The 115343-nt window shown below is 43.8% G+C and carries 111 protein-coding genes (2 of these 111 only partly in view); 35 read left to right on the top strand and 76 right to left on the bottom strand.

Annotated features, from left to right (window positions below; all coding sequences use genetic code 11):
• Positions 1-379, bottom strand: the start of a protein-coding gene (locus tag D8S85_RS19660) for an Rne/Rng family ribonuclease (protein WP_127075581.1). 1169 nt of this gene lie to the left of the window's left edge; 379 of the gene's 1548 nt are visible here — the first part of the coding sequence; the start codon lies at positions 377-379; its stop codon lies beyond the left edge, outside the window.
• A 187-nt stretch (positions 380-566) separates the two neighbouring features.
• Positions 567-875 (bottom strand): HU family DNA-binding protein, encoded by a 309-nt coding sequence (locus tag D8S85_RS19655; protein WP_158582627.1) that lies wholly within the window; start codon positions 873-875, stop codon positions 567-569.
• Between the two features lie 320 nt (positions 876-1195).
• On the opposite strand from D8S85_RS19655, the gene D8S85_RS19650 reads away from it, so the two are divergent.
• On the top strand, positions 1196-1609 hold the full coding sequence (locus tag D8S85_RS19650) for a single-stranded DNA-binding protein (RefSeq protein WP_106624003.1): 414 nt from the start codon (positions 1196-1198) through the stop codon (positions 1607-1609).
• Between the two features lie 171 nt (positions 1610-1780).
• The gene (gene gldE / locus D8S85_RS19645) at positions 1781-3103 is read left to right on the top strand and encodes a gliding motility-associated protein GldE (protein ID WP_106624002.1); all 1323 of its coding nucleotides are present in this window, start codon (positions 1781-1783) and stop codon (positions 3101-3103) included.
• Here the strand turns inward: gldE and D8S85_RS19640 are convergent.
• A complete protein-coding gene (locus tag D8S85_RS19640; protein WP_228423279.1) occupies positions 3100-4668 on the bottom strand; it encodes an alkaline phosphatase family protein in 1569 nt (522 codons plus the stop codon). The two genes, gldE and D8S85_RS19640, sit on opposite strands and share 4 nt — an antisense overlap.
• A 159-nt stretch (positions 4669-4827) precedes the next feature.
• Between D8S85_RS19640 and D8S85_RS19635 the strand changes: the two genes are divergently transcribed.
• The gene (locus tag D8S85_RS19635; RefSeq protein WP_106482246.1) at positions 4828-5451 is read left to right on the top strand and encodes a hypothetical protein; all 624 of its coding nucleotides are present in this window, start codon (positions 4828-4830) and stop codon (positions 5449-5451) included.
• A gap of 11 nt (positions 5452-5462) precedes the next feature.
• Entirely contained in the window at positions 5463-5939 is a 477-nt protein-coding gene (locus D8S85_RS19630; protein WP_106482244.1) for an Lrp/AsnC family transcriptional regulator, read from the top strand.
• Between the two features lie 12 nt (positions 5940-5951).
• Here D8S85_RS19630 and D8S85_RS19625 read toward each other — a convergent pair whose 3' ends face one another.
• Together D8S85_RS19625 and D8S85_RS19620 are read right to left on the bottom strand one after the other, a co-directional pair.
• Positions 5952-6860: a diacylglycerol/lipid kinase family protein gene (locus tag D8S85_RS19625; RefSeq protein ID WP_106482242.1), complete on the bottom strand. Its 909-nt coding sequence runs from the start codon at positions 6858-6860 to the stop codon at positions 5952-5954.
• Positions 6861-6959: 99 nt separating this feature from the next.
• On the bottom strand, positions 6960-8282 hold the full coding sequence (locus D8S85_RS19620) for a UDP-glucose dehydrogenase family protein (protein ID WP_106482240.1): 1323 nt from the start codon (positions 8280-8282) through the stop codon (positions 6960-6962).
• Between the two features lie 133 nt (positions 8283-8415).
• Here D8S85_RS19620 and D8S85_RS19615 point away from each other — a divergent pair, with 133 nt between their 5' ends.
• Entirely contained in the window at positions 8416-13881 is a 5466-nt protein-coding gene (locus D8S85_RS19615) for an alpha-2-macroglobulin family protein (protein ID WP_228423278.1), read from the top strand.
• Between the two features lie 211 nt (positions 13882-14092).
• Positions 14093-14455, top strand: coding sequence for a hypothetical protein (locus D8S85_RS19610; RefSeq protein ID WP_106482239.1), 363 nt, complete (start codon positions 14093-14095; stop codon positions 14453-14455).
• 548 nt (positions 14456-15003) lie between these two features.
• On the opposite strand, the gene D8S85_RS19605 is transcribed toward D8S85_RS19610, so the two are convergent.
• The 17 genes from D8S85_RS19605 to D8S85_RS19525 all read right to left on the bottom strand — a co-directional run bounded on the left by D8S85_RS19605 (position 15004) and on the right by D8S85_RS19525 (position 34227).
• Positions 15004-15846: a DNA adenine methylase gene (locus tag D8S85_RS19605; protein ID WP_127075579.1), complete on the bottom strand. Its 843-nt coding sequence runs from the start codon at positions 15844-15846 to the stop codon at positions 15004-15006.
• 187 nt (positions 15847-16033) lie between these two features.
• The gene (locus D8S85_RS19600) at positions 16034-16444 is read right to left on the bottom strand and encodes a hypothetical protein (protein ID WP_106482235.1); all 411 of its coding nucleotides are present in this window, start codon (positions 16442-16444) and stop codon (positions 16034-16036) included.
• Positions 16445-16457: 13 nt separating this feature from the next.
• Positions 16458-17930, bottom strand: a complete 1473-nt coding sequence (locus D8S85_RS19595) for a reverse transcriptase domain-containing protein (protein WP_240648755.1) — start codon at positions 17928-17930, stop codon at positions 16458-16460.
• Positions 17931-18578: 648 nt separating this feature from the next.
• Complete coding sequence (locus D8S85_RS19590) at positions 18579-19718, bottom strand: hypothetical protein (protein WP_240648754.1); 1140 nt, start codon at positions 19716-19718, stop codon at positions 18579-18581.
• 13 nt (positions 19719-19731) lie between these two features.
• Positions 19732-20631 (bottom strand): hypothetical protein, encoded by a 900-nt coding sequence (locus tag D8S85_RS19585; RefSeq protein WP_127075577.1) that lies wholly within the window; start codon positions 20629-20631, stop codon positions 19732-19734.
• Between the two features lie 3 nt (positions 20632-20634).
• Positions 20635-20955, bottom strand: coding sequence for a hypothetical protein (locus tag D8S85_RS19580; RefSeq protein WP_005940325.1), 321 nt, complete (start codon positions 20953-20955; stop codon positions 20635-20637).
• A gap of 19 nt (positions 20956-20974) precedes the next feature.
• A complete protein-coding gene (locus D8S85_RS19575) occupies positions 20975-25207 on the bottom strand; it encodes a hypothetical protein (RefSeq protein WP_106482231.1) in 4233 nt (1410 codons plus the stop codon).
• Positions 25208-25237: 30 nt separating this feature from the next.
• Complete coding sequence (locus D8S85_RS19570) at positions 25238-25699, bottom strand: hypothetical protein (protein WP_005779424.1); 462 nt, start codon at positions 25697-25699, stop codon at positions 25238-25240.
• Entirely contained in the window at positions 25696-29421 is a 3726-nt protein-coding gene (locus D8S85_RS19565; protein ID WP_005779426.1) for a coiled-coil domain-containing protein, read from the bottom strand. Before D8S85_RS19565 ends, D8S85_RS19570 begins: the two co-directional genes overlap by 4 nt.
• Positions 29418-29618, bottom strand: a complete 201-nt coding sequence (locus D8S85_RS19560) for a hypothetical protein (RefSeq protein ID WP_005779428.1) — start codon at positions 29616-29618, stop codon at positions 29418-29420. The genes D8S85_RS19565 and D8S85_RS19560 overlap by 4 nt, the downstream gene beginning before the upstream one ends.
• Positions 29619-29656: 38 nt before the next feature.
• Positions 29657-30136, bottom strand: coding sequence for a hypothetical protein (locus D8S85_RS19555; protein WP_005779431.1), 480 nt, complete (start codon positions 30134-30136; stop codon positions 29657-29659).
• A gap of 3 nt (positions 30137-30139) precedes the next feature.
• A complete protein-coding gene (locus D8S85_RS19550) occupies positions 30140-30877 on the bottom strand; it encodes a BACON domain-containing protein (RefSeq protein WP_127075575.1) in 738 nt (245 codons plus the stop codon).
• A 6-nt stretch (positions 30878-30883) separates the two neighbouring features.
• Positions 30884-31279, bottom strand: a complete 396-nt coding sequence (locus D8S85_RS19545) for a hypothetical protein (protein ID WP_106482227.1) — start codon at positions 31277-31279, stop codon at positions 30884-30886.
• Positions 31251-31820, bottom strand: coding sequence for a hypothetical protein (locus D8S85_RS19540; RefSeq protein ID WP_127075573.1), 570 nt, complete (start codon positions 31818-31820; stop codon positions 31251-31253). The genes D8S85_RS19545 and D8S85_RS19540 overlap by 29 nt, the downstream gene beginning before the upstream one ends.
• Positions 31821-31832: 12 nt before the next feature.
• Positions 31833-32297 carry an N-acetylmuramoyl-L-alanine amidase gene (locus tag D8S85_RS19535; protein ID WP_106482223.1) on the bottom strand — a complete coding sequence of 155 codons (465 nt, stop codon included), beginning with the start codon at positions 32295-32297 and terminating at the stop codon, positions 31833-31835.
• A gap of 4 nt (positions 32298-32301) precedes the next feature.
• Complete coding sequence (locus D8S85_RS19530) at positions 32302-33213, bottom strand: hypothetical protein (RefSeq protein ID WP_106482221.1); 912 nt, start codon at positions 33211-33213, stop codon at positions 32302-32304.
• 27 nt (positions 33214-33240) lie between these two features.
• Positions 33241-34227 carry an HK97 family phage prohead protease gene (locus tag D8S85_RS19525; protein ID WP_127075571.1) on the bottom strand — a complete coding sequence of 329 codons (987 nt, stop codon included), beginning with the start codon at positions 34225-34227 and terminating at the stop codon, positions 33241-33243.
• Between the two features lie 172 nt (positions 34228-34399).
• Here D8S85_RS19525 and D8S85_RS19520 point away from each other — a divergent pair, with 172 nt between their 5' ends.
• The 6 genes from D8S85_RS19520 (at position 34400) to D8S85_RS19495 (ending at position 40399) form a co-directional block, all read left to right on the top strand.
• Positions 34400-34852, top strand: coding sequence for a helix-turn-helix domain-containing protein (locus D8S85_RS19520; protein WP_005779446.1), 453 nt, complete (start codon positions 34400-34402; stop codon positions 34850-34852).
• Complete coding sequence (locus D8S85_RS19515; protein ID WP_032557940.1) at positions 34840-36360, top strand: hypothetical protein; 1521 nt, start codon at positions 34840-34842, stop codon at positions 36358-36360. Before D8S85_RS19520 ends, D8S85_RS19515 begins: the two co-directional genes overlap by 13 nt.
• A 2-nt stretch (positions 36361-36362) precedes the next feature.
• Positions 36363-36788 carry a phage protein Gp36 family protein gene (locus tag D8S85_RS19510; protein WP_032602137.1) on the top strand — a complete coding sequence of 142 codons (426 nt, stop codon included), beginning with the start codon at positions 36363-36365 and terminating at the stop codon, positions 36786-36788.
• A gap of 9 nt (positions 36789-36797) precedes the next feature.
• Positions 36798-39326: a phage portal protein family protein gene (locus D8S85_RS19505; protein ID WP_228423276.1), complete on the top strand. Its 2529-nt coding sequence runs from the start codon at positions 36798-36800 to the stop codon at positions 39324-39326.
• A gap of 162 nt (positions 39327-39488) precedes the next feature.
• The gene (locus D8S85_RS19500; protein ID WP_106625182.1) at positions 39489-39965 is read left to right on the top strand and encodes a phage virion morphogenesis protein; all 477 of its coding nucleotides are present in this window, start codon (positions 39489-39491) and stop codon (positions 39963-39965) included.
• A gap of 2 nt (positions 39966-39967) precedes the next feature.
• Positions 39968-40399 carry a hypothetical protein gene (locus D8S85_RS19495; RefSeq protein WP_005779457.1) on the top strand — a complete coding sequence of 144 codons (432 nt, stop codon included), beginning with the start codon at positions 39968-39970 and terminating at the stop codon, positions 40397-40399.
• On the opposite strand, the gene D8S85_RS19490 is transcribed toward D8S85_RS19495, so the two are convergent.
• From D8S85_RS19490 to D8S85_RS19410, 16 genes are all read right to left on the bottom strand, one after another.
• Positions 40396-40743, bottom strand: coding sequence for a hypothetical protein (locus D8S85_RS19490; RefSeq protein WP_005779459.1), 348 nt, complete (start codon positions 40741-40743; stop codon positions 40396-40398). The two genes, D8S85_RS19495 and D8S85_RS19490, sit on opposite strands and share 4 nt — an antisense overlap.
• A 107-nt stretch (positions 40744-40850) precedes the next feature.
• Entirely contained in the window at positions 40851-41093 is a 243-nt protein-coding gene (locus D8S85_RS19485; RefSeq protein WP_005779462.1) for a hypothetical protein, read from the bottom strand.
• A complete protein-coding gene (locus D8S85_RS19480; RefSeq protein WP_106482215.1) occupies positions 41077-41361 on the bottom strand; it encodes a hypothetical protein in 285 nt (94 codons plus the stop codon). Before D8S85_RS19480 ends, D8S85_RS19485 begins: the two co-directional genes overlap by 17 nt.
• Positions 41362-41373: 12 nt before the next feature.
• On the bottom strand, positions 41374-42042 hold the full coding sequence (locus D8S85_RS19475) for a DUF3164 family protein (protein WP_005779466.1): 669 nt from the start codon (positions 42040-42042) through the stop codon (positions 41374-41376).
• 31 nt (positions 42043-42073) lie between these two features.
• Positions 42074-42496 carry a hypothetical protein gene (locus tag D8S85_RS19470; RefSeq protein WP_005779468.1) on the bottom strand — a complete coding sequence of 141 codons (423 nt, stop codon included), beginning with the start codon at positions 42494-42496 and terminating at the stop codon, positions 42074-42076.
• 2 nt (positions 42497-42498) lie between these two features.
• The gene (locus D8S85_RS19465; protein WP_005779469.1) at positions 42499-42768 is read right to left on the bottom strand and encodes a hypothetical protein; all 270 of its coding nucleotides are present in this window, start codon (positions 42766-42768) and stop codon (positions 42499-42501) included.
• Positions 42765-42995, bottom strand: coding sequence for a hypothetical protein (locus tag D8S85_RS19460; RefSeq protein WP_005940371.1), 231 nt, complete (start codon positions 42993-42995; stop codon positions 42765-42767). The genes D8S85_RS19465 and D8S85_RS19460 overlap by 4 nt, the downstream gene beginning before the upstream one ends.
• Complete coding sequence (locus D8S85_RS19455; protein WP_106482213.1) at positions 42985-43695, bottom strand: DUF7168 domain-containing protein; 711 nt, start codon at positions 43693-43695, stop codon at positions 42985-42987. Before D8S85_RS19455 ends, D8S85_RS19460 begins: the two co-directional genes overlap by 11 nt.
• Positions 43696-43703: 8 nt before the next feature.
• The gene (locus tag D8S85_RS19450) at positions 43704-43931 is read right to left on the bottom strand and encodes a hypothetical protein (protein WP_005940377.1); all 228 of its coding nucleotides are present in this window, start codon (positions 43929-43931) and stop codon (positions 43704-43706) included.
• 11 nt (positions 43932-43942) lie between these two features.
• A complete protein-coding gene (locus D8S85_RS19445; protein ID WP_005779477.1) occupies positions 43943-44563 on the bottom strand; it encodes a GTPase domain-containing protein in 621 nt (206 codons plus the stop codon).
• A gap of 3 nt (positions 44564-44566) precedes the next feature.
• Positions 44567-45010, bottom strand: a complete 444-nt coding sequence (locus tag D8S85_RS19440; RefSeq protein WP_005779479.1) for a hypothetical protein — start codon at positions 45008-45010, stop codon at positions 44567-44569.
• A 20-nt stretch (positions 45011-45030) separates the two neighbouring features.
• Entirely contained in the window at positions 45031-45234 is a 204-nt protein-coding gene (locus tag D8S85_RS19435) for a hypothetical protein (protein WP_106482212.1), read from the bottom strand.
• 57 nt (positions 45235-45291) lie between these two features.
• Positions 45292-46161, bottom strand: a complete 870-nt coding sequence (locus D8S85_RS19430) for an ATP-binding protein (protein ID WP_005940383.1) — start codon at positions 46159-46161, stop codon at positions 45292-45294.
• A 23-nt stretch (positions 46162-46184) separates the two neighbouring features.
• Complete coding sequence (locus D8S85_RS19425; protein WP_013611125.1) at positions 46185-48263, bottom strand: hypothetical protein; 2079 nt, start codon at positions 48261-48263, stop codon at positions 46185-46187.
• A 290-nt stretch (positions 48264-48553) separates the two neighbouring features.
• Positions 48554-48739, bottom strand: a complete 186-nt coding sequence (locus tag D8S85_RS19415) for a hypothetical protein (RefSeq protein WP_013611127.1) — start codon at positions 48737-48739, stop codon at positions 48554-48556.
• Between the two features lie 7 nt (positions 48740-48746).
• Complete coding sequence (locus tag D8S85_RS19410; protein WP_013611128.1) at positions 48747-48956, bottom strand: hypothetical protein; 210 nt, start codon at positions 48954-48956, stop codon at positions 48747-48749.
• Between the two features lie 160 nt (positions 48957-49116).
• Between D8S85_RS19410 and D8S85_RS19405 the strand changes: the two genes are divergently transcribed.
• Positions 49117-49500 (top strand): hypothetical protein, encoded by a 384-nt coding sequence (locus D8S85_RS19405; protein WP_013611129.1) that lies wholly within the window; start codon positions 49117-49119, stop codon positions 49498-49500.
• Positions 49501-50221: 721 nt separating this feature from the next.
• A complete protein-coding gene (locus tag D8S85_RS19400) occupies positions 50222-52429 on the top strand; it encodes a TonB-dependent receptor (RefSeq protein WP_228423365.1) in 2208 nt (735 codons plus the stop codon).
• 108 nt (positions 52430-52537) lie between these two features.
• Here the strand turns inward: D8S85_RS19400 and D8S85_RS19395 are convergent, their stop codons facing one another.
• Positions 52538-53404, bottom strand: coding sequence for a NigD1/NigD2 family lipoprotein (locus tag D8S85_RS19395; protein WP_106482210.1), 867 nt, complete (start codon positions 53402-53404; stop codon positions 52538-52540).
• A 214-nt stretch (positions 53405-53618) separates the two neighbouring features.
• Between D8S85_RS19395 and D8S85_RS19390 the strand changes: the two genes are divergently transcribed.
• Positions 53619-54599, top strand: a complete 981-nt coding sequence (locus D8S85_RS19390) for an N-acetylmuramoyl-L-alanine amidase family protein (RefSeq protein WP_106625181.1) — start codon at positions 53619-53621, stop codon at positions 54597-54599.
• Positions 54600-54880: 281 nt separating this feature from the next.
• Here the strand turns inward: D8S85_RS19390 and D8S85_RS19385 are convergent, their stop codons facing one another.
• The 14 genes from D8S85_RS19385 to D8S85_RS19335 form a co-directional block, all read right to left on the bottom strand.
• Entirely contained in the window at positions 54881-55165 is a 285-nt protein-coding gene (locus D8S85_RS19385; RefSeq protein WP_106482208.1) for a hypothetical protein, read from the bottom strand.
• A complete protein-coding gene (locus tag D8S85_RS19380) occupies positions 55162-55515 on the bottom strand; it encodes a hypothetical protein (RefSeq protein ID WP_127075569.1) in 354 nt (117 codons plus the stop codon). Before D8S85_RS19380 ends, D8S85_RS19385 begins: the two co-directional genes overlap by 4 nt.
• A 228-nt stretch (positions 55516-55743) precedes the next feature.
• The gene (locus D8S85_RS21610) at positions 55744-55917 is read right to left on the bottom strand and encodes a hypothetical protein (protein ID WP_172726546.1); all 174 of its coding nucleotides are present in this window, start codon (positions 55915-55917) and stop codon (positions 55744-55746) included.
• Between the two features lies 1 nt (position 55918).
• Positions 55919-56218 carry a hypothetical protein gene (locus D8S85_RS19375; RefSeq protein WP_127075567.1) on the bottom strand — a complete coding sequence of 100 codons (300 nt, stop codon included), beginning with the start codon at positions 56216-56218 and terminating at the stop codon, positions 55919-55921.
• Positions 56219-56224: 6 nt separating this feature from the next.
• The gene (locus D8S85_RS19370) at positions 56225-56683 is read right to left on the bottom strand and encodes a WapI family immunity protein (RefSeq protein WP_106482202.1); all 459 of its coding nucleotides are present in this window, start codon (positions 56681-56683) and stop codon (positions 56225-56227) included.
• A gap of 138 nt (positions 56684-56821) precedes the next feature.
• Positions 56822-57271: a DUF4304 domain-containing protein gene (locus D8S85_RS19365; RefSeq protein ID WP_127075565.1), complete on the bottom strand. Its 450-nt coding sequence runs from the start codon at positions 57269-57271 to the stop codon at positions 56822-56824.
• A gap of 235 nt (positions 57272-57506) precedes the next feature.
• Entirely contained in the window at positions 57507-57632 is a 126-nt protein-coding gene (locus D8S85_RS22120; protein WP_262708589.1) for a hypothetical protein, read from the bottom strand.
• 35 nt (positions 57633-57667) lie between these two features.
• A complete protein-coding gene (locus D8S85_RS19360; RefSeq protein WP_106482198.1) occupies positions 57668-58156 on the bottom strand; it encodes a hypothetical protein in 489 nt (162 codons plus the stop codon).
• Between the two features lie 164 nt (positions 58157-58320).
• On the bottom strand, positions 58321-58587 hold the full coding sequence (locus D8S85_RS19355) for a hypothetical protein (RefSeq protein ID WP_106482196.1): 267 nt from the start codon (positions 58585-58587) through the stop codon (positions 58321-58323).
• 138 nt (positions 58588-58725) lie between these two features.
• Complete coding sequence (locus tag D8S85_RS19350; RefSeq protein WP_106482194.1) at positions 58726-59154, bottom strand: hypothetical protein; 429 nt, start codon at positions 59152-59154, stop codon at positions 58726-58728.
• A gap of 54 nt (positions 59155-59208) precedes the next feature.
• Entirely contained in the window at positions 59209-59601 is a 393-nt protein-coding gene (locus D8S85_RS19345) for a hypothetical protein (protein ID WP_127075563.1), read from the bottom strand.
• 50 nt (positions 59602-59651) lie between these two features.
• The gene (locus D8S85_RS19340; protein WP_106482190.1) at positions 59652-60035 is read right to left on the bottom strand and encodes a hypothetical protein; all 384 of its coding nucleotides are present in this window, start codon (positions 60033-60035) and stop codon (positions 59652-59654) included.
• A 62-nt stretch (positions 60036-60097) separates the two neighbouring features.
• Positions 60098-60343 carry a hypothetical protein gene (locus tag D8S85_RS21705; protein WP_106482188.1) on the bottom strand — a complete coding sequence of 82 codons (246 nt, stop codon included), beginning with the start codon at positions 60341-60343 and terminating at the stop codon, positions 60098-60100.
• A gap of 357 nt (positions 60344-60700) precedes the next feature.
• Complete coding sequence (locus D8S85_RS19335; protein WP_106482184.1) at positions 60701-61033, bottom strand: hypothetical protein; 333 nt, start codon at positions 61031-61033, stop codon at positions 60701-60703.
• Positions 61034-61603: 570 nt separating this feature from the next.
• On the opposite strand from D8S85_RS19335, the gene D8S85_RS19330 reads away from it, so the two are divergent.
• From D8S85_RS19330 to D8S85_RS19320, 3 genes are read left to right on the top strand one after another with little or no spacing between them, the layout of a single operon-like run.
• The gene (locus D8S85_RS19330) at positions 61604-62497 is read left to right on the top strand and encodes an IS1595 family transposase (protein ID WP_106482182.1); all 894 of its coding nucleotides are present in this window, start codon (positions 61604-61606) and stop codon (positions 62495-62497) included.
• 14 nt (positions 62498-62511) lie between these two features.
• Positions 62512-62862, top strand: a complete 351-nt coding sequence (locus D8S85_RS19325) for a hypothetical protein (RefSeq protein ID WP_106482180.1) — start codon at positions 62512-62514, stop codon at positions 62860-62862.
• Positions 62828-63157, top strand: coding sequence for a hypothetical protein (locus D8S85_RS19320; protein ID WP_127074757.1), 330 nt, complete (start codon positions 62828-62830; stop codon positions 63155-63157). The genes D8S85_RS19325 and D8S85_RS19320 overlap by 35 nt, the downstream gene beginning before the upstream one ends.
• Here D8S85_RS19320 and D8S85_RS19315 read toward each other — a convergent pair.
• The 6 genes from D8S85_RS19315 to D8S85_RS19290 all read right to left on the bottom strand — a co-directional run bounded on the left by D8S85_RS19315 (position 63154) and on the right by D8S85_RS19290 (position 66784).
• Positions 63154-63660 carry a hypothetical protein gene (locus D8S85_RS19315; protein ID WP_106482176.1) on the bottom strand — a complete coding sequence of 169 codons (507 nt, stop codon included), beginning with the start codon at positions 63658-63660 and terminating at the stop codon, positions 63154-63156. The two genes, D8S85_RS19320 and D8S85_RS19315, sit on opposite strands and share 4 nt — an antisense overlap.
• Before the next feature lie 797 nt (positions 63661-64457).
• Complete coding sequence (locus D8S85_RS19310; protein WP_106482173.1) at positions 64458-64793, bottom strand: hypothetical protein; 336 nt, start codon at positions 64791-64793, stop codon at positions 64458-64460.
• Between the two features lie 70 nt (positions 64794-64863).
• On the bottom strand, positions 64864-65469 hold the full coding sequence (locus tag D8S85_RS19305) for a hypothetical protein (RefSeq protein WP_127075561.1): 606 nt from the start codon (positions 65467-65469) through the stop codon (positions 64864-64866).
• 49 nt (positions 65470-65518) lie between these two features.
• Positions 65519-65905: a hypothetical protein gene (locus D8S85_RS19300; RefSeq protein WP_127075559.1), complete on the bottom strand. Its 387-nt coding sequence runs from the start codon at positions 65903-65905 to the stop codon at positions 65519-65521.
• Positions 65906-65996: 91 nt separating this feature from the next.
• A complete protein-coding gene (locus tag D8S85_RS19295) occupies positions 65997-66398 on the bottom strand; it encodes a hypothetical protein (RefSeq protein WP_106482167.1) in 402 nt (133 codons plus the stop codon).
• Between the two features lie 50 nt (positions 66399-66448).
• Entirely contained in the window at positions 66449-66784 is a 336-nt protein-coding gene (locus D8S85_RS19290) for a hypothetical protein (protein WP_106482165.1), read from the bottom strand.
• A gap of 846 nt (positions 66785-67630) precedes the next feature.
• On the opposite strand from D8S85_RS19290, the gene D8S85_RS19285 reads away from it, so the two are divergent.
• The 4 genes from D8S85_RS19285 to D8S85_RS19270 all read left to right on the top strand — a co-directional run bounded on the left by D8S85_RS19285 (position 67631) and on the right by D8S85_RS19270 (position 74717).
• Complete coding sequence (locus D8S85_RS19285; protein WP_228423275.1) at positions 67631-68215, top strand: DUF6088 family protein; 585 nt, start codon at positions 67631-67633, stop codon at positions 68213-68215.
• A complete protein-coding gene (locus D8S85_RS19280; protein WP_106482160.1) occupies positions 68212-69219 on the top strand; it encodes a nucleotidyl transferase AbiEii/AbiGii toxin family protein in 1008 nt (335 codons plus the stop codon). Before D8S85_RS19285 ends, D8S85_RS19280 begins: the two co-directional genes overlap by 4 nt.
• 151 nt (positions 69220-69370) lie before the next feature.
• The gene (locus D8S85_RS19275) at positions 69371-72139 is read left to right on the top strand and encodes a hypothetical protein (protein ID WP_106482158.1); all 2769 of its coding nucleotides are present in this window, start codon (positions 69371-69373) and stop codon (positions 72137-72139) included.
• Entirely contained in the window at positions 72105-74717 is a 2613-nt protein-coding gene (locus tag D8S85_RS19270) for a tetratricopeptide repeat protein (protein WP_106482156.1), read from the top strand. The genes D8S85_RS19275 and D8S85_RS19270 overlap by 35 nt, the downstream gene beginning before the upstream one ends.
• A gap of 240 nt (positions 74718-74957) precedes the next feature.
• Here D8S85_RS19270 and pbpC read toward each other — a convergent pair whose 3' ends face one another.
• From pbpC to D8S85_RS19250, 4 genes are all read right to left on the bottom strand, one after another.
• A complete protein-coding gene (pbpC, locus tag D8S85_RS19265; protein WP_317128926.1) occupies positions 74958-77108 on the bottom strand; it encodes a penicillin-binding protein 1C in 2151 nt (716 codons plus the stop codon).
• Between the two features lie 89 nt (positions 77109-77197).
• Complete coding sequence (locus D8S85_RS19260) at positions 77198-82651, bottom strand: alpha-2-macroglobulin family protein (RefSeq protein ID WP_106482150.1); 5454 nt, start codon at positions 82649-82651, stop codon at positions 77198-77200.
• Positions 82652-82859: 208 nt separating this feature from the next.
• Positions 82860-83762: a phosphodiester glycosidase family protein gene (locus D8S85_RS19255; protein WP_106482148.1), complete on the bottom strand. Its 903-nt coding sequence runs from the start codon at positions 83760-83762 to the stop codon at positions 82860-82862.
• 2 nt (positions 83763-83764) lie between these two features.
• Entirely contained in the window at positions 83765-84127 is a 363-nt protein-coding gene (locus D8S85_RS19250; protein ID WP_106482146.1) for a LytTR family DNA-binding domain-containing protein, read from the bottom strand.
• A 233-nt stretch (positions 84128-84360) separates the two neighbouring features.
• Here D8S85_RS19250 and D8S85_RS19245 point away from each other — a divergent pair, with 233 nt between their 5' ends.
• Positions 84361-85836, top strand: coding sequence for a glycoside hydrolase family 10 protein (locus tag D8S85_RS19245; protein ID WP_106482143.1), 1476 nt, complete (start codon positions 84361-84363; stop codon positions 85834-85836).
• A 149-nt stretch (positions 85837-85985) separates the two neighbouring features.
• On the opposite strand, the gene D8S85_RS19240 is transcribed toward D8S85_RS19245, so the two are convergent.
• The 8 genes from D8S85_RS19240 to D8S85_RS19205 form a co-directional block, all read right to left on the bottom strand.
• Positions 85986-87143, bottom strand: a complete 1158-nt coding sequence (locus D8S85_RS19240; RefSeq protein ID WP_106482141.1) for a TlpA disulfide reductase family protein — start codon at positions 87141-87143, stop codon at positions 85986-85988.
• A 21-nt stretch (positions 87144-87164) separates the two neighbouring features.
• On the bottom strand, positions 87165-88352 hold the full coding sequence (locus D8S85_RS19235) for a TlpA disulfide reductase family protein (RefSeq protein WP_106482139.1): 1188 nt from the start codon (positions 88350-88352) through the stop codon (positions 87165-87167).
• Positions 88353-88372: 20 nt separating this feature from the next.
• Positions 88373-89971, bottom strand: coding sequence for a RagB/SusD family nutrient uptake outer membrane protein (locus tag D8S85_RS19230; RefSeq protein WP_158641649.1), 1599 nt, complete (start codon positions 89969-89971; stop codon positions 88373-88375).
• Between the two features lie 30 nt (positions 89972-90001).
• Positions 90002-93709 (bottom strand): SusC/RagA family TonB-linked outer membrane protein, encoded by a 3708-nt coding sequence (locus D8S85_RS19225; protein WP_106482135.1) that lies wholly within the window; start codon positions 93707-93709, stop codon positions 90002-90004.
• Between the two features lie 100 nt (positions 93710-93809).
• Positions 93810-94979: a FecR family protein gene (locus tag D8S85_RS19220; RefSeq protein ID WP_106482133.1), complete on the bottom strand. Its 1170-nt coding sequence runs from the start codon at positions 94977-94979 to the stop codon at positions 93810-93812.
• A 114-nt stretch (positions 94980-95093) separates the two neighbouring features.
• Entirely contained in the window at positions 95094-95651 is a 558-nt protein-coding gene (locus D8S85_RS19215) for an RNA polymerase sigma-70 factor (protein WP_106482131.1), read from the bottom strand.
• 316 nt (positions 95652-95967) lie between these two features.
• Entirely contained in the window at positions 95968-97206 is a 1239-nt protein-coding gene (locus D8S85_RS19210) for an ATP-binding protein (protein ID WP_106482130.1), read from the bottom strand.
• A 389-nt stretch (positions 97207-97595) separates the two neighbouring features.
• Positions 97596-98933: an ATP-binding protein gene (locus D8S85_RS19205; protein WP_106482128.1), complete on the bottom strand. Its 1338-nt coding sequence runs from the start codon at positions 98931-98933 to the stop codon at positions 97596-97598.
• Positions 98934-99199: 266 nt separating this feature from the next.
• Here D8S85_RS19205 and D8S85_RS19200 point away from each other — a divergent pair, with 266 nt between their 5' ends.
• Complete coding sequence (locus tag D8S85_RS19200) at positions 99200-99697, top strand: hypothetical protein (RefSeq protein WP_127075557.1); 498 nt, start codon at positions 99200-99202, stop codon at positions 99695-99697.
• Between the two features lie 79 nt (positions 99698-99776).
• On the opposite strand, the gene D8S85_RS19195 is transcribed toward D8S85_RS19200, so the two are convergent.
• From D8S85_RS19195 to D8S85_RS19185, 3 genes are read right to left on the bottom strand one after another with little or no spacing between them, the layout of a single operon-like run.
• Positions 99777-100817 (bottom strand): TlpA disulfide reductase family protein, encoded by a 1041-nt coding sequence (locus D8S85_RS19195; RefSeq protein ID WP_106482124.1) that lies wholly within the window; start codon positions 100815-100817, stop codon positions 99777-99779.
• Between the two features lie 58 nt (positions 100818-100875).
• Complete coding sequence (locus tag D8S85_RS19190; RefSeq protein WP_127075555.1) at positions 100876-101877, bottom strand: hypothetical protein; 1002 nt, start codon at positions 101875-101877, stop codon at positions 100876-100878.
• A 12-nt stretch (positions 101878-101889) separates the two neighbouring features.
• The gene (locus tag D8S85_RS19185) at positions 101890-103008 is read right to left on the bottom strand and encodes a hypothetical protein (protein WP_127075553.1); all 1119 of its coding nucleotides are present in this window, start codon (positions 103006-103008) and stop codon (positions 101890-101892) included.
• A 48-nt stretch (positions 103009-103056) separates the two neighbouring features.
• Between D8S85_RS19185 and D8S85_RS19180 the strand changes: the two genes are divergently transcribed.
• Positions 103057-103485, top strand: a complete 429-nt coding sequence (locus tag D8S85_RS19180) for a hypothetical protein (protein WP_106482118.1) — start codon at positions 103057-103059, stop codon at positions 103483-103485.
• A complete protein-coding gene (locus D8S85_RS19175) occupies positions 103482-104318 on the top strand; it encodes an IS3 family transposase (RefSeq protein ID WP_127075551.1) in 837 nt (278 codons plus the stop codon). The genes D8S85_RS19180 and D8S85_RS19175 overlap by 4 nt, the downstream gene beginning before the upstream one ends.
• 225 nt (positions 104319-104543) lie before the next feature.
• Here D8S85_RS19175 and D8S85_RS19170 read toward each other — a convergent pair whose 3' ends face one another.
• Positions 104544-105692: a serine hydrolase domain-containing protein gene (locus D8S85_RS19170; protein ID WP_106625180.1), complete on the bottom strand. Its 1149-nt coding sequence runs from the start codon at positions 105690-105692 to the stop codon at positions 104544-104546.
• 16 nt (positions 105693-105708) lie between these two features.
• Positions 105709-106164 carry a YhcH/YjgK/YiaL family protein gene (locus tag D8S85_RS19165; RefSeq protein ID WP_106482114.1) on the bottom strand — a complete coding sequence of 152 codons (456 nt, stop codon included), beginning with the start codon at positions 106162-106164 and terminating at the stop codon, positions 105709-105711.
• Between the two features lie 81 nt (positions 106165-106245).
• On the opposite strand from D8S85_RS19165, the gene D8S85_RS19160 reads away from it, so the two are divergent.
• The 9 genes from D8S85_RS19160 to D8S85_RS19120 all read left to right on the top strand — a co-directional run.
• The gene (locus D8S85_RS19160) at positions 106246-108012 is read left to right on the top strand and encodes a hypothetical protein (protein ID WP_127075549.1); all 1767 of its coding nucleotides are present in this window, start codon (positions 106246-106248) and stop codon (positions 108010-108012) included.
• Between the two features lie 75 nt (positions 108013-108087).
• Entirely contained in the window at positions 108088-108972 is an 885-nt protein-coding gene (gene era / locus D8S85_RS19155) for a GTPase Era (protein WP_106482110.1), read from the top strand.
• Positions 108973-109008: 36 nt separating this feature from the next.
• Complete coding sequence (gene der, locus D8S85_RS19150; protein WP_127075547.1) at positions 109009-110316, top strand: ribosome biogenesis GTPase Der; 1308 nt, start codon at positions 109009-109011, stop codon at positions 110314-110316.
• Positions 110317-110485: 169 nt separating this feature from the next.
• Positions 110486-110902 carry a SoxR reducing system RseC family protein gene (locus tag D8S85_RS19145; protein ID WP_106482106.1) on the top strand — a complete coding sequence of 139 codons (417 nt, stop codon included), beginning with the start codon at positions 110486-110488 and terminating at the stop codon, positions 110900-110902.
• 65 nt (positions 110903-110967) lie between these two features.
• The gene (locus tag D8S85_RS19140; protein WP_106482104.1) at positions 110968-111834 is read left to right on the top strand and encodes a Fe-S cluster domain-containing protein; all 867 of its coding nucleotides are present in this window, start codon (positions 110968-110970) and stop codon (positions 111832-111834) included.
• A gap of 91 nt (positions 111835-111925) precedes the next feature.
• On the top strand, positions 111926-113257 hold the full coding sequence (rsxC, locus tag D8S85_RS19135; protein WP_106482102.1) for an electron transport complex subunit RsxC: 1332 nt from the start codon (positions 111926-111928) through the stop codon (positions 113255-113257).
• A gap of 93 nt (positions 113258-113350) precedes the next feature.
• Positions 113351-114328 carry an RnfABCDGE type electron transport complex subunit D gene (locus D8S85_RS19130; RefSeq protein WP_106482100.1) on the top strand — a complete coding sequence of 326 codons (978 nt, stop codon included), beginning with the start codon at positions 113351-113353 and terminating at the stop codon, positions 114326-114328.
• Positions 114329-114405: 77 nt separating this feature from the next.
• A complete protein-coding gene (locus tag D8S85_RS19125) occupies positions 114406-114987 on the top strand; it encodes an RnfABCDGE type electron transport complex subunit G (protein WP_172726545.1) in 582 nt (193 codons plus the stop codon).
• A 28-nt stretch (positions 114988-115015) separates the two neighbouring features.
• Positions 115016-115343, top strand: partial view of an RnfABCDGE type electron transport complex subunit E gene (locus D8S85_RS19120; protein ID WP_087421176.1) — the 5' portion only. 260 nt of this gene lie beyond the right edge of the window; the window shows 328 of its 588 coding nt (coding positions 1-328); its start codon is at positions 115016-115018; its stop codon lies off the right edge, out of view.

The raw sequence follows: 115343 nt of genomic DNA, 5'->3' as shown, positions 1-115343 counted from the left end.
CTTTGGCTACCTGTACGACAACATATTGGCCAACAGAAAGCACATCTCCTATCTTCCCGTTTTTACTGATTTCCGGCTCCAGCTTTAATTTGGCAACAGGCATCCCCTTTCGGGCTATACATTGCTTTATATAGCTATCCAAAGAATAAAACTGGGGACTGAGATCAAGGTAATGCAGGAAAGCATCCTTTTCATAGCCGACATTAACAAAAGCGGCATTCAAACCGGGCATGATTTTCTTCACTTTCCCGTAATAGATGTCACCTACCGCAAATTTAACGCTAGTCTTCTCCGTTGTCAACTCTACCAACCGCTTGTCTTTTAACAAAGCGATGACTACTTCTTCCGCTTTTACATCTATGACTAACTCAGTATTCACTACCTGATCTATTAATGTATTAATCAAAATAAACCTAAAGGCATAGCCCTTAGGTTTATACTCTCTAACTCACAAACGATGACTACTTCTTCTTGTGTCTGTTCTTTCTCAGTCTCTTTTTCCGTTTGTGAGTGGCCATCTTATGTCTCTTTCTTTTCTTTCCGCTTGGCATAATTTCACTCCTTTCTTATTTTACTTGATCTTTAACCTGGTTAACGAAACTCTTCGAAGGCTTGAACGAAGGAATAAAGTGTTCAGGAATCTTGATCGTTACATTTTTAGAAATATTACGAGCGGTTTTCTCAGCTCTCTTTTTTACAACAAAACTTCCAAAACCTCTTAAATATACATTTTTTCCATCAATAACAGAACCTTTGATTGCTTCCATAAAAGCCTCAACTGTAGTTTGTACCGCAGCTTTCTCGATACCAGTGGTTCTTGAAATTTCATTCACGATGTCCGCCTTTGTCATTTTCTTTAAGTATTTAATATTCAATATTATATTTCGTTTCTTCTAGATTTCAGACTGCAAATATATATCTTTTCCACAAACAATGAAACAAACTACCGCATTTTTGTCAATATTTTTTGCGTTCTATATATTTAATTGTCAACATAGGACACATACCCCACGCCACTTTTTTCAACAAATCTTTACCTTGACTGCTCCCTCATTTAAACTGACAACAATAAAGTTATCACTTGCTTCCGCAAGCAAAAATAAATCACGAATCGTAACAAGATGATATGAGGATTATTTTTTTTCTCCAAAATTATTCCGTACTTTGTGACAAATTTTAATCCATACATATATACATGGTAAACAAAGTTATTCTTATCGGTAATGTCGGGGCCGACCCGGACGTAAAATATCTCGAAGGAGGTATTGCCATTGCAAGGTTCAGCCTTGCCACGTCGGAAGTGTACAACAATAAAAATGGAGAACGTGTCACTCAAACGGAATGGCACAATATCGTTCTCTGGCGCAATCTGGCTCAGATAGCCGAAAAATACGTTCGTAAAGGAATGATGCTTTACATCGAGGGACGCATCAGAACTCGTTCTTGGGACGATCAGAACGGAGTGAAAAGATACACGACCGAGATTTACGGGGATAACCTCCAAATGCTATCCCGCAAACAAGATAACGGGGAGAAACCTCAAGACACTCACATGCCACAAGCTCCCGATTTAAGCGGTAGTGACGACAGTGACGATCTCCCGTTCTAAACGAAGAGATAAAAGTTATAAGATAAAAAATAAAAGACAGAAACTAATTGTTGAAAGCCGGATCCATTCGTTTGAAATCTTTTATCTTTTAGTTTTTACCTTTTATCTTTTATCTTTTAGTTTTTATATGTATCTTTCGGCGATATTTAAGTTTAACCAATTATACAAATTTTGGACACAGATTATATTCCCCTTACCGGGCAGATTTTTACAGGTACATTCACCTTCATCGATTTAATTTTCGTCATTATTCTATTACTTTTATTATTATGCTCGGCATTAATTTCCGCTTCAGAGGTTGCCTACTTCTCACTTTCTCCCTCGCAATTGAAATACTTGGAAGACAACGGGTATGAGAAAGCTCGCAACTTGCAACAAAAACCCAATCGGCTACTCGCCACGATTCTAATATCCAACAATTTCGTAAACGTAGCCATTGTCGTGTTGTCCACTTATCTGGTAAATTCATTATTTGATTTCTCGGCCTATCCCACGCTAGGTTTTATTATCCAAGTAATCGTGGTCACTTTCGTGATCTTGCTGGCTGGAGAAATCATTCCTAAATTATACGCTAATCGCTCCCAACTGAACATGGTGATCTTCATGGCAGGTCCATTAACCTTCCTGTCTCGCCTGTTTCGTCCATTATCCGCATTACTGATCGGTTCCACCTCTATCATCAGCAAACGCATGGATAAAAAGGACAATTTATCCATCGACCAACTATCCAAAGCCTTGGAATTAACCAAGGACACGGCTATTAACGAAGAAAAAGACATTCTGGAAGGCATCGTCCGTTTCGGTAATATTGATGCGGTCGACATCATCCGTCCCCGTATCAACGTGATCGCCATTGACGGGAGTTCAAGCTACCAGCAAGTGAAAGAGATCATCACGGAACACGGCTACTCGCGTATGCCCGTGTACGAGGAAAACCTAGATAACATCACGGGAATTCTCTACGTGAAAGATTTATTACAACATCTGGATGAAAAAGAAGACTTTCACTGGCAGACCTTAATTCGTCCGGCTTATTTTGTTCCGGAAACCAAAAAAATCAATGACTTGCTGGAAGAATTCCAAACGAAAAAAGTTCATTTGGCAATCGTTGTTGATGAGTACGGGGGAACAACCGGTATTGTCACGATGGAAGATATTATCGAGGAGATCGTGGGCGACATCAATGATGAATACGACGAACAAGAAATCGTGTACACACGGGACAAAAATGGAGCATACATTTTCGAGGCCTCCACACTGTTGAACGACTTTTACAAAATCACGGACATCGAAGAAGATTCTTTCCAAGAAGTGGAAGGGGATGCCGACACTTTAGCCGGATTGATCTTAGAAATCAAGGGAGAACTTCCCCACAAGGATGAAGTGATTACTTACAAGGAACACCAATTCAAGGTGCTCGAAGTCGACAACCGGCGAATCAAAAAGATTCAGTACAAAAAAATTGAAAACTTGGAAGCAAAAACACAAAACTAAAACATCGCCTTCCCATGTGCCGTATAAGGAACATTTATTCCTAAAATCTTACACAAGGTAGGCAATAAATCTGACATCATGCAATTCTCTTTCAAATCCGCCTTCACCCCCGCACCATATAGATATAAGGGGACAACAGGACGTTTGGTATGCCGGAAATAAGTATCTTCCAACTCTTTCAATTCCGACACCCAAGTCGGGTGAATACAAAAAAAGACATCCCCGCCACGCTTATGCGAGAAGGAATTCTGAACCAACCGATTTATCCCCTCCGGGAAAGAAGTATGCGTCAGTGAATAGGCAGTCATGACTTTAGCCATCCCCTCGAACTCGATCATAAAATCGGCCACTTTATCCTGCATCTCTTTCAAATTAATCTTCTTCTGCTCTATCAATTCCCGGTTCAAATAAATTTGTCCCTGATCATAATCGACAATCCAGTCTCCCGGCCCGTAAACCAATCCCAAGTAAGACTTCAACAAAGCTACAGCCTTAAATATACTGAAATAATCCGAATTCACTTTAATCTTCCGCAAATCTTCCGGCATCAATTCCCGCATCTCGGAAAAAGTCACGAACAGCGTGTAGTTCCCTTTCCCGACCCGGGCATCCAATTTACTCACCAAAGCCGCGATATCCATATCCAAACGGATCAACATATCCTTCTCCTCGCTCGAATCTATCGTGAAATCCCGGGACATATAGTCCAAACAGGAAAAATTCAACGCCAGCAAATCCGGATCATTATCCACACCCAACCTTTCCTCGTCAATCAATTTTTCAGCCAATACCCGCACCAGCGTATTCGCGTAAGGCGTGGCTTTCAAAACCCGGTAAGTATTATATTCCTTTTTCGCCCGGGCGATATCGTAATAAAAATGATTTGTCAGGCGAATACGGGCAGCCGACTTATCCTCGTCTGACAACATCATCCATCCCTTATTCACGAAATGATCACTCTCCACCCACGTATTATACATTCTCAACCATTCGGGCAATTCCGACCGGTAATAAGAAGAGGAAACCCATTTTCCCGTTTTCTCGCTAAACCAGATGGCCATATCGGCACTACTCCCGCCACTCAGAACGGCTTCATCGCCATTCATGGCAATACTGAACACCCGGGACATGGAATTATTCCATTTCATAACACTTCCCAAACTCATGGTTTGTAAATAATCGGGGGACAAACTCTTTATACTATCTGCCTGTTGATCACCGATCTCCGTATAACGATCAGACTGGGTAGCATACTGACGTTTCCGTCGCAAACGATCGTACCACGCTCTCGACACGATTCCGTGTTCCGTGGGTAACATACCCGTGTATATTGATGCATGATCCACCCCGGTTTGCGTGTAAAAATAATTATAATTCGCATTCACCTGGACCCCCTGCTTCATAATTCGTTTCAAACCATTCTCTGACAATTCATTACCATACATATCCATCCATTCCGGATAAAAATGACTGATCACCACTCCCACCACCAACTTTGGTTTTTCTTCCGCGAAAATACCTGATGCCCACGTCAATACACTTGCCAATAACAATAACTTTTTCACGATCGTTTCCATTATAAATTAGTATCTCCAATCCCAAGTTTCAAATCCTCAGTATGGACACAAAAATAATCAGAATATGATAATTTACAACTTATAATTCTTCCAATTCTTAATTGTTTCGTATCTTTACGGCAAGAAATTATAATAACCATATCCATTATGACTGAGAAAAAGTGCCAGTTGACAGAAAAACTGAGGAACTATGTTTATCGTTACGGGACCGAATTATCGGACGATAAATTGAAAAAAATGGGAACTTCTCTGGAGGAGATTAACGAGAATTTCTCAGACATGGAAGATATCGCGAAGAGTATCTTCGAGCAAGAACGTACCGCTTTTGAAGAGATATTCAAAGAATATGATTTCGATGGATGGAATGCGATTGACATTTTACTATTGGTTGGGAATGAAATTCACGAGCGCTTTTTTAACGTGTCTCCTTCCGTCAGTTACAAATTAGCCAAAGCATTTCCGGCTCTCTTCGAACAGCACAAGCAGGAACGTTCCGATTTTATCTACGAGAAGATTAAAATTAATATCGAGAAAGGGATGCAACAAGGCATGTACAAAAACGACGTATCAAGCGAAATGGTTGCCCGCATGTATATTGCCAAACTAAATGATATTCACAATCAAGAGATTTATCCTCCCGAAGTTTTTGATTTCGCTACCATTTTCAACAATCTGATCGATGGGGTAATCAAAACGATCACGAACGAAGACGGATGGCAATACTACAAACAACGCAAACAACTGTATAGCGTGCTAAGTTTTAACAGGTAAAAAAGAGAACAATGAGTATAAAATATCAAATCGATGACATCGATCGTAAGATCTTGTCTCACCTTGTAAAAAATGCGAGAGTCCCATTCTTGGAAATAGCCCGGGAATGTGGCATATCCGGAGCTGCCATACATCAACGCGTGAAAAAAATGGAAGACTCCGGTATTATTGAAGGTTCACGTTTTATCGTGAAACCCGATGCACTTGGTTTCGGTGTATGTGCTTTCATCGGTGTCATCCTTGACCATGCCCACACCTACAAGACTGTCGTGAAAGAAATTGAAAGCATCCCAGAAGTTACAGAATGTCACTTTATCACGGGCGGTTTTACCTTCTTGATTAAATTAAGATGCAACGACCACCAACACCTAATGGATATTCTAATCAACACGTTACAGAACATCCCCGGTATCGCTAAAACCGAAACATTCATCTCCCTCGATCAACTTATCGAGAAACAGATAGCCCTATCCTCACAGGATAAATAATTGTAGATAAGATCAAACCGTCCTACTCTTTTTCTTCCTGGACAATTTGGGAGCAATCACTTTCAACACTCCAGGGAGTACTTTTACCTTTACCGGCGACTCCAAAGTATATGGATCACCATCAATATGAGCCTTATTCAAGTCTCCTTCCAAAATGGCCTCCTCGCATTGGATCTCGCTAAAATAAGGAAGCCGGGCGATCTTAGAGTTCATAAAACAATAAAGGAAACGGGGTATTTGATAATATTTAGGCCGCTTCAGAATACAAACATCAACCAATCCGTCCCGCAACGAAGCTTTGGGTGCAATCGAAGCATTATTCCCATACTGGGAACTGTTGGCAACACTCAATACAAAACAATCCTCCTCCCATGTTTTCCCGTTTATATGGAACACGTAACGCTTGCCGGGATAACGAAACCACATATGTACAATTGAATAGATATAAGAAAATATACCCCGGATCTTCATGGTACTAAAAAAGTGTGCCACCTCAGCATCAAACCCGAAACCACTCACATTCAACGAGTAATGTCCATTAATTTCAACGACATCAATATTCGTAGTCTCGCTTTTCAAAACCTGTTTCAACGCTTTATTCATCATCTGGGAAAAGCCCAAATGACGGGCAAAGCCATTACCGCTCCCCAAAGAAATCACGCCGAAAGCAATTCCCGTATTTATCAAGGCAGTACCGATTTCATTTACCGTACCATCCCCACCTGCCGCGATAATATGCGTGTAATTCTGCTGCTTGGCCTGCTCCACAATCTCTTTCGCGTGCCCGGCATATTCCGTGAAACGTATATTGTACTCGATGTGTTTGTATGCCGCAATACGCCTTATCCGGTAAGGAATCTCCCAGCCCAAACCGAATCCCGATATTGGATTCACGATAAACAATATTCGATAATGAACCATTTCAATTTTAGATTTATTGATTTTAGATTTTAGATTTCCACGCACAAACCAGACACTTTTTTGTCGCAAACCATAAATCTATTTTTCAATTGTCAATTGCTAATTCTTTCTCCGTCCAATGCCATAATACACGTAACCGAACTCTTTCATTTGCTCCGGATTATATATATTTCTTCCGTCAAAAATAATCTTATGCTTTAACGCTTTTTCGATAAAAGTAAACTTGGGAATCTTGAATTCCGCCCATTCCGTCACCACGATCAAGGCATCGGCACCAGTTAACGCATCATACATATTATCCGCGTATTCGATACGATCACCTATCCGTCTCTTACACTCCTCCATAGCTACCGGATCAAATCCTCGCACCACGGCCCCAGCTTCTAGCAATTTATCAACCAACACCAAGGATGGCGCCTCCCGCAAATCATCCGTACCCGGTTTAAACGACAAACCCCACATGGCAAAACGTTTTCCCGTCAAATCCGTCCCGAAGTGCGAAGTGATCTTCCGGAACAAAACGCTTTTTTGATTCTCGTTCACCCGTTCCACCGCTTTCAGTAACTCCAGACTATGTCCATGCTCATCCCCCGTACGAATCAATGCTTTCACATCCTTCGGGAAACAGGATCCACCGTAACCGCACCCAGCATTCAGGAACTTCTTCCCGATACGCGAATCGCTACCGATACCTTTCTTCACAGCTTCCACGTCAGCCCCGACAATCTCGCACAAATTAGCGATATCATTCATAAATGAAATACGGGTAGCCAACATCGAGTTCGCCGCGTATTTAGTCATTTCCGCCGACAATATATCCATGAAATAAATCGGCGTGTTATTTAATAGAAAAGCATGATATAAACGCTCCATAACCCGACGGGCACGATCGCTTTCCACCCCGATCACCACGCGGTCCGGAGAAATGAAATCGTTCACCGCATCTCCCTCTTTCAAAAATTCCGGGTTAGAAGCCACGTCAAACGCCACCTCTACACCTCGTTTTTCCAATGCAGCCCGAATCACACCTTTTACCTTGTAATTGGTTCCCACGGGTACTGTCGATTTTGTCACCACGACAATATAATCATGTATGGTCTCCCCGATTTCGCGAGCCACATCCAGCACATAGTGTAGGTCGGCACTTCCGTCCTCATCAGGCGGAGTTCCCACAGCTATAAAAACAGCATCCGCATCTCTCAACGCCTCCTGCAATGAAGTCGTGAAAAAAAGCCGTCCGTCTTCCCGGTTCCGTCTGACCAATTCTGCCAACCCCGGTTCATAAATAGGCATACCCCCATTATTCAGCAACTCAATCTTGGCACTATTAACATCTACACAGGTTACCGTTACTCCCGTTTCCGCTAAACACGTTCCGGACACAAGTCCTACATAACCGGTTCCAACAACAGCTATTCTCATATTATTTATTTTATCTCTCTAATTAGGATCTAATTTTTCACTTACGCAAAAATATAAATTTAAAATGAACTATAAGATCCCGTACCGTTTTTTTATTTAATTTTGTCTTAATGACAAATAAAACATTACCAGCATGAAAAAAAGTATTTTTCTTTTTCCTTTATTATTATTGATCATCACGATCCTTTCGTGTAAAGATAAAACCAAGGAACAAAGCAAACTAGAGTATAGCAAATACATTTCCGGCTTTACCCAGGGAATGATAAAATCTTCCGATCCCATTTACGTGCGATTGGAGAATAATGTTCTACAAACAGGGGACAACCTTCCCGTACCCATCGAAAAATTACTGAAAATATCCCCGAAAGCAGAAGGGACGATATCTCTACGGAACGGTAACACGATCGAGTTTACCCCCACCAAACCGTTAAAAAACGGAGAGACTTACGACATCAGCCTCTACTTAGACAAACTCTGCAAAGTACCTTCCGACCTGTCAACCTTCCGTTTCAGCGTGAAAATCCTCCCTCTCGTATACGCGTTCCAAGAAGGAAGTTTAAACATTGATCCCACGGATAACAACAGATTTTCCTACCGAGCCTCTATCACGAACTCGGATGCCGTGTCACCCACCGAGATCGAACTACTCGTGAAAGCGACAATCAACGGCCTGTCTCACAAACTAGAATGGGAACATACACCCTACATTCACTATTTCACGATCCCGGGCATCAACCGGACAGATGAAACACAATCGCTGGAATTAAATTTCGATAAAAAGGTAAAGAACGGGAACGACTTCATCGTGGAAATCCCCGGTTCGAAAGAATTTTCCGTACTGGAAGTCAAAGCGAGCGATGAAAATTCCCAGACCATAGACATCACCCTTTCCGATAACGTGGATATCGCCCAAGACTTACAAGGGTTAATCACCGTAAACGGGGTGAATCGCTTGAACTTTAACGTGCAGGGTAACATCATTCGGGTATATTCCAACGAACAGGACAACATGCAAGGTGTTGTTCAAGTAAACATCTATAAAGGCATTAAAAACTCGCACGGTGAAAAGTTAACATCGGATGCCACTTACAACGTCAGCTTTGCCTCTGCCAAACCTGCAGTTGCCTTTATCGGCGAGGGAACATTTACCCCGGCCGAAGGAAACGTGTTGATTCCCTTCTCCGCAGTAGCCCTGAAAGCCGTACAATTACGCGTCGTAAAAGTATTCAATCAGAACATGAACTTCTACCTGCAAGAAGGTGATTACAATTACAGTAGCAATTACCAGTTACGTCGGGTAGGACGTATCATCCTGGATAAGAAAATCCAACTGGAAAAAGAAGGCCGCCCCATGGATGCCGACAAATGGCAAGACTACACGATAAACTTGGCAGACCATATCCAACTGGAAAAAGGGGTGATCTACCGGATTCAACTGAAATTCCAGAAATCCTACACCACTCTCGCCTGCGCCAATGAAGGACAAGACGGGATCATGGAAAACGATTGGAATTCTTCCTTTGATGATGACAACTATGATGATGACGATTACTACTATAACTACCCGTCCGACTACTCTTGGGAAGAACGTGACAATCCTTGTTCCAACTCCTATTACTACGTGTCCGATCGTTTCCCCAGCAGAAACCTGATCGTCACGTCACTCGGTCTTACCGCCAAAGCCGGCAGCGACGGTAAATACGTGGTCGCCGTGAATGACCTGCTCACGGCCGCTCCCGTGGAAAGTTGCAAGATACTCTTCTTCAACTACCAAAACCAGAAGATTGATTCTGCCGTAACCAATAACTCGGGCATCGCAACCGCCCGAGTACAGGGTAAACCATTCATTATACTTGCCGTCAAAGGAAACGACAAAGCCTACTTAAAAGTAAGCGACGCGAATTCATTATCATACAGCAACTTTGACATCAGTGGCGAAGTCGTGCAACAAGGAATAAAAGGCTTCATTTACGGAGAACGGGGCGTGTGGCGTCCGGGGAATGAAATACACCTTTCTTTCATGCTGGAAGACAAAGAAAACACGATTCCCGCGGGACATCCCATCATTGCCGAACTCTACGACCCGAATGGCAACGTGGTACAAACGAAGCGGACAGGACGCAACGAACACGGCCTCTATTGTTTCACCTTCAAAACAGACGAGCAAGCCGTCACGGGCTACTGGCGGGCAGTGGTATGCGTAGGGGGTGTTTCCTTCTGGAAAACCGTCCGCATCGAAAGCATTAAACCCAATCGCCTCAGCATCGTAACCAACCTACCGAATGACATCCTGGGGAATGGTATTCCGGATAACTCCATTCCCGTGCAAACCCGCTGGTTGCATGGAGCCAAAACCAGCTCACTGAAAGTCAACACCGAATTAAAATTATCCCAAAGCAACACGACATTCCCGGGATACAAAGAATATAGTTTTGATGATCGATCCCGTTACTTCAACCCGACCACAACCACCTTCTTTGAAGGAACTACCGACACGGAGGGTAATTTCACGCTATCGGCCAACGAAATCAGTACGGAAAACGCACCGGGAATGCTAAACGCGTTACTTACATTGCGGGTATTTGAACCCGGTGGGGACTTCAGCATCACGACAGCCGGATTCAAATATTCACCTTATAAAGAATATGTCGGCATAAAACTTCCCGTCTCCGACGACAACTGGTACACTGCCGGGAAACCGATCCCCATCGCGGGTGCCGTACTTACAGCCGACGGGAAACCTGTATCCAACCGGGAAATAGAAGTTGAAGTATATACCTTGGAATGGCGGTGGTGGTGGGATTCCGAAAGTGATAACATCGGCTACTACGTGAACCGCTCTTACCGGAAACCGGTCTTCAACAAAACCGTGAAGAGCCAAAACGGTAAATTCAACATCGACCTTACCTGCGACCAATGGGGACGCTACTACGTGATCGCGAGAGACAAATCCTCCGGTCACTCCTGTGGAACAACCTTCTACGTAAGTTCTTGGCGGAATGACATGAACATCCCGGGGATGGCCACCCTGCTCACCTTGACCAGCGACAAGAAAGCATACCGTGCCGGGGAAAAAATAAAAATCACCTTCCCGTCTTCCGAGGGTAGCGTGGCACTCGTGAGCGTTGAAAACGGGAAAACCGTGAAAGACATATTCTGCGTACCCACATCAGCCAGCGCCACCTCATTCGAGATTGAAACAAACAGTGAAATGTGTCCCAATATCTACGTCAACGTTTCCCTCATTCAACCCCACAAAAACCGGAACAACGACAAACCCATCCGTCTGTACGGCGTACTGAATATCAATATCGATGACCCGAATTTACGCCTGACCCCGAAAATCAATATGGCACAGGAACTTCGCCCGTCACAGGATTTCACGGTTACCGTGAGTGAAAAAGACGGTAAACCGATGACTTATTCCATCGCCATCGTTGATGAAGGATTGTTATCCCTGACCTCATTCAAGACACCGAACCCCTTCCCCGCGTTCTATGCCAGAGAAGCTCTCGGGGTAAAGACTTGGGACTTCTATGACGATGTAATCGGAGCCTTCGGGGGACGCCTGGAAAAAGCATTTGCCGTGGGCGGTGACGAATCTCTGGAACCGGAAGAAAACCGGAAGAGCGATCGTTTTACACCCGTGGTAATCTTTAAAGGTCCATTTACCATCAAACGCGGGGAAAAGAAAACACACACCTTCCAAATGCCGGAATACATCGGGGAAGTACGTACGATGGTCGTAGCCGAAGACAACGGACGCTACGGTTCGGCTTCACAAAGCACCAAAGTCAACAAACCGTTGATGCTCAACGTCACGATGCCCCGCCTGTTTACTCCGGGAGACGTGATCGAAATTCCGGTAACCCTGTTCGCCATGAAAGAGAATATCAAGCAGGTTACCGTGAACATCCAAACCGACAATAAAATCGAAATCATAGAACCCGCGAGCAAGGAAACTCACTTCTCCGGTACGGGAGAACAAATCGTCTTCTTCAAAGTAAAAATCAAGGAAGACATCGGTAAATCCACGTTGACCTTCATGGCACAAAGCGGCTCGGAGAAAGCCCGTTTCAGTTGTGATGTCGACATCCGCGTACCGAACCCCCAAGTAACCCGGGTAGACGCACGGGAAGTGGCAAGCGGAGAATCTGTCACGTTCAATAATACGATGGAAGGCCTGGAACCCGCCTCATTCCTTGAAATCACCTCCATCCCTGCGCTAAACCTGGAACAACGCCTCAACGATCTGATTTGTTACCCTCACGGATGCGCCGAGCAAATCACCTCTACCGCATTTCCGCAGCTCATGCTCAACCGAATCATGGATCTCAGCGAGGCACAAAAAGTAACCGCAGAGCTACACGTGAAAGACGTTATTTCCCGCTTGCGCAATTACCAAACAAGTAACGGAGGATTCAGCTACTGGTCAAACTCCAACTACGTTTCCGACTGGGTTTCCACCTACATCACAGACTTCTTAATCCAAGCCGAGAAAGTCGGTTATCAAATCCCGACTTCCATGAAAAACTCCGCTCTTGACTACCTGTCAAAACAAGCAAACGCTTGGCGGCGGGGAGACTACTACACGGAAATCGAACAATCCTACCGTCTCCACGTGCTTGCCCTTGCCGGCAAACCCAACATGGCAGCCATGAACCGGATGAAAGAAGACACCTACAAGAACCCCATCGCCCGCTGGCAATTGGCTGGAGCCTATGCCTTGGGAAAACACGAAAAGATAGCCAAAGCACTGATCGCCAATCTTCCGGCAGAAGCAGAACTGTATCGCCAACTTGGTAGATGTTACGGTTCGGACCTTCGCGACAACGCTATCATCATGCAAAGCATGATCAACATGGACATGAAAGACGAGGCATACAAACTCATGCAGAAAATGGCCCGCAAATTCGCATCCAACGAATGGTTAAGCACCCAGGAAAGTGCTTTCGGACTGTGCGCCATCGGTAACTACGTGGAGCGATACTTCAAGGAGGGAAACGGCATTGATGTCCAGATCGGAAAAGACAACTACAAAACGACAAAAACCGTATTGCAAAAAGAGTTGGCCGTGCAGAATAATAAATCGGAAGTGACCGTGAAAAACAACACGTCGGGCACGCTCCACGTGCGCACCATCAATCGTTCCACGCCTTTGGGAGTGATCGCGCAGGGTGAAATGTCCGGATTGAAAATGACCGTCAACTACTACCGAAACGGGATTCGGGACAACGCCCCCAACTACAAGCAAGGGGAAGACATCGTGGCTGAAATTACAATCCAAAACACCGGAAACATCGGCCTATACGAGGAATTAGCGTTAACCTTCATGTTCCCCTCCGGCTTCGAGTTCCTCAATGAACGCCTCACGACAGGCGTGAACCCGTTCCAAGGCACCGACAACGTGGACATCCGGGATGATCGGGCATACCTCTATTTCTCGTTGAAACAAGGTCAATCGAAAACCTTCAAACTTCGTTTTAATGCAGCATACTCCGGAACCTACCTACTTCCGGCCATCACCTGCTCGGCGATGTACGATAACTCGATTACCGCTACCCTACCGGGTAACACGATCACGATCAGTAGAGAGTAATTAACTTTAAATTGAAGAATTTGGGAATAGGCCTTGCAAAAGCTATTTCCAAATTCTTCAATCTAAAATCTAAACTCTTTAACCTTCTAACCTGCAACTTGTAACCTACCAACCTGTAACTTGCCTCCGGCAACATTTAATACAATTTTAAGAAAAAATCCATGCTTATTATTTAGAAATAGTCTACATTTGTCAAGAAAACAATTTAGATATGCGTCGAGAAAATGTAAATAAACTGATACACTTGTTCCTGCTAGCTCTATTTTTGAGCTATTACGGAAGTATCACCTTTTTCTCGCATTATCACGTGGTTAACGGGGTCACGATAGTCCATTCCCATTTCTTTTGCGGTCACACCGATGCAAACGGGGAAGCCGATCACACACACTCCCCCAAAGAGCTGACGTTAATTGCCTACTTGACCACATTCATCACCTTGACCAGTGCCGCATTGGTCATACTGATCTCGTTCTCAATAACCCAGAGACATTACCATATCCGAAATCAAGCAGATGAACCGGACAAACATATTTTCACCTTAAGCCACCTCCGGGCTCCACCCATTCTCGCGTAATTATTTCATCCAGACTAAAAAACATTTCTCAAAGAAATGCAAGAGACTATAATTGTCTCCAGGCGGGTACGTCTCACACCAAGCCATACTTTTTTCCAAAAGGAGAAATCATGGTCAAATGTTAGGACATCCCTCTTGTTATCAGTTCTATAAGCACAAAATCATGTGCTTCCATAAAAAAACACGCCTCTTTCCCCGACAGGAATGAAGCATAAAATAATTACGTACAAATGAAAAACTTACTTACACTCGTTATATTACTTTTCCCGGCCCTTTACGGCTGGGCTGATGAAGAAAACACCGTGAAGAAAACCACGGATGCCCATATATAATCGGCAAAACGAAATGCGAGCGGTATAAAAAACGAAATGCGATAATCAGGGTATAAAACGAAATGTGAAAAAATTATCGCACACGCACGATATAAAAAGGCTTTCAAACGTCATTTGAATGGTGTTTGAAAGCCTTTAAAATTATTGCATTTTCACATAAAAAATACGTTCCAATATTTGTGCAATTCATTAGAAATGACTATCTTTATACAGTATTTAGGAGGCATCTGTTGCATCAACATCGCTGCTGTCTTTGTAATCAAACAAAGTTCGCTGCGGGTGTTCTTCATAATTGCATACCATCCATTCCTCCTGCTTTCTTCGGCTCGTCTTTGATGCGCTGATGGTTCTTTCTACCCGGTGGATTATCCATCCGTTTTTGTTTGCGTATTCCTCTATCATTGGCAGGGGAAACATTGTCAGCATGAACTTACCTTTCACCTGCTCCAAAAGCTGCAGGAGCTTCTCCATGCAATACTCATCAAATGTACCCTCGTAATGGCCGCAATCACTGTTTATATACGGCGGATCCACAAAATGAAACGTATCGGGCGAGTCATAAGTGGAGATGACATCCAGCGCATCCCGGTTCTCTATGGTCACGTTATCAAGCCGGGCGCATAGCCATTCCGTGAACTCATCCTTTGCATTACGCAGTTTTTTCGGCATTCCACCACCAAAGTCATAACCGAATGAACCGTCCATCATGCTGGCAAAGGACATTTTACACAACGCCCAAACAGCCCACGCCCGCTGCACCGGTTGGAAGAATTGAGGATACTGCAGGATATGTCCGGCATGGGCGTGCATATCCCGGCTGTGCAAAGTCTTCTCAATCTCCTGTTTCAGGTCACGATAATAGACTTTAGCCATCCAATAAAAGTTCGTTATATCCATACTGATATCGTTTATAACTTCGCCATCAGCCGGACGCTTGGCAAACAATACTGCAGCACCGCCGCAGAAAGCCTCTGTATAAAGTTTATGATTTGGGATCAGAGGCAGAATATGTTTCAGGAGGGTTTGCTTGCCTCCGTAGTAAGAAATAGGTGTTTTCATTGCTGTTATTCCTTTAAATGTTACTATCTTTGCGACATCTCACTCACATAACATACAAATGCGCCATATCGCAGCAGAGGGAATTTTGCCCCCGGCTGTGCGATATGGCGCATCTTTGTGTAAGTATGTGGGTGAGATAACTACTTACAGGCCGGGGGCATTTTTATAGCCTGCCCCCGATAGGCATTTATCCGTTTATAAGCGCATCCGCTTGTTCCTTGCATTGTTCCCGGTAGGACTGAAAATCATCCCACTCGGAAATAAACTCGGCAGCACGCTCATGCTCCGGATTGACAAGAGCTATCATTCGATTTGATTGAATTGCCTCCACTCTGCTTGCCGAGTACCTCGTGCGGATCAGACCGGAAACGAATTCGTCATAAGTAGCCTCTTTTGCTTCAATCAGAGTACCTCCATCCACCATATCACCTGTATAGGCGTATCCCAATACAGGAGCGGACACCGGTTCGGTCACCTCACCCGAACAGGCATCCGACTCAGGAGAATACTCCTCACGCTGCTCGTTCAGATAGCACAAATAATGTTCGTTATCGAACTTTGAAAAAGTCTTTTTTTCTGCATAAATCCCTTTGTACATAATCACCGATATTTTAATCGGGATCGGTTATCTTATAAAAGCATTTACCCCGGTCACCGATTGGTTGTTTAATAATCTTTGCCGAACAGGGTTCATCCAATACTACATCCTTTAACTGTTTTATAAGAGCCTCCGAACCGGTAAAGGAGATATGTTCCACCCAATCCATTTTCGGAGTGCCGTCCTCGTTAGTGAGCAAAACTCCGGTTTTATCCTTTACCTGCTCGTAGATATCATACTGAATGATCAGGCATTCACCCTTATACTTGGATTCTTTTACCTCGAAACCTTTCAGGTGGATTTCCCTGTTCAAAATGTCATCAATGTGGTATTTATCTCCCGTGAGATTACTACCGCTGTTTGTTACTTCACTGAATGTTTTCATATTGAGAGTTTTTAATAAATAAATGCTATTGCAATGCTGCATGAACCCCAACCGGCTGGATGCCTGTATTCGGATCTCCTCATCACTCAGCCCACGTTTGCGTAATTTTGCCACCTCACGGCAGAGGTTTTTCTTGTTCTGCTTACGGGCGAGGCAATAATCATGAAACGTCACGTATCCCACGTAATTAATACCCCTGCTCTCTACCGGGAAAACCTGATAATTCGGCTTTATACTCAAAGCACGTTCATTATTCAGGTAGTGGTTGATAAACACGAGGGTTCCGTGGAGCTTCTCCTTGTTTCCATCCAGCAGGACAATATCATCGGCAAAGCGGTAATAGTACCGGATGCCCATTTCTTCTTTCATGATATGATCCAGTTCGGATAAATAAAGGTTGGCAAAGAATTGGGATAAATAATTCCCGATAGGCACTCCGTTCTCTGCCGAGTCCACGATACCGTCAAGCAAAGCAAGCAGCCGGGCATCTTTCAGCTTTCGGCGGATTACCTGTTTCATGATCTCGTGGTCTATACTCGGATAGAATTTGCGCACATCGATTTTCAGGCAGTACCGGGTTCCCTCCGGATCCGCTTTCAAATCACGGCGGAGCTTGTATAAAAGAGGGTGAATACCACGCCCACGTATGCAAGAGAATGTATCATGGGTGAAATTAGAGAGCCATATCGGTTCAATAACCTGCATTATCGCCCAATGAACGACACGATCCCGGAACGGCAGTTTAAAGATCTTCCGCTCTTTGGGTTCGTAAATGATGAAAGTCTTATATTCGGAGGTGCGGTAAGTACCGGTGATAAGTTCACGCTGGAGCTGTAATAGGTTCGCCTCCAAATGGGAGCCGTACTCTATTACTTCGCTTCGGCGAGTTTTGTGACGGGCGGCGTTGTGAAACGCCTGTTCGAGATTGCCATATTCGACAACTCGTTCAAACAAATTTCCATACCTTTTCATGGTCTGTTTCTGCGGTTCTGAGTGTCTGAGTGTCTGCTTTGCCTTACTCGGAAGCGTTCGAACCGTTACCGGCCTACCAGCGTCCTTTTGAGCGTTCGTCATCTTTTGCCAAGTGGCAAGGTCTTTCACCCCATCTAACCGTTTCCTAACTGCAAAGTATAGGGGAGCGGACACATTCGCATTCGAATTCGAGGCTGCATTGTTCGTATTCGTAGCAAACGCCCCTGCATTCGTGCCATTGTTAGCGTTAGCACCGGAGAGGCGGACACGAAGCCTGCGTCACACTAAGGGTAAAAACAACCTGTTAAACTTGGTTTAACGATGCAAAGATAAGCCTTTTAACTACATTTTCCCAAAACCGGCAAAAAAATCACAAAAATCGACTCGCCTAACGGCGAGTTCCGAAACCCGCCGAACAGCTTTCCAAAAACTCTCAATACAAAATTTCAAAGAACGTTCTTTTCCTCTTTCCGTTTTCGTTTTAGGCCGACATCACCGGATCCGCATCGAAAAAGCAGAGGGGAGCGGACACAGTCGCATGCGAAGTCGAGGCCGCATCGTTCGTAGCCGCAGCAAACGCCCCTGCAATCGTGCCATTGTAAGCGTTAGCACCGGAGAGGCGGACACGAAGCCCTTTGGATGATGCTGAATTCTCCCAAAAATAGTCACAGAAATAAGTCGAGGCGGTCGCTCCGATTTCGGTCGGCATGGCGCAAAGCAAGTAGTAACTTTTCTGTTTGATATAACCGCCGGTTCTCGGAACCTCGCAAACCTTGATTAGACCGAAATCGAATTGTCATCATAACCGGCATAAAGGGACGGGGCAACATAAACCTCGGATTTCTCATCACCCACGTTATCGATAAGCCCCCGGACAATTTTCCATATATGGCCGAAAGGATGTTTCAGGCCAAAGAACACCGGAACCTTTGCCGCATAATGCAGCGAGCCGTCCTCCTTTAGCACGTTGAACGTGGTTTCACCGCAACCGTCACCCAACTCAATACCCGCAGAGGTCGGAACAACCGGGTAATAACCCCACTGATCCCAATTCGGCATATTAGTGGTTCCGGCTCCGAGGCCACCCTGATACAGACCGTTGCTATCCTTTTCAGCAATCACGGCCTCCTGCATATTGCGGGTTCCGAATATGATCATGAAAAGAATTTCAACCACCGCCTGAGCCACGTACCAGTTGGCATCCCAACCCTCGCCACGCTTGCGGGCATAAGTTGAAAAATTACGGTACTGCATATTGGTTGCAACCATCCCCAACTGCGTGCGGTAAGTCCCGTCCCGGCTTGCATCATTGTTTCCACCACGATATTGGGCGGCATCACTCACAACCGAACAAAGGATATTGTTCGTCCTGTCCAGCACGCCACCACCGAGGGCGGAAAGGCCACCGGCGGGAATATACACGCACTGTTTGCCTTTGATGGGAGAAAGGGAAACGGCATAATATTTCAAATTACCCACTTTCCACTCGGCAAAATAAAAACCAATATTCCAACACCACATATACTGTCCCATCGTGCCGTCCAGCTTCGCCGGTGTGCCGTCCTCGAAACGGTAGTGGTTCGTGGGATCCAGCTTGCGCCGGGTACGGTCATCCTGAACGAGGTAACAACCAAGTCCCAACAGCTCTGGCAGCTTGCGGAGCATATCGAGGCTGCCGTGATAACCGGCAGCCCGGTACGTGGAATTCGATTCATTCCAATAACGTCCACAAACGGCGTTTGCGGCGGTGGTAACCGCCTCGGACAAATTCATAACTTTGGACTCTCCGTCCGTGTCCAGCACCTCGATGCGCATATCGCTCACGCTGCCGGAGGCAGTATCGAGTTCGCTGATCTTCTTTCCGGCTTCAAAAGCCGAAAGCATCGCTAACACACGGGTTTCCTGATCGCTTGTCATATTTATCAAGTTTTTAAGTTAAACGTATTCTGCCTTTACTGTCAACCCGGATTTTACCGCCTCCGGTAAGGCGGACGGACGGAGCCTGAACCGTCACGTTTATGGTCTTGTACAAGTGGGTGGCCTGTGTCGGGATCACGTGGATCCGGCTCGTTCCGATCTTCAACGGGGTTACAATACCGGCAGGATCCACGCTCACGGCCACGTCATCACCCAAGAACAAAACATTCTGCAGGGAGTACGAGGGGAACATCTTGGCCACGATACGCTGAACGTAAGGATTACGCTGGGTGATGCGTTTCGTGTAGGTCAGTTCCATCCTCGTGGGAGCCAATGAAGCTGCACCCGATATGGATTCCTGCAGCTGCTTCATCTTCTCGATTTCGGCCTCTGCTGTGGTGGCCGTACTGCTCGCACGGGCGGCAGCGGCAAGAGCTTCCGATTTGGCCGCATTTACAGAGCTGGCCTCCTTATTCGCCGTATCAGCTGCGGAGGACGCTTTCGTGGCGGCATTCGTGGCATTGGAGGCGGCTCCGTTGGCCGCATCCGTGGCTTTCTTTGCCGCTTCGGTAGCTGCTCCGGCAGTACCGGCGGCATCATTGGCACTTTTGGCAGCATTATTGGCCGCTGTGGTTGCCTTATCTGCATTACCTGCAGACGTGTTGGCTTTTACTGCGGCTTCATTGGCGGCTTTCGTTGCCCCACTGACCGCATCCAATGCCACGTCCTGCAATTTGGAGATAGGAGCCTCTACTACTTCCGGCACGCCACCGTTAAAGCGCAAGGCCGGAAGCGAGAGAAGCCCATCCAACGAGGTGGCCACCGGTAGATCACCCACGCCTTTGGATTCGGCTCGGATGATCGCACGCACACGTTTAGCGATTTCCTGCAATTGAGCTTCTGTCAGTACCATAACTTATCCGTCTATCAATTTGACAATTTGTGCGTAACCGCCGGGGCTCAAAACCAATGCGGCTTCTTTTATCATTAGAGCCTCCTCCGCTGAGATTTCGATATCTCCGGTGGATTGATAGATCTTAAGGCTCAAGCTATAAGCACGGATTTTTTCATCACCACTCAAAGCATTCACCCTCTCATCTCTCCACTCCCCACTGAATAGGATCGGAGCAATGACATCTTTCATCAGCTGCTCCTGTTCCACATCCGTACCCTCTACCTTTTTCGTGATCACCAACCCCTTATAATTCATAAAGGGAACATTCAAATTCACTTTCATAAATACCTCCTTTTTATTATTACCAGTTATTATCATTCATTGCGCCCACTATCCATCCTCTGCCTAATAAGTTAGAAGCCGGTGAAGGACTCATGAAATCCGCTATATTCCTACAATCAGCGATAGTACCGCCCGGCCATTTTACCTTATTGCCATTCGAGTAGATATAAATTTCACTATTTTGATTATTCGCATTCATGACCGTTACCCGCTGGCTTTTCATCCCGCTCAATAAATACCGGTACGTCCCTGAAACCTTTATGATCACCAAGTCAACAGGGAAACCGGAAGCATCCCCGGTGGTTCCGTATAACGGAATGGTATAATAGGTCTCGTTATTGGATGACGTGGCCGAGGGTAGGGAGACATATACCTTACCGGTTTCCGTATCCAAACCATTTACGTAATAGTAACCATAACTGCCATATACCACCAGTGTATTGCGTTGCCTTGCCCCGAAATTACCACGACACCAAACATCGGAGGTATAGAAACGGAAAGAACGTTTTTTGTCATAGTCATAGCCCTGATGATACAGGTCACCGTTAAACCACATCTTTCCATCACTGCCAAAGGAGATGCCTCCGACAATATCCCCGCTATTATTCACGCAGTTTAAGGATTTGAAGGAACCCGACACACCGACAACCGTTCCGCTGAACTCGCCGTTCTTGGCGATTATCTTTCCATCCGTGGTGAATTGTACGTTACCATTCGCAGTTACAAGCCCCTCCAGCTTGATATGCTTGGCGTTTATTGTCACGGAGTCCGCCGCTTGGTTGATATAGGAAACAATCGTATCACCATTCTCAAGCGTCTTGCTCGCCCATAACTTATTGCCGTCTGCAGTAGTAATCCACCCAGCCTTGCTGATGGTTCCGTCTATCGTATCCACCCGGCTAACAATGGCATTGATTTGTTGTGCCGTCACGTGAAAGCTGCTCTCGTGCGTGGTGACACGATTGCCAAGGACATCCACCCGGTCAATGGTAGCCCATAGCTTGTTGCCGTCTGCCGTGGTGATCCAACCGGCGGTCTTGATGGTATGGTCTATGATTCCCAAATCATCCTCCGCCTTATCGATACGGCTCACGATAGCATTGATCTGCTGCGCCGTCACGTGAAAGCTGCTCTCGTGCGTGGTGACACGATTGCCAAGACTGTCCACCTCGGTTATGGTAGCCCACAGCTTGTTACCGTCTGCCGTGGTGATCCAACCGGCGGTCTTGATGGTATGGTCTATCTTATTCACCTCCTCGGCCACGGCAAGAATATGCTCGGCGGTCTGCTCGAACTTGGTACTGACCTCTTTTTTATAATCCTCTAACGGATGATTGGTCAGGGTTAGCTGCTCGATATACAAGTCACCGGTAAATTTCAGGAGAAAATCACCGGTTCCGTTCCATACTCCTGATATCTCCAGTATATCAAAGCCCTCACCAGCCGGAATAACCTGCTCCACATAGGGAGCGGATCCACTGAAACCGGCAGTCAGGATCCCCTCCTCGGCGCAATGATATTTCAAGGTTAGAAATATGACGCTGCCATCTTCCGGCTTGGTGATATCCGCATTCAGCTGGCGAATGTGACTCCGTTTGATCCGGAGCATGAAACGGCCATCGAAAGAGTCAATATCGGCCACCTTGTTTTTCTCGGAATAGAAATTCACGCCTAAATCAAGCAGCTGCCCTCCGATATCAAATAAAGCCATATCACTCTCACGCTCCCAATAAGCCATGTCATCCTGAAAGCTGGCGTTTTTCAAAAAGTTATCCTCCTCGGTCATCGTGCCCACAACGCTCTGCATGGCACTTTGCAGCATACCCTCCATTATCTCGAATTTCGTCCGGACATCCTCACCGGTACGCAGACGGAAATCACCCAGCAGATAGGCGTTGTTGGAATACAGACCATATCCCTGCAGCTGCCCCCACCAATAGGTAATAATACCGGCCAGACGTCCAAGCCGGAGACGCACGGCGTTGTCAGGATCCGTTTTCATCCCGTACAGGACATCAAGATACGGACTGCCCTCCTCAACGCTGGTTTGTTTGATAACCCCTTTGCGGTCTGAATTGGTGGCGGAGTCCACACGGGTAAGCACGTCACGAAAAACAACACTACCCTCATCGCCTACAAAATTCTTATAGGTGATGCTATCGAGCCGTTCCTCTCCTTTGGAGGTATCACCGACTTTGGCAGTGACCACCTGCAGTTCGTACTGCTTGATGATACCATCCACGGAAAAACGCTGAACCATCAGGATATCACCCGGACGGAAAGGGTTGTAAAGGACTCCTTTCTCCGTATCGAGATAGATTGTCTTTGTGCCCGCATCGATGTGATCGACACGCATCATGTCAGTTGTCAGACGGGTTCCGTTCTCACCCATCAGTTGTGAGATGACAAATTCATACACTCGCATAACCCCACGGACGGTCATCTCGTCCAGCTCCATGACGGCTTTCTTTTCCTTTACTCCTGCGGCATTAAGCACCTCTTTCCAAAACAATGCCCATCCGGTTCCGCCGGGGAAACCCGAAGTAAAGACCTCGGAGGAAAGCAGACCTTTGAAAGTGGAGTCTTTCTCTACCGTAAGGCTTTCAACAAGAGCCTCGCCGATAACCTTTATCCCCTTCAAAAAGGTTTCAAGCTCTTTCGCCGTGTCGGGTATGTCCTTTCTGAGGTATTTGTCTGCCGTTTCTTTTTCCAGCTTGCTCAAGGAATTTGCGATCGTGCGTATTGTCCGGACGGCGGAAAGGACGTTATACTCGGTGGGATCAATACTGTCCCAGCTTTTCAATACGGTCAGCACGTCCTTATTCAGCTGTTCCTTATAGGCTGCCTGAATATCCACGATATTACTCTCGATCTGATTGATACGCCCGTAATCAACCGCATACGTGCATTCAATATCCATATCTGTGGTATTATTCACCCGGCGGGAGATCTTGGTCACACGGCTCTCGTGAGTGCCGGTGGGGAAATAAATCTCATTCTCCAAAAGGACACGCCGCCCCAATTTCAAATCGATATGGTTCTCATCCAAATAGATGTAATCGGTTGGAGCCTTATAGACTGACGTATCAATGCTTATCGACTCGATATGCTTCTGAACGGCCTCCTCGAATTCTTTTTCCGCCAGCGGATAATACTCTTTAGGCATCCGTATGTTCCAAAGGATATACTCGTCACCCGGCTTCGGGATCAGCAGGCCGCCCGGTAGCTGCTGGTTCTCATACGGGAATTGCGTGATAATCTCGAACTCCTTTGTCTCGGAGTTGAAATTCACCTCAAAATCACGCCCGTTCAACTCCCCGCCTTGAAACGACACCTGTTTAACAAGCCCCTCGATCTCATACGTGTTCGGATCGAAATTCAACCCCTCATCAGTAAAATAATATATAGTGAACGCATTGCCGTCCTCACCTGTGGCCTCTTCCGTCCTGACACAGGTAACAGTACCGATTCGTTTCGGGAATATGTACGCAAAGGCCTCCTCCTCCGCCTGCTCCACGATTCCGAGATGGATATTCCTTTCCACGTAACGGACACCACCCGGAAGCTGCAGGCGGCGGTGGCCGTAATCAGAGGCCACGATATTACGGGTACTGCCAAGAGGATACAACCGGGTAAAGAAAGGAACCGTATCATTCTCCACACGGGAAAGCCTGAGCAGCCCCTTTCCGTACCCCAAAGATACGGGAGTGCCGTGTTCACAACGGCTCAGATTGATAGTGGTTCCCTCGATCCACCATTCGGTATTGAAATTCTTGGCTATTTCCGAAAGGGCATCGAAACAAAATATCTTATCATACTCTATGTTTACATTAGCGGAGGACACCACCTCGCCGATAACCCAATTTTTCGTCCCCTTGATACGGTTTATATTGTCACATATCAGCTGCAGGTGTTCGGCAGCCGTGGCATCATAGGAAAAGGAAAGCTCATCGTCACCGTCCACCATCTTGAGGACTTTGGCCTTTTTAAGCTCACTCTCTATACCGTAGAACTTGCAGCTGTAGGCATACTCAACGGTGGATTTCTGCTCCGGCTTGTAATCCTCCAGCAGCGTGAAGCGTTCACCCTCAAAATCCACGTAATCATTCACGCCCAGTTCCACGTACTCGTAAAGGGTAAACGACAAATTCAGGATATTGTCATTCATCACTTCCTTTACGTGGCGGTCGGAGTCTGACGGCGATACCGCAGTCTTGAACACCCCTTGCTGGTTGTATATTTTAAGCTCCATTTTGAACGCTGTTTGAATAATGTTTGAATACTATAACGAGGGAACCGGTTCCCGAAATTTCACGCTGAATTTTGCGATGACCTCACCCCCGAAATCGGTCAGCTGGGTGTAATCCGTGCAATCCTTGTAATACATCCGGTAACTCCTGCCAAGCTCCGGTGGGTTGATGGTCAACCATCCCTTATTACCGGCCTTGAGAAATTTCAGGAATGACGAATAACGGGACAGGAATTGCGCCCGGTCTGCCGCTATGATCGCAAATTGCAGGGTGACATCACGAGCCTCCCATGCGGGTAAAAGCGCATCAGGCAGTTTCTCCCCGTCTTTTTCCCGGAATGACACAGCCGTGTGCGGCTTTGCCGATGGCGGTTTCAGCAGGGCGGAGTAATTCTTGGTATCACCCGCTTTCTCCTCTGCGAGGAATGCCCCATAATCCACAAAGACATCAACCCCGTTTATCAGTAACAAGCCTTTTAAAATATCCATTGTCATTTCATCTTTAAACCGTTTTGTTTGATATCCCTTATCTCATCGTATATCTTTGGCAAGGCATCGGTGTTCGTCTTTATCTTATCGATCGTTTCCAATGCTCCGCCTATGCCCTCTGATATATTCTCCACGTTCTCATCGATGGAGGCATCGTGCATCTGCAGGGAGGTCATCAATCCCTCCAGCTTTGTACCCTGATCCTGTGTGAGGGTTTGGAAAGCACCGGCACGCCCGCTTTGGGTGGTAGTCTTTTCCTCATCGTTTTTCCAAAGATCATACCCCATAGCGGCGGCCTTGTCTTTCCACGCTTCCATCCACGATTGAGCCGCATCAACGTTATTCCCGATATTGTCATAAAAGCTATCGATCAGGTGCATGGCATCACCCGCAATCTGTTCCTCACTTTTACCGCTTCCATATACCGCCTTTAACTTTTTCTGCAGGTCATCGAACTTATCGGCAAAGAACAGGGAATATGCGATCTGCTCTCCGAGGTTCTCCAGCACGGAAGCGGCCTGATCCGCAAAATTTTCCAATGCCGTGCCGCTTCCCTTGATGGCGGAAGTGATAGAGTCGAGCATTCCCTGACCGAGGCTCCCGAACGTTTCCTGCAGATAATCCTCCAAAGCCTGTTCCGCCTCGTCCATCGCATCTTTCAGGTCGATCAGGTTCTCAAGATAGTTCCGGGTTTCATCGCTCATCTTACGGGTATCGAGAATGACTTGGAGCATCTCCGTATCCAGCTCGCCGTTGGCCTTTATCAGTTCAGGGTAAACATCAAGGATCCCGCTATAAACATCCTTTCCTTTTCCCCAGCCGAACAATCCCGTTTTTTTATGTCCCGTAACGATCTGCGCATCGTTCAACCCGCCAAAACCTTTCTGATAGTTCTCCAGCCGTTTGCGGTAGGTTCCGGCAAAATCACCCGTCATGCGCTCTATCCAGTTCATGGTGGGAGCGTCACCGGCCAGTTCTTCCTTGAATTGCGAGAGGGCATCACGATAGACCTCTATCGCATTGGCGGCCTTTGCTACCTGACGCTCCCCGAATATATTCTCCGCCTTTTCGAGCAAAAGGTTCTGCTCCAGCAGTAAGAGGTTGTATTGCCGCTGGAAATCGAGCTTAGCCTTTTCAATCTCTTTTAGAGCCTCCTTGTGGCGGGCTTCCGCAGCAAAGGCCGAGGTCAGGAAATTTGCGGCCTCACCGATAGCCGCACCGATGCCACCGATCAAGCCACCCTTGGCGAAACCTTGTCCGATATTGGAAACCGCCCCCATCACCTGCTGCATACCGTTCAGGGCATCGGCAACCTCGGTGTTACCCATCTGGTCAAACATATTGGCAAGTTCACCAGCCGCCTCGGACGCAGCCCCGCTGATCGTACCGATTGCGCCGGACACCTCTTTGGCTCCTTTCGCACCTTTGAGTTCGGCAAAGCCTTTCTCAAATGTCTTGAAGATGTTCTCCCACTTATTATTGCCTCCCTTGCCGGTATCGAGCAGTTTATCAAGGGCTTTTTTCAGCTTTTCAAGTTCTGCCGGACTTTTCTCTATGTTTTTCAGTTGATCCGGAGAGATGAACGTGATACCTTTCGCATCTCCCTTGCCGGATAAATATGCACGCAACTGCTTCGCCTGTGAGATAAGTTTCTGCAGTGAGTCGAAAGACATGGAAGAATAATCCCCAAAGAGCTTTTTAAAGAAATCATTGTCCTTTGAGATACTGTCAGCCTCCGCATCATTCACTGATTGGATGCCTTGTTTTACCTTTTCTCTTGCGACGGCTATCGCCCGGTCAATCTCCGCCGAGTTTGCCTCAGTCCGCTCCGCCTCCAATTTAGCGATATCATTATCACCTTGTTTCTTTATAGCCGCACGCTGTGCCTCATAGTCACGATATTTAGTCAGAAGTTCCTGCAGGGTTTCCTGCTGTTTCTTCTTTTTCTCCTCGTTATCCTTTTTCTCCTTACCGTCAATCTCTGCAACGGTGGCATCATATATCTGTGCAGCCTGTATACGCTGGGTTGCGGCCTGTGCCGAGATATTGGCAAGCTGCTCAGGAGTAACTTTTTCCCCGGCGGCTTTCAGCTTGTTATAAAGTTCAATGCGCTGTTGCTCCTCACGGTTGATACGCTCTTTCTCCCGCTCAAAGTTCAACGATGCCTCCTCACGCTCCTTGTCATATCCCTCTTTCAGGATGGCGATACGCTGATCCTCTATCTTTTGACGGGCTTTCAGTTCTAACTCGGCAAGGTTGTTGGCCGGTTTCGCTTTATCCTTGTTGTTCTCAGGAGCCACGAACCCGCCGATACCGGATTTCTTTCCCAGCTCGGCATATTCCTCCTGCAGCTTCTTTGCTTCCTCCAAATAAGCGTCCCGCTGCTCCTCGGCGGCTTTTACGGCTGCATCCTTGGCCTCCTTATTATGTTTCTCTATCAACGCCTGAGCGTCAATCTGACCGTAAGACTCGCTTTGAGCCATATAAAGCCCCATTTTAGAGAACCAGCCCATCGAACCCTCGACATCGGATTCAGGAGTGGCTTTTACCTCGTTCACCGTTTCGTCCGCTTCCACGGCCTTGTTAACAAGACTTTGGGCTTTCGCCTGCAGGAAAAGCATTTGGATATAGTCATCACTCTTTTGGATCAGCACATCATACCACTCGGCAACGGTATTGTAATATCCGAAGCTCTCGCCGTATTTCCGGTTCAACTCCTCAACTTTGGCCTTTTCCTGCTCCTTGCTACCGGTAAAGTCTTTCAGGCTTTTCGTGGTATTCTCTATCTCAAAGCGGGTTTTGATCATTTGGGAACGCCCGTCACTTTCTATTTTAACCCGTTCTTTGGCCTTTTCCGCCGCTGCCTCCTGAGCATCGCTGTATTTATCCCAAAGCACGATAAGCCCCGTTATAACGGCGGAAAGCCCCAGCGTAAGGGTGGCCATCAAAGCGGTGGCAGCCGCATTGGAGATGCCCAATGACACGGCCAACTTTGTATTGGCCGCCGTCAGCAGCTTTTTCATCTTGACAACGGTGACCAGCCGGAAAGCGGAGTCCTTGTTCAGGGTATTCATGACTTGCTGCAGCCCCATAGTGACGGCCATGACGCTCTGCACACGGGTTTGTATCTTTATCAGATCCTCGTTTTCCGAGGCGAAAATCCCCATGACACCGGTGGCGGTCGTGAACAGACCGGACAAGCCATTCACACCGCTCATCACTCCCTGCAAGGCTGCATCATCATTGGCGAGAATATTCGTTTGGGTACGCAGGTCACCGATCGTATCGGCTAATACGGCGGCTTTATCGGCCATATCCGCATACTCTTTGGTGTTCTGTTTGCCCTCCAAACGCAGGCGAGCCATCGCATCCTGCATCTCCCGGAGCTGCATCGAAAGACGTTTGGTGGAAACGGCTGCCTTGTCATGCTCCGCTTCAAGGGAGGAGAGTATGTTCTTGTCCTCCTGCAGGGCTTTGGTACAGGCATCTATCTCCGCACGCATCTCCAGCTGCGCCTTTCCGGGTGCGAGGTTGTCGTACTGCTTCTTTAAATCCTTGAGACAGGATTCAACATACTTGATCTGCTCTTTTTGGGCGGCAATACGGTCTGTGATGTTTTTAGACACCTGCTCGGCCTTATCTCCCAGCGTTTCGGCGGACTTGCCCGCCTTGTCAATGCCGGGAGAGAGCTTGTCTCTCATTATGAATTCTATCTCAACGGGTTTCATTGTTCTTTCAATCGTGATTGGAAAAATCCGGAAAGGCTTTTAGGTTTCCCTTTACCGCCTTTGCTTCCGGTTCGGTTGTTATCATTCTCTTTCTCGTAATGTGGCGCATCGGCAAGCATCATCCGGAGGGTTTGGTAATTGACACCCCAAAGAATGTATTTTACACTCCAGCCGGTGGCCGCAGCTATCTGCCACACTATACCAAAGGGGCTATGGGATCCGACATATTTCGTTCTTAACTCCCCTTTCTTTTTTGGCTCTCTCTCGGTTTCAGTGGATTGGATATCTGAACCGATTCGATAATACGCATAAAAGACTTTGTACCAAGCAAAGTGACAAAACGCTGGTTAGCACCCTGCAGGTACTTGTCAGGAACAAACCATCTCAAGAGCCATGCGACAATACCGGAAAACAATAGACCGGAAACCGCCCCACGGCAGATGGTCAGGGATACCATCTTGGAAACACGTTTGCCATGAATGGCAAGGAACGCCATCTCCTCATGCTTGTTGAACTGCTCCATCTCCTCGTATGTGATACCCAACTGCAGGTATAGCCTTGCGATCCGGATCTGACTCCCCAAGCAGGGACGTTTCATGGTTACCCTGATCGATACCGGTTTCTTTCTGAATGGCATCTTAAACTGCAAAAAAGGCAGGGAAACCCCCACGTCAAGCAGAGCCTCCGCTGCCTCTATTTCCACGTTCTTTCTCATGGGTTACGCATTTCCGGCTGCCTGACTCAACGTGAGAGTGGCTTTTTGGGTATTATCAGCTGCAAGGGTAAACTCTACCGTTCCGTTCCTTACAGCTCCGGTATTGGCATCCGCCGTGATGGTGATCCTGCCGTTTACAACCTCAAGACTGAAACCGGCGGGAACCTTTCCAACCGAGAACGCTCCGGAGGCTTCGATATCCACCGTCTTTTTCTCTCCACCTTTGACGAATGACAAAGAGGTGGGCGTTACGGAGATAAACGGAGCCGTATCATCAAAACTGAAAGGAGAGCTACCGTCCAGCGGTTTCATCATCTCCATCTCACACTCGATACCCAGCGGATCATCACCGCCAATCTTGCCACGGACTGCACCGTCCAGCGTCATGCGTTTCACCTCCACGGTCTGACCGGTTCCACAAAGGATCTTAAGCGAACCCTCCAACGAGACGGACTCCGAGGGAGCTTCCCATTTCGTACCGTTCACCTCACCGCCCATCACGTCCTTACAGTTTTGGGGAACAAGTTCTATCAGGGTGAACTTTAACAGGTTGGTGGCATCCTTTTTCTTGATTTTCTTTACCGGGGCATTGCGTACCTGTGCGGCAAAGAGCTTGATATACTCAGCCGCATCACCACCCCAATCGATGCCATCCTCTGAAACATTGCCGATTTTCTTTCCATCGAAATAGATCGCATCAAGGAGCATCATATATCCGTCATTCACATAAACTTTTGACATTGTTCTTTATTTTATAAAAGTTAATACTCTATTCTTTAGCTTCTTTAGCGGGGAAGTAAGCAATAGACTGGCCACGAAACCCACCAATAACCATTTATACCATGTAGCAGGAGGCTTTTCCTTAATGTTTTGAACGGCATCGCTGTCCTCATTATAGAATTCATCACTCTGGCTGGCTGTCTGCTCCATCCGGGAAATAACCCGCTTCAAGCTATCCACCTCGCTACGCTGTCGGAACACCTCACGCTCGTAGAAAAGGCATTGCCGGGCGATAGAGTCACATTTGCCGGTAACCGTGATGTTATCGCCATGCCTTTGCACGCTTACCGATGCCTGACCGTCTTTGGCCGTGTAGCCAGCACCGTCCGGCAAGTTAAGGAGGTTCTGTATCGGAACATCCACTTTCGCCTCCGATTCCGGGATCCCCTCCCGTGTCAGGGCGGTTATCGTCTGTCCCTGCAGTAGCTCCCCCGTCCTCTGAGCCGTCACGTCTGACTGCTCTCCGGTTACTCCGGTGGTAGTTCCGCTTTTCGTCTGTTCCGTCAGCGTGTGCGACTGCCGGTTCTTGGTTAGCTTCGCCGTGGCACACCCAGTCAGGATGAACACGGCTATAATTAGTGCGAGGGTTGCCCCTCGGATTAGGTTTCTCATCATTTCCTGTTTGTTTATTGATTACTTTTCTTAACCTCTCCACCTCTTTGGTCAGGCGGGAGAGCTTTTGGATCATCTCCTCCTGATTCGCTTTCAGGTCGGCATTCTCCCTGCGGAGCTGGATATTCTCATCCAATATCTTCCGGTTCTCACTACTGAGCATATTGATGGACGCCTGAAGCTGGGAGAGCATATCATTGTTCTGCTTTCTACGGCCAACAAACCACGTGAAGATGCTACCGATAAAACCACCCGGCAGGGCGAACATTAAAAAATCCATCAGACCGTCCATCTCTTTGCTTTGTTATTGGTTAATGCCTATTTTCCTGAGCCATGCCTGAACGTCGAATGACGGGCACGCCTTGGTCGCAATCTCGTTATGACCGATGATTCTCACCCGTGGGAAACGGCGGTGGAAGTCTTTCACGTAATCCTCCAACGCTTTCAGCTGGCCGGGAGTACGGGTGTCCTCGGGAGTCTTCCCGTCAGCGGCCACACCGCCAACGTACACAATGTGCCGGGAAATGGAATTGTACCCTTTTGCCCCATTGGTAATCTCCCACGGATCCACCCGTGCGTCCTCGTTGTTCCGGGCCAATCGCTCCACCGTTCCATCAAGGTGAAACATATCGGTATATCCTACCTGCTTCCAACCACGGCCACCCTTGCTTATCGGGTTCGTGTGCCATGCTCTGATATCGTTACCCGTTACCTTACGGCCTTGAGGCGTGGCGGTACAGTGGATTACCAAATATTTCAATTCTGCCATAACTCTATCCTGCTACAGGAGTTCCCTGCACTAAAGCGATTACACCCTTTTTATCTTCACGCATGATACGGCCACCGGCACGTACAAGGAATGAATAAATATCACCGTAATAGGTTGCGTCACCCTCGTTTTCGAACGCTTTCACCTCACCCAGCGCACGGCAGACACTTTGCTCGTGCCATGCAAGCCCGGCGGCGAGGTCGGTGGCTGCACCGGCGGCACTCCACGCTTTGGGAGCTTTGTCCGCAGTATAAAGGGCAACCCTGCTGCGCATCATGATATTAAAGCTGAACAGCTTACCGAGGATACCGTTCTGCGCATCAGCAGAAGCGAGGAACGCCGTGTTCTCGTTCTCCGTCAGGCTGTTCAACAGCTGGGAGTACATCTGCGCATCCAGCAGCAAATAACGCCCCTCCTGCGGGATATCATCATTATTGAACTTGGTCATCAAGCCCAACACGTCTGCCTTGCAGATACCTTTACGTTTGCCGGTAGCCTTATCCGTGTAGGCATCGATCTCCGTACCGGTGGTTTCAATGCACTGTGCGGCAGCAGGACTCCAGTTGAAAACGAAATCGAGTGCCACATCATCCTGCAGTTTGAGTTTATCCTGACGCAGGACGGACTCCCGTTTGTCATAGCTGAGTTCCACCGTGTCGGCGTTAGGGATAAGTACCGGATCAGTGGTGTATTCATCCAGCGGGAACGTCACATCGATATCCGTTCTTTTGGTTACCTTAGCGGGAAGTTCGGTTCGGTTTTTCTTGGTTCCGGATGCTGCACCGGCATTCGGAATGTGAACAATTTTTCCGTTGTTCACGTACTCATCGGCGTTGAACGCCTTGCTCAGGAAGCTATTGGAGGCAAACAAACCCTCCACGATAGCCGCCATCCAAATTTCTTTCTGAATTGCCATTTCTATTCTTGTTTTACTGGTTAATAATTACAGATTCGGTTCGATGCCGAAACGCTCCTTAAACTTGGACTTATACAAGTCCGGGGCGGCATCTTTCAGCTCAACGAGCTTTCCGGCCTTATCCAACTCATCCCATGACTTTTCTTTCCAATCACCAAGCGTCACACCGGCTCCTTTATTCGTGTTGATCTGACCGGTTACCGTCGCCCGGCATGGGATAGCGGCCAGCATAGCCTTTGTTCCCTCGAAATCCTTATCGAAAAGGTTCAGCAGGTTATCACGGCCTTTCGCATCATAACGTCCGTCCTTGATGGCCGCATCAGTCAGGGTAATCGCCTCCTGCTTTTGAGATTCCTTTTTGTCCTTGTTCATTTTATCCATTGCGGCAGCCAACGTCTTGTTCTCTTTTTCCAAACGGTCGGCATTGGCTATGATTCCCTGAATGGCGGTTACGATTTCCGCCTCGCTTGCAGAGTCCTGCAGCTTCAATACTCCTGTAAGTACGCTCATTTTTAATTGTTTTTTGGGGTTATTACTGTGATCTATCAACCGGATAAGATTACCCTTATCATTCAGGTCGATAATCTGTTTGCTCTCTCTGTCATAGAATACCAGCGCATTGTGATTGGCTCCGATTGTAACGACACTGCCCTCCCGAACCGTCCATCTCGTAACGGTAGGGAGTGTTTGTCCGGGGAGCATCAGGTCATAGGCATCGCTTTTCTCCTCCGGAGGCCACGCACCGATAGAGGCCATACGGATAAAGTCATTCTCAACTTTACGCTTTACCTCTGCGGCACGGGCATCTCCCTCATCGAACACGGCATCGGCTAAAATCTTACCTCCCTCAACACGTATATTTTCCCACCGGCCAATCGGCAGGGAGTAATCATCGTGATTCAGAAGCATCACGGGATTCTTTTTAAACTCCTCCAAATTGGCTCCGCTGGTGAGCATCCTAAAACCGTAGGTGTTCACCGACTCATCATGTAATACAAAGGTTAATTTGCCCATTTCGCTCGTTTGATTTTGTGACAAAATTCAGGGTAAAAAACGGGCTGTACAAATCGGCCTGTAACCGTTTCAACTTAAACCGCAGCCATTTCAGTTTAAACGTAAACCATTACAAACCAATTATTTTCACTCACCGCAAGGCTTTACCTTTGGGCTATAAAATGATACAATTATGGCGGAAGAACTGAAAGCAAATCAACGGAAAGAATGGGCGAAATTGATGTATCTCAAAGAGAACATCACCCAGCAGGAAATTGCCGACCGGGTAGGTGTTTCCCGTGTCACGGTGAACAAATGGGTTAAGGAATGGGAGGGTTTAAAGCTCAACCTCCTGCAGACACGGGAGGAACGGATCAGCTCCACGCTCACGCAGCTGGATGAACTCGACCGCTCCATCGCAGGCAAAGAGGAGGGGAAACGGTATCCCTCAGCGGCGGAGGCCGATATACGGCGCAAACTGACGGCTGACCTTGAGGCATTGGAACAGGACGCCTCCATCAGGGATATATACAACGTGTCCCGTGGGCTGCTCGATTGGCTCCGACAGCAGGATCTCGAAAGGGCAAAGGAGTTGAGTGATTATTTCGATGCGTACATAAAGGAGAAAATGAAATGGGTAAAATAGATGATATTCAGGCATACAAGGAGTGGACTGAATACCACCGTTCACTCAAAAGGGACAAAGCCGCCGACAACCTCTCGCCGGTGGAACGAAAAAAGAAGCTGGAAAAGCTGGAGGCGAACGTCATCGAATGGATCCTGTTCTTTTTCTCGGAGTTCGCAAAGTACCCCTTTACCAAGTTCCACAAAAAGGCAATCAAACGCATCACCACGAATATGGAATGGTACGAGGTTCTCTCGTGGTCACGTGAGCTGGCAAAATCCACCATCGTGTTCATGTGTATGATGTACCTCGTGCTGACCGGGAAGAAAAGGAACGTGCTGCTTATATCAAACAGTCACGAGAACGCAGTCCGACTATTAGAACCGTACAAAAAAGCCTTTGAGAGCAATTCCATGTTAAAGGCGTATTACGGCGACTTGAGGGAGTTCGGGAGCTGGACGGCAGATGAATTCACTCTCACTACCGGGGCAACATTCCGGGCTATCGGTGCGCTGGAGTCACCTCGTGGAACAAGAAAGGACGCTGTTCGTCCGGACACGGCTCTCGTGGATGACTTCGATACGGATGCGGACTGCAGGAACCCGGACATCCTGAAAAAGAAATGGGAATGGTTCGAGGAGGCTCTGTTTCCAACCCGATCCATCAGCGAGGATTTGCTGGTGATATTCTGCGGAAACCTGATCGCTCTTGACTGCTGCGTGAAACGTGCCGGTGATAAAGCTGACCATTGGGATATCGTGAACATCCGGGACAAGGATGGCAAATCCAGCTGGCCGGAAAAGAACACGGAGGAACGCATTAACCGTATCCAGTCCAAAATCAGCACAAAGGCGTTCCAGCAAGAATACATGAACAACCCGCTCTCCGAGGGTGACACGTTCAAAGAAATGGTATGGGGCAAATGCCCGCCGCTCTCAAAGCTGCAGTTTGCCGTTGTTTACGGGGATCCGGCTCCGTCCAACTCAAAGAACAAGGCCACCTCTTTCAAAGCCTGTTTCCTTATCGGGTATTATGACGGTCGATTCTATGTTTATACCGGTTATCTTGACCACGTGGTAAACGAGGAGTACGTGAACTGGTATTATTATCTCCGGGATTACGTGGGACAAAAAACGCAGGTATATAATTACATCGAAAATAACAAACTGCAGGATCCTTTCTACGAACAGGTGTTCGTTCCGCTATTTAGCGAGAAAGGAAAACAACTCGGATTTATCGGGATCATACCGGATACCCGGAAGAAACCGGAAAAGTTTGACCGTATCGAGGGAAACCTTGAGCCGATCAACCGGCGAGGACAACTCATCCTCAACATTGACGAAAAGGATAATCCGCACATGAAAAGGCTGGAGGAGCAGTTCCTGCTCATCAACCGAGCTATGAAATCACCCGCTGACGGCGTGGACTGCATCGAGGGTGGCGTGTGGATCATCAACCAAAAGATAAGCACGCTCTCGGCTGGATCCTACACCGTGGGCGCACGTGTAACCAATAAAAAGAGATTTTAATCATGGCATTTATCACACCCAAAGAATTGGAAACGCACCTCTATAAAGAGAATATAGAGGCTATCAGCAGGGAGGATGAAACAATCCTCACGGCAGCCATAGACGCTGCCGTACAGGAAGCATACGGATATCTTGGTGCGTATGACCGCAAAAAGATTTTCGAGGCCACAGGGAGCCAAAGAAACGCCCTCCTGCTCATTTTTGTAAAGGACATAGCCGTGTGGCATTTCGTGAACCTATGCAATGCCGGTACTGACCTGCAGCTCCGGCAGGATAGGTACGAGCGTGCCGTGGCATGGCTCAGGCAAGTACAGAAATCAGACATTAAGCCTAACCTCCCCATTATAGACGAGGACGGTGACGGGAAACCGGATACTGCAGGTGAATATATCTACGGGAGCAATCCCAAGCGTAATCAACATTTTTAATATATGACTATGGCGAACAAGAAAAAAAAGACGGCCACGACAAATACCGGGGCAAAATCAAAGGAGCAGCTGGTCATCCATCAGATCGTAGTCAAGGCTCCCCAGCGGAAAGTGTATGACGTGGGGAATTGGCGGACGGCTCTCTCCTCTGCAGACAATGGACGAACAAAGCAGCTTTATGACCTGCTTGATGATATCATGATTGACGGCGTTTTGAGCGATGCCGTTCAAAAGCGTATCGATGCGGTCACGAACTCGGAGCTTACTTTCCAAAATGCGGCTGGGGAGGAAGTGGAGGAGATCGCAGACCTGATGGACACCACCGCATGGGAGGATCTGCTGACTGAAATCCTGAAAAAGAAAATATACGGGCGTTCAGGCATTGAAATGACCTTTAATGACGGTTTCAACGTGGAACCGATTCCGGCAAAGCATATCAACCTGAAAAACCGCACAATCCTCCGGCAGGACACGGACGAAATAGGCATACCATACGAGGGAGATTCACAGCTGCTCATTCTCGGCAAAGACCGGGATTTCGGTTTGTTACTCAAGGCGGCTCCCTATGCCATCTACAAACGTGGAGGCTTTGGGGATTGGTCACAATGGATCGAACTTTTCGGGATGCCCCAGCGCATCGGTAAATACAACACGTATGATCCGGAGAGCCGCAAGCTGCTGGAGGAGGCTTTCGATAAAGCCGGATCCGCACCGTATGTGGTCATCCCAAAAGAGGCGGATGTGGAAACCAAAGAGGGCGGAACGGGTTCAGGATCCTCGTACAACGAATTCCGGCAGGCCAACAACGAGGAGATGCTGATCACTATCCTCGGACAAACCATGACCACCGTACAGGGAGAGAAAGGCGCACGTTCATTGGGTGAGGTTCACAAGGAGGTAGAGGAGGGAAAGAATAAATCTGACCTCCGGTACGTACAGCGTGTCCTCAACCAAAAGGTACTCCCCATGCTGGAGGCGAGAGGGTATCCCGTTGCTGGCGGAAAGTTCATTTTCCCAAAAGCGGCGGAGCAGCTCTCCGTTGCCGAGGTGGTGCAGCTCTCCGACATCATGGATATCCCGCAGAGCTACCTGCATGAAAAATATTCGATTCCCGTGCCTAAAGACGGGGAGCCGGTCGCAAAACGTGCCTCCTCTCAGGCCGCTCAGTTCGATATAGGAGAGGATTCGGAGGAGGACACAATCAGTAATGCAGACCGTAATTTCTTTATGCGCTTATGGGATTTTTTCGTGCAAGCCCCGCAGGTCGGGGCATCCATTGGAAAAGCCCCCATCAGGCTGAATGATAACGCTCCGATGTCGGAAAAGCTGGCCGCAAGGATTGCAAACGGCGAAACCGGGAAGTTCGATGCGGAGTTGTTCTCCTTTATTGCTACCGACTTTTTGAGCGGTGTTCAAAGTGCGTTCAAACGTTCAATGAACCATGCGGATGTAAGATTCGCATACGGCCTGCAGGATGACGCTTTTATCACCGCTTTGGAGATGAACCTGTTTCATTTCTCCGCCGGTAAGACGCTGGCGGAAATTCAGGAGCTGAACAAGGCGTTCAGGGAGAGCGGTAATTTTCAGGAGTTCTCCAAAAAAGCAGAGCAGATATGTGGCACGTTCAATAAAACGTGGCAAAAGACGGAATACGAAACGGCGGTACTAACGGCGGAGTCCGCCAGCAATTACCACCGGCTCATGGGAAAAACGAAAATGTTCCCTTATTGGAAATATGTCACTGCCGGGGATGAAAAGGTAAGGGAGGAACACCGGAAGCTGGACGGGGTGATATTACCGGCCAATGATCCACGGTGGAAAAAGATATTCCCGCCCAATGGCTGGAAATGCCGTTGCCGGGTGGTTCCGCTCATGAAACACGAGGTAGAGGGTATAGACATCAACGCCATGCGTGCCATTGTCGATGAATACCTCGGTACGAGTGAATGGAAAATGAACGAGGCTCAGGGCTGGGATTCAAACCGGGGAGAAACGGCTGAGGTGTTTTCCAAGAACCAGCATTATATCCGCAAGTTTCCCGATAAAGCCGCCTCCTTGCTGGGTGACCTGCATTATAATGATTACGGGCTGGAGTCCTTTGGAAAGAAAGCGGCGGCAGCGACCGAAAAAGCACCGGTGTTTGCCGGGGATCCGAACCAGTGGAGGGATTCGCATCAGGTGATGGATGACTACAAAGGCCGGAAGGTGCAACTTACGGAGGAGGTGTTCAAACGCCACACCACAAAGAAATACGAGGAGGCTCGTGTTCCTCTCGTGGAGTGCATCCCGGACGTGCTTAAAAACCCGGACGAGGTATGGATAAACGACTATCAAAAGAAGTTCGACAACCTGAACTTTATCAAGTTTTACGAGGATAAGGTGATTAACGTGGTTTGCGAGGTCAAGAACGGAACGCTCTATCAGGTCACGACATGGTTCGAGATAGAACAAAACGCCAACATCAAGGTGAAAGGCCGCAGGAGCAGAAAGATAGATCCACGATGGAGATATCGCCGTGGGCTGCTTATCAAAAAGTAAAAGGAGGCTCTGAGAACCTCCTTTTATATACGGATTAACATCCCGCTCCGCCGTATAAAGCCCGGACTTTTTGATGCCCCCGTCATCCGTCAGGTGTTGGCATATTCGATTCATCCCCGGAGCGATATGCTTACGGAAGCAAATATACAAAATTATTTCAATATGAATATCAAAGAATTAAATAATTATCTGCAATCGCTCCCGGAGGAGATAATCTCCGATGCGGCAGAAATCGTGGCGGAAACGGCCACGGAATACTATAAATCAGCTTTCAAGAAGAAAGCATTTGACGGGAACCCGTGGACTCCGGCAAAAGTACCGAAAACAACCGGTTCCCTGCTGATTGACTCCGGTGCGCTGGTGAACAGTATCAGACCGGCGGTGATAACTCCCCAGCGGGTGGTTATCTCTGCAGGGAATGAAAAGGTAGATTACGCTCAGGTACACAACGAGGGATTCAAAGGTATAGTACCCGTACCGGCACACACCCGGAAAACAAAACGGAAAGATGTACCGGTCAAGGCGCACACCCGGAAAACTAACATCCCGAAACGTGAATTCATGGGAGATTCCGAAGAATTGAACGAGCAGATACACGCACGGATAGAGGGATATATTGACTCACTTAACAATGAATAGCTATGAACAAAGAAATTTTTATTGCCGTTTGTGACCGGCTGAAAACAGAAGTACCCGGGCTCCGGTGGATAGATGCCGAGGAGGGACAACTTAACACGGGAGAGCGGCCTGCTGTGGCTTTCCCGTGCTGCCTGATAGATATATCTTACCCGTCCTGCGAAACCCACATGGGTGGACGGCAAAAGATAAAGGCGCAAATACAACTCAGGGTGGCCTTTCAAGCCGGAGGGAGTACAAATGCGGCAGCCCCTAAACTTGTCAGGGAACACGCTCTCTCCTGCATGGACACGTTGGATAAGATACACGAGGCTTTGCAATGGTGGAACGGGGGGAACCTTTTCAACCCGATGCGCCGCCTCCGGGGTGCGCCGGAAAAAAGAGCGGACGGTCTGAAAGTCTATAACGTGATTTATGAAACCGAGTTTATGGATTAGTTCCAATCAAAGCCGGGAAACATCGCTTTGAGCTTGCGGGTGGATGCTTTGGAACGCAGGAGTTCATTGTAAAAATCATCCTGTTCCACCAGCGTGTTGCTGATGGTTCGCTCTTCGACAAAGAACTCGTTATCGGAAAGGATTCTCAGCACGTCATCGAAGCGGCGGCGTTTGATCTCAGTCCAATAGTAATAACGGGCGGTCATGATGCGGTTCCGCTTTTCGAGGCGGTCACGGCGGGAGGTGATGGCAGCATCGGAGGAGGCAACCGTGCGTGTTCTGCGGCGGTTACCGGCTTTCTCTATTTCCGGGCAAAAAAACGGTATTACGAGCTGCTCCTGCATATTGATTTGATTACTTAATACAAAGGTACATTATTTGCACCATAGTACGAAAAAAGTCTGCTGAAAATTAGGATTTCAGCGGACTTTTATTATTGATTAAAGGGCTTTTACATTGCAAGCATACCCTCTTTGTCATCCTTACCCGGAACGAACGGCTTTATAGTGGTTATCACCGAGCTGGTCACTTTCACTCTGCCGGATCCGAGGCAGGTCGGACATTGGCAGGATCCGGATACCTTTGTCCTGTTCTCATCGCTGTACTCGAATACAACGCCTTTTCCCTCGCAACGCTTGCATACAGCCACACGGGTGGGAATATACCGGGCTTTCGCATTATTCGTCTGTTCCATCTGATTCCTCCTTTATTACGGTTAATTCTTCACTTGATTTCGGGTGATACATGAAATCGGTTTTGAGCTTTTTGAAAACCGTCAGTTCCACCTGAAAATTCTCAAATTCCTTGTTCCGGCTGGAAAGCTGGCGTTTGATGAACTCGGTAACGTCACGTTTCATTTCAGGAACCGACATCTCGACACCCGTTTCCGGCACGTACAAACCCTCAAGCCGGAGCTTGCGGTAACCTCTGCGGTGGATTTGGAATTGAACTTTGTATATCATGACCGTCCCTCCTTATGCTTCTGTCATACCCAGAGGAATGGTCACCCACATACCGTCCCCGTTCTTCATTTCCGCTCTCACAAACTGTTTGCTGATCGCTGGCTGGTATGCCTCCTCAATGATGCGGACACCCTCCATGAAACGGTCATTGTTGCTTTCCTCTGCAATTTTGCGAAGCTGGACGATACGACTGGCTTTTAACGTGCCTTTGGCATCACGTGCCAGCAACTTCAAAACCATGCTCACGAGTGATTTCGTTTTAGCATTGTCGGCGAGGCTCTCGATGTATTCTTTCACGATCACGATGCCGTCCTCCACCGTGTCACGGTAGCCGTCCGTCACGTACACTCCGAGAGTGATGCGCTTGGTTCCCTCCGAATTGGTAAAGGTATGGCTGCGCTGGTCATCCTTTACGACTTTCAGAACCTCGCATTTCATGTCAAGGATACTCTTAAAGTTCTCCAGCACCGTCTTTTTGGTTTCCTTGATATCCTCACTCAAGGAGAGGAGTACCGGGATTGCGCTGTTCACTTCATCATCCACCATTTGGCGGTACGTTTCACGTTCGGCTTTCGCCTTTTCCTGAGCCTCTTTTTTGGCCTTTTCTTTACGGAAAGCCTCGAATTGAGCCTTTTCCTCTGCCGTCATTTCAACAGTCTGCTTTTCTTCAATCTGTGCCATAATATCACATTTTAAATGGTTTATAAATAAGTTAATTGAGTTCTTTCTTTGCTTTCTGCATATCCTTTTGCCGGATGGAGCGGATCCGGAGCAATACCGCATCCAAATCATCAGCGGACAACTCCCTGAATTTCTTTCCTGCGATACGAACGCCCAAACAAAAGTTATCCACCGCCGCCCAATTTGCCGTATCAATACCCATCAACTGCATTTGGTGGAGAACGGCAGAGCGTTTCTTTTTCAGAACCTCGTAACTGACCGGACGGCTGGATCCGGTCTGCTTCTCCATCTCCCGTATCATCGAGTTATATTCACTCAAAGTCATTTCTCTCAGTGAGTCCGTCCGCCCATTCGTAAAGCTGGATACAAGCTGCAGCTTTAAACCGTCCCTGTCAGAACAGGGCATTTTCGCCAGCAGCGTCCAAAAACGTGAATAACTGTTTGTCTTTGCCATAATCAATCAAGTTCAGGGGTTTCACTCTCTTTTAGGGATTGCAGAACGTACAATTCGGTAATGGCCGGGTTCGTCCCCAAATTACTTTCGCCGGAGTCATAGGCCAACTCAAATTCACGCTGACAAATGGCTCGCTGCTCCTGCAGCTTGGATGCCGCATACTCTTTCATGGCATCGACAATACGTTTCAATTCTTCGGGAGAGAACTTTCTGCCGAGTTCCTCGTTCTTTTTCAGGCTGAATACCTGTCTTAATGCTGATAACGCTTTCATATTTGCACGACTTTTACAGGTTGTTGTACTACTTTTACCATTGCCTCCGGCACATCCTTGATGATAGCTGCGGCCAGCTCCGGGTTCCGGAGTTCAACCACCGCCCAATCATCTTTCTTGGCCGGGCTGATCAGCAATTTCTCCGGTCGGTTAAAGCAAGTCCAATTCATAAGGACTGTACTTAAAGAGGCCACCGGTAAGCCTATTTGATAAAGATCATTTCCCATTGATTTGCTTGTTTAAATTGATCTTTGAACCGTCATCGTACCCGGAACAATAGGCGGAAGTGTTCACTTTATTCCGGTTCTTGGATTTATGGGTGGTTGTGCCTATCGATTGAAAATAATCATCAATCAAATGGTTGTGACACAGCATCAGTCCGGTTTCCTCCGCTGTTTTCCGAATGCTCTCAAATTGTTTCCGCAAACCGGTGCAACATCCCAACAAATAAGATTTTATATAATTCCGTTTAAACTTCTTTGTCCGGTAATACCCTCTGCGGGTAGCCACATACTCGGTGCAACGTTCTACCGACAACCGGCGGAATACAGACCTCAAGTAATTATAAAGCGAGAGCACAACTTCCGCATTTTCCCGTGTACCGACTACCACCATGTAAGTCGTACCTCCATGCAACAAAATCCGGCAAAAATTATACTCGCATATAATCCGCAACAAATCCCTTTTCCAAATATTCCCATACGTGTCCTGATAGGTTATTTTCTCCGATTCAGTCACGGATATCATATTCTTTTGTTCTTCCGGGGTAACATCCATCAATGACAAGTTATAGGATGTCAGCAGCCGGTTTACAGCCTCCGCAGCTGCATGGGCTTCTCCCTCGGATCCGATTTTTATGGCGGATTCTTTTAACCGGAGCAGCTTTCTAATTTTCGCCAATATATTTTCAGGTACTTCTTTTTCCATCGTTCATTCTATTTTGCAGGTTTCCACTCGATAGTTATCACGGCATCGAGTTTACCGCTACCTTTGCAGACCGGGCAATCAACTTTCACCCGTTCCCGTTGTTCCTCTCCCCAAAAGAAACCGTTACCGTGGCAATAGCTACACCGGTGGCCTTTGCTGGAGATACTTTCTTTCTGATTTCCCTCCCCGATAAACATGGGAGGCGAAATCGTTATAACTTGATTATTTTTACTCATTTCCGTTCGTTTTAAGCGTTATCTCCCCAATATCTTACCGCACCCTCATCCCAAATTGTAAAATGCCCCACGGAGCCGAAAAAGCGGCCTTTCGAGAAAGCCCGAAACCCCTCCACGTAAATTTTCAGGGCGGCATCATACATCACTTTCTTTGCGCTCCGACCATCAGGGTTCCGGCCATCTGCATGGCTGATAAAAATCAGCAGCTTGTTCCGGTGCGCCTCCTTAAATTTGATGTATTCTTTATAGCTCATTTGGGTGTATTGGAAACTGTCAATGACGTAAAAATCGGGGCTTTTATGCTTATCCATTCTTTCACCAAGCTCGGACATCGGCTCACAGTCAAGCAGCTGGAAACGGCGGTTTACCTCGGCCATGTTGAAACGGCGGAGCGTGTTCTGCATGGTGAGGCTCGCACCCTCTTCGAGGCTGTCATAAGCCACCCGCCCAAACTTTGCCAGCTCTTTACAAAGCTGCATGACAAAGCTGCTTTTCCCGTTACCACTATTGCCCCAAATAAACCAAACGCCAATCCGTTCAGGCTCTCCGAAAGCGTCCGCCCATGCGCCTGTCAGCTTGAGCGTTTCTTTCTTCATGCTTACTGCTTCTGTTACCGATAATGCCCGTGCCATAAATCAATATCTGAAATCTGTAAAATGAATAATCACTCCCTCGAATGTGTTGGAGGTCTTAAAAAACCAGCTCACGAAATCATCGAGAGTCATCCCGTCATTAGCAGCCAGCTGCTCCACGTTTAGGATACGTTTTCCGTCTATGAAAACGGTCGGCTGCTCGATATCGGAGTCCCATGTCATTTGCACCTGCTGGATACCGATTTTCTTCAATCTTTTCACCTCCAGCTGCGGAGTGTGATAAGGACGGCCAATCCACCGGCGGATAGATAGCTCCGCATTATGGGAGTTGATAAGCTCCACGTTGTACGCCCATTTGCCCGGATCCTCACGAAACGTGTGGATCTTGGTTCCTTTAATTACTTTCTCAGGAAAGCCGGTGAGTTGGCCTCTTTTAAAATGGCCTACCGGAAACCGGCTTGCGAGTGGTAAAACAATTTGTTTCATATATATTCTCATTTGAATTGTTACTCCTTTGTCACTTTGTAACCTTTTTCTTTAAGGTACGTTGCTACATATTCATCGTTTCCGACATCTTTAAGGACATCGAAAAGGTAGGCACTTACATACTCGGCTATTGCATCCGCATTTGCGTAATCAATATTTTGCGAAATAAATTTCGCTTTCTCTGTTCTTCCTAAACCTCTAAAGACTTCTTCAATTTTGCTCATATATTTTTTGAATTACGTTCAAACGCCGTTCAACCAGCGTTTGAACAGGGTTTTATACTATTTCGCTGCCGCCACCTTTTTCTCCCGGTGAATGGCATCTTTCACGCATCGCAAATCAAACTCCGATTTTTCCGTCACATCGATCACGTTTGCAATAAGTTTTTTATCCATCAGTCCGTTGGCTTGGCAAATGGCAAATACATCATTATGGGAGGTTGGTTCCAGCTCAAAGAACTTACGCCCAATGCGGGAATAAATCTCGTTATAGCCTTTCCGGTTGTGGTTCAAACCGCAGTCAATACGATGCTGGATGTAATCGGTGGATAAGAAAGTAATCCCGCATTTGCCCTCCAGCCGGTTATACAGGTTGATAAAGTAGTGAAACACGTTATCATTCAACTTATCACCCTCATCGAACACCAAAAGTGGATTTTCCATCTGTATGATGCTCTCGATGGCCAAGTCCAATATTTCACGGATACGCATCCCGCAAGTCTTAAAACCGAGTTTACGGGCGATCTCCCGAACAAAATCACCTTTCCGCATATCCTCATCACAAAGGATGACGAACACCTCATGATTCTTTTGTGCGTACATGGTGGCTGTCGTTGTTTTGCCACATCCCGCACCACCCACGATCCAGCGGACTTTTTTAAATTCCTGCGCATCGCTCAGGGCATACCATATCTCCTGAAAGGAGTTCGTTTCCACGAGCTGCCAACCGGTGGCCGCAGCTGCAGGGGTTATCTGAGAGATGATATTGCGGAACATATCATCACTGATACTCTCATACTTGCCGTTAACCACGGCACTCAATGTCCCGGCAGATACGCCGTTCAAACTTGCCGCAGCCTTTTTTTGGCTGGAATACTTTGCTGCATATACCCGGAGAGCTTCACGGATACTGTCTTTCTCTTGCTGTGTCATTGTACTGTTCATTTTATTTAGAATTATAATTTTCCTGCTACTTTCTTTTCATTCAGGCGGATGTCACCATTCAGCTGGTCAAACGTGATGTTGCTTATTAGCTTTGTCACCTTACCGGCGGAGAGCTGTTCCGGATCCTGACTGTACCGGCGGACTCGGCGTTCAATTTCACGCTCCGTTTCGCTCTTTGCACCTTTCAATTTCGGACGTTTGAGTCCCTGTTGTTCCATACTCACGCCGTGCGCCTGCTCGATGATACGTGCATCAACCTGACGCTCGATGCGATCCTCCGTGTTCGCCTCTATATTCCGGCGGATAAAGGACATTTCGCCCTCGGTCTGTTCCTGAATATTCCGGTGGATGACGATATAAGGCTCTGCAGTTCGTACAAATCGCAGCTCTCCGGCTTTATCTTTCTTGTATAGCCGTACCGAAGTATGGTCATAAGGATCGTACATGGTGTAGAACTTTTGCCCTCTGTTTTTTCTTAGGAATTCATGGTCGGGAACACCCGGAACCTCGTAAACCTCGTATGTAAACTCACGTTTTTTAATGGTTATTTTCAGACCGTTATCTGTGTAAGTGGAGGGTTTATCAGTCATCACCCAAAACATCTCGATCATGTCGAGAACACCCACTGTCGGGGTATCAGGGTTCACGCTATTTTGGTACATCTCGATGCGGTTCACCCCGGTAGCAAAATGCTTGCTTTCGTTCCATTCTTTCCGGGCGGCAGCGTATGCTGCTTTCAGTTCGGCCAAAGTGTAAAGTTTATCCTTGTTCGCCTCGATACGCTCTAAATTCGGGCGGCTCGTGTCCTTTTTGGTGGTGATATTTTGACCGGTGAACCTCCAATCCTTATGCAGAACCTCAGCCTGAAAACGTCCGAAAACGCTCTCTATCGTTTTGGATTGCCCGCTGTATGGAGCCGTGGTTCTATGAACATGGCCGACAATCTTATCAAAGAAATGGCTATTCTGCAGTTTCTTGTGGCCTCCCTGATTATCATGCACCAGCTCGTAAGGCTTATGACCTGATACCTGAATGGCCATGCGGTAGGCATTATATTGCGCCTCGTAGTCCTCGCTGTCTGAAATATGGTATCCCAAAAATACCTCCGAATAAGCATCGATGACCTCGTAAACCTGAGTGGTACGAACCACCAGCTTACCGTCCTTGTCATAGTCTTTATAGTACAAATTGATTTTCGTACCATCACCATACCACAAGGAGTCACGCATCGAGGGAAGCTCGGTTTTATTCTTGCGGCTGTAACGCTGGTGAGCTTTCAGCTCCCCGTGAACGGCATCGTACCATAACGGTTCGATGTCAGGACGGTTCAGGAATTGCCGGAGGCTCTGAATGCTCCGGAGCTGCTTCCAACCTTTCTCATCTGCAATCCGGTTGAATTCCACGAATATTTGAGCATCTGTATAAACGGGAACGCTGCTCCGCTTTAACGCTATAATCATGTTACCGGCTTCCTCGGTTATTTTCAGGGTATTGCCATTTCCCATTTTCTTGCTGATCAAGCAGGAGTAACCCTCTTTTTTGTATTGGTTTATTTTGTCTTTCAGCCGGGCGGCGTTTTCAGGTAGCGTATGGCCATAAGAGTCACGGAGGCGGTCTGCCGTTCCGATAATCGTTTCCCATACTTTCTTTGTACTTCCACCCAAAGCCTTGCGATAGCCCTCCCGGTCATTCAGGATCGATATCAACTCGTTCAGTACTGAGGCGTTGATGGTATATTCAGCTTTTTTGGGTTCTGTGAGACTTACTAACTCCCCGGCCTTATCATACCGGTAATCCTCAAAGAATATCCGGGCTGCTTCATCTATTTTAAGCCTGTTTTTCATACACTTCTCTTTGATTAACTCCACCGGATCCCCATACTTTTGCTCAAAGCGGATCCGGTAACGTTCAGGTAAGGACAAGTAATCAATAAGAGCGTAATTATCAAGACCACCGCCTCTATTAACCCGTTGAGCCTTACCTCTCCGAATTAAAGAATAAAGCGTCCATAATGAAATCACCGGTTCTCCATTTTCAGAGCTGGTTAATTCCTGAACTGTTACGCATACTATTTTATTGAAATACTCCATTATTTTAAAATCTTAGTCCCCGGAGGCGGAATCGAACCACCTCAAAAGACCGTCCGGGATTCACCTATTTTAAATATCTTTGTCATCGGTTGAAATTGGTACTTTTTTAATCAGACGGGCGGCATTAGCAAAATTCAAAACCACCACTATAATCGCCCAAATCGGACTATCATCTGTTATACACAAAAAACAGAAACTCAAGCAGAAATACCACACATAAAACTTTTACTTTGTAGTCAAAGAGAAATACTCTTTAAACTCATCTCCCAAAAGGAGCAAAAACATCCTTTTCATGCCGTTTCCTTTTGATCACCGATTTCAACGCCTCCACGTTCAATGGCTACCTTTCGGATTAATGTAGCCTTAGAACTATTACTCAAATAATTCAATGCCTTATAAACGGCCTGCCTCGTCACCTTAAAATCTTTTGAGATTTGGGATATTTTCCCGTACTCAACTACAATTCTCTTTTTCATGTTTTTCTTATTTAATGGTTTCAATAGTAGGATCACTAAACCAAGTTTTCAGCTGTGCCTTTGCATAGGCCATAGAACACTCTCCAACTGTCGCTATCACCATAGTTCTGTTATCAATAGCGTAAGCCGCCATTTCTTCATCTATATTTATTTCAGAAATAAAATCACTTACTTTTTCCCATTCCGAAAAATAGATTTGTACCTTAATTGCTTGCATAATTCTGTTTTTATTAGTTATTCATTGCAATATCAACCGCTTTTTGTACTTTTACAGCCGTTTACATTGTTATCGTGCTGCAAATATAATTCGCATTTGCGAATAAAACAAGTAATTGCGAATATTTTATTCGCTTTTGCGCAAATAAAATAGGAGAGGTATGACTATAAATGAACGAATGAACCATATTATCAAAGAATTGTACGGCGGAAACAAACGAGCTTTTGCCAACGCAATAGGTGTATCTGCTACTGTGATTGAGAATGTTGTAGGTACGAGGCAAGGTAAGCCATCTTATGATGTCCTCGAAAAAGTATGCGCAAATGCGAATATATCAGCAGAGTGGTTATTAATGGAAAGAGGGGAGATGCTGTATAATTCTACCTCTCAGACGCAATACACACCTCCCGACCAAAACACCCACTACTTTATAGAGAAAATCGCAGAACAAGCAGAGGAAATCGGCAAATTAAAAGAACAAGTAAAGTTATTGGGTACACAACAATCGGCTGCACCCGATGCAATATGTGCAGATGTCGTATAATTTTCGGGAAAAAGTGTCCCAAATATTAGCTGCACACGCACTTTTGATTTTTATCAAATAAGAATCAGTTATTCATTATATTGTATATCAGCATATTAAACAACAATATATGCTGATTTCTATTATTTTTTTATGGTATTTTCCCCCTCTGAAAACCACAAAACAACTATAAAACAGCTAATAAATAGGCAATTTCTATATCTAAACACGTCTATTTTTAACGGGAAATGCACAACCAAATGCACAACCATTAAAAACATTTCGTTTTTTTTATTACAAAAATGCACAACCAAACGCACAACCAAATGCACAACCAACCCCTAAAAAACGCAATATTCCACCCTCAAATGAATACCATTTGCCCCTCTCCTATTTCCGCTATTTTGAACGCCGAATTCAGGCTATTTTAATATGAAATGATAATCCTATCAACAGAGCATAAAAAAGCCGCAATCCGCTTAAATAAAAGCGTTCTGCGGCCAATGTGCTCACCCCTCTCCTCTCCTACTCCACCGTATATTAAGTTTTCGCTGCAGTGTAAAGCAGATAGGCGTTCAAACTATTCAGAGTAAAGTCTAAAGTAAAGCCAAAGTAAAGCAGAGTAAACTTTTCGTTTTTCCCTCTCTCCTCTCCTATTCAATCATAACTATTTGTATATCAAAGCTATTCCGTTTATGTGGAATAACTCAATTTATCGCATTTCGTTTTACCCCCCTTACATATCACCGGACACGTTATCTTGAAAGAAACCGGAGAACATCTCCCCTTCATGACCATATTGTTGAAGGGAACCAACATCGGTACGGCCACAGACGAAACCGGACATTTTTTCTTGAAAAACCTACCGGAAGGAAAATACACACTCCGTGTACAAGGAGTTAGTTATAAAAGCGCAGAGAAAGAAATCATGATCGTGCGAGGGAAAACCCAGGAAGTCAACTTCGAAATCAGCGAGGATGCCGTTATGCTCGATGGAGCCGTGGTCTCCGCAAACCGGAATGAAACGGATAGAAGGGAAGCCCCCGTTATCGTCAATGTACTATCACCCAAAGTATTCGAGAACACGAACTCCGTGTGCTTGTCCCAAGGATTAAACTTCCAGCCGGGACTACGGGTTGAAAATAACTGCCAAAACTGCGGTTTCCAGCAAGTGCGCATCAACGGGCTGGACGGTCCCTACTCCCAAATATTGATTGACAGTCGCCCCATGTGCAGCTCACTTGCCGGGGTGTACGGTTTGGAACAAATTCCCGCCAACATGATCGAACGAGTAGAGGTACTACGGGGTGGTGGTTCCGCCCTCTTCGGTTCAAACGCCATCGCCGGCACAATCAACATCATCACGAAAGAACCCTTGTACAACTTTTTCCAGGTTGGGCACACCCTTTCCGCCATCGACGGGGAAAGCTTTGACAACGTGACCGCCTTCAACGGGGCCATCGTCAACGATCAACAGGATGCCGGAATCTACCTGTTCGGCATGGTGCGCGACCGTCAGGCTTATGACCACGACAACGATGGTTTTTCCGAACTGGGAAAAATGAACAACACGACACTCGGCTTCAAGACTTATTACAAACCGACCCACTTCAGTAAATTCACCCTAGAATACCATCATATCAAAGAATTCCGTCGAGGAGGCAACAATTTAGACAGACCACCTCACGAAGCCGACGTGGCAGAACAAGCCGATCACAACATTCACGGCGGGAGCTTGAACTACACGCTCTCGTCAAAGGACTACAAACACCACTTGAACGTCTACACTTCCATCCAGAGCATAGGACGCGAATCCTACTATGGAGCCGGCCAAGACACGAACGCTTACGGGAAGACCAAAGACTTCACGGTTGTAGGCGGAACCCAGTACTCCCACGACTTCGACAACTTCCTATTTATGCCCTCTTCCCTCACCGCGGGAATAGAATACTCCTACAACAAGCTAAACGACCTCATGCTGGGTTATCGCAGGGAAATCAATCAAGACGTCTCCGTGTACAGCGCGTACCTTCAAAACGAATGGAAAACCGGACAGTTCAGCTTTTTATTAGGCGGACGTCTGGATAAAAACTCGAAAATCGACGATCCGATATTCAGTCCCCGCTTGAACATTCGTTATAACCCGATCCCCGATTTAAGCCTGCGGGCGAGCTATTCCGAGGGATTCCGGGCTCCCCAAACCTACGATGAAGACCTCCACGTGGCAGCCGTCGGCGGGGAAGTGACCCTTATACAAGTGGCAAAGGACTTGAAGACCGAACGTTCCCGCAGTTACAGTGCATCCGTAGATTACTACACCACCTGGGGCCCCGTACAGATCAACCTCCTACTGGAAGGATTCTACACCAGCCTCCACAACCCCTTCGTGCTGGAAGAAATCGAATCGGACGACGAGAATAAAATACTGGAACGCCGTAACGGGTCGAACGCCGTGGTGAAAGGATTCAACCTTGAAGGCAAAATCGCCCCGCACAAATCCGTACAACTACAATTCGGGGCCACCCTGCAAAGCAGTAAATACGATGAACCCGTCGCGTGGAGCAAAGACCCCGACGTGAAAGCCTGCCGCAAACTGTTACGCTCACCCGACCAATACGGCTACGCCACGCTAAACCTGCTCCCGTTCAAAAACCTCTCGGTAGCCCTCTCCGGAACTTACACGGGGCCGATGTACGTGGGGCACTCGGCCGGGTACATCGAGAAAGACGTGCTGAAGAAAACGGATTCCTTCTTCGACACCACGATTAAACTAGCATACGACATGAAGATCGGCCAAGGTTACACGATCCAGTTCAACATCGGGATGCAGAATATATTCGATAGCTACCAGAACGATTTCGACAAGGGAGAATTCCGGGATTCCGGCTACATTTACGGCCCGGGCCTACCAAGAACCTATTTTGCAGGCTTAAAATTCGGAATATTCTAAACAATACAATATCAAGATTTCACTTTATTGACAAAGAGCCGAAACTTTACGAGTTCGGCTCTTCTTATTTAGTATTAAAATAGAATGTTAGTTATCTGACCTTTCCCGTTATTCAACCACACATTCCCCAACACCTTCCGTCGACACCATCTTACTCTTATCCTGATTCAACCCCCTGTCTTTACCCGTTTTCCTGGCATTTTTCAAGGTATAAGTACCGCTATCTTCCCGGCGAACCGTTTCTGAAGCATTTTTCCCGTATTCAGTCCAGATCAGTTTTACCGGTACAGACGTCTGTCCTTCAGGCACGATAGATGTCAAATCAAAAGAAACCCGTCCCCGACCCCAGGAAAAATTCCCGCGATCGTTACCCGTACCGGGCTTTTCTCCGTACGCGTTATGGCGCAAGGTCACGTACACCGTGTCATGATGAGCCACCACATCGTCCTGTACCAGATTAATAAAGTGTTTCTCTTTAGATCCGTCTTTTACCGGAATCCGGAACTCGACATTCAAATACCTACCGCCGAACCACGCTTCCTGCACGTTAATCGGGTCATTACCGATGCTATCTTGTCGAACTCCCTCGTTTTCATGAATGAAAGACTGTTTTACCGGCACCTTTGTCAACACATCATCCAAACCGTAAAGACGAACATAATAATTCATATTACCTTCCAACCCGCTCTCGTCGCGTTCACTGCCCACGATCGAGTAATGCGCGTACACCCGAAGATCTTCCTTCGCCCCGTCAAAACGAATAGGCATCCCTTCCGTCACGATCAGCCGGTTACCATCGTCCCGGCGAATGGCAAACTTGGAACGGCTTCCATTATCAATTTTTTCGAGGTTACCATAACTAAGCCATGAGCTACCTCCGCCCACGTAATAATATTCGTCATCATCGTCACAAGCCGTAAACCCCATCACGATCAACGAACAAATAAGTGTAAATTTCCATGTTTTATTTTTCATAGCTGTTTTTTTTTAAATACATCTATAGGATGATTACATTTTTAAAAAGTTGCGTCAACAAATTATATTATTGCTTTTTTTAAAATTCATTTCAAAATATTCAATCCCTCAAAAGCAACAAGTTACTAAATATTAAAACACCACGAGACGAAGCCAAAACTCACAACCTATAACTTGCAACCCACAACTAAATCTATATCTTTGTAGCAAAATGATGCCTATGAAACACGCGCTCACCATATTCTCTTTCCTACTCTTAACTATTTTCATGTTTCCCGCTACCGCACAGGAAACTGCCAAAGCAAACAAGGGAGAAGGAGTTCTGCAATTTCTAAAACGATTCAATCGTACCAAACCATTCCACATGGAGCGATTCTTCGAATTAAACCGAAATAAACTTGACAAGAACAACGGCCTGCAACTCGATGTGACTTACACACTTCCCCCCTTGAACAACGAGGGATATGAACCTCTTTTCGGAGAAAAACTGGCGAAATACACGATCGATTCAGACGAATTGAACGGGGCTTGTTTCTATCTCGTGAGCGGCCACGGGGGACCGGATCCCGGTGCTATCGGGGAATTACGGGGCCACCCGCTACACGAAGACGAATACGCCTACGACATCACGCTCCGCCTGGCCAGAAACCTCATGTCGAAAGGAGCCAAAGTGCATATCATCATACAGGATGCTCAAGACGGCATCCGCGATGAAAAATTCCTTGACGTCAGCGACCGGGAAACCTGTATGGGACAGGCCATCCCCTTAAATCAAGTTAAACGCCTGCAACAACGTTGCGACAAGATCAACGAACTGTACAAGAAAGACAAAGAACACTACCGCCGAGCCCTTTTCATACATCTCGACAGTCGGAGTGAAAGCAAACAAATTGACGTATTTTTTTACCATTACGACGGAAGTGTCAAGGGCAAACATCTGGCAAATACTCTCCAAAACGTGTTTAACCGAAAATACGACAAGCACCAACCCCTGCGAGGTTTCTCCGGAACTGTTTCTCCCCGGGACTTGTACGTTATCAAGCAAACGCTTCCCGTAGCCGTCTTTATCGAACTAGGTAATATCCAGAACAGCCGGGACCAACAACGCTTCCTACTGGACGATAACCGACAAGCACTGGCAAACTGGATGTGCGAGGGACTTATCGAAGATTATAAAAATTATTCGAAGAAATAGTCAAAGCTTCTAAAACTCCATATAGATACTTCTCTCTCATTTTGAATCCGAAATAAATTAACGGGAAAATAAAATGGAAATAGGTAAATACAAATCCCTTACAAATATTCCCTCCAAAAAGCAAAGACAGTTGCCAAACGGCTTTAAAACGTAGGGGACACGTCCGTGCTTCCTACTGGGTCGCTTATTTCCCGCCTATCTCCCGCTTAATTCAAAATATAACCGACAAAAGTAAGGAAACACTTTAAAATATCAAGTCGGTAAAAGCATGACATCTCAAGTCATATCCTGCCAATATTTTCCTTTAGAACGGGTACCATTCGAGCATCAGAAAAATATTCCACGTTCATTTCAGGTAATTCCTTTTTTATCCTCATAGCTATTTCCAAACCTTTTTGATCAAGCATATCTATAATAGCACTATCAATGTATCCATTATCATGTTCTTTCCAATATTCAGATAACCAGTCATTAAGCCTAACAATAGTTGCACTACTTAATCCAAGGCTGCAAGGCTCTATATATCCCCCCTCATATTTATCTCTAATTCCAGTACCATATTTCAAGTTACTTGCTTGATACTACTCAATATTCTTTTTATCGACTTAATTCCTCGACCTAATACATTCGTAGTTTCCATAAAATCTATAAGTTCTATCAACTTATTTATAAAAGTTATTTCATCTTTCTTTTCCTGTATACCAACCTCCCATACAGCACCAGCTCCACCCCACATATTCACACCATTCAATTCTTTAATAAAAATCATATCTTCATTTTTATCTAATAAATTGAGCAAATCACTTATTACTTGATATTGTCCCAAAAAGTTTAATCGAAGTAATATTTCTCCAATACCATTAAGAATATTTCTGTATTCCAATTTTTCTTGTAATGACAATTCTTCCCTCATCATAAATAATTCCATTTTAAAAGTCCTTTTTCAAAAGTACATTTTTATAAGAAAATCAATAGTGTATAATTTTGATAAGCAGATTCAACTCGCCAATGCAACTTTCATCTCAAAAATAGTCTAAAACCCGCCTGTTATCGTATTATCAGCTGTCAAAATCGAATTGAAAAAGTAATTATCCCCAAAATGGCAACGTGAAGCTGCTTTCAAAAACCTTTTCACTCGTAGTTTCTATTTGGGTAGAAAAAAAACACTTCTTACAAACTCGTCATAATCGTACCTTTCTCCAAAATACACGTTCCACTTCCCCGAAGAACTTAATTTATCCAAAAAGATCCATTCTCCAAACCACGCATCATGTTCAACCCCCTTTTTGGGAAGTACATACAATGAAGGAGGTGTCATATCATGCAAATTTTTTTTTAATGTAATCAATATTCAAGTCTTTCAAATCTGTTTTACACCCCGTCTCAAGTAAAGGTATTGCCAAAAAGCAATCGTATGCTTGGTCTAATTTCTTTGATAAACAATCTAGCAAAAATAGACCTCCATTAAACCAACGATCTCGTGCTTGAAATACTTTACTCACTTCATCTACATGTATGTCATCATATAACTTCCAGCGTTGTCCTTGGATCATAAATTTTGACCATGACTCTAACTTTTGCAAACATCTTTGTTTATTAATCCGATAATATCCATTCATAACGTTTCAAAATTCTATTTCATTCTTTTTAAGCTCCGCCAGCTTTTCCGATTCCTGAACCGGATATTCATTTAGAATTTCCAGTGTTTGTTCTATCAAAGCATCAATTGACGCAAAACCCGTTTCTATCTCAAATGTTAAAACACTATTACCCCAATACGATCTTGCTATTCCTTCCCATTTTATGGTTCCTAGTAAACCTTGCGTTCCTTTTAGATAAATCCCTTCCTCCATTGTCGTGAACTCGATTTGAAAAAATCTATCTGTTTTCAATTTATTCAAATCCTTATAAAAACGTTCAAAATCGTCAGTTCTTAAATTTGCATTATAATAGCCTTTAAATCCTGGAACATTTATCTTTATCTCTGCATCCAACCAATTTGCATCTTCAATATCTATACTTTCTAAATTATTTCGATGCAAAATAATTATTTCTACAAATCTACCCTCTGATTCTAATATCATAATATATATTTTTCGTATTTTATTGTAGCTTTAATCATTTCTACGACTCAACAAATAAAAACCTGAATAAATCAATGATAAACTATCATTCACGAAAGCCTATCTATCCTTTTATTCCTTTCTTTATTTTTAATAATCTCAAGACAAAATTGTCAATCCTTCTTTAACCGCTGGAAGTAAAAAGATTTTTCCCTCCTTTGCTAATTCTCTCAAACCTAAACGAGAAAGAGCCATATCCGTGAAAGGAACTATAAACTCACGGAATAAACTTTCTAGTTTTTCTATTCTTTTTCCATCATCCATTGATATATCAAAATCCAAAACATTAGAATAATCACTTGGTTGTCGAGTAAAAACATCTCCAACATTTTTCTTTACCAAATCCTTGCTTCTCGTATACTTATTACCAGACATACCCTGGATGAATATTTTAATATTTAATTCATAATAATCGCCAAAATTTGATTTTTGCAAACAAAGGACGACAATACATTCAGTACTTTCCTTAAACCAACCGCCAAAAGCCTTTTCAAAATTATTTGCTTTTGCAACTTTTTCAAACACTTTTTTAAACTCTTTACTTTCCATATTAATAAGTTTCTAGTACAGCTTTCCATTGGATTTCTTTAAATTGTGGTATCGTTTGTAACTCTTGTATATACATTGGGAGTTGTTTTTTTCCTTATGGCTAATTTTGGTTGGAGCAAACGATATATGCTTGCGCCAACTAATTATAAAGTTTTGTTTACTTCTTCAGTATAATACATTTCATAATAGACTAAAATTTTGCCGAGCTTTTTAGGATAATATTGTTAGAAAGCCCTTATTTCAGCATAAACTCTTCAACTTTTTTCTTTGCTTGAGTAGGCAAAATAACTTCAAAATAACGATCAGAATTTTTTCCCCAATCTTGGATAGCATCAAATAATATTTGTAAATAAATAATCACTCCTTCAATTTAGGAAAAACATCATGAATCAATAATCAATAAAAACCGGAAAAAATCAATGATAAACTATCCTTATCACATATTAGGTAGTCTTGTTTTATTACCTCGTAATCCATATCCAAAACAATATCACTTCTATATCCGAGAATAGTATCTGCAAAAATCGTTAATTTTGATGTATCTAGTAGATATTGCTTTTGATCACTATAATTTCCATTATACACTACAAGGCGATCGTTCACGAAGGTATATCCTTTAATTCGCCTTAGATGATAAAAAAAATCAACACCTAAACTAACAATTTGTTTTCCATTTTTTTCATGAAATGAAATCGTGTATAATAATCCATGATCTCCATGTCTCCCATAAGTCGTATCCGCATAAACAAAAAAACTGTCTAACTTGTTTTTTAATATAGGGATGAATATATCCTTGCTCTCGTTATCATTTTCACTATTTTTTTTATTCTTACATGCAGAACAAAACAATAGTGCGATACAAATAAAAAAGTAGTATTTTTTCATACGATTCAATTATTTATTTTTCCTAAATTATATATTCTCCCTTAAATTCTTACGAATATTTTTACACCGCATCATGGAATAAATTTCATCACCACCATTAGGGTGCGAATGTATATAAAATGCTCCTTAGACTCCCTAAATAAATTTATTCAGAATAAGACCGTTCATTTAAATTTATTCGGAATATTCATTAACTGCCTTTCTAAAGACCAATTTAAAGGTTTCGCCTTTGATATAAACCAAGGTGCTCCCTTTTTTATCCACTCTTCCCTATATTTTTTCGTTGATTCTACCGTATAATCTTCATTCCCAAATTCAACGCCACAACAATCACAAATAATATAAGTTGGACTTTGACCATCTTTCCCCCAAGGTAAATCTTCTGAATACAAACCACAAACATGACAATTATGCTTCTTATCTTCAGCCATAGTACTTTAATTTAAATTAAAAAATCATTGCTTAGATCCAACTCGCCAATGCAATTCTTCATTTTTCCTTCTCGATGATTTTTACATTTCACGTTAATATCTAAATAACTTTAGAACGAACTCTTTCAGGAGAATACATTATTCATTCTCAAATTCTATTTTTCGTTTAAAATATATTTGCCTCGCATATTCATCTTTCTCTATAATAAGATTTTCGTATGATTTCTTATCTGTACATAATTCTGTATAACCCAAAATTGCTTGTACAAAAGGATAAATATCTTCATCTTTACCAATTGTTCTAAACTCCCAATTAAAAATTAATCTCTCATCTAAAACTTCAAACAATTGGCAAGGACAAGAAAGAATTAAACCATCATCATCTATCAAATAAGCTTGATAAGTTTGATAAACAATAATTCCCATCACCAAATATTCACGACCAATTTCTATTCCATATCGTGTATATGCTGATGCGCCAAATCTGCCCAAAATATCCTCTCCGATTTGTTCATATTCATAAGGACGCAAATCCATTCCTCTATTACTGACACAACGTACTTTCATAAACTACTTGAATTTAAAATTATCTACATATTTAAGAACTCCATCTATATATTCTTATTTATAAAAAATAACTTTATGTACGTGTAAAACGAAAATAGGCTCACCCATTGATTTTTGACGATAATCAACAGCAACAGGCGTGTTAGTTTGCAATTTAGATATTGAATTAAGCATGCATTCCAAGTAAACTAATTCTTTCTCGGAAATATTTTTTAAATATTTATCAATATAATTTTCTAATGTGTACTCGGGAACCGTTTTTACCCAACCATAACGAGATTTTTTACCTGTCATTACTCCTTCAAAGTGATATGAAAACTCCTTGTTTGGTTCTTTTACTGGTGGTTTAATAATTAACATCTCACCTTCCGTCACGTTACAGCCATTTTGGGGACTATATTGGGCCACTAGCACTTTCGTGTACTTTGTATCATTGTTTGTCTTCATGAGTGATAATACTTATTGTCTATTCAGAAAAATTTTAGGACAATTCACCCCTATTTTTCCCAACAAGAAATGCAAAGTGCTATCCCATTTTCTCCCATCTTTTTTATACTTACAGGATCATACTCCATATTACACTGCCCTTCATACTCGTATAATACCCATATTGAAATATTTTCTCGAGATATTCCGATTGATTCTAATTTTTCATATTTACCTTCCAATAAAGAAAGGAAATAATCTATAAAAAGAAATGGGGGATCATCTTCTTTTTGCACAACCTCCAAGGACCAATCATCTTCCTTAGGATAATTTGACCTTACCCCTAACAACTCGTTAACCTGTCTCACTTGAATTAGATTTACCGTATATATCCGCAAGCTATAATAATACATTGTCTTCTCAATTTTAAAATCTACGGCTTTTAAACCAGTCATCAAAACCTTATTAACAAAACTTCCTGTTCCTTTTAAAACAATCTTGCCTTCTACGACAATATCTATTTATAAACATTCCCAATCTCCTCAACAAAGGAATTTCCACCCTTCATCCTGACATTGGTGCAAATGATAGAGACTTTGGAACAAATAATTTTCAATAACGGGTCATCCCTCACCCCTAACTCCGTCCTGCTAGCAAGGTAAAAGTACTTTGCCTCCAACATCCCACCTATCATCTCAACCTTATTATACAAATTTAAAATATTATAACCGAAATTCAAAACACGACGGCTATCATTCGTCATGTTTTCATTCTGTAAATTCCCGATACAGAACCACCACGGGAATAAACATCTCCCTCCAGCGTGGGAACAACGTTCTCCGTCAAGTTTGTCAATTGGTTACCCAGGTTGCTGTAAACATGTTATCTATTATCGTCCCGGTAGCCGTCCGTTGCAATATTTTGATATTATCGTTTCAACAGGCAACGCCTCCTCCCGGCGAGCTCTCATAACGCAACCTCCTATTGAAGGGTCTCTCTGCAAGCCAAGGCGCACGGCTAATTCTTGTATTTGAGGAGAACAATAAAAAAATTTCTCAAACACATATTGTGGTCTATTTAGTAAATTTCAGTACAAAAACTTATTTTAGACAAGTTTTAATCAATTATTTCGAACATACAATTCAGCCCAACCGATATTGAACATTTTATTCCAAGGTTTTAAAGAATCCAATGGATTGTCCAAATTTTCAGGGATAATTACCACTACATCTATTGGCTCTTTTCCCAAATTAAAAAAATCAGAATCCTTATATTTTGCAAGTAACAATAGATATTTGATTCCATGTAAACCAATTCCATAATCCGAACCACTCAACATTGGATCTATTTCCACTACTAAAACCCGCCTTTTGTGTATATAGGTATCATTTATTACAATACATTTAAACGGACCATGCAAATTCTCATATTCTGTAGATGCCAAATACAACATATCTTAAAATTTAGTAGATGAGAAAAAATAAAAATGTACGCAATTATATACAATACTAACCTAATATAAAAATGGATAAAAATAAACGTGGTTTATGCCGAGATTATTGTTCTCGGCATTTATCTTTTCAAAGATGTAAGTCTTTTGATGAAGTAATACAAAAATTACAAGAGTTATCGGAAAAACATTCTACTGATGATTTTGATGAGGTGGTCGTAAGCGTTTCCTTGGGACGTTTTTGTACTTCCCCAACAAGATGCCAACCCTGTATTTTTCGCAAAGGTCGTTCAAAAAAGACTCAAACTCCGAACAGCAGCAATCCGTAATCTTATACTCCATGTGGGTTACTGATATGTGGGCAGATTTGTTATGAGTAGGACATCTTTTAGGTTCTACTCTAAATTTTAGGTATTTCTTAAAGCGTAAACTATCTGTATTCATGGGCACAAAAGTAGTTATTCCTATAAAAATATCATTAGTTATCACTATAAAAATAACATAAGATATTGTTGATTAGTAATTTGGATGTTTCAGCGAAATTTTGTAACTTCAAGTAAATTTCGGTGAAATATGAGTAATAACGCTAACTTATTCTATTTCTTTAAACAGTTTCCCGATGAGGATTCTTGTAGAAAGTATTTAGAGAAACGAAGATGGGGTAATACTCCAACTTGTCCGCATTGCGGAAACGCACAGAAAATATACCGTTATAAAAACGGGAAAACTTTCAAGTGCGCACATTGTAAAAAGCAGTTTTCGGTGAAAACGGGTACAATTTATGAAAACTCAAACATCCCATTACAGAAATGGTTTCTTACTTTCTATCTGATTTCATTATCTAAGAAAGGTATTAGCTCTATTGAGTTGTCCAAGACTATCGGTGTTACACAAAAGAGCGCTTGGTATTTATTACACAAGGTTCGTTATATGCTGGAACATCGTAATTCCGATAACCAGCTACGTGGTACAGTCGAGGTTGATGAAACGTATGTTGGTGGAAAGAAAAAGGGCAAACGTGGTCGTGGTTCTGAGAATAAAACTCCCGTATTTGGTGCTGTACAACGTGGTGGACGTTTATCCATTACACCCGTACCAAATGCGAAGCGTAAAACCTTAGAGCCAATTATCCACAAACGAGTTAAGAAAGGAACCCATATAAACAGCGATGAATGGTGGGCATACACTAAACTATGCTCGGACTATGCACATGATGTAGTAAATCACAGACGTAAAGAATATGTTCGTGGTAAGGTACACACTAATACTATTGAAGGTGCATGGTCACATTTGAAGCGGTCAATAATGGGAACTTACCATAGACCGAGTAGGGAACACCTTTCTAAGTATTGTGCAGAGTTCGAGTATAATTACAACACCCGCAAAAACTCACCGGAAATTAAATTCAAGAAAATCATTGATAAGAATTTAATCCGTGTTAGTTATAGAACAATAACTGGCACATAAACTCAATTAATTTTATGGAAACAGTTTCAGTGAAACTCGTGGTTTTCAAACATCCGGAACCTGCGAGATGGGATACCTATTGTAGTTACTGCCCAGAGTTACAGTATTTCTTTGGACGTGGTGAAACAGTAAATGAAGTTGTAGAACAAGTACACCAAACGCTACTTGAGGAACTTCAAAATAGGAATGCGTATAAAAATCTTCATAATTTAGGTTGGAATATTACGGATACTTCAATTAAAGTTCCTATTTTTACAGACGAAGAAGCTGTCAGTCTTACCGAACAGTCTTATGAAGTAACAATTAGTAACTATCAAATAGTAAAAATAGATGTTGAAGTCCCACCAGCAAGAAAATTGTGGTGAATTGTACCCAATAGCCACAGATATATTTGAGCACTTTTTAAGTGAAAGTGGATTTACCTGTACTAACATAACTAATGGCTTTGATATACATAAGAAAGGAGAACTTTACATTAAAATACCGCAAAAGAAAAACCTCACAAAAAATCAAGTAAAGAATCTCTTAACTAAAGCAGGTTTGCAAATTGAAGATTTCAATTTGTATATAGAGCATACAAAAGCAACCAATCTTTTCAATTTTTTGGTGGACGAATCTCTGAAAGGGCCTTCTCTGAAAAATAAAAATACGGAATCTTAATCCCGTATTTCAATCTTTGCAGAAGTATATCCCCATATACTAAGGTAGTAAGTTCCTTTGTTTACTTTGTAGCCTACTTCTTCCACTTTTCCGAAACCAGCATCTACGGTAGTGAAGAAAAACATTGCGGGTTTGAACATTTCAAATTCAGAATCATATACCCCAGATTCTTCAACTTCTATCATATCGGTATCTGTTAGCTTCCAAGAAACATCACTTATAAGAAGTTGCTGGGTTAAGTTGTTTTTGATTTGAACTTTCAGAACAAGATTATATGTTCCGTCCGATAGCTTAATGGTGTTAATCTCTTTGAAAAGGAACTTCACTTCTCCACCGTTTTTACTTGGGAATGTAAGTTCATCACCAGCGATTAATGTTTTAGGTTCTTTTGCCGCTTTTGTTTCAGTAACAGGTTGCGAGGTTTCTTGTGTGGTAGATTCTGTTTTCTTGTTATTGCCACAACTTACAAATAACAAACACAAGGCTAAGAGTAATTTCTCCATTTTACGTGTATTTATAGGTGAATAATGCGACAGCACACCTATTATTTGAACACGCAAAAAGGCGTGGACTTACCTTGTCTGACTAAGAGGTACGACCAAGCACCCGACAACCACAACAAGAGTAATGCCCACGCCAAGACGCAGGCACTAACTAATGTTCTTCGAGGTTGTCTTTGAAATTTGGTCGTTTTCTTAGCCCTCAAAACAATAGCTAATGCTATCAATATTTTAACGGTACAAAGGTAGTTACTTTATAAGAAATAACAAAGTATGAGGCTGATGTTTAAAAGCGATTTGGAAAATCCAAACTAAAATCTTATGTTTGGTGTAAATAGTATATAATTACGAAAATGTATTATTAAACAACTAATCATTAATTTTTACCTTTACGATAATCCTTAAAATTCTGTAATTTTAAAGTTACTTTCTTGGATGCATTATAATAAAAGGTAACACGCATACTAACGGGACATAAACCATCAGTATAATATCTATATATTCCCAATACAAGTATACAAACAAAATTCGTTCTACTACAATACCCCAACTAAAAAATTTGTATAAAAAAATTGCACATTTTCTATTAACCAGCAAATTTATACCAGATATGACTAACAATGTGTAAAAAAACAAAGGGCGAAGTATCATATAAACATTCCAACCCGTGTATAAATCAATTGTCAGTCTAATAAAAATTATACTTGTTACAAGTATAATACCCGTTATTATTGAACTCCATGCAAATTTCCATTCCATATTGATAATCAATTACATTAAATTTATACTCTGGCAATCAATTATTTTCTTGGATACATTATAATAAACGGCAACGCACATATTAAAGGGACATAATCTATTAACGTGATATTCACAAGATCACCTATCAAAATCATAAACAGAGAGCGTTCAACAATAATTCCCCAACTAAAAAAACAATACAAATGGATTGCTCTATCTCTGTTTTTCAAAAAAGAAACACCAGCCATAATTAACAATGTATAAAAAAACAAGGGATCAAGCATCATAAAAATATCCCATCCTCTATACAGACCTGAGAATAATCGACAAAACAATATACCCATGATAACCACTGCTCCTGTTATAATAGAGCCTAAAGCAAAGTTACGTTCCATATCAATAAAAATAGTCAGCTTCGCACTACTTCTTCTATTTGAGGAAAACTTTTATTGTTCCCCTCAAATTCTATTTAGTAAATTTTTTCAGGGTAATGCCCAAATGCCTGTTCTTGATTAACGTCGAATCATATTTTCTTTTCGCTTGCTGCAAAAAGGACAGGAAAGCGAGCGAATCCTTCAAAAAACAACGCGACTCCCTATAACAAGAATACTTGTTCATCTCATGATCAACCACGACCATGACTCCAAACAAACTATCACAATAATTTTGACGAATCCATTCTGCCACGTGGCCCTCGTACCTGAAATTCATCTCGCGAGGTACTAAAGCTTTCATTTCTCGACTTTTTATTGGACGATATTTGAATTTACTATCAACCATCAAACGGCAGTCAACCATTGAATCTAGAATGTAATTCTTTAACCATGGGATATCATTAATCTTTTTGATCAAGATTGGATCAAAAGAATAACCGTAAGCTGACATCCACAGCAACAATGGTTTTTTCTCTACTCGCGATCGATGGAGAGCTAAATCAAGAGCCGATCTAGAGGCATCCCAGTCATCAAAAAAAACTTGATCATTATTCACTACAACCTGTCTGTTTAATCGTTTACTCGTGCAAGTCACGCAACAAACTACAATACCCAGTATCAATACAAGTATTTTCATTTTTCCTTCTCGATGATTTTTACATTTCACGTTAATATCTAAAGTAACTTTATAGTAAACTTTTTTCAGGAGAATCACTTAACCTTTCAATTACTTGAGTCGCAAATATTTTCACAAGACTTCCTGTTGTTGATGTTTCTATCACAAAACACTTCAATTTATCTATATCATTACAAATATTCTCGACTTGCTTCTTGTACGATACAAAATCTTCATCATCTTCAGTTTCATAAGCATTATAAATCCAATCTTTCGTGTCTGTTCCAGAATTCAAATCCATTATGCATTTACGCACATTCTCGAATAACAATATTCCTCTCTCTCCAGAAGGCCAAGTTATATCCAATTCCACGATATCATTCAATCCTAAATTCTGCCGATTTATTATTACACTATTTAATATAGAATCATGCCAATCAAAATTATCAAATCTCATAATCATTCAATTCAATTATTAAAAATCCCATGTCATTTTATGATGCTTACTTCCATTTACATGAAATACCCCATCATATTTAATGGCAAACTTATTGATCTTGTTTATAAAAAATAACTTTATGTACGTGTAAAACGAAAATAGGCTCACCCATTGATTTTTGACGATAATCAACAGCAACAGGCGTGTTAGTTTGCAAGTTAGATATTGAATTAAGCATGCATTCCAAGTAAACTAATTCTTTCTCGGAAATATTTTTTAAATATTTATCAATATAATTTTCTAATGTGTACTCGGGAACCGTTTTTACCCAACCATAACGAGATTTTCGACCTGTCATTACTCCTTCAAAGTGATATGAAAACTCCTTGTTTGGTTCTTTTACCGGTGGTTTAATAATTAACATCTCACCATCCGTCACGTTACAGCCATTTTGGGGACTATATTGGGCCACTAGCACTTTCGTGTACTTTGTATCATTGTTTGTCTTCATGAGCGATAATACTTATTGTCTATTCAGAAAAATTTTAGGACAATTCACCCCTATTTTTCCCAACAAGAAATACAAAGTAGTATTCCACTTTCTCCTAGCTTTTTCATACTTTCAGGATCATACTCCATATTACACTGCCCTTCATACTCGTATAATATCCATATTGAAATATTTTCTCGAGATATTCCGATTGATTCTAATTTTTCATATTTACCTTCCAATAAAGAAAGGAAATATACAAGTATTTCCGAAAAATTTTCACCTGATTGAATAATTTCTATTCCCCAGTCTGCATAAGGAAAATTCGAACTCACACCAATAATATTATTAAGTTGCTCCTCACTATAACTCTTTGATGAGAGAATCTGTAATCGATATATATACATTTATTTAATATTAAAATTAAAAATAATTTTCAATAACGGGTCATCCCTCACCCCTAACTCCGTCCTGCCAGCAAGGTAAAAGTACTTTGACTCCAACACCCCACCTATCACTTCAACCTCTCTCAACAAATTTAAAACATTATAACCGAAATTCAAAACACGGCGACTATCAATCGTCATGTTCTCATTCTGTAAGTTCCCGATACAGAACCACTGCGGGAATAAACATTTCCCACCAACGTGGGAATAACGTTCTCCGTCAAGCTAGTCAATTGGTTACCCGTGTTGCTGTAAACAGGTTATCCTCTATCATCCCGGTAGCCGTCCATTGCAATGTTTTGATGTTACTGTTCCAGCAGACGACGCCTCCTCCCGTCGAGCTCTCATAACGCGACCTCCTATTGAAGGGCCTCTCTGCAAGCCAAGGCTCACGGCTAATTCTTGTATTTGAGGAGAACAATAAAAAAATTTCTCAAACACATATTGGTCTATTTAATAAATTTCAGTACAAGAACTTATTTCAGACAAGTTCTAATCAATTATTTCGAACATACAATTCAGCCCAACCGATATTGAACATTTTATTCCAAGACTTTAAAGGATCCAATGGATTGTCCAAATTTTCAGGGATAATTACCAAAATTTTTTCATGTACTTAGGTTGCTCTTACTCGTTACTGTAAGCGATTGATTATAATTTCAAATAGCTATATTTTAGATCTCAACTAATAGATTTAGTTTTATGCGAATTTAAAATAGTCCGATTTTCTTTAAGAATTTCGGACATTTTGTTGTTGCATCAAGAAGAATATCGTACCTTTACACTATTAATCATTTGAATATAAAGATGGTGCTAACAAAGGAAATACGGAATATTATAGATAGAAATGGACCGAATAAACTTTATATGGTACGTGATTTTGTCCATCTTAATAACGATGGACTGGTTACTCGTGCTCTTTCCCGATTGGAGAAAGAGGGAGTGCTCATACGTCTTTCGCAGGGTCTTTATCTATATCCTTTACGAAATAAGTTCGGCGTACTTCGCCCATCCATTGAAGATATAGCATACGCCATTGCAGAAAAAGATAAAGCCCGCATTATCCCTTGTGGATTGACTGCTTTGAATAAATTGGGACTTTCCACGCAGGTTACGATGAACGCAGTCTATTTGACAGATGCCGCAGCACGAGAACTTACTATCGGGAACCGTAAAATCATATTCAAGCGCAGTGTACCCCGTAATTTTGCCTATAAAACGGATTTGTTTCCACTGATAGTCGCTGCCATGAAAGAATTAGGGAAAGATAATGTAACCGACGAACAAGTTGCTATCATAAAACAAGCCATTGAAAAATATGGCAATACGGATGAAATCAGATACGATTACAGCATTGTTCCGCAATGGATTAAACAAAAACTTGCATTATGAATTGGACTAAGTTCACAAAAGAAGAGCAACTTACCATTTTGGCTAATGTTGCCGAAAATAAAGGGATTGTTGACAATGCTGTTGAGAAGGACTATTGGGTCAGTATGGTATTGCGTGCCATATTTTCTTTACCGTATGCTACAGCTTTTGTATTCAAAGGAGGAACGAGCCTTAGTAAAGGTTGGGGATTGATAGAACGATTTTCAGAAGATATTGACCTTGCAATAGATCCCAAATATCTTGGCTTCACAGATATTGCGACTAAAAACCAACGAACCAAATTGCGGAAAGACTCCAAGAAGTTCATAGATGGCACTTTTGCGCTCGACATTGAGAACAGATTAAAAGAGTTTGGGTTATTAGGATGTTGTAAGGTCATAGTCCCGGAAACATCTGTCAGCGACCTCGACCCTGTAGTCCTATTTGTCGAGTATAATTCGGTGCTGCAAACAAAAATGCAATATATACCGGAGCGAGTCAAAGTTGAGATAAGCAGTCGTTCACTCATGGAACCGTCGAAAGAGGTTGAAATGCGTTCTATGATAGAAGATGCCTATCCGAGTGAAGAGTTTTCATTTCCAATATTTACAGTTCCTACCGTTGTGCCAGGACGAACATTTTTGGAAAAAGTCTTTCTGCTACATGAGGAGTTTAACCGACCCAATGGCTGTACACATATCGAACGTATTACACGGCATATGTATGACATTGTGAAGATGATGGATAAACCGTTTTCTATGGAAGCGATGCAGAATTTACAATTATACGAGGCCATTGTGGCTCATCGTAAGAAGTTCACAGCGTGGAGCGGGTTAGACTATGCGACCCATCTTCCACACACGATATCGTTTCTTCCTCCCCAAAACATCGAAGATGTTTTGCGGGACGACTATAAGCAAATGCAAATCGGCTTCATTTATGCCGATGCTCCCTCTTTCAATGAGATTATGGAGCGGTTACGGGACTTGCAAGATAGATTCAGAGCATTGAAATGGAAAAAATAATCGTTGAAAGAATGGAAAAAATTAATGTACTATAAATGAAACGGAGATATTCAATCGCTATCATGCAAAATATATGGCCTAAATTCGATCGAGGAAGAATTGCAGAATTTTATAATACAGGAATGAGTAAATCAATAAATTATGAGTTCTTATGGCATTAGAAGTTTTACATCAGCAAGCTGCAACACACGAAAATGAACAATTCCGTCGCGTTGTCAAAATAATAGATACCATCTTTAAAAAGCATTGTTATGATGGCATTCTTATAGGTAATCCATTTAATGAGAATTATCGACGCTTTCGTGCAGATGCAATTCTTTTCTTCAATCATGGCGTTGTAATTATTGACTTCAAAGACTACGCAGGTCAACTAAACATTCCACGAGACGATGATGAATTTAAGAGTTTACCTTGGCGTACGGAAAACGCATTAGACCATCAAATTATTGAGGTTAAAGCTGGTGCACATTTCCTAAATCCATTCCTTCAGCTTGCTTCATATAGAACCGCATTCAGAGAAATTGTTGAACATAATCCAATTCTCAAACAAAAAATCAATCCTGCCCGAGTATGCATAGTAAATATTTTCTCTGGACCACTTAAACTATCTAATAGAATTCCGGGAAAATATCCCTATTATAAGATTGTACAAGAATCTGAAATTGGAGCATTGCTTTATGATTTAAATAATGATAATGCTTTCGACGAAGAGATTGCCAAGGCTATTAAAAAAATCTTCCCATCCGATGAATATATTCAAGATTATTCATTTGATATAGGGATAATTCACAAGCAAGATATCATTGTTGGAGAAGGGGCTAAATCTACCATCGATACCTTTATGCAAGCCGGGGGCAACGACCTTCTTGTTTTAACATCAATGGATACAAAAGAACGGGATAATTGGGCAAAATACATTTTCTCAATTGCAGATAATTACGGGATTCCTGAAGTTCATGGGCTATGTCACTCAAATAGAATTAGTCGCCAATTGGGCCAGCGCGGGATAGAGGCTTCCAGCCTTTATTCATTCATATATGGAGGGAACGGGACATCCGAAGATAAAGAAGATGATGAGGCCATGCAGGTTATTTCCCTCCATTCGGATGCCGGATTGGATAAGCGGGCATTGTTAATGGTGTATGATGCGCATCTTGTAAGCCGCAGCCTCTCTCAAACAGATTTGCTTCGCTTTGGAACAGGACGCCTGCTTGAGGACTTTATCATCTTTGCCAATCCGGCATCTGAGCGGAAAATCGTTTTCATTGGTGACCCTTACATGCTATCTTTCGGGACTTCCGACGATTCTGCTATCAATGTGGCCAATCTTCAAACAATCTGTAGGAATAGGGTTATTCATTACTATCATCAGCCTGCCTGCGACTCACATGAGTCCTGCAAGGAGTCACTAAAATGTAGTCTCGCCAAGAGTATGGATGCACAGCTGTTCAACAACTTGAACTATGCTTTTGATGATGGGACTATCGTTGAGATTGAGAAAGATGCGATTACCAAAAAAATGAAGGAATGGTTTATGTCTCCATTGCAGCAAGAACCCAAGCAGTCGGTCCTGTTTTTCAAGAAAAGCGACTGCCAGAAAACCAATCTTTGGGTTAAGCATCATTGTTTGAATAATGGGGAGGAACTTGCAGCAGGAGACCTTCTTATTGCTAATAACAATATCTGTATCCCTGATGAGACCGGGTTTGGTAATCCCCAAAGAGTGCTGAACGGGATGTATTTTACTGTAAAGGATGTGCTTGAGAAGCGTCGTGAACCAATATCCATTAAGGGTTATCCTCGTCCAGTACTTCTGTCTTTCACAAAAATATCTGTTAAATGTTTGAGCCTAAGTGGACAGGATACCGAGATTTGGGTGCTTGACAATTATCTGGATTGTGCGGATGAATTGGCTAAGGAGGAACAGATTGCCGTTAATGTCTTCATTAATCGTTGTATTGCTGAGCAAAAGAAACGGTATTCCCGTGAGAACGATTCGCTTATCAATGTATTGTACGCGAAATATGCATGGGCTATAACTGTTCATAAGGCAATCGGTTCCGAATTTGACAATGTCATCTTGAAAGGATTCCGCGCAGAGAATGACGGAATATGCAATGAGTCTTATTTCAGATGGCTATACAGTGGACTCAGTGTTGCGGCCGGAGTATTCCATATTGCACAACCGCAATATGTCCATCCGTTTATGAATTGTACCGTGAGCGAAACAGATTCAGGTGTTAACCCACCGAAGCAATTACTTATATATGATGGGTATAAAGTGCCATCCCGTTTTACTGAGATGGTTGCGCTTAATAACGTCAATGCGTCAGCTGCTATTTGTGAATTGACAAAGCTTGTCGAACCAAGCGGTTATATCTTGGAGGAGGTCAAACCATGCAATGATTATTTGACCAAGGCCGTATTTTCAGTACCGCAAGGAATTAAAAAGAAACTGGTAATTGATTTTCATAACAAGGGCGCTAAAGATTCTTATGGTATCTCGGCAATTAGAATGGAGCCGAATGAGTTAGTTGATGCCACCTGTATTAAGCAGAGCATAGAAACAATCTTTGCTCAGGCTGTGTCATGCAATAAACCGGTAGAAACTCCCGGTTATATCCTGGAAGTCGTTAATGCGTTTGGTGAGCAGATGAAGGAGCGGGGATTCAAGCTTAAGGTAGTGTTCAGTAAGGATTATCAGATTATCTGCAAGGCCACATCCGATAACGGCAACGCTACTCTCCGCCTATGGTATGGAACCAGCATGGAAAACCATAGCAAAGGGTTCGTCAACAAAATTGAGATATTCGACATTACAGATACCACCATTGCAAATGAGGTACGGAAAATAGTATTGATAAATCAACAAAACTATAATTCGGATGGTAAAAATGACAAGGCCCAATTATTACAATGAGAATGATTACTCCCCTCGTTTATCAACTGAAATCTATGCTCTCCGGCGCAATGGTCAACTGGATGAAGCCAGGCAACTGGCTGAAAAGATCCTTCGACAGGACGAAACAAACGTAGATATCTTGAAGGCCTATGCCTGGACATTGATCGATATCTGCAAAAGGGAGCAACAGGGAGGAAATCTTGTAGAAGCGCAAAAAATTTCAGATTTTCTGTCGCGCATGCATTTCGATACCCAATTTGATGAGTTTGCAGAAACGCTTGTTAGAAAAATACAAGCACTGAGGCTAACGGTGAATCCTTTCTACGCCCAGATTCAAGAGGCTAAAGAGTTGAGCCAGAATGGAAACAATGACAAAGCATGGGAGATTCTTACCCAATTGTCAGTAGACGGAAATCTTCCTGAAGAAGTGCATGAAAGCTATGGATGGGCAATATACCGTTATTTGCGAGATCACATTGCGCAACTTGATTCTGTACAGGTGCGGACGCAACTGAAGAACTATATTTATCTTCATAATGAGCGCCCTTCGACGCTGCATTCCCAAATATTGAACTTCGCCCTTAATTACTCTAAACAGGATAGCAATTTCAAACTCATATCGTTTCTCAAGCTATGGAATCCGAACAATTTGCGACTGGATGATTTTGAAGATTCGCATAGCAACGAAGGCAAAACTATTCCATCGTTGATGTCGAGAATTGCAAAGGCTTTTGTTGATTATCCTTTAGATGAGATTCAAGAATTTGTCAGGCTTATCCCCTACAGGAAAGACGATTTTATCGAAATGATAAAGAACCATTTCTTTTGGAAGCTGTATCGTAATACCGATGGCGGTATCTCTTCATCTACATGGGAGCTGTTTAATCAATATATAGAGTTATCCAATGATACTCCAGCCTCTACTTCTCATTCGAAAGTTCTTGGGTTGGCCGAGCGCACAATGAAGGAAAACAATGCATGGCGATTCTATGATTTCTTTAGAAGGTGGAACCCAGAGAAACTAAGAACAGCTGACTGGCAAGAAGAGAAAGGGGATAATGGGGAAACCTATAAACCGTTAGCTGTCAAATCGCTGAAAAGAGTAAAAGAAGCTCTTGAGAATCTTTCTGATGAACAACTGGGAGACCTCCAGTGGCTTATTGACCTCTATGGAATAGCCATAGAAAAGATGCCGGATGATGATTGGAATATCAGGTCGAAAGCGTTACTTCATCTACGTGCTGGTCAGCAAGCAGAAGCAAAGGATATCTATAAAAGGCTTTGCCAGAAGATGGGAGAGAAATACTATATCTGGAGTGAATTTGCCGATTGTTGGGAAGATGTGAATGTAAAGATTGCTTTTCTTTGCAAAGCTCTAAGCTTAGAGAAGAATGAAGACTTCATAGGGAAGATGCGATTGGAATTGGCACGACAACTAATTAAATCCAAGAAATATGCAAATGCAGTAGTTGAACTTGGTCAATATAAGAAACATTATGTTGGAAAGGGATGGCGTATTGATTCGGAAGTAGATGTTCTTCTTGAGCAATGCTCCTCTGCTACTCCTGTATCTGACAATAATGCGGCACTTTATGCCAAAAATATCTCAATAGCGGAAGAATACGTTTACGAAGATATTCCTTTCACGGAAGTTGTACTTGTGGACAAAAGGAGAAACGAGAACGGAAAGACCATGATGTTTTTTGTAGATGGTACAACAATTGAATTTGCTACTGATAAGAAAAGATTTCCAATATTAAGAGATAGTCATAAAGGACAAGTCTGGAAATTCAGATTGTATAAAGACGAAACAATTCGAACAATTCCCGGTGATTATTCATGGCAGCCGCCTAAAAAGGAAACGGAGATCAAATATATCCCCTTGACTGCCGCTCCTTCAGAAACAGCTGATTGGTTTAATTTACCGATTCAATATGGCTATGTTCAATATGTAAATACAGAAAAAAAGGTCTATCATATTTATTTGACCGATTCAACTCTCGTCTATGAACACTATGAGCAACAGAAATTTGAAAAAGGGGATTTCGTCAAACTTCGCCAATACAAAAAGAAAGTCAAGGAAGAGAACAAGATATTCTTATGTGACGTACAAAAGTGTACAAAGGACGAGGCTATTGAGAAGTTCAAGTGCAGGATTGCGGCGGTAGATGATGTCAATAATCAGCGTAAACTATTCCATTTTGTATTAGGCCCCAAACTAGTTTCAGGTATTCTGCACTATGATCAGACGGATTTGCGGCCATCCGTTGGAGATTGCATTAAGATTTATTATTTTGTTCGGGAAATCAATGACAAGAAGAATCTAGGTAAACAAAAGAAATTAGTGGAAGTGCTTAAAGCAGAGATCACTAACGAGATTAATAATGATTTGATAAAACACATATCAGGCTATTTGGAACTCAATTATAAAGATTGGTGTGATGACGGAGTACCAGATTTTGCATTCATTAGTGACTACTATGTCCATAAAACAATACTAGAAAAATACAACATTACTTCCAATTGTCATGTGAATGCGAAAGCAATCTATGCTGGAGATGGCAGATGGAAAATATATGCAATTGAAAAGCAATAGTCATTATTGTTTGCTTATTTATTTCGTATAAATATATGAGCATTCATTAGTGTTTACTAAAAAAACATAATAGTTCTTTGAAATAATTGAATCTAAGATATTCTCATTTTTATCATAAGCATAAGTTCCCGATGCAGAACCAACCCGAGAATAAACATCCCCATCGTCCCAGTAGCCATTCCGCTGTAACGTCTTGATATATTGTTCCAGTCGTAAGGCAACCCCTTTTAGACAATCCAACTATTTTACTATTATTGATATTGTCTGTAGGCTACCAAAACCATCAACAACCGTTATAGTATGATAACCCAATGAAGGCTGGATTTGCATCTTGTGAACATTCGAGGTCGTGCCAATAAATGAATCATCCAGATGCCAAAATAACTGTGTTGATAAAGAGTGTACAACCTGACAGACCACAGAACCTCGCATTCCATCCATCTGTTTGGACACAGATACAATACTACCATCACTGGGATAAACAAAATGGAATGCACTTCCTGCAACATCATTAGTCAAAATTTTTGTTGGTAATGGGATGTACTCCTGGTGTTGTTGCTTATAATAATGCTCCATAAGGGGTGGTAGTACGAAATATCGTTCAGCACGAGTTGGTTCACTTCTGTCTGTGATGAGCCGTAAGCCATCAAGAGAAACATTAAACTCTTTGCAATAGGGACAAGAAAGACTTTTGACACTATTGCGAGGTAGTAACACCTCTTTCGTATCGGTACAATATCGACCTGCAAGATGTCCCGAATGGACGCATACTTTAAGAGTTACACCATCTGTAGAACATGGCTCAGCGAACCATTCCGAGTAAGATAACAAATTCAACATATCAAAAAGAATAGGTCCGGCAATTCTTGCTCCCGTAAGTTCAGCAACTCCGCTTCCATCAGCATTACCAACCCATACCCCAACCACATATTGGGGAGTAACACCAATCGCCCAAGCATCACGCGAACCATAACTTGTACCCGTTTTCCACGCTACATTTTGCACCGAAGTAGCCCTGCGCCAATCCATTTGGTCGGGACGATTCACCTCACGCATTGCATTGAATGTATGATACAAAGCAACCCGATCTCGTAACGGGAACTCTGCATAGGCTGTTGTATCGATATAGCAGGCCGCCATACGAGCATAGCATGAAACAACATCACAAAGGCAAACTTCTGCTCCACCTAATACCAGTGAAAGTCCATATTTATCTGTAGAACGGTTGAGCGAAACGAACCCTGCACGCTGCAATGTCTCTGCAAAACGAGCCACACCATATGCCTTCAATAGGTGAACATTGGGGATATTGAGCGACAAGGCAAGCGCCTCGTCTGCGGCAATAGCTCCCGCATAAGTTCCATCAAAATTTTTGGGAGTAAAACCCCTAAAGTCGGTCGGCACATCAGGGAGCAATGTTTCCGGTAAGATAATTCCCTCTTGCAATGCCACCGTATACAAGAGCGGCTTAAGGATACTACCCGAAGAGCGATTAGCTCGGGCAATGTCCACCCATTTACCCTCACGCTCAAATGACATATCACTATTACCGCAGTAAGCTACAATCTCTCCACTCTCAACCTCTACCATAACAACAGCAAGATCACGAATATTTTGCAATCGTAATTCTTGACACCACCTTGTTGCAAGTTCTTCCACTCGCTCTTGTAGCGCAATATCTATATGAACTGTAGTATGTTTGCCATGAGCCGTTTTGTTATAATATTCCACCAAATGTGGCGTATATTGCGGCATCGGATAAGGCTCTCCAATCAGAGGCTCCTCAATTGCCAAACAATAGTCATCATCCGATAACTCACCTTTTTCGTGCAAACGACTGAGCAATCGATTCCTCTTGCCAAGCAATGCATTACGGTTTTTATTAAGATGAATAAGCGATGGCGCATTCTGAAGCACAGCCAAAGTAGCCGCTTCTGCCCACGATAAGTCAGCTCCGCTATCGCCAAGGTAACGCCACAAAGCAGCATCAATTCCCACAACATTACCGCCAAAAGGTGCGTGTGAAGCGTAAATTCGTAGTATCTCCTCTTTGGTGTAACGGGCCTCCAATCGTGTTGCCATAAACATTTCAACCACTTTTTGCCATATCGTGCGGGGCTTTTGGCGTGAAAGACGGATAACCTGCATTGATAGTGTGCTACCCCCGCTCACGATACGCCCATTACGGAGATTCTGCACGATTGCTCGAACAATAGCTCGAGCACTTACCCCACAATGAGCATAAAAACGATGATCTTCGAATTCGATGAGTGCTTTAACAAACTTCTCGGGAAGTGTTTCACTAGGAGGGAAACGCCACTGACCGTCATCAGCCACACGAGCCCCCAGTAACTCTCCATTCCTATCTGTTACAACAGTTGAGTATGACACTCCTTCAAAAAGATTTCGAGGAAGACAAAAGAACCATAGTAGTAAGATGTTTCCTATTACTATGATGACTCCATATCTGAAATATTTTCTCATTGAACCACACTTGTTTTGCTGTTTGGTGTATTTGCTCGACAAGCCGGGTTATACATATCTTCACAAATGGTCGGTGGAAGAACAAATACACCGGTATAGGCAGCACGTAAGCGAACGGTAAAGCACTTGCTCTTTCCTGATTCTCCCGAGAAATACCAGCAGATACGATCATCTCGGACATCGATATATGTTGCTACAGCATCAGCATTACCGCCAACCAACCGTTCGTTCCAAATCTCCCAACCGGATGGTACAGTATAAGTAAGTGCCATAGATTGAGTATTATTAGCCTTCATATTCACTTTTATTTTTGCCAGAAATTCCTGCCCTTGTCGAAGCTTATCAATAGAGATTGCATTGCCAACCAAATCGGTATATTGGACATCAATCTCTACACCTTTTGCATCGGGTTTGACCACCTCAGTGGCATATGGTTTACGCTTCAGCATCAGTGAGAGTGATACCGCCTCTTCACCTTGATTTTCCACCTCGATAAATCCATTGGCAGGAGTCAAGTCGAATTGTTGTACACCCCGAAGATTGCGAATGATTTTTGTAGATTCGTCACCTTCTGTAATAGCAACCTGAGACGAGCTATTTCCAACCATATCACCCATACGGCTCATTGCAATGCAGACAAAGGCAACCTCTTGCGTTGATGAATAGATGGCAGAAAAGTTATTGGCAATATCTTGCGCGACCTCAAATGCCTTTACCTTATCACCTACCAACAACCAAGCTTCCAAGGCCATCGCCTCATCGCGTAATGTTGACCAAAAGGTTTCATACGTGCCATTGACAATAGGTGTTGCATCATACTTTTCGAGTAACTTGGTAGCAATATCGCTACGTCCTACTAAAGAATAGGTAGCAGCAAGACGCAAAAGAGCCTGTCGCGAAATGCTCTTCGACTCCCTAAACTTATTCATAGCTGCAGTTGGTTGTTCTCCGGCAAGAACAAGCGTGTATAGGCGGTATGCTTGCTTTAAGTCTTTTGCATGGGTGATCGTGTGACGGTAGCGACGGGCGGAAACATTTTGGTACTCTTTCCAACGGTCGTAACATTGTGTTGATACCGCAAATCCCTGTCGTCGAGCCTCGGTCAATACCTCTCCAACCATTGAAGTTACCCAATCATGCGCCTCATTATTACCCGGCCAGTAGGCAAATCCACCCGATGAGAGTTGTCGTGAGGTAATGGTTTTAAGTAATGAAGACAATGCCTTTTCCGCACACTTCTGTTCCTCCACTCCCAAGAACTTTCTTGCATAGAGCATGTATAAAGCTCTTGCTGAAAGTTGTTCTGTGCAATAGTGCGAATAATTCTCGACAAACGAGAATGCCCCTCCAAAGTCAATGGTCGGCATTGTGGCAAGCGTCAGTTGTGCCTCTCCACTCTTGAAATCAGAGCAGTCAAAACGATATTTTTCCCCACCTTCAAGCGTTACAGACTGCGACGCAATAACGTCTGGAAGTGGATTAGCAATATCAATGTAGATTGTTTCCATCGCATTTTGACCGCCACCAACAGCTGTTATCTCAATCTTTGCCTGACCACTACGGACATCATCACATACCAATTCAAAATTAACTAACTTTTCCGATGGCCGTGTGAATGTTACCTGTTTTGATTCCTCACCCACAACAGATAACGGACCCTCAACATTCATCGTAACTTGAACATCCTTTACACCTTCCTCTAGAGCAAAGAGATTGATTGGCACATTAATGCGGTTTCCACACGCCAATTGACGAGGCATTGTGGTAAGCAACATCAGTGGAGAACGCACAGTAACAGTTTTATCCGCATTACCATATGAACCATTCTTAGCCGCCACAATCATTACACGCACCGAGCCAACATACATCGGAAGTGTGATTTTATGTGTTTTTGTTCCTTTATTCAGCGTAAATGGACCGAGAAACTTAACCACCGGATTAAATCGCTTCTCTTTTCCTACAGCACGACGAAGTGCTTCATCACCACCAATGCTCAATATTGAAGTAAATTTACCGGCATAAGCACCGATAACATCCTCGTACATATCCCAAGTCTTCACACCCAATGCTTCGCACTCGTTCATCGCTGGCCAAGGTTGTGGCGTCTTGAATGCTGTAATATCGAGCAATCCTTCGTCTACAATTGCCAACGTATAACTCATAGGCTTATCATCTTGCTCTCGCACCTTAATCAAGAACTCCTGCTGTGGCAATATCTCGTCAGCCACCTCAATTACAGGATGGAGGATAGTGCGACGATCAACAACCTCTGCCCCCTCAACCCCATACATGCGTATCGGCAAATCATTTGCCGTTTGTGCGTGAGGTTGCAACAACGAAGCATGAATATAGAAGTTGGGAGCCATCTCTTTCGTTATCAAAATGCGATGTGCAGTTTCTTCCTTAGGAGATGTACGAACCCACTCGCGCGAGAGAACATGAGAACCATTTTCAATGGATAGTAAAACACGGCTATCTGCCGATTTAGGAAAATATACGGTAGCATACTCACCAACCTCGTAGTTACGTTTATCGAGTGAGAAGGATAACATCGTCGCAGCCGTTGGGTCGCTCTTAGCAGAATGCCCTCGCCAATCTAGCCTATCGATATACACAACACCTCCTGATGCATGCGTACTGATAGAATCTTTTACATAAATCAAATACTTCCCCCAAGATGGATAATCTACACGGAAAGTAATTTCACCTTTACCTTGCGTGGTCACCACTCTTCCTGATGCAACAACCTCGGCGGTTGTACTCTGAACATACTTATTCAAATCATTGGCCGAGCCTTCCCACCACCAACTCCAATTTAAATGGTAAATTTTGTAGGTGAGGTTGCGCTCAATGAAACGACCTTCTGCATCAAGAGTAATAACGGGGAAATGCAAATCACAATCAGTCTCAAATTCTCTGTCCTGAAGATTAACTCCAACATAACTTACATAAGGCGAATATCGCACGGAACGAGAAGTCAGACTCTCATCGCCACCAGCCTCCGCTACTCTTGCAATAAGATTCGCCTGCATCATACCCGGTGCATTTTCTGCAATAGGCAAAAAATAAGCATTTGAACACTTTCCCAACGAGTCGAGTTGACAAGAGAGGACATTTTGTTTCGAGTGAGAATTGGTGTAAAGCGGATTGCTAAACAAATAATCATTATATCGCTCGAACGGCTGAGGATTGTTATAAAATAACATTTCTACATTAACCTTTAAACCTGCAGCAACAGGACCTGTCAACCAATGTGCTTCAATACCAATATTTTCCGGTTTTCCGCTATACAACACCTCAGGCGAAGAGATATTTATTTTCAAACGATTGGGTTTGATAGTTTCAACTCTTACCGTATAATGAAATGTCTGTCCACCAACCTTGAAACAAGCATCCCAACTTCCGGTAGGTGCATCATCTGTGGTTGCTGTCTGGAAAACATAAATACCATCTACACTCTGCGTTAGAGTTTGTCTATCGTAGAGTTGTCCCTCCGGTGTATAGAGTTCCATTATCACAGGATGATTTTTGGGCAATGCCTTTTGTTTATCCTCCACAATAAGTGTCAAGTAAATATCATCGCCCGGACGCCAAACCCCACGCTCTCCATATACAAAGCCTTTTATACCTTGCGGAATATTCTTACCTCCAACGTCAAAGCAACTTGTAGAGAGTTCGTGACCACCATTGATTTTCAAATAGGTTTTAGACACGCCATTAGATGCCGTTACTACGAAAGGATTTCCATCGACTATGAAGTCGGCAAAGCCTTTTTCATCAGTATATGCCGAGCCAATTTCACGCATCTGGTAGTTATATGCAATTACACGAACTCCACTCATTGCATTTGCTGTCATCAAATTCGACACCGTACACCACAACTTATCGGAATCAGCACGCTTCACAATCAATCCGAGATCTGATGCCATCAGATTGTACTCGGGCATATGATCCATTGTCATATAGTAACTTTCTTTTGAGGGGTCATCACGTTCTCGCCAATTATAGTTATACCAATCATAGTCGGCTGGCATACGATTGATGTCGGCATATTTTTTATCCCACTCATCCCTGTCACTCCTTGTTAAGCCGGAATTTATATCAATTTCACCAATCTTCACCTTATCATATAGAGAGTAGGCTTTGCGAAATGATAGCCTGATATTATAAATAGCCCCACGCTCTTGACGAAACAAATTTTTTAAGTCTATTGAAAAATTCTGCCACTGATGAAGATTAAGTTTCTCATCTTTATCCAAACGAACGGTTTGCTTGTATATCAATCTACCAACTCGACGTAACCCATAGGTCGCATTTATCTCATTTTCCTGCAAAAATGTCAGCACATTATCGGTGTAAATCTTTATCACTTCAACATCCACTGCCACCAAGTTTACTGCACGAAAGGGGAAAGTGAGGTTGCTGCCATCAGGGAGAATTGTACCACTTATAGGAATTTCTATAGCTGGCGCAATGACCTTCTGTTCGAAATGCTGCTCGATATCGCCCTGCAGTGTTCTACCATCATTTGTTCGAATAAGTTCCGACACTCTTAACACAATATCGGTAAGACCGTTTACAGGATAATATACCTTAACATTAGTGCCTCGACGCTCGATACGAACAGCATCAACATCGTCAATCGTAATCAAACCATCCAATTCCTGTTCAGATGCAAGAGGTGCTGAAAACTCTAAGTTAATATAGGGCTGTACTGCCTCACATCGCTTGGCAGAGAGTAACTTGAACTCAGACAATCCCGGAATGACAACCGAAGAGGTAGCCATTGAAAACTCTCCTCTCGGGTTATATTTAATCTGCATTATAAAGTCATCAGATTTGCGTTTTATGCTTGTAATTGTAAACGCATAACACGACTTTTCGTCAGTTGTCCGTATGGCAGATTTTGCGTCGTTTACATTGCAATCAAGAAATGATGCATCGGTTGATTGTTCGCCCGGCTCGGAACTGAACAACATCTTACCTGTAACGATAACCTGCTCTACATTATCGGGATCAATGCTCACATGAAGGTCTGTCAACTGCGCTTCTCTTCGCTCAACAACAAAATAGAATGAGAAATCTTTTAACGAATCAATTCCGGTCAGACTTGATATTCCAACTCGACAGTTGTATTGCTCACCCAACTCTAACCCTCCTTGCTCAGGTATAAATTCAATAACCTTACCACCATTGACATAATGCGCTGATCCCTTGACAGAGGGAGTAAATCGAAACACATTATCAAGAGAGCGCAGGGTGTCAATATGCTCAAACAGTGTCTTCGTTGCTTCAATACGAATTGTAGCATCAATATCGATGCGTTCAGGAGAATAAGCAGCTACCCAACCGGCAGCCTCCTCAGGTGTCATAGTCTCTTTCGATTCGCAAGCAACAAAGCTCACCACAGCCAAAATTGCGATCCAGAATTTTTGTAAAGCAGTCTTCATTTTTATACTTGATTTAATTTGTTTATACACTTGTTCAAGTACAAATTTCTAAAAAAGAAATCGTACACTTGAAAAATGATTTCTCAACTGTACGAAATCATTTTTCAAGTGTACGAAATACAATTTACGGCATCATTTCATCATGCTGCTTTCTCGATAAATTCGTGGCATTTGAAGCAAAAGATATAATTCTCTTTTGTAAGAAGATTTATCGTTTTCTTCTCCATACAATATAATTAATGTTTTTGGGCATTTTATGACGTTCTGTATAATAGTCACTATCTCCAAATTCATGAGTTGTACCAGTTTCGTCAACCGCCCATCCGTATGCAGAAGAACCAACAAGATACACAGCTTGATTAACACCCAGATCAGCTAATACCTGTGCGAAATCATGAAATGATTCTATGCTACCTGTTTCCACCATAAAAATTTCACCTTGACGATCACATATCGCTCTCCTGACAGACTTTCCTTTTGGCTCGTTGTCGATTACCCGGCCATCTTTAACAAGCGGATACTGTCTGAAAAAATATCCACCACTCATGGTAGCCTCCTCAAAAAGGGAAGTATTATCAGCAACTCCAACTATTACCTTTCCAGCAATTGATGCACAGAAACCTTTCTTCGATAGTCCCCAAGATTTAGGTTCTCCATTTAGGACAAAGGCTCCTACAATACCACCATTATCTGCTCTAACATCTGCTGCTTGCGCTACGTATACAACACTTGTGTCTGTTTTATCCACCCGTCCAATATGCAATGACATTTCTGCATTGTGAGGAATGTAGATTTTAATGGGAATATCATTGATTAAAGTATCTCGAATCTCTACAAATCCGGCTGTCAATGAATCAACCTCTTTTCCAATCCATTGAGGTTTGACAGGTTGGGGAAATCTTACGGGTTCAAATAAGGCAGGTTCAGGCTGTTTTAATTCAACCTCTTCTACTTCCTTCTGCTTTTTACAAAGCAGAAGGATTGCACCAATTATAACAATACCTAAAACACAGAGGATAATAATCCATGCATTACGCAGCAAAGGATTCTTACTTCCTCCTTCGCCGACAATGCGAATTTGGTCATCTCGGATTTCCTTAAGCTCTTCCATAATTATTTTACCTCCTTTTCCAATAGCTCCTTCAACTGTTTTAACGCCTCTTTAGATGCAGTTACAGAATGATTAAATGATACCACATCTGATAGAGTCAACTTCTGTTTAGGAATGTTGATGTAGTAGACGTAGGAGCGGTTAATGATTAGACTTTTTCCAATACGAATGAAAATATTTCCTTCGTTGCCAAGTTGGGTTGAAATCATTTTTTCAATTTGTCCCAACTGATAAGAAAGCATACGCACCTCATTATCGGTTTGTACAAGCGTAGAATAGTTGCCGTCCGATGTAATATAGACGATTCTATCCGGTGCTACACGAACCAAATCAATAGAAGTGGATATGACCAATTGTTTCTTCATTCGAATGTTTTTCTAAACAAATATTTAGTAGATCATTTACAATAATCCCTAAAATTCAGTAACTTTAAAGAAAAGTCCCCACTTTTCAAATGAAACTTACAGACTTAAAGGATCTGGTCAAAGTTAACCAAATCCTCCCGATTATGCAAGAACACTTTGGTAAATCAATGTAACTAACGCACGTAAAGTTTATGAATTTATAACTATATTCGCGACATCATAAATCAACCGTCATGAAACATATTCGGCTACTCATTCCATTTTTGATCTTAAGCATAACCACCTTATCTGCACAAAAGTCTCCCAAACGAGAATTCCGCGGGGCATGGATTCAAACCGTTTTCCAAAGCGAATACGCTAAAATGACTCCGGAAGAGATGAAAGCGGATTTCATCCGTAAACTCGACCTGCTACAAAACTGTGGGATCAATGCCATCATTTTTCAAATACGTCCGGAAGCCGATGCGTGGTACTTGTCGGAGATTGAACCTTGGAGCCGTTTCTGTACGGGCAAACAAGGAGTTGCCCCCGATCCGCTATTCGATCCCATGGCTTTCTTGATCAAAGAGTGTCACCGCCGCAACATGGAGTTTCACGCTTGGCTGAACCCTTTCCGTGCCGGAACTTCCGGAACCTCCACGCTGGCAGAGACTCACGTGTATCACGAACATCCCGAATGGTTTGTCACCTACAACAAGCAGCTACTTTTCGATCCGGGAATCCCTGCTTGCCGGGAGTATATTTGCCGGGTCGTGGAAGATATTGTAAGCCGTTATGACGTGGATGCCATCCACATGGATGACTACTTTTACCCGTACCCCGTGAACGGAATACCCTTCCCCGATGACAACAGCTTCCGCACGTACGGGAAGGGATATACCCCAGACGAACGGGATAACTGGCGACGAGAAAATGTCAATACATTAATCCGGGAACTGAAACACACCATCGTAAAAACGAAAGCATGGGTACGTTTCGGGATCAGCCCCTTCGGTATTTACCGGAATAAAAAAAGTACGCCAGACGGTAGCGGCAGTAATACCAACGGGTTGCAAAATTACGACAACCTGTACGCGGACATCACATTATGGGCCAAAAAGAAATGGATTGACTACAATATTCCCCAGATATACTGGGAGATCGGTCATCCAGCCGCAGACTATATCACGCTGGCTAAATGGTGGGACAAAAATGCTCACGACATCCACCTGTATATCGGCCAAGACGTGGCTCGCACGATGAAAGCTTCCGACCTTACCCGAAAAATGGAACTCTCCCGTTCCTTGCACCACGTGAAAGGCAATTGCTTCTGGCCCGCGAATGAAATCGTATGGAACACCGATGGTATCGCTGACAGCCTTCAAGAACACTATCATAAAACCCCGGCACTTATTCCGGCCTATACCCACATGCACAACGGCCGTCCGAAGAAAATAGCCTCTCCCCGAGCTGAACGCACGGAAAAAGGCTACACGGTAAAATGGTTTGCCCGAGGAGATCGTAAAGATCCGCGGAATCCGCAATACTTTGTGATCTACCGCTTCTTGCCCGGACAAAAAATAGATCTGAACAATCCGGACAACATTGCAGCCATCACCCGTTACACGGAATGCTACATTCCAAACAAAAAACTCAAATGCCGCTACGTGATCACGGCTGTCGACCGCTTCCACAACGAATCGAAAGGGAAAAGGATAAAAGGAATGTAACTGTCTAACAAGTTTTATTCCTATCAACAAACTACCCCCTCCCACTCCTCCTTACACAGGGGAAGGGTTGATTACCAAGCGGTTTCCCCTCCTGTGCAAGGAGGGGTTAGGGGAGGTAGTCATTAAAAGACAGACTTGTTAGACACGCCCTACTTTCTCAATGCCTTCTCCACGACTTCCGACAGTTCCTTTTGCTCCATGTGTGCCCGCACCACAATCTTACCCTCTTTATCTACCACCACAAACATCGGGATGGCCAATACATGATACAATCCTCCCACTCGAGCTTTGCCCTTCACCGTTTCGTCAATCACCAGCGGCCACGGTAACTGCTCCTCATCCAAAGCTTTCTCCCACGAAGCCCGGTTAGCATCGATGCTTACTCCGATAATCTCTACACCTTTATCCTTGTACTCCTTGTAAAATTCCCGTACCCAAGAGAAAGAAGCACGGCACGGTCTGCACCAGCTTGCCCAAAAATCAATGACCACCACTTTGCCACGGAAATCAGACAGGCTCAAAGATGAACCATCCCGCCGTGCTAACGTGAACTCCGGTGCCGGACGTCCCGGTTCTATCCGTTGCCTTAACTCGATATTTTCCCGCACTTCTTTCACCAAGTCGCTCTCCCGCACCTCCTTGTCAAATTGTCCGAACACTTGTTCCAACTTCTCCAACGGCATATTATCGTTCATCATAAAATACAACCAGTAAGCAGCCGTTGCCACGGAGGGGTTTGCAGCCATAATCTTCAATTGCTCGTCCTTTATTCGCGCCCAATAAGCATCAAACTCTTTTCTATATCCCCAATAAAAAGTCGTATCTTGCAAGATATCCGGATCATCCAGCACTTTTTTTGCCAATTCTGCATATTTCTCAAACTCCGGCAATGCTTCCACCACTTTCCACTGTTTGCTTAATTCTTCATATACATCATGGTTTTTGGAACCTGTAATTGTCATACCCTTGACAACCAACTCCTCTTCCTCGCTCATCTCCACGTTATTCCAATCCCCTTTCATCTCTATCTTGCTATTCTCCAACGCCAATCTAACTTGAACCGCTTTTTTCCCTTCCGGAGCTATCGTCACCAAGGCAAATCCCACGCACGGGGTTTCGCCCTCGAACACGAATTTTCCATCCTTCATCTTCACCGTGTCGCTAATCAATAATTTTTCGTCAGAAAGCAAGGTCAAAATAGCGGTACCGTTTCCAGCATTTTTAAACACGCCTTTCAATACATATCCCGCTTGGCCGTTACAAGCGAACAACACACTCATTACTAACAATATCAAACATTTTTTCATCTCTATCTATTTTAAAATTAACTACTTTACTGTCTCCTTATCCATTAACAAACCATCCACCAACTTCTCCAACTCATACTCGATATAACCGCTCTTGACTATTTTCCCCTCGCGATCGATCAACACGAGATGCGGAATACCTGTCACGTCATACAAATCACTCGCCGCACGCTTTCCATTCGGGAGTTTTGCATCCCGTACATGCAACCACGGCAATTTTTCCGTATCCACGGCTTTTCCCCATGCTTTCACGTCATCATCCACGCTGACACCAAGAATTTCCACCCCTTTATCATGATACTTCTTGTAAAACTCCTTCGCCCAAGGGAAAAGAGCACGACACGGGCCACACCAACTCGCCCAGAAATCCACCAACACCACCTTACCGCGTAAATCGGCGAGCGAAAGCATCTGTCCGTCACGCTGGGCCAGCGAGAACACGGGAGCTACCCGTCCCGGTGCCAGACGCTGACGGGTTTCCAATTCCTTGCGTATGCCTGCTACGATCTCACTATTCCGCACCGTCTCGTCAAACTGCCCGAACACCCGCTCAAACTCTTCCAACTTCATGCCCCCGATCATGGGAGTCAAATACAAGGCTGCCGCTTCCGATGACGGATGTGCTGCCATGATTTCCAGCTGTTTCCCGAATACTAATTCTCGAAAACGATCCTCCAACTCCTGCAACGTATCCCCTTTTCGGATCACCTCATCCGTCATCTCCGTGTTTTCATCCAACGAAGCAAACCACTTTTCCAATCGTTCATAATCCTTGAACTCCGGCAATCTCCGAGTGGAAAAATACACCTCGTCCAGCAGATTGCATACCTCGGTATTCTTACCTCCCGTGACTTTCATATCCCGGATAAATGTGCCGCCCATGGCATTCCGTTCCAGATTGGCCCAATCGCCTTGCAACACAATCGGGCTGTTCTCCAACACGATGAGCATATCCAACACCTCTTTCCCTTCCGGTGCCACCTGCAAGGAGCATGTCGCCACGAAAGGTGTTTTACCCTCGAAACAGAATTTTCCCCCACTCATTTTGGCTGTATCTGCTATCACCGATGTGCCCGCGTGGTCGGTCACGGAGATCACCGCATACCCATTTCCTGCATTTTTCAGGTCTCCTTTTAGCACATAGCCGTCCTTAGGTGTGCCGCAAGCCATAAACAGGCTTGCAAGCACAACAAACATACTTGTTTTCATCCGATAAATTCTATTATTTATTATTCCCAACCTCCATTCTGTTCCCAACCCATAGTAGCCGCCTCAAAGGTATAGAAAGGCAATGCCCAACGCGGATCGTCCGGGGCGATTTCCAATTGCTTGCGTGTACTCAAATCGGAAGGATCAGTCAATATCTCGCGGCGGATATAAATCCCGGCATTCTCAGCTCCGTTCAAACGTTTGACATCATAGAATCGCCAGAAAGCCCCCATCTCGCGCAAACGCTCGTCGAGCACCTCCTGCACGCTACCGGTAACACCCGCCTCGGCCGAGGCGTCATCCATAAAACGGGTGCAACGCAACGTTTTCAATGTTTCGGCCGCCATTCCCGTCTTCCCGCTTCGAGCCTCACACTCCGTCTTGATCAAGTACATCTCCGCTGTTGTCATACCGATAAGCGAATTACCGGCAAAACGCGAATAACTGTATAAATTCCAAGGTTTCAGATGCTGCCAATTTTCATAACTGATATAATCCTCCGAAGTATCCGGATCCATATTAATAAGCTTTCCATAAGTCATCTGAAGAGGCGTGCAAGAACTATAGAAATATATCCAGCGGGCATCGTTCTCCCGATCCCAAAGGTTGTAAAAAAACTCTGAAATCGGACAAGTACCACCCATTCCTTCCCAAGATACATTGGGCAAATACAACTCCTCGTATTTTGCTACCGCCTCGGTATCCATGTCTTCCAGTGCAAACATCGAACTGATCTCGATAACATCTGCAACCTCCCCCTCTTCATCCAACACGTTAATCCACCACCACGCTTCCAACTCGTAGTCGGGATCATTCTTAAAATCCACCAGTGTACCGTGCGCTTTCAACGCTTCCGTTGCATTCGACAAGGCCAACTCGTAATCTCCCCGGTACAGGGCCACCCGTGCCCGGAACGCCTGCACGGTCGGAACCGTCGGACGGTAATTATGAGCCTGGTCGAACGTCGTGCGCCCCGCTTTAATCAAAGCCTCTTCCGCCAATCTCAAATCCTCGTAAATACGCTCCAGCGTATAGCCTACCGTTTCACGCTTAGGAATCTCTCCTGCCGAAGTATTATCCCGGTAACCGATGCCCGGTTTATCCTCCCCCCACAAGCAATACTGTGTCAACAACATAAAATGGTAATAGGCCCTCCCGAAACGGGCTTCGCCTTCCACTTGGTTGCGGACAGCTTCCGTTGTCTGAACCACTTTATCCAGATATTCCAACACCGTGTTGAAACGATAGATCCGTTCCCAAGCCGGGGTCCAGGTCCACATCATCCAAGATGCTGTCATCAATGTTTCACCCTGCCAACAATATGACGGGTACGTCATCGGTTCGCCTGACTGCAGCCCGTACACGTAAAACTCCGGGGTCATTTCCACCGCATCTGTCAACGGAAGAAATTCCGTCAGGTAAGCGGTACCGGAAATTCCTTCCCCGTTTATCACATTTGAAAATAAATAAAGATCCGTACTACCGGTCAACCCGTAGAGTTGATCCATGTGATATATATAAGCGCTACCCGACTTGTCCGTAGTCTCATCCAAGAAATCACTGCATGAGCCCAGAACCAAGGCTGCCAGCAAAAATACTATCGTGTATATTTTTCTCATCTCTTTTACTGTTTTATCCATTCATACTCGTTACCAATTCTTGAAACCGAGTTTCAATCCAAATGTGAAAACAGGCATCGGTTTCAAACTTCCAAGCGGATAATTCGGATCCATTTTTCCGTTTGCACTCCAAATCAACCCCAAGTTGCTCGCTTGTGCGTACACGTTGATACGGCTGAACACACCTTGTTTCGCCAACAGGCTTTGTGGCAAGTCATACCCGAGGAATATCTCGTTCAAACGGATATGATCACCCTTTATGAAATTATTCCTGAAATACATGGCAGCCATAGCTGTACCCGAAGCCGCGTAGCCCTCCACAAACCCGGCTTTATTATCATCGTTATAAAGCGGCAACTCGGAATAAGAGGTCTGGTTGGCATACCCTTCGTCATACACTTCAAAAGCCCGGTCCAAACGTTTGGAATAAGCCGCAAGGTTATTCGTATTTAATGAAAAACTATCATAATAATCCGTCATCACGTAATAACCGAACTGTCCCGTAAGCATGAAAGAAAAGGTCACCCCTTTCCACGTGAACATATTGCTGAAACTCAACGTGCTCTTCGGTTCTGTTGTCCCCAAATAGTAAGCCCAATTATTATCGTCAGCCGTTTGACCATCCTGGGGAGTCACAAAATCCATCACATGCCCGGAATAATAATCCATAATCGTTTCCAGGGAACCGTCTTTCCCTTCCAACATCACGTACCCTTCCGGAGAATATCCCGCCGGCTTCAAAACAGAGTAAGAACCGATCGGACGCCCCTCCACGTAAGAATTACCAACCGCCATATAAGGCCCCGTGTAACCGAATTTCTTCAACTCATTGTGGTTGTAGGAATAATTTAGTGTCCCATTCCAACTCAAATCCCCCACTACCGGCAAATTCGAACTGATCGAAAACTCTACACCTCGATTCACGATCTCCGCGTTGTTCAATTTCATACTTTCCACGCCCTGAGAAATCACCGGTACGGTCGTATTCGCCAGCACATCGTATGAGAACTTGTTATAAAACTCCACGCTACCACTCAATTTATGTCCGAAGAAGGCCACGTCCGCACCGATATTTAACGTCCGAGACTTTTCCCAGGTCAAGGTATTATTCCCGCGTTCCGCTATCTTGTTGAAAGACTCTCCCCCGGAATAAATCAAGCTACCCGGATGTACCTCTACTGTCGTCACGCTAGAGGTTCCCGACTTGCCTGCAGCAATCCCCGCTAAACCGTACGATACGCGCAATTTCAACTGGTCGACCCAAGTCTCCTGTTCCATGAACTGTTCGTTCGAGATCAACCAACTGGCACCGAACGACCAGAAGGGAGAAAATTTGTCGCGCACACTTTCCGCTTGGAAATTAGAAGCATCTGTACGGAAACTAACTGTCACCGAATAGCGATTGTCATAAGTGTAAGCCGCATTCGCATACACCGAGAAGAAACGGTCTTCCAGCGTCGAAAGGCTTCCCAATTTTTCGAAAGGCATATACGAAGATACCCCAAAAATATTCTCTTTTCTTGTCACATAGTCCAACTCTGTCAGTACGGAGTTCGTATACTTGTTATACCCGTAACGTGTCACTTTGGGGTCACTCTCGGTCGTGGCAGAAATCACCTCCGTACCAAACAATGCATTGAACGCGTGTTTATCTTTCTCGTAGTTGTAATCGACCTGCCCGCGCAAATTATAAGCCTCGTAGGTGTGTCCCTTGTTCGAGAATACGCCCCCTGTCGGGAAATAAGAAATATACCGACCCACTTCGTTCAATGTTGAATAGGTGTTATACAAGTCCCTCACGTAGAAGGATTCCGGATCGTAGGACACGTGCTCGTTATACCGCCGTTGCTCGTACTGGCCTTTAGCACTCACGTTCAATCCCCAGTCCGTACGGTACTCGAAACCACCTTGTATCCTGTAATTCATCGTCTTCGAATAATTATCCGTGTAATCCCGGTCTGTAACAGGATTATACGTCCAGTCTGCCGGAGTCTTTCCGGCATAATAGTCCCCCGACATTAACAGAGGCTCGTACACCGTCTGCGAGGTCGATATATGCGTAAAGTTTCCTTCATCATCCTTCAAGCGAGTCCACGGGCTAAGCCATCCCCGCACGCTTTCAATACTCGTACCATTGTTTTCCTCTCTGCTAAACATGGTATTCACCGCCAACTCGAATGACAAATTTCTCGTCAACCGGGCATTGCTCGAAAGGTTCAGCAACAAACGCCGACTACCGTTCTCCTGCAGGTAACTATCCTCGTCATCATAAGAAGCCGAAAAAGCGTAATTCAACTTTTCAGCCGCTCCCCGTAACGACACGTTGTACTGCTGACGCACCATACGCTGAAAAATATATTCGTTCAAATCATCTTTCCACGCCCCACGGTTTCCCCGTTCGATAAGTTCCCGTTTTTTAGCCTCGTACTCCTCCGCGGTAAGATTCCTTCTATTATCCCGCTCGTACAGCATGCTGTATGGAGCCGACATATAAAACCGCCGTGCGCTGGCTCTCAAGTAAGGGTCATTACTGGTAAGATTAATCGGTTTATACTTATGCACCAACTCCTCAAAACGGAACTGGTTCTCCGCCGATGCCATGTTAAACAAATAGTCCAAATCCGCCCGAGAACTCACCGACCAGTAAGCATCGGCCGAAATATCCAACCTGCTTTTCGACTTGCCCCTCTTCGTGGTAATCACAATCACCCCGTTTGCCGCACGCGCCCCGTAAATGGAAGTCGCAGCCGCATCCTTCAACACTGTCACCGACTCCACATCGTTCGGGTTAATGGATGAAAACGGATCGCTCTCAAGCATATAACCACTGATAGGGAAACCATCCACCACGATCAACGGATCGTTGTCCGCCTTCCAATTAGCTCCTCCCATACTGACTTGCGATATAGTACCTTGTCCCCGGATGGCAAAACGAACTTGCCCATCCACCGGTGCGCTCACCACCGTCAATCCCGGTACCAACCCTACCAACGCTTGCGCGAGATTGGAGGTCGGCTTCCGTCCCAATGTCTCTGCATCCACGATCGAGTAAGCACCCGTGGCACGCTCCTTGGAAATCGTCTGATAACCGGTCACCACCACATCGCCTAGATTCTCGCTATCCTCCTCCAGCACAACTTTAATAAACTCCTTACCGGACACCGGAATCTCCTGCTTTTTCATTCCCACGAACGAGAAAACAAGCACATGCGTTCCCTGCTCCGGTAATTTGATTTGAAAACGTCCAATAGAATCCGCCACGACTCCCGACGTCGTTCCCTTCAACACGACCGTCGTTCCCGGCAGTGGAGTTCCCTGTTTATCAAGCACAACACCCTTAACAATTCGCTCCGCCACTTGTTTCTGCGGCAGAACAGTTTTCTTCCATATCACGATGGTCTTCTCTTCAATAGAATACTTCAGCCCGGTACCTTTCAAGCAACTATTTAAAATATCTTCAATCGTAGCATCTTTAAACATAACATCCTTATTCACAATCCCTTCTAAATCCGCATCACTGTACACGAAACTGAACTCCGTGTGCAATTTGATCTCGTTAATAATTTGTTTAATCGACGCACTTTCAAATTCCATACTCATCCGTACCTGCTGGGAATAAACCCCGGCATGCACTTGTAGTGCGAATAAAACCGATAAAATAAACGTCGCCTTCATCATTAGAATTAACTTCATTAATTTTCTATGCCTATCCACGTAGGCATAACACTTTTTTTTCATAACTTTGTAATTAAGATTCGACAATCATTCAATTCCTGTTTGCAGCAGGATTGAAAAAGTTTGACAAGGGGCAGTGTTTGCAGCACTGCTCTTTGTTTTTTTATTTCACTATAATCGTATTCTTATTAATTTCAAATTTCACTTTCCCGGTTCGTTCAACAAACTTCAGCACCTGAGCAATATCCTCATGTTTTTTGATGTTCAACGAATAAGGAATCTCTTTCAACTCATTATTCGAGTAGAACACGTCAAACGAGTACCAGCGGCCTAATTCTTCCAGTATAAATTCCAAGGGTTTGTTATCAAATACCAAGCGACCATCCTTCCAACCGACATACTGTTCTACATCCACCTCAGCCACGGTTAACCGATCATTCCCTCGATTAAAATCAGCCTGTTGCCCGGGAGATAACTCCACTTGTTTTCCTCCCGCCTCCACGTTCACCCGTCCCTGCACCAAAGTGGTCAACACGTTCTCCTCCCCCGTGTAAGCCCGAACTCCGAACGAAGTTCCCAACACCCGCACCTCGACTTGTTTCACCTCAACAATAAAAGGCTGTTTCTCGTTACGCCGCACATCAAAATATCCCTCTCCTTCCAAATACACTTTCCGATTCTTCCCTTTGAATTGTTTCGGGAATCTTAACTCCGACTCGGCATTCAAATAAACTGTGGTTCCGTCGGCCAATACCAATGTATATTCTCCTCCGCGAGGGACACGCAAGGTGTGATATATCTCGCAGGAGTCTTGCATCCCCCCGGAACCCATTTCTGTATAATTCAGCGTATCTCCGCTATTCTTCACACCCTTTTCCAACGCCCGATTTGCTTCTTGACCTAACCACACTTTCGTTCCATCCGGCAACACCAACTCGGCCATGGATACACCAGGAACAATCCGAGGAGAAGTTTCTACAAGTTCCATTTCCCGAGTGGAATCCCATGAAAGATACACGATTCCACCTACCAGCAAAGGCAAAATAAACAAAGCAGCATAACGCATCCATGACATTTTCCGAGAACGCCGTTTCTTCCGCACCGTCCGGTTTAAAATTTGGTTCCATTCCAATTCCTGCTGCTCAGGAGTCTTCACGAAACGACGAATCCCTCTCTCCAATTTCTCCTTGGAAACCACGTTCCGGAACAACTCCTCATGCTCCACTCGCTCGTCTCGCCAGCGTTTTAGCTCGTCCATCTCCTCCTCGCTCAACTCACCTTTCACGTAGCGAACGACCATTTGTTTTATCCGATCATTATTCTGAATCTCCATGTTCTGATGTTCATTTTATACTAAAGCACGCAAACCTTCATTTGGTGTAATACAAAAACCAATTATTTTTGAAATTTACGGCAAAACAATTTCCTTTCCCCTTTTTCGGAGTACTCAAGAAATCCAAGCAAGTATAGAAAGAACATTTTTCAACCGCTCCCTCATGTAATGATTAGCATTGTTCTTATGCTTTTTGACCGTGTTAACCGATATATTCAACGTTTGTGCGATCTCTTCATGGCTTTTCCCGTCAAGACTCATCTGGTAGACTTCTTTACACGCCGGGGGTAATTCATTGAATACATCCGATAGGGTCTGGAAAATCTCTGATTCCAGAATCCGATCCAAAAATGATTCGGAATCCTCCCCCTCCGTAACCACCCGCTTGGCATACTTATCCTCCACCTGTTGGTGGCGCATCAAATTGAGACAATCATTCCGCACAGCTTTATACAGATAAGCTTTCACGGCATATTCCCCCCGGAAATCCGCCCTTTTCTCCCACAAATCGACAAAAGCATCCTGCACGACATCATCAATCATCGTGTCCTCGTTCAAGTACTTCGCGGCAAAATAACGTAATGCAACCGCATACCTATCGTACAAGACACGAAACGCCCTCTCCCCTCCGCGAGCAAATTCCTGGATTATATCTACATCTCTTGTATCCAAATTAACACCATTTTCTAGTGCAAAGATACAATAAAATATCTTCTATGTTTCCTTATCTAACCACACACATCTACCATTCTTTCATATTACCCTTACAATTCGCTTTTTTCTGAAATTCCTTTCCTCTCAAGCCAGTTGCAACTATTCGATTATCTTCATCCAGTACAATCACCCGTGGAACTCCTCAAATACCGTACAATTTCGCAGCAGCACATTCTCCGCCCAACAGTACATAGTCGTGTACAACTTTTGTAAAAAACTGATTATTAGTTCAACTATTATAGAATCTCTACATCTTAGCTATGATTAAATATTCTTACCCCAGAAGGTAATCAAAGACATTCATCATGATAATACCGTTTGCCGTCGTATGTGTTGGAATATCATCAGTTGTGATAATTATTTTTGTAAAAGAGTCGTTCGTTAGAGTAAGGGAACGTTGTTCTTGCTTTTGTTTATCTTCGTCCGGCAACGAATAGGCGGATTGTATGTATACTCTTTCACTGCCTCTATTACAAACAAAATCAATCTCAAGTGTGATTCTAACAGTTTTACCTTCATCATCTTTCTGATAAAATGTAACACACCCCACATCCACTTTATAACCATGACCTATCAGATGATTGTATATGATATTCTCCATGATGTGAGTTGGTTCCACTTGCCGAAAATTAAGAAGTGCATTACGTAATCCCAAGTCTGCAAAATAGTATTTGTAAGGTGTATCGATATATTTCTTTCCTTTGATGTCATAACGAACTGCTTTGTTTATGAGAAAAGAATCAATAAAGTAATCTATATAAGTCTTTATTGTATTGTGGCCTATTTTTACCTTCTTCTCACTGACGAATGTATTTGCAAGCTTATTGGGATTGGTCAATGTTCCGATATTAGATGCCAAAAGACAGAACAACTCTTCCAATTCTGCATCATTTTTCACACTGTTGCGGTTGATTATATCACTTAAATATGTCTCTTTAAGCAGTTCTTGAAGCACTTCAGCTTTTCGTGCTTTATCATTCTCAAGGACAACCATTGGTAGACCACCATAGTAAATGTAATCGCGCCACAATGAAGAGGTATCTTCGTCTGAGACCTCTTTTATTTCTTTAAAAGATAATGGTTGAAGATGGATTTGAACTCCACGTCCTCTGAACTCAGTAACGATATCTGAAGACAGAAATTTTGCATTGCTTCCTGTTACGTATACATCAAGATTTTCTATATGTAGAAAACCATTAAGGACATCTACGAAATCCTCCAACATCTGAACTTCATCAATCATCACATAATACATTTGAGAATCTTGATTAGTCAGGTTTTCAACATATTCATATAGAGTTTCAGCCTTGCGATATTTCCTATGTGCAAAAGAATCAAGCTGTAACTCTATAATATGATTAACATCAACACCATTTGTCAAAAGGTGTTGTTTATAAAGGTTGAATAGCAAATACGATTTGCCTACTCGTCGTAACCCAGTAACAATCTTAATCAAGTGATTGTGTTTACTGCTTATCAACTTATTGATATAATGCTCTCTTTCGAACCTCATATAAGTACAATTTTTGTGTATTTACACAGTTTTCGTCTACGAAGATAGCGCTTTTAATTATAAAACAAGCAATAATCTTGAAAAACACACTTATTCAAATCTGTTCAAAACAATTTTAATCAATTGTTTATGCTTGATGACACGCTAATATCCATAAAACAAAAAGGCTCACCAAGTGTCAATGCTTGGAGAGCCTCTGAAGACAATTTTTGTGTATTTACACAGTTTTCGTCAATAGCAGACAAGGCAAACTACCATTCTCCTAACGCAACCAAAATCTCACTATTGGCATCATCCACCACTGATGAATCAAGTGTAGACCGTAAATGAGAATGGCCTTTTCAGAATCGTGACCAAGAGCATCGCTTATCACACTTATACAATGTTTATCATGACATACCATCCAAAATTTTATCCAAGACACCCACATAATAATACGGAATATTAAGCAACCTAAATACTTTGCCCGTACCAGACTCTTTTACTTCGTCCACACTCATTCGACCACTCCAAACCCTGATCGCTAAATCGTGTGGAGCGTCAGACATAAAAATATGAAGCGAACGAAGATGGGCGTTCGTTCCAGTTTTCACTTCAACAGGTAGCACATAAGGCTGTCGTTTCCATACAAAATCAACTTCAGCCATTGAATTCCTTTTATTACCAACCCAATAATAACGCCGTTCGGATACTTTTGTCGTATGTGCCAACAATTCCTGAGCCACAATATGCTCTGCCACATACCCCCGATAGGCATCCGAAATATCTGAAACAGAGAACACTTCCTCTCGAACTTCAGCCTTATAATTCATCAATCCGGTATCCAACCAAATTAATTTAGGCCGACGACTCAATTGTGCCTCCAGAGGCAGTCGATTATTCAACGTGGGATAAACCAATTCTAATAACATCGCTTTCTGAATCGTACGAAATGCCTCGCCGACTTCTCTCGAACGATATTCCGATCCACCGAACCGTTCAAAAGTAATTGTTTCTCCTCCCTTTTGCCATCCAACTTCCAGTATATGTCTCATTATTTTAGTTTGCGTGTCATTCGGAGAATATTTTTCCACATCATCGCTATATGAAGTTATTAAACTATCATAAACAGTATCGAGTGAAAGTAAATCCCTTGTTTGAGCATACATTTTAATTGCCTCAGGCATCCCTCCCACAATACAATATTTGCGGAACTCATACATTAGCCGATCATGAATTGCATCTGCTTTCAAGTTTTCAATAGCTTGTCTATCAAAATCTTCACCTATTCCATTCAAATATTCCAAAAAAGAACAAGGATGTAATGCCATATATTCCACACGCCCCACCGGAAAAGATATTTTCCGATCGATAACATTTTCTAATAAAGAACCAGCCGCAATAACGTATATATCAGGTCGTTTTTCATAGAAATAACGAAGCATAGCCACCGCCTCTGGCGAATTTTGTATCTCATCAATAAAAAGCAAAACGGCCCCCTCAACAGGACTCTTCTTCAAATAAAAAAAGATTGCTTCAATCAACCTATGAATCTCCCGGTACTGAATAAATAACTGACGATCCTCTTCCTCATCCAAATTCAACTTTAGAAAACAATCAAAACCCGTGGCAAAACTTTCCACCAAAGTAGTCTTTCCTACTTGTCTCGCCCCACGTAAAATCAGAGGTTTTCTCATAGGATTCTTTTTCCATGTTTCCAAATAAGCCAGTGCATACCGATATATCATAAATTCATTGTTTTAAAATAAGTTACGGCACAAAGATAAATACATTTGTAACAAAACCAAACCAAATAACATCAATATTTGTAATAAATCCAAACCAAAAATTGAATTTTCGTGTAATAAATCCAAACCAAAACATCCCTTTTGTTTTCATCATGAGAATAAACCTTTTCATTTTCGTTTTGTCTTAGAATCAGAAACATTTCAATACAAGCATGGAATTCTCCATATAGATACCATGTAATTATAAACGATTAAAGAATAAAAACATGAAAACAGTAACCCTGATCATTTCGTCATTATTCATTTTAATGACGGTAAGTTTAAGCGCACAACAACACGGCCCACAACATCGCGGCCAAAGAGGTCCCAGAAACCCCGAAGAAATGGTAAAAAGACAGGTTGAACAAATGAAAACTGAATTGAAGCTCAACGAGCAACAAGAAAAACAGGTGAAAGATTTGTTTACCAAAAACTTCCAACAGAGAGACGAACTCATGAAAAAATATCAAGGACAACGAGATTCCGTGATGGTCAACATGAAAAAAATGGAAGAGCAGCAAAACCTTTCTCTGAAGAAAATCTTAACGGAAGAACAATATAAAACTTACTTGACCAATCAGGAAAAGAGAAAACAAGAAATGGAGAAACACCGGAAAGAAATGATGGACAGACGTGGCGGCCCAAGAGGTGGACACGGCGACCCGGCCACTATAAACGAAAATCACGAATGCTCCGGATGCGGAGGCTGTGACAAACACAAATAAACTCATATATCGATCAAATCATAAAGCCGAATCTTTTTCTACTAATAAAGAATGATTCGGCTTTATTCATGGATTAAATTCACTGCTCTCCTAATTTTTGCTCCAAAATTTTCTGCACCTCTTCAGGTTTCGGATTCACGGCTAAAATTTTCCCATCCCTATCGACCACAAACACTCCGCCTCCGGCATTTCCTAACATATACCGAGTCCATATTTGATAACCATCATCCAATTCAACTAGTTGCAACCAAGGATAGCCATCCTGCTTTATCGCCTGTTTCATGCGATCTGTATTCTTAAATTCCCGTGCTACACCAACAATTTTAAAGCCGCGATCTTTATACTTTTCGTAAAGCGGGATCATCGCTTTGGCCTTTGCCCTACAAGGCATGCACCAAGAAGCCCACAAATCAATAATAGCAACTTTCCCTTTTATAACATCCGAAAGTTTCACCTTACATCCTTCAAGATCGGGAGCCTCAAAGTCGACATAATGTCCCCCAGGTCTGATATTATGGAAACCATCAACTAACATTCTCCCCAAACGAGTATAGTCGCTAAAAACAAATTTCTCTGCCAAAACATGATAAGCACGCTCTAATTCTTCATCTAATTCAGACTGATACGTTTGTCTCCGCTGTAATTCTTCTATCACTAGAAAAAGATACAACTCATCCCATTGTCCCTCACAGAATTTATGCATAAAAGAGTATTGTTTCCAACCTATTTCCTGCCGTTGCAATTCCCGGTATTTTTGATATCTCTCATTAAATTTTCCCCCTTTCACCGTGTAATTCTTATCTACATTCACTGTAATATCCACTTCCCCGTCTTCCGCAATGAAAGGAACAGTATACCATTTCCATGGTTTTCGGGTTACAAATATCAATTTATACCCTTTCGCATGTGGTAATTCCAACACATCTTCAAAACAATGATCCTTCACAACAACTTTTGTTCCATGATAACGGGAATCCAATGTGGCATCTACCAAAAGTACATCCTCCACTTCCATTCCAACTAACTTGCCATGAACAACACAACGCACTTTATTCTCATCCGCAAGAACAACATTCCCTAAGAATAAGAACAAAATCAACCATCTTAAACAATTCGTCATATTTTTCTTTTAAAATAGAAGAGGAGCTGCAAGCAGCCCCTCTAAACTACACGCATCACTATTTAATAACCGGAAAACCCTCTTGTTCCCGATCCAAACGATACAAATGATAAAAATTCCCATTACCGGGTTCGTAAGTCACGTTTATCACCCCTCCCTTACCATTATCACTTTTAACCAGAAAGCCATATTCATCCAACGTGTAAGAAGTCGTTTCTCCATTCAAATTCAACGACAAAGTTCGGGCATCACGGAAATTCTTTTCTAACAAGTAACCGTCCCCCTTCACGGAAATCAAATTATTGCCAGAATACGTGTACACACGATCATTTATTAAATCCCAACTTGACTCGCTATGATTATTCACCATGTAAATTCGATTCGTCATAATTCGCTTTCCATCATACACATACTCATATTTATAAAGTGTACGAGTTTCATAATTTTTAGCATCATCCGGAGCAAACGTATCATAAAACGAACGGACATTTACAATTGAAGTACCTTCTCCGTACTCATAAATAAAAGTCTCCTTATAATCCAGTGTATAGGTATTATCAAAATCATCTCCTAAACCAAAATCGGTTTTAGGAATATAATAGCTAAATACTTGCTGTGTAACCATACTCTCTTCATCAAGAGTCACATCCACTTTGTACAAAGTTCTTGCTATCACAGGGATGCTATCTTCCAAAGAATAATTTCCAACCCCATATTTTCCTTTCAGCGATAAATCCAAACGAGCGATAGAATCGGCATCCACGTTATACACGTAATCATTCACGGCATAGGTAGTAACACCTTGTTCTTTCGTCACTGAAAGTCCCCCTTTTCGGTGACCGTTTTTATCATAACGACTCATATTTTCCAACTTATCATTCACGTATTGAATTTTCAACGTGTAATCGCCCCAATGATCATTATAGCCGGTAATTTCGCTCACCCGAACCGGGTTAATCGGGCGTACCCCTACCTCGATATTATCATCGTCATCATTACAAGCCACCCAACCCATTGTCAGTAATAACAGACAGCCTATATTTCTTAATACTGTTTTCATAAATCACTTATTTTAGTTTCCCACTTTATTATAGGCCACTTTCGTAATCCGGCCAAATCCTTCATATCTCCCGTGAATATCACGATTAGGTTCTAAAGTCCCACTCGTCAGTTTGACAATTGGAATTGTAAGCACTTTCCCCTCCCCAGTTGATTCTTTATAAGTCGTAATAATCAACATTCGATATTGAGCATTTTGCGTAGTCACTCCAGTGGTACTTGTTTCACTACTCACGTTCATCCGTCCATACTCCCCCCGCCACATCGTTAGAGAAGTAATTTCCCCATCTCTCTCCTTATCCACAATATAACGGCTTTCCGCTATCACATCCTGAGAATTTCCCAAGGCAATCGTATAAATCTGATCTTTTGTTGCATAATAAAAATCTGTCGAGATTGGAGATGCGGCAAAACCTACAGCCTCATTTATTCCTGGACAATTAGTTAGAACATACCGTCCTTTCGGCAAATTACTTCCGGTATCTTCCTCTTTAGTCTGCATTGCTGCTAACCAATAATCATCTCCTTTTTCTGCTTTGAAAACAGTCATTAACTGGGCATTCTCACCCTCTCCCATATATATTGCATCATAAGCACCCACGTTATTTACATCAAACAACAATCCCGGATTCTGCTCCCGAAATTGCAGGAAACCATCATAACGACTATTTACTTGAAGGAATCGATTCTTATTCTCATCAAAAGCATAAGGTACGGCATAATAATACGTCCCGCAAACAATCATCTGACTTACATCATAGTCAGCCAAATCAGGAGTATACATGTAAAAATTGTAATACAAATTACCCCATGATGAATTTCTTGGATACACTTTCCCGCTCACATTCAAGAACTCTACACCCCAATATTCCCACAACATCATATTCTTTGGGCGGAAATCTCCATCAATTGGTACAAAGAAAAGATCGTTATTCATCTCCCAATCTGCAAATTCGAATGGATCAACTCGGTAAATATCCTTATCCGTCAAAATTGTCAGTGTCCGGGAAGCTGATTTCACGAACGATTGCATGTCTTTCACCAACCCATTTAGGTTATGTTGATTCACGGAAGAATAAATATTCCGATAAAACTTCGTATTCTTTTCCAATAAACCACGGGTGAAATTCATTGACATGTATTACCCTGAAAAAAGTTTACTGTAAACCAGAGTAAACCAATGTCAGAATTAGAAAAAATTATCAAACGTCGTCATTTTCCAGTACGGGTAAAATTGTCGGCAGTACGCGATCGCTTGATCGAGGAACTTGATTTCTCGGAAGTATTAATCAAGTATAATGTTTGTTCTTCCACGTTCCAGGGGTGGTTGAATAAATATAAATCCCGGGTGCTGTCTGAAGAAAGTTACAAACGCTTATCTTTACCGGTAGATAATCCTAAAACTTTATTATCAATGACAGACAAGGAACGGCAGGAACTGGAACGCTTACGCGAAGAGGTAGAGAAACAAAAGGTACTTGTAGAAGCTTACGAGCTGATGCTGGAATTAGCTAAAACCCGCCTTCACGTTGATGTAAAAAAAAACTACGAGGAGATGCTATTAGCGGGATTGGTGAACGGCAAAAAGCGCGGGAGGGCAAAACGATGACGGAATACCTGTGCAACTCGCTTGGTTACAGCAAGCAGGCTTATTACAAGAGCCTTCGCTCGAGTAACGAGGGGGAGGAACGCGAGCGTTACGTTCTCTCCATCGTTGAAGAGATCCGCCGTGACCTGCCCCGCCTGGGTGTTCTCAAGTTATGGAAGATGCTAAACGCTAACGGTTTGGAAGTCGGCAGGGACTGGCTTTTTCGTTTACTTCACCGTCATAACCTGATGGTGAAAATGAAGAAGTATCGCGTCATTACCACGGATTCTCGTGCCTGGCGGAGGCAGTACCCGAACCTGGTGAAAGGTTACAAGATCGAACGAGCCAATCAAGTGTGGGTGAGCGATATCACTTACCTTTCCACGGGTAAAGGCTTCGTTTACCTTTCCCTGGTGACGGACGCCTACTCGAGGAAAATCATGGGATGGGAGGTTCACCCGAACCTGGATTCGGACGGACCGGTCAAAGCGTTGTACCGCGCGCTGGAGAACGGTGAAAACGACTCGTTCAAGAACTTGATTCACCACTCCGACAGGGGAGGGCAATACTGTTCTGCCGTGTACACGGGGATATTAAAGTTACATCACGTCAGTATCAGCATGACACGGGACGGTTCTCCCTATGATAACGCTATCGCCGAGAGGGTTAACGGGGTTTTAAAGAGAGAATGGCTGAACGATATATCGTTGAAGGATATCAATGACGCCAGGAAACACGTCGAGAGGATCATTCAAGTCTATAACAAAAAAAGACCTCACTTGGCCGTGCTAGGGATGGTCCCCGAGCAGGCACATCGCGATAAAAAGAAAAAATTCGCGAGGGTCATGTTTTAAAAACACTTTCTTTTTCCACACCCGGGGAATTCCCCGGGTGTGGAAAAAGAAAGTAAAACAATTCTAGGAATTAGCATTTATTTAAAGTAAACTTGTAACAGTAAATAACTATTTGCAAGAAAAGTGTTAAAATATTGAAAGCCAAATCGAGTAAACCAATTTCAGGAAACTACACTAGAACTCAGCAGCTTCTCTCCATAAACACCAATGAACAAGCTACCACTCTTATTTTCTGCTATCCAATATTTTTGTCCCGATATCCATATAACGATACACGTCCCGGGTGGTCTCCCGAATACGTTTCTCGTCTTTTTTATGTCCAAGCCGAACGATAATGGCATTCTTCTCGGGTATAGCAATAATGTATTGCCCCAACATTCCCCGAAAATACGGGTTTCGTTGCCCTTTATAGTTCATAATCCAAATCTGGAATCCGTAATAATCCAGAGAATCCTTTCCCCACTCATCCTTCAGATATCCGGCCGGGCTCATGGCCTCGTTGATATATTCTTCCGAAACCAACTGTTTTCCGTTCCAATTTCCATGATGCAACATCAAACGGGCAAAACGGGCAACTTCCCTCGCCGTGGTGTGGAAACAACAGAAAGATTTCTCGTCCCCGTCCTTTTTATCCAGCAACCAATAAGCATCTTGAGCGGCTTGCATCGGTTTCCACAACTTCTCTTCCGCGTAGTCACTGATACTCTTTCCGGTTGCTTTCTCCACGACAAAAGCCAGAATCTGCGTGTCCCCGCTCCGGTACGAGAATTGTTTTCCCGGTTCCTCGATCACATCCAACGTGGTCACTAAATCATACAGATCGTTCCCGTAATACCCGTGCGTGGTAACCGAAAACAACGACGCGTAAGCCTCATCCCAATTCAACCCGCCACTCATGGTCAACAGGTTGCGGATCGTGATATTTTTCTTTTCCCCTTCGTTGAATTCCGGAATATATTTCCCCACCGGATCATCCAAACTGGTAATCTTTCCCTCGTCATAGGCAATACCGACTAACAGTCCCACGATACTCTTGGTTGATGAAAATATATTGGATGTCTTCGTATCATTCCAACCGGACCGATACTCCTCGTACACGATACTGTCATTCTGAATTACCAGAAAAGAAACCGTACGAAAATCATTCAAGTAGGCATCATCCTCCGGGCTCAACTCGTACGTGTTATAATCCTTGGCAATTCCCCACGTCCAACACGTATCGGCCTTTCCCACCGTGTGCTTGTCAAACATTGACAAATCATCTATCGACGGGTACCAGTACAACAACGCCTGCCGTGCATAATAAGGCAGGCAGAAATAAGCAATCCCTAGCACCACCACAACCGTCAAAAGTATCTTATATCTTTTCTTCATGTTCAATTCTCCATTTTCAATGTTCAATTTTCCTGACTTTCACCACCATTTTCCGGATTATCCCTTCCCCGATACAAGGAGCATGGGCATCCTCCGGGAAAAAGATCACGAACTCACCGGGAGATAACGTGAACACCATCTCCACCGGATCCCGGTAAAAAGTAAAATCACCCGCAACATCATACGGGGCCCGTTCTTCACCCAACAAACTTTGAGCTTTCCAACCATAGCTTTCCGGCATACTCAAAGGCATTTGAATATCGATATATTTGTCATGCCGTTCATACACGGCTTCCTCGACTCGCCGTCCTTTGGCATCTTCAATTTTCAAATAAGCATTATCCCCGTCAATGTCAATTCGTCCCGCGGGCATGCTTGACAAATCATGTGTTTTTATATAGTCAAAGACCATTTTAAAATACGGGTTTAACCCCTCAATTCGTTCGCTATTAGCCAGTACGTCTACAATCATAATTTTTATTTCATTTTTTTTATACAACAAAGATATGGAAAATACGTTTTCTACGAGAAAACTACATAAATTTTAATCACTATGAAAAACTCATACCTTACAATGATCATTTTCACGATTTTTATCATCGGTTTTTGCACCAACACGCGGGCACAAAAACAGGGGCGCGTGGAAAGACTATACCAACACATCACTTGGTCGGAAGGAGACAAGTACGATCGGCTGAGAGCACGGATGGACACCAAAAGCATGGATGCCTACAAAAACGAAATCTTACTGGCCGATGCTCTCAGGCAACTGTTGCTGACACCCAGCGTCAACGCCATCGAGCCGTACTTGAAAAGCAACATGGTCATACAGCAACAGGACGGGGGTGCCCGCCTACGCTCATTCTGTCAGGCAGCAAACTTGAATGTCGACCTTTTCCGTCACAAGGCAGATTCCACGATCTTTGCTTTGCTGGCCGATTCCCCGAACCAGCTTGAAGATTCCCGCACGGTACTCGCCCGGATGAAGGAATACCATTACCATATAAATCCCGATATTTACGAGGCAATCATTCAGCTAAAGGAAAAAGCGCAGTACGCGGACCTGAAAGCCCAACCGACACAAGCAAAATGTAACGCTTATTTCAAAGACTTCCATAACGAGTACAATTATGTCGAGGTGGCCCAAATATATAATAACTTGCTGTACAAAGCCATTCTCAACGAACCAAACGATTCTACCCTGCGCTGTTATTTTAACGATACCACGTTAAAAATATTTTACGCAAACTCCAAGGAACCGCGCCCATACCTACCGGAAGTACAAAAACTCTATGACGATTGCCTGTTCAAAGCGATACAAACGGCAACTTCCTCGGAAGCCAAAAAACACAGTATCAAGGCTTATATAGGATGTCCCTATCTGGCTGGATGTAACCGTAGGTACCTGTCACAAGTGGAATACGCTAACGACAGCATTGACCTGGTCATCCTGGTTTCGCAAGTTGATTCTTTTCCACGTCTCCCGTTGATCAAGGCTTACCTTCAAACTCACAAATACAAACAATTCCGGGATCAAGCCCAGCAGTTAAGAAAACAGTTTATCGACTCGATGACTTACCTATCCCCCTACACCACTCGTTGTTATTCCGGAAATGACATCACCCGGGAAACCCGAGTTTACAATGATTCACTCACTATCACCACGTACCAGTACTCCCCACATGGGCTTCTGACACGGATTACCCAAAGCACGCAACTGCAAAAAGATTCCGCAACCGTCACCCCGTTAAACTTGATGATCACGACATTCAAATATAATGACCTCGGTAAATGCTATGAAGAAGAAATTATCGATTCCTTAGCAAGAGCAACTGTATGCCTGATCAACTACCAGTACGACACGACCTCCCGCCTCGTGATGAAAACGACCAAGTGGAATCACGGGCAAAATGTTATTGACTATTATAACGACCGGGAACAGGTCAACCGAACCCAAGAATACCGGAACGGGTTGATTTGCGCACAAACGGATTACACTTACGATGACCAAGGACGTCTCTCCGGTAAAACATGGATAAACACCCGACCGGATACTGACCATTCCGCCACGAAACAAATCACACGATACACTTACGACCCATTCGGCTACCTCGTAAGCATCTCCTACGTGAAAGAAAATCTGCAAAACGAAAACATAACAAGTAATATGACCCTAAGCTACGATGAGTTCGGTAACCCGATCAATCCTAATTACCAATATACTTACGACCAAACCGGAGCATGGATCAGTAAAACAAGCAAAACGAACCCCGCGGATAGCGAGAAAATCGCTTATGTCTATAAGCAAAACAAAAAATAGACCCGTACATTTTCGTTTAGGCTTTCAATTTTCAATTAGTTATCGTACCTTTGTGCCCAATTAATTTTAAAATAAATGGAGCACAGAGCAGGTTTTGTCAATATCCTAGGAAACCCCAACGTGGGGAAATCAACCTTGATGAATCGACTAGTCGGGGAGAAATTATCGATTATCACGTCCAAATCCCAAACCACGCGTCACCGGATCAAGGGGATCGTGAACGGGGAGGACTTTCAGATCGTGTTTTCCGATACCCCGGGTGTCGTGAAGCCCAGTTACAAGATGCAGGAATACATGCTTGATTTCTCGAAAAGCGCCATCATCGATGCCGACATCATACTTTACGTCACCGACGTGGTGGAGAATATCGAAAAGAACGCTGACTTTATCGAGAAAGTGAAACAAAGCGAGGTCCCTATCCTTTTGGTGTTGAACAAAATTGACCTGACTACCCCGGATAAACTGGATGCCCTGTTCGACAAGTGGAAAGAGATTATCCCGCGAGCTGAAATATTTCCGATTTCGGCTACCGAGAATTTCAACGTAGACAATCTATACAAGAGAATCTTGGAACTGCTACCCGTGGGCGAACCTTATTTCGACAAAGAAGAAATGACTGATATGCCGGCACGCTTTTTCGTGAATGAAATTATCCGGGAAAAGATTTTATTGAACTACGATAAAGAAGTTCCCTATTCCGTCGAGGTTGTCGTGGAGGAATTCAAGGAAGAAGCCAAACGTATCAACATCATGGCCGTGATCAACGTGGAACGGGATTCCCAAAAAGGCATCATCATCGGACATCAGGGAGCCGCATTGAAAAAAGTCGGTACGGAAGCCCGTATTGACATCGAAGCCTTCTTCGGGAAAAAAGTATTCCTGAACCTGTATGTCAAAGTCCTCAAAGACTGGCGAAACAAGGAAAACGACTTGAAACGCTTCGGTTACAAACAACTTTAATTTTTTAGTTTTTATCTTTTAACTTTTATCTTTCCAATGAGTAATATTGTTGCAATAGTAGGACGTCCCAACGTGGGGAAATCAACACTTTTCAATCGTTTGGTCGGTGGTCGGAAAGCCATCGTAAACGAGGAAAGCGGGGTAACCCGTGACCGGAATTACGGAAAATCAGAGTGGAACGGCAAAGAATTCTCGGTGATTGACACCGGAGGATACGTTTCCAACAGTTCGGACATTTTCGAGGAGGAGATTAACAAACAAGTATTGCTCGCCATGGACGAAGCCGACGTGATTCTGTTCGTCTGCGACGTGGAACTCGGTATCACCGATCTGGATTACAGTTTCGCCCGTATGCTCCGGAAAGTCAATAAGCCCATCTACCTTGTAGCGAACAAGGTGGACAATGGAGAACGTCTATACGATATACACGAATTCTACAAATTGGGAGTCGGAGAAGAAATCTTCCCCGTGGCCTCTATCAACGGTTCGGGAACCGGTGATCTGCTTGACAAGCTGGTTTCACATTTCAACACCGACCCGGTTGAAGACATGGAAGAACTTCCTAAAATTGCCATCGTGGGACGTCCCAACGTGGGAAAATCCTCCACCATCAACGCCCTTATCGGGGAAGAACGTAACATAGTAACCGACATTGCCGGAACTACCCGCGACACGATCACGACTCGCTACAATCGTTTCGGACACGACTTCCTGCTGGTGGACACGGCTGGATTACGTAAAAAAGCGAAAGTCAGCGAAGACGTGGAATTCTATTCCGTGATGCGTTCCGTACGCGCCATCGAAGACAGTGACGTGTGTATGTTGCTGATCGATGCCACCCGTGGCATGGAAGCCCAGGACTTGAATATATTCCACCTCATCGAACGTAACCAGAAAGGCGTGGTGGTGCTTGTAAACAAATGGGACCTGATTGAGAAAGACAACAAAACCACGATCAATTTCGAGAAAGAACTGCGGGCAAAAATGGCCCCGTTCAACGACGTGGAGATCATCTTTACCTCGGCTCTCACGAAACAACGTCTGTTGAAAGCCCTCGAAGCTGCCATCGAGACCTATGAGAGCCGGAAGCAAAAACTGAAAACATCCGAACTGAACCGGATCATGCTGGAAGAGATTGAAAACTTCCCTCCTCCCAGCTTGAAAGGAAAATACATCCGCATAAAATACGTGACACAATTACCGTCGAAAACCCCAACTTTCGCGTTCTATTGCAATTTGCCGCAATACGTGAAAGAACCTTACAAGCGTTTCTTGGAAAACAAAATCCGGGAACACTGGAAATTCACGGGTGTGCCGATCCAAATTTTCATGCGTAAAAAATAAAAATGAAGGAGTTGTCGAATAAGTCTTATTTAGTATCAACAAACTACCCCCACCAACTCCCCCTTACACAGGGGGAGAGTTGATTACCAAGCGGTTTCCCCTCCTGTGTAAGGAGGGGTCAGGGAAGGTAGCCGTAAAAAATATTTGTTCTATTCCAAAAAATCATATTATGACAAAGAATACGATAGAACATAGTGGTATCGTGACGCAGGTGGCCGACACGTTCATTATAGTGACCATACAAAGCCAAACAGCCTGTGCAGGATGTCACGCCAAAGGAGCTTGCGGCATGTCGGAAATGGCCTTAAAAAGCATTACCGCGGAAAAACCCGATGAAGATGTTAAAATAGGAGACAAAGTTATCGTCTGCGCCAGTACCCAAAATGCCATGCTTTCCGTTCTGCTGGCATACATTGTTCCTTCAGCTTTAATTATCTTAATCTTAACCTTACTTATCCTGGCCGGAGTTAATGAAGTCATGGCCGCCACATTATCTCTAGTTGTAACATCCATCTACTTTATTTGCCTGTATTTATTAAGAAACAAATTTGCGAAAAAAATAAAATTCAAGGTTAAAATAGCATAACCTAAAAAAAAATCATAACTTTACGAGCGTTATAACAAACTAGAGGAGACAAAACAAACACCTTTATGATGACTACTACCATTATTTACACCATTATTTCTTTGTGCGCCATAGGAATCGCATCTGCCGTGATCCTTTATATTGTTGCACAAAAGTTCAAGGTCGAAGAAGACCCTAGAATTGATACCGTGGAAAGCATTCTACCGGGAGCGAATTGCGGTGGATGTGGCAAACCCGGATGTAGGGGATTTGCAGAAGCCACGGTAAAGGCGACTTCATTGGATGGCCTGTTTTGCCCGGTTGGAGGTGCGGAAACCATGACAAAAGTTGCCGCAGCCTTGGGCATGGAAGTAACCGTACAAACACCACAAATTGCGGTAGTAAGATGTAATGGCACGTGTGACCATCGTCAACGCACCAGTCAATATGACGGTTACAAATCATGTGCCATCGAACATTCTCTTTACCGGGGTGAAACCGATTGTACATTCGGTTGCCTGGGATGTGGGGATTGCGTGACAGCCTGCTTGTTTGATGCCATTCACATGGACGAGACCGGTCTTCCGGTCGTTTCCGAGGAGAAATGTGTGGCATGTGGAGCTTGCGTGAAGGCCTGTCCGAGAAACATCATCGAACTACGGAACAAAGGAGTGAAAGATCGGCGAGTTTTCGTTTGTTGCGTGAACAAAGACAAAGGAAATATTGCCCGTAAAGCTTGTACAGCAGCCTGCATCGGATGTGGAAAATGCGCGAAAGAGTGTCCATTCGAAGCGATCACACTGGAAAACAACCTGGCATACATCGACTTCCGCAAGTGTAGACTTTGCCGGAAATGTGTCAGTGTTTGTCCGACACACGCCATTCACGAGGTTAATTTTCCTCCCCGGAAAATCACCGAACCTGCTGATCAATTGAAAACTGAAATTAATTAATTTACGATTTACGATAAATAAATCTAGAATCAAAAAGTTCATCAGTTTTTCAATCTAAAATTTAAAATCTAAAACCTAAAACTAATACACCGTGCTTAAGACATTTAAAATTGGGGGAGTTCACCCACCAGAAAATAAATTATCAGCACAAGGGGAAATTATCACACTTCCCCTCCCCGAACAAGTAAGTATACCATTATCACAACATATCGGGGCTCCTGCCGTTCCCACGGTAAAAAAAGGAGATCAAGTAAAAGTAGGACAAATCATCGGTCAAGCCGCCGGCTTTATATCAGCCAACATACACAGTTCTGTATCAGGAACCGTCATGTCGCTTGATCCCGTGATCGATGCCAGCGGATATCCCCGTCCGGCTGTTACCATTAAAGTGGAAGGTGACGAATGGGATGAAAATATCTTAAAAGATCCTATCAACAAACACCCCAATACATTCACGAAAGAAGAAATCCTGGCAGCCATCAGTGCCGCGGGAATAGTCGGTATGGGTGGAGCCACCTTCCCGACACAAGTGAAACTATCTCCCCCTCCCGGAAGTACTGCCGAAGTACTGATCATCAACGGGGTGGAATGTGAGCCTTACCTCACGGCAGACCATCGTTTGATGTTGGAACACGGGAAAGAGTTGATCATCGGTATAGAACTCATCATGAAAGCCCTCGGCGTGAAACGCACGATCGTGGGGATCGAAAATAACAAACGGGACGCCATCGAAGAACTTGGTAAACTGGCCAAACTAGCGGATGGCATCGAGATTTGCCCGTTAAAAATACAATACCCGCAAGGAGGTGAGAAACAATTAATACAAGCGACCACGGGGAAATTCGTACCATCAGGTGGACTACCGATTGCTGTCGGGGCCGTGGTGCAAAACGTGGGGACGGTATATGCCGTGTACGAAGCAGTCATGAAGCACAAACCCTTGTTCGAACGGGTAGTCACGGTTACCGGAAAATCATTGAAAGAACCGGGTAATTACCTTTGCCGCATCGGAACGCCCATCTCACAATTGATCGAGGCTGCCGGAGGGTTACCTGAAGACACGGGTAAAGTGATCGGAGGAGGCCCTATGATGGGAAAAGCCTTGACGAACACGAACATTCCCATCACCAAAGGCACGAGTGGTATCCTGCTGATGCGTCAAGAGGAATCAACCCGTAAAGAGTACCGCAACTGTATCCGTTGTTCGAAATGTGTTAACGTGTGCCCTATGGGATTGGAACCCTATTATTTGATGTTACTCGGAGAGCGCAACAAGTTGGAGATGCTGGAATCAGAAAAGGTCATGGATTGCATTGAATGCGGTTCATGTAGTTTCACTTGTCCGGCCAACCGTCCGTTGCTTGACGTGATCCGTTTGGCTAAAGCCAGAACAGGTCAAATGATCCGGTCGAGAAAAAAATAAAAAGTGAATGTAGAATTTAGAATGTAGGATGAAAAAAAATCACTAAATCTAAAATCATACATCAATCAATTAGTAAGATCTAAAATATTTTATATGAGTAATTTCACCATATCCCCCTCCCCCCACGTTCATGGCGGGGATTCGATAGAAAAAAACATGTACGGTGTACTTATCGCGTTAGTACCTACATTTATCTTTTCTGTCGTATTTTTCGGGTTAGGCGCCATTCTGGTAACCCTCACCTCGGTAGTTGCCTGTCTCGTATTCGAATACGTTATTCAAAAATACCTCATGAAACAACGTCCCACGATATGGGACGGCTCCGCCATCATCACGGGAGTATTGCTGGCATTTAACCTCCCTTCCTCCCTCCCCTTGTGGATCGTGGTGATCGGGGCATTGGTTGCCATCGGTATCGGCAAGATGAGTTTCGGAGGATTAGGAAACAATATTTTCAACCCGGCTCTCGTTGGGCGTGTTTTCCTGTTAATCTCGTTCCCGGTACAAATGACCTCCTGGCCCGTACCGAACGGGTTCGCCACGGCTGATGCCATAACCGGAGCTACCCCCTTGGCACTCGTGAAAGAAGCCGTCAAGAACGGACAAGCTGTCGGAGACATACTCTCTTCAGGCGGAGTCTCTACCGGTAATCTGATTCTCGGAAACATCGGAGGTAGTTTGGGAGAAGTAGCTGCTATCGGGCTTTTATTGGGATTCGCTTATATGTTGATCCGGAAGATCATTAGCTGGCACATTCCGGTAGCTATATTTGCCACGGTTATCGTGTTCTCCGGCATACTGAACTTAGCCGATCCTGCACAATTTGCCGGCCCGGTTTTCCATCTCTTTACAGGAGGTTTGATGTTAGGAGCTATCTTTATGGCAACGGATTACGTAACCTCTCCCATGACACATAAAGGAATGCTTATTTACGGTGTCGGGATCGGACTATTGACCGTGATCATCCGTGTGTTCGGAGCTTACCCGGAAGGAATGTCTTTCGCCATCCTGATCATGAACGGATTCACACCGCTGATAAACAGATATTGTAAACCCAAAAGATTTGCATAATTTACGATTTAAGATTTACAATTTAAGATTCATCCAAACTTCGTAAATCAAAAATCAAAAATCAAAAATTACTGACGATGGGAAAGAAATTAGAATCAAGCTTCAAAAATATGGTATTGGTGTTATTCTTGGTAACACTGGTTTCCTCGGCCGCCGTGGGAGTCGTGAACTCACTCACGTCCGGGTTGATTGAAAAAGTAAAAATTGAAAAACAAATACAGGCCATCCGTGCCGTGGTTCCCACTTTTGATAATGACCCGATGACGGAAAAACAGATCGTGAAAGCAGATGGAGGTGAATTAGAATTCTATCCTGCCAAGGCAAACGGACAACTCGTGGGGACTGCTATCAAAACATTCACGAATAACGGATTTGGCGGACTTATTGAACTCATGATTGGATTCACCCCGGATGGGAGTATATATAACTATTCCGTGCTAAGTCACAAAGAAACCCCGGGATTGGGTTCCAAAATGGACTCGTGGTTCGTGAAAGGCGCTAAAGGTGATATTACCGGAAAAACTCCGGGTACGCAAGGACTTCAAGTTTCCAAGGACGGAGGGAACGTGGATGCCATCACGGCTGCAACGATTTCATCCAGAGCCTTCCTGGATGCAGTAAACCGGGCAGCAAAAGCATTGGCTGAATCTGCAAAATAACACGTAAAATCAATGAAAGAATAAAGATATGAACAACTGGCAAACTTTTACCAAAGGGTTCTTCAAAGAAAATCCAACCTTCGTACTCCTGCTCGGGATGTGCCCCACGCTGGGAGTTACCACCTCTGCCATTAATGGACTGGGGATGGGATTAGCCACGGCTTTCGTTCTGGTACTATCCAACCTGGCCATCTCGCTCGTGGCAAACTTGATTCCCGACAAAATCCGGATTCCCGGTTTTATCGTGATCATTGCTGCATTCGTTACCGTAGTTGATATGTGTATGGCCGCCTACCTGCCCAGCTTGCACGAATCTTTAGGATTATTCATTCCGTTGATCGTGGTAAACTGTATTG

The organism is Butyricimonas faecalis, assembly GCF_003991565.1.
GTDB classification, from domain to species: domain Bacteria; phylum Bacteroidota; class Bacteroidia; order Bacteroidales; family Marinifilaceae; genus Butyricimonas; species Butyricimonas faecalis.
This window is presented reverse-complemented; position numbering and strand designations above follow the sequence as displayed.

Coding starts and splice junctions, on each gene's coding strand:
- D8S85_RS19650 (WP_106624003.1), top strand. CDS start 1,196: ATGGTAAACAAAGTTATTCTTATCGGTAATGTCGGGGCCGACCCGGAC.
- D8S85_RS19635 (WP_106482246.1), top strand. CDS start 4,828: ATGACTGAGAAAAAGTGCCAGTTGACAGAAAAACTGAGGAACTATGTT.
- D8S85_RS19630 (WP_106482244.1), top strand. CDS start 5,463: ATGAGTATAAAATATCAAATCGATGACATCGATCGTAAGATCTTGTCT.
- D8S85_RS19625 (WP_106482242.1), bottom strand. CDS start 6,860: ATGGTTCATTATCGAATATTGTTTATCGTGAATCCAATATCGGGATTC.
- D8S85_RS19620 (WP_106482240.1), bottom strand. CDS start 8,282: ATGAGAATAGCTGTTGTTGGAACCGGTTATGTAGGACTTGTGTCCGGA.
- D8S85_RS19615 (WP_228423278.1), top strand. CDS start 8,416: ATGAAAAAAAGTATTTTTCTTTTTCCTTTATTATTATTGATCATCACG.
- D8S85_RS19610 (WP_106482239.1), top strand. CDS start 14,093: ATGCGTCGAGAAAATGTAAATAAACTGATACACTTGTTCCTGCTAGCT.
- D8S85_RS19605 (WP_127075579.1), bottom strand. CDS start 15,846: ATGAAAACACCTATTTCTTACTACGGAGGCAAGCAAACCCTCCTGAAA.
- D8S85_RS19600 (WP_106482235.1), bottom strand. CDS start 16,444: ATGTACAAAGGGATTTATGCAGAAAAAAAGACTTTTTCAAAGTTCGAT.
- D8S85_RS19590 (WP_240648754.1), bottom strand. CDS start 19,718: ATGACAAGCGATCAGGAAACCCGTGTGTTAGCGATGCTTTCGGCTTTT.
- D8S85_RS19585 (WP_127075577.1), bottom strand. CDS start 20,631: ATGGTACTGACAGAAGCTCAATTGCAGGAAATCGCTAAACGTGTGCGT.
- D8S85_RS19580 (WP_005940325.1), bottom strand. CDS start 20,955: ATGAAAGTGAATTTGAATGTTCCCTTTATGAATTATAAGGGGTTGGTG.
- D8S85_RS19575 (WP_106482231.1), bottom strand. CDS start 25,207: ATGGAGCTTAAAATATACAACCAGCAAGGGGTGTTCAAGACTGCGGTA.
- D8S85_RS19570 (WP_005779424.1), bottom strand. CDS start 25,699: ATGACAATGGATATTTTAAAAGGCTTGTTACTGATAAACGGGGTTGAT.
- D8S85_RS19565 (WP_005779426.1), bottom strand. CDS start 29,421: ATGAAACCCGTTGAGATAGAATTCATAATGAGAGACAAGCTCTCTCCC.
- D8S85_RS19555 (WP_005779431.1), bottom strand. CDS start 30,136: ATGAGAAAGAACGTGGAAATAGAGGCAGCGGAGGCTCTGCTTGACGTG.
- D8S85_RS19550 (WP_127075575.1), bottom strand. CDS start 30,877: ATGTCAAAAGTTTATGTGAATGACGGATATATGATGCTCCTTGATGCG.
- D8S85_RS19540 (WP_127075573.1), bottom strand. CDS start 31,820: ATGGACGGTCTGATGGATTTTTTAATGTTCGCCCTGCCGGGTGGTTTT.
- D8S85_RS19535 (WP_106482223.1), bottom strand. CDS start 32,297: ATGGCAGAATTGAAATATTTGGTAATCCACTGTACCGCCACGCCTCAA.
- D8S85_RS19530 (WP_106482221.1), bottom strand. CDS start 33,213: ATGGCAATTCAGAAAGAAATTTGGATGGCGGCTATCGTGGAGGGTTTG.
- D8S85_RS19525 (WP_127075571.1), bottom strand. CDS start 34,227: ATGGGCAAATTAACCTTTGTATTACATGATGAGTCGGTGAACACCTAC.
- D8S85_RS19520 (WP_005779446.1), top strand. CDS start 34,400: ATGGCGGAAGAACTGAAAGCAAATCAACGGAAAGAATGGGCGAAATTG.
- D8S85_RS19515 (WP_032557940.1), top strand. CDS start 34,840: ATGGGTAAAATAGATGATATTCAGGCATACAAGGAGTGGACTGAATAC.
- D8S85_RS19510 (WP_032602137.1), top strand. CDS start 36,363: ATGGCATTTATCACACCCAAAGAATTGGAAACGCACCTCTATAAAGAG.
- D8S85_RS19505 (WP_228423276.1), top strand. CDS start 36,798: ATGGCGAACAAGAAAAAAAAGACGGCCACGACAAATACCGGGGCAAAA.
- D8S85_RS19500 (WP_106625182.1), top strand. CDS start 39,489: ATGAATATCAAAGAATTAAATAATTATCTGCAATCGCTCCCGGAGGAG.
- D8S85_RS19495 (WP_005779457.1), top strand. CDS start 39,968: ATGAACAAAGAAATTTTTATTGCCGTTTGTGACCGGCTGAAAACAGAA.
- D8S85_RS19490 (WP_005779459.1), bottom strand. CDS start 40,743: ATGCAGGAGCAGCTCGTAATACCGTTTTTTTGCCCGGAAATAGAGAAA.
- D8S85_RS19485 (WP_005779462.1), bottom strand. CDS start 41,093: ATGGAACAGACGAATAATGCGAAAGCCCGGTATATTCCCACCCGTGTG.
- D8S85_RS19480 (WP_106482215.1), bottom strand. CDS start 41,361: ATGATATACAAAGTTCAATTCCAAATCCACCGCAGAGGTTACCGCAAG.
- D8S85_RS19475 (WP_005779466.1), bottom strand. CDS start 42,042: ATGGCACAGATTGAAGAAAAGCAGACTGTTGAAATGACGGCAGAGGAA.
- D8S85_RS19470 (WP_005779468.1), bottom strand. CDS start 42,496: ATGGCAAAGACAAACAGTTATTCACGTTTTTGGACGCTGCTGGCGAAA.
- D8S85_RS19465 (WP_005779469.1), bottom strand. CDS start 42,768: ATGAAAGCGTTATCAGCATTAAGACAGGTATTCAGCCTGAAAAAGAAC.
- D8S85_RS19460 (WP_005940371.1), bottom strand. CDS start 42,995: ATGGGAAATGATCTTTATCAAATAGGCTTACCGGTGGCCTCTTTAAGT.
- D8S85_RS19455 (WP_106482213.1), bottom strand. CDS start 43,695: ATGGAAAAAGAAGTACCTGAAAATATATTGGCGAAAATTAGAAAGCTG.
- D8S85_RS19450 (WP_005940377.1), bottom strand. CDS start 43,931: ATGAGTAAAAATAATCAAGTTATAACGATTTCGCCTCCCATGTTTATC.
- D8S85_RS19445 (WP_005779477.1), bottom strand. CDS start 44,563: ATGGCACGGGCATTATCGGTAACAGAAGCAGTAAGCATGAAGAAAGAA.
- D8S85_RS19440 (WP_005779479.1), bottom strand. CDS start 45,010: ATGAAACAAATTGTTTTACCACTCGCAAGCCGGTTTCCGGTAGGCCAT.
- D8S85_RS19435 (WP_106482212.1), bottom strand. CDS start 45,234: ATGAGCAAAATTGAAGAAGTCTTTAGAGGTTTAGGAAGAACAGAGAAA.
- D8S85_RS19430 (WP_005940383.1), bottom strand. CDS start 46,161: ATGACACAGCAAGAGAAAGACAGTATCCGTGAAGCTCTCCGGGTATAT.
- D8S85_RS19425 (WP_013611125.1), bottom strand. CDS start 48,263: ATGGAGTATTTCAATAAAATAGTATGCGTAACAGTTCAGGAATTAACC.
- D8S85_RS19415 (WP_013611127.1), bottom strand. CDS start 48,739: ATGAAAAAGAGAATTGTAGTTGAGTACGGGAAAATATCCCAAATCTCA.
- D8S85_RS19410 (WP_013611128.1), bottom strand. CDS start 48,956: ATGCAAGCAATTAAGGTACAAATCTATTTTTCGGAATGGGAAAAAGTA.
- D8S85_RS19405 (WP_013611129.1), top strand. CDS start 49,117: ATGACTATAAATGAACGAATGAACCATATTATCAAAGAATTGTACGGC.
- D8S85_RS19395 (WP_106482210.1), bottom strand. CDS start 53,404: ATGAAAAATAAAACATGGAAATTTACACTTATTTGTTCGTTGATCGTG.
- D8S85_RS19390 (WP_106625181.1), top strand. CDS start 53,619: ATGCCTATGAAACACGCGCTCACCATATTCTCTTTCCTACTCTTAACT.
- D8S85_RS19380 (WP_127075569.1), bottom strand. CDS start 55,515: ATGATGAGGGAAGAATTGTCATTACAAGAAAAATTGGAATACAGAAAT.
- D8S85_RS21610 (WP_172726546.1), bottom strand. CDS start 55,917: ATGACACCTCCTTCATTGTATGTACTTCCCAAAAAGGGGGTTGAACAT.
- D8S85_RS19375 (WP_127075567.1), bottom strand. CDS start 56,218: ATGAATGGATATTATCGGATTAATAAACAAAGATGTTTGCAAAAGTTA.
- D8S85_RS19370 (WP_106482202.1), bottom strand. CDS start 56,683: ATGATATTAGAATCAGAGGGTAGATTTGTAGAAATAATTATTTTGCAT.
- D8S85_RS19365 (WP_127075565.1), bottom strand. CDS start 57,271: ATGGAAAGTAAAGAGTTTAAAAAAGTGTTTGAAAAAGTTGCAAAAGCA.
- D8S85_RS19360 (WP_106482198.1), bottom strand. CDS start 58,156: ATGAAAAAATACTACTTTTTTATTTGTATCGCACTATTGTTTTGTTCT.
- D8S85_RS19355 (WP_106482196.1), bottom strand. CDS start 58,587: ATGGCTGAAGATAAGAAGCATAATTGTCATGTTTGTGGTTTGTATTCA.
- D8S85_RS19350 (WP_106482194.1), bottom strand. CDS start 59,154: ATGAAAGTACGTTGTGTCAGTAATAGAGGAATGGATTTGCGTCCTTAT.
- D8S85_RS19345 (WP_127075563.1), bottom strand. CDS start 59,601: ATGAAGACAAACAATGATACAAAGTACACGAAAGTGCTAGTGGCCCAA.
- D8S85_RS19340 (WP_106482190.1), bottom strand. CDS start 60,035: ATGACTGGTTTAAAAGCCGTAGATTTTAAAATTGAGAAGACAATGTAT.
- D8S85_RS21705 (WP_106482188.1), bottom strand. CDS start 60,343: ATGACGAATGATAGCCGTCGTGTTTTGAATTTCGGTTATAATATTTTA.
- D8S85_RS19335 (WP_106482184.1), bottom strand. CDS start 61,033: ATGTTGTATTTGGCATCTACAGAATATGAGAATTTGCATGGTCCGTTT.
- D8S85_RS19330 (WP_106482182.1), top strand. CDS start 61,604: ATGAGTAATAACGCTAACTTATTCTATTTCTTTAAACAGTTTCCCGAT.
- D8S85_RS19325 (WP_106482180.1), top strand. CDS start 62,512: ATGGAAACAGTTTCAGTGAAACTCGTGGTTTTCAAACATCCGGAACCT.
- D8S85_RS19320 (WP_127074757.1), top strand. CDS start 62,828: ATGTTGAAGTCCCACCAGCAAGAAAATTGTGGTGAATTGTACCCAATA.
- D8S85_RS19315 (WP_106482176.1), bottom strand. CDS start 63,660: ATGGAGAAATTACTCTTAGCCTTGTGTTTGTTATTTGTAAGTTGTGGC.
- D8S85_RS19310 (WP_106482173.1), bottom strand. CDS start 64,793: ATGGAACGTAACTTTGCTTTAGGCTCTATTATAACAGGAGCAGTGGTT.
- D8S85_RS19305 (WP_127075561.1), bottom strand. CDS start 65,469: ATGAAAATACTTGTATTGATACTGGGTATTGTAGTTTGTTGCGTGACT.
- D8S85_RS19300 (WP_127075559.1), bottom strand. CDS start 65,905: ATGAGATTTGATAATTTTGATTGGCATGATTCTATATTAAATAGTGTA.
- D8S85_RS19295 (WP_106482167.1), bottom strand. CDS start 66,398: ATGAAGACAAACAATGATACAAAGTACACGAAAGTGCTAGTGGCCCAA.
- D8S85_RS19290 (WP_106482165.1), bottom strand. CDS start 66,784: ATGTATATATATCGATTACAGATTCTCTCATCAAAGAGTTATAGTGAG.
- D8S85_RS19285 (WP_228423275.1), top strand. CDS start 67,631: ATGGTGCTAACAAAGGAAATACGGAATATTATAGATAGAAATGGACCG.
- D8S85_RS19280 (WP_106482160.1), top strand. CDS start 68,212: ATGAATTGGACTAAGTTCACAAAAGAAGAGCAACTTACCATTTTGGCT.
- D8S85_RS19275 (WP_106482158.1), top strand. CDS start 69,371: ATGGCATTAGAAGTTTTACATCAGCAAGCTGCAACACACGAAAATGAA.
- D8S85_RS19270 (WP_106482156.1), top strand. CDS start 72,105: ATGGTAAAAATGACAAGGCCCAATTATTACAATGAGAATGATTACTCC.
- D8S85_RS19260 (WP_106482150.1), bottom strand. CDS start 82,651: ATGAAGACTGCTTTACAAAAATTCTGGATCGCAATTTTGGCTGTGGTG.
- D8S85_RS19255 (WP_106482148.1), bottom strand. CDS start 83,762: ATGGAAGAGCTTAAGGAAATCCGAGATGACCAAATTCGCATTGTCGGC.
- D8S85_RS19250 (WP_106482146.1), bottom strand. CDS start 84,127: ATGAAGAAACAATTGGTCATATCCACTTCTATTGATTTGGTTCGTGTA.
- D8S85_RS19245 (WP_106482143.1), top strand. CDS start 84,361: ATGAAACATATTCGGCTACTCATTCCATTTTTGATCTTAAGCATAACC.
- D8S85_RS19240 (WP_106482141.1), bottom strand. CDS start 87,143: ATGAAAAAATGTTTGATATTGTTAGTAATGAGTGTGTTGTTCGCTTGT.
- D8S85_RS19235 (WP_106482139.1), bottom strand. CDS start 88,352: ATGAAAACAAGTATGTTTGTTGTGCTTGCAAGCCTGTTTATGGCTTGC.
- D8S85_RS19230 (WP_158641649.1), bottom strand. CDS start 89,971: ATGAGAAAAATATACACGATAGTATTTTTGCTGGCAGCCTTGGTTCTG.
- D8S85_RS19225 (WP_106482135.1), bottom strand. CDS start 93,709: ATGAAAAAAAAGTGTTATGCCTACGTGGATAGGCATAGAAAATTAATG.
- D8S85_RS19220 (WP_106482133.1), bottom strand. CDS start 94,979: ATGGAGATTCAGAATAATGATCGGATAAAACAAATGGTCGTTCGCTAC.
- D8S85_RS19210 (WP_106482130.1), bottom strand. CDS start 97,206: ATGAGGTTCGAAAGAGAGCATTATATCAATAAGTTGATAAGCAGTAAA.
- D8S85_RS19205 (WP_106482128.1), bottom strand. CDS start 98,933: ATGATATATCGGTATGCACTGGCTTATTTGGAAACATGGAAAAAGAAT.
- D8S85_RS19200 (WP_127075557.1), top strand. CDS start 99,200: ATGAAAACAGTAACCCTGATCATTTCGTCATTATTCATTTTAATGACG.
- D8S85_RS19195 (WP_106482124.1), bottom strand. CDS start 100,817: ATGACGAATTGTTTAAGATGGTTGATTTTGTTCTTATTCTTAGGGAAT.
- D8S85_RS19190 (WP_127075555.1), bottom strand. CDS start 101,877: ATGAAAACAGTATTAAGAAATATAGGCTGTCTGTTATTACTGACAATG.
- D8S85_RS19185 (WP_127075553.1), bottom strand. CDS start 103,008: ATGAATTTCACCCGTGGTTTATTGGAAAAGAATACGAAGTTTTATCGG.
- D8S85_RS19180 (WP_106482118.1), top strand. CDS start 103,057: ATGTCAGAATTAGAAAAAATTATCAAACGTCGTCATTTTCCAGTACGG.
- D8S85_RS19175 (WP_127075551.1), top strand. CDS start 103,482: ATGACGGAATACCTGTGCAACTCGCTTGGTTACAGCAAGCAGGCTTAT.
- D8S85_RS19170 (WP_106625180.1), bottom strand. CDS start 105,692: ATGAAGAAAAGATATAAGATACTTTTGACGGTTGTGGTGGTGCTAGGG.
- D8S85_RS19165 (WP_106482114.1), bottom strand. CDS start 106,164: ATGATTGTAGACGTACTGGCTAATAGCGAACGAATTGAGGGGTTAAAC.
- D8S85_RS19160 (WP_127075549.1), top strand. CDS start 106,246: ATGAAAAACTCATACCTTACAATGATCATTTTCACGATTTTTATCATC.
- era (WP_106482110.1), top strand. CDS start 108,088: ATGGAGCACAGAGCAGGTTTTGTCAATATCCTAGGAAACCCCAACGTG.
- der (WP_127075547.1), top strand. CDS start 109,009: ATGAGTAATATTGTTGCAATAGTAGGACGTCCCAACGTGGGGAAATCA.
- D8S85_RS19145 (WP_106482106.1), top strand. CDS start 110,486: ATGACAAAGAATACGATAGAACATAGTGGTATCGTGACGCAGGTGGCC.
- D8S85_RS19140 (WP_106482104.1), top strand. CDS start 110,968: ATGATGACTACTACCATTATTTACACCATTATTTCTTTGTGCGCCATA.
- D8S85_RS19130 (WP_106482100.1), top strand. CDS start 113,351: ATGAGTAATTTCACCATATCCCCCTCCCCCCACGTTCATGGCGGGGAT.
- D8S85_RS19125 (WP_172726545.1), top strand. CDS start 114,406: ATGGGAAAGAAATTAGAATCAAGCTTCAAAAATATGGTATTGGTGTTA.